Raw genomic sequence first — 111,903 nt, 5'->3', positions numbered from 1 at the left:
GCCGCTCGGCCTCGATCCGCTCCAGGCCCTTGAGGAAGCCGCACAGGTCGATCAGCAGCCCTGACAGATCCGAGCCCACCGCCAACAGAGCGAGATCCACCCGCTGTCGCGCGGCGATGACCCGATCCGAGGCCGAGGCGGGATCGCGCGGACCGCCACCGTCGACGCGCGGCGCGGTCCAGTCGGTCGAGAGTTGCGGCAGCATCTGTGCCGATGCGAGATCGTGGCGTAGCCGCTCTCCTGCCGCGAAGGCGGCCGCGTCGATCATCGGCTCCCCGTCGCGTCCGCGCCGCCGCGCCATCCAGGCCAGCGGGCTCTCTGCCGTGTCCTGTAGCCGCTCCGCCTCGCCGGAAGCCTCCCGCACGACAACCAGATGCTGCATCCGGAAGCTATCTGGCCCACCGGCGTCGGCTCGCCGCAACCGCGCTCGCCCGGCCGCTCCGATCACCAGACGGTTGCGGCGCCCGTCGTCCCGTGCCGCGAGATCGGCCGCCACCAGCGTCTCGCCGGCCTGCGCGGAAAAGCGCCCCGCACCCAGCGAGACACCACGAACGCCGCTGCGCACGATCAGCGTCTCGGGAGCACTCGGATCGGGAAAGGCGTAGGCTCCCTCCGGCGCCAGCGCCGCCAGCAGGCGTTCAGCCTCGCGACCGAGACCGGCCGCTTCGTTCATGTTTTGTTCTTTTGCAATCATGCCACCCGAACCGAAGCAACGTCAGGAGGCTAAGGGAAAATCGTCCTAATACAAGTCTTGACAGAGTTCGGTGCTGCCGCTGGTTGCACCGTCACGGTGGAAAAGTGCCTCACCTCAGGCCTGTGATGGCTTCGTCGGCGACCTCTTGAGAACCTCGGTAATCTCGTCCACCGACTTGCCGCGCACCTCATAGCCCATCCGCTCGAAGCGCTCGATCAGCTGATCGCTGTCGCTCGCGGAGCGGGCGGCCCATTCTGCCAGCGCCGTATTTGTCTTGGACAGTTGTTCGGAGAGGTCGTCATCGCTCATGTCGAAGGAATGCAGCAACGGTTGCTCCGTTCCACGACGAGGGTGTTGATAAGTCGATTCGGTGGGCCCCGCCCGTGCGACGTCCGAAATGAGGTCGGCAACCCACTGCGCCGGTCGCCGAGGCGGCACAGTGGGTTGTGCGTCGAGGTGCGGTGCGAGTGAAGTCAGGCGGCCGCGTCGTAACCGGGGCGCACTTGGCCGAGACCGATCGCCTTGGCGAGATCGGAACGAGCCTTGGCATAGTTCGGCGCCACCATCGGATAGTCGGGCGAAAGGCCCCACTTGGCGCGGTACTGCTCGGGGGAAAGATTGTACTTGGCGCGCAGGTGCCGCTTCAGCGACTTGAAGGTCCGCCCATCCTCCAGGCAGACGATGTAGTCGGGCTGGATCGACTTCTTGATCGGCACGGCCGGCTGCTGCGGCTCCTGAGCGACGGGCTGCGGCGCGGCGACCCGGCCGCTTCCGACTTGGATCAGGGCGCCGTGAATACCGCCGATCAGACCGGCGAGTTCAGCAGCCGGCACCGGGTTGTTGCTCACGTACGCGGCGACGATGTCGGCTGTGAGAGCGACGTAATCGACCGACGGCTCGGTTTCGTTCATGGTCTCGATTGTCCCTTCGCGGTGCATCGCGCGCAATCGATCCAGCCCAGTGTCCAGCGGGAAGAGGACAGGAAAGGACCGGCTTGTGCAATCGTGCCGCTTGTTTTCGGTTTGGAGTGACGCCCCCTCAGTCACGCGTTCTACCTAGGACATCTAAATTAGACCTGCAAGACAGGACGGGTATGCACAACTGAACGGGTCGGCCGCTTCCGGGACGTGCGCAATTTACCGTGAATGCTCCAGCTCGCTTCTCTTAGAGCGGCCGATCGGCTGTGCTTGCCGAGGCGATCGATAAAGGCACGGCCCGCCTTGCGGCCCGCGTCTTGGCGCGGCACACCGACCGTCAATCCGCATGGACACCTTCCAGGCGTTCACCTCAGCGTCTCCCACGCGTATCGACCGGAGTTCGGCGATGACCTTCGAACCACCCGCCTTCGCCCTGCCGCCCGAGGCACCCGCGGCCGAGATGCGTCCGCACGCCTTCGAATTCTTCGGCCGGCGCGTCGAGGATCCCTTCGCGTGGCTCAAAGACGAGAATTGGCGCGCGGTGCTGAAAGACCCGTCGGCGCTGGCGCCGGACATCCGCGCCTATCTCGAGGCCGAGAACGCCTATGCCGAGGCGGCGCTGAGTGGCGCTGCGGACCTGCGCAAGTCCTTGGTCGCCGAGATGCGGGGGCGCATCCGCGAGGACGATTCCTCGGTCCCTGAGCCCGATGGCCCCTTCGCCTACTACTCCCGTCACCGCGAGGGCGGGCAGCATCCGCTGATCTGCCGCCGTCCGCGCGCCGTCCACCGCATCGCCGAGGAGCCTGAGGACGGCGAGATCGGTGAGCAGATCCTGCTCGACGGCGACCGGGAGGGCGAAGGCCTCGCTTTCTTCGAGATCGCCGGCGCGGCCCATTCCGACGACCACCGCTTGCTCGCCTGGGGCGTCGACACCAAGGGCTCGGAACTCCACACCATCCGCGTGCGCGACATCGACACCGGCGAGGACCACCTGGAACGAGTCGAGTCGACCGCGGGTGAGGCGGTGTGGAATGCGGCCGGCACCGCCTTCTTCTACGTGGCGCTCGACGAGAACCACCGTCCGGCCCGCGTCATGCGCCACCGCCTCGGCACCGATCAGGCGGAGGATACCGTTGTCTACGAGGAGTCCGATCCCGGCTTCTTCGTGAATATCGGTCGCACCCAGTCGGGCACCTACCTCACCGTCACCGCGAGCGACCACGAAACCTCGGAGGTGTACCTGCTCGACCGCGCGGACGACGAGGGCGCACTCCGCTGCGTCGCGCCCCGCGAGGAGCGGCTGATCTACTCAGTCGAGCACTGGGGCTCGTATCTCGTCATCCTGACGAACGCCGACGGGGCGGTGGACTTCAAGATCGTCACCTGCCCCCTCGACGCGACCGCGCGCGAGAACTGGCGCGACGCGGTGCCCTACCGGCCCGGTGTGATGATCCGGCACCTGCACGTGCTCGGAAACCACCTCGTGCGGCTCGAACTGGAGAACGCCCTGCCGCGCATTGTCGTGCGCGACATGAAGGGCGAGGAACACACCGTCTCGTTTGCCGAGGAAGCCTACTCGCTCGGGCTGCTACCCGGTTACGAGTTCGAGACGGCCCGCATCCGCTTCACCTACTCGTCGATGACGACTCCGGCCGAGACCTACGACTACGATTGCGTCACCCGCGCCCGCATCCTGCGCAAGCGCCAGACCGTGCCGAGCGGCCACGAGCCGGCCGACTACGTCACCCGCCGCCTGTTCGCGACCGCGCCCGATGGAGAGAGTGTGCCGATCTCGCTGCTGCATCGCCGCGGGCTCGCGCTCGACGGCTCGGCGCCGCTGCTGCTCTACGGCTACGGCTCCTACGGCACGCTGATGCCGGCCGGATTTCGCACCAACCTGCTCAGCCTCGTCGATCGTGGCTTCGTCTACGCCATCGCCCACGTCCGCGGCGGTACGGAGAAGGGCTGGAACTGGTATCTGGACGGCAAGCGCGAGAAGAAGCCCAACACCTTCACCGATTTCGTCGCCTGCGGCCGCGCCTTGATCGAGGCCGGCTATACTTCGCAGGGGCGCATTGTCGCCCATGGCGGCAGCGCTGGCGGCATGCTGATGGGCGCCGCCGCCAACCTCGCACCGGAGCTGTTCGCCGGCATCGTCGCCGACGTGCCCTTCGTCGACGTGCTCAACACGATGCTCGACGCGGATCTGCCGCTCACCCCGCCGGAATGGCCGGAATGGGGCAATCCGGCCGAGAGCGAGGCGGCGTTCAGCACGATCCTGTCCTACTCGCCCTACGACAACGTGGCGGCCAAGGCCTATCCGGCGATCCTGGCACTGGGCGGCCTCACCGACCCGCGCGTCACCTATTGGGAGCCGGCCAAGTGGGTGGCGCGGCTGCGCGCCACGATGACCGGGGGCGGTCCGGTCCTCCTGAAGATCAACATGGAGGCCGGACATGGCGGTGCCGCCGGTCGGTTCGATCGCCTGGAGGAGGTCGGCCTGATCTACGCCTTTGCCCTGATGGCAGCGGCACGCTCCGAAAAGCCCGCCTGACCACAACTGGCGCTGGCCGCGAAGTGTCGCCTGGTCGGCGCTTCGACAAATTCCTTCGAACAGGGCACAACAGCGCCCGTATCTTTGCTACGCTGCCGCAGCAAAGAATAAGATCAGAATAATAATCAAACACGATCGGTCAGGGAGAGATACGATGAAGCACCTCGCGATCGCAGCCGCGTTTCTGCTCGCGCTGCCGTTCGCCGCCGCAGCGCAGGAACCGACGGCAAAGCCGGCGGAGCCCTCGGCCGGCGCGACCGCTCCGAAGGCGCCGCAGACGGCCCAGGAGCGTCAGGAGGCGAATGCCGTGAAGCTGGCCGGCCTCGTCCGCTTCGTCGGCGAATCCTGCAAGGAGGCTCAGCCCGATTACGAGCGGTTCAAGTCAGTGGTCGCGGCCATGGGCGTCGATCTCGACGCGATCTCCAAGGGCGAATTGCTGATGCGCAGCATGGGCTATACCGAAGCCTACCGGAAGAACGTCGATGAGAGTTGCCGCAAGGCGCAGGAGATGTTCGGTGAAAAGGGTACGGCGATCCCCGGCCTCGTCCTGCGCAAGGCCTCGTAACGAAAGCTGCGTTTTAAGCGCCCGTTCACCGCGCTGAGCGAGAGTGCCCGCACGAGTGGCGTTCGGCGCTCGGCCTCTGTCCGAGGTCGGTCGCCGCTGGAAGGCGGGCGTTTCGCGCGATGGGGGGACGGGCCGGTCAGGGAAAGCGGCTGCGCCCGAGCAGGATTCTGCTGTGCGCCGGCCTCGCCGTTGGTCTCTGCACCTGGATTTCGGCGGCGGAGGCGGCCCGGTTGGTCTCCGCCAAGGGCGCGCAGCCTCCGGAAGGCTTCGGCCGCATTGTCCTGACCTTCGATGAGCCGGTGTCCGTCAAGGCGCGTCTGTCGGGCGCGGTCCTCGTGCTCAATTTCGGCGAGGCGGTGGGTGCCGGTCCCGAGCGAATCGCGGCGGGCATGCCGGACTACGTTACCGTCGTGCGGCGAGATCCCGACGGCTCGGCCCTGCGCCTCGCCCTGCAACGCCCCTACCGCATCAACGTGCAGGATGCCGGCGAGCAGGTCTTCATCGATCTGCTGCCGGAAAACTGGACCGGTTTCCTTCCGCCGCTGCCCAGCGAGGTGGTGGTCGACCTCGCTCGCCGGGCCGCGGCCGCCGAGGCGAGCCTGAAGGCCCGCAACCCGGCCCCCGTGCCGCGCCCGCTCACCGTCGAACTCGCCCGAAACGATGCGCGGACCCGGCTCTCGTTGCGTCTTCCGGAGGGCTCCGAGGCCGCCTTCGCGCCGAACGGCACGGGCACGCGCCTGACGCTGCCCGGCGCGTGGCGTGTCGACGACCTCGCCCTCCGGGGACGCCTCGCCCCGAGCATCGGCCGTGTCTCCGTCGAGACGGAGGCGGGCGAGACGCGGATCGTCGCGAATCCGGCCGAGGGCGTGAGCCTCGCCACCGCGCGTGACGAGGATGTCGTGACCATCGACTTTCTCACCAAGCCGAAATCTGCGGATGCGCTGGCACAGCCGGCTACCATCGCCAAAGGCGCGGCGGAGGAATCGAAGGATACAGCGAAGGAGCCGCCTCGGCCCGCCGCGCAAACCGCCGACGCCTCGTCGCGCCGCGCCGCGCCGCCCTCGGCCCCGGTGTCGCGCAAGGCAGGCTCAGGTCTCGTCTTCCCCTTCGCCAAGCGCGTACCGGCGGCTTTGTTCGAGCGCGGCGGCGTCGTCACCCTCGTCTTTGCCACGACCGATTCGGTCGCGGTGCCTCCGCCCGGCGCCACCGGTCTCGTCGCCGTCGCGCCCCCGCAGCGCAGCGGCGGCTTCACGATTCTGCGCTTCGCCGCGCCCACCGGACGGCTCGTGGATCTCCTGCCGGTGACCGAGCCCGGCGGCTGGGAGCTAGTGACCGGTGACGGCCTGTCCCCGAGCGAGAGCCTGACGGCCCAGCGCGCGCCGGCCGCGCAGGGGCGGCTCGGAGTCACGGTGCGGCTGCCCGAGGCCGGCCCTACCGGCTGGCTCGATCTCGACGGCGAGCGCATCGCCGTCGTCACCACCGACGGCAGCCGTCCCGCAGGCATCGCCAAGGCGCAACGCTTCGTCGAGTTCGAGCTGATCCCGAGCCGGCTCGGCCTCGCCGTGCTCGCCAATGCCGACGATCTCATCGTGCGCCCTGACCTCGACGGTGTGACGATCGGCCGTGAGGGCGGCAGGGAGGGTCGCGAGAGCGGACTCGCGGTATCCGGCGTCTCCCGACCCGCCGACCCGCCGGTAGGCACGACCGCGGAACTGGCGATCGACCGCGACGCCTGGGAGAAGGCGCAGCGCGGCGATGTGCGCGCGACGCTGAGGGAAGGGCTGGCCGCCGCCGTCGAGGCTCAGCGTCGCGACCGCGGCGGCGCCCGCCTCGCTCTGGCCCGGGCAATGATCGCCAACGACCTCGATGTTGAGGCGCTCGGCGCGCTGAATGCCGCCGCCGCCGAGGATGTCGTGATCGACGGTGACCGGCAGACCGTGCTGATGCGCGGCATTCTGCTCGCCCGGATCGGACGCGCCGAGGAGGCCCGAAAGCTCCTCTCGGACGAGCGACTCGCCACTAACCCGGAAGCTCGGCTCTGGCGGGGCTACGCCGAGGCCCTGGCCGGCCGGTGGAGCGAGGCGGCGGTCGCCCTGCGCGCCGGCGAAGCGGTCTTGGAGCGCTATCCCGAGCCCCTCGCGTCGCTGTTCCACGCCGCGGCTGCCGAGGCTGCGGTCGAGACCGGCGATTGGGAGGCCGTCACGCGGGAGTCGATCGCGGCCACCCGTGCCGCGACAGAGTACACCCGGGACCGGCTGACCCTGCTGCGGGCGAAGATGGACGAGGCGACCGGGCGGGGTGCGGCGGCGCTGGCGGCCTACGAGACGCTGCGGGACCAAGGGCCGTGGCCCCTGGCTGCAGAGGCGACGCTGCGCGCGGCCTCCCTCGGCCACACGCTCGGCAAGACGGCGTTGCCCGATGCGATCGACCAGCTGGAGGTGCTGGCCTTGACCTGGCACGGTGGCCCGACCGAGATCGGGACGCTGGGCGCGCTCGGCGGGCTCTACGAAGAGGCCGGCCGCTGGCGCAAGATCTTCACCACGGCACGCCGCGCCAATACCCTCGACCCCCAGGCACCGATCGCGCGCGCCCTGCACGAGCGGGCCATGACCGTTTTCGAGGAACTGTTTCTGGGGTCGCGCGGCGAGCGGCTCGGCGGTGTCGAAGCGCTGGCACTGTATTTCGACTTCAAGGACTTCGCGCCGGCGGGCCGGCGGGCCGACGAGATCGTGCGGCGCCTGGCCGATCGCCTCGTCGCCCTCGACCTGCTCGATTCTGCCGATGAGCTGCTGCAATACCAGATCGATCACCGTTTGGAGGGTGCGGCCCGCTCGTCGGTGTCGGCGCGGCTCGCCACGATCCGGCTGATGGAGGGCAGGCCGCTTCAAGCGCTGCAGACGCTCGACGCGACGCACGTGCCCGAGCTTCCCGACGATGTGCGCCGCGCCCGCGCGTTGCTGCGGGCCCGCGCCCTGTCGGATCTGTCGCGCACCGATCTCGCCCTGGAAACCGTCGAGGGTGAGACCGGGGCCGATGCCGAGCGGCTACGGGCCGACATCCTGTGGGCGGCCCGGCGCTGGCGCGAGGCGGGCGAGGCACACGAAATGATCCTCGGGCCCGCTTGGCGCTCGGGCAAGCCCCTCGACGAAACGGCGCGGGCCGACGTGATCCGCGCCGGTATCGCCTACGGCCTCGCGGGTGAGTCGCTGGGGCTTGAGCGGCTCAAGGCGAAGTTCGCGGGACCCATGGCCGAGAGCGCGGATGCCCGCACCTTCGCCATGCTGACGAGACCGGACGCACCCCGCTCGGCAGCCTTCCGCGACGCGGCGTTGCGCGCCACGAAAGCGGAAACGCTCGCCGCCTTCCTCTCGGAATACCGTAAGCGCTACCCCGACAGCGCCGTGCCGGAGCCCGGCAGCGCCGCGACGGGCAACCGAGCCGAGGTCCCGTCCACGCCGCCGGGGTAACGATCAGTACGAGCGACGGCCGCGCTGCGCGTCGATGCTCCACGGGCCGGGGCCGGCGAAGGCGATGTAGAGGAAGACGAAGCAGTACAGGATCGCCGCATCGCCGCCGTTCAGTGCCGGGAAGAAGCTCTTGGGAGCGTGGGCGAGGAAGTAGGCGAAGGCCATCTCACCGGAGAGGATGAAGGCCACGGGACGGCTGAACAGCCCGACCACGAGCAATGCGCCGCCGACGAGTTCGAGCAGGCCTGCGACGCCGGACATCGACATCAGCGGCGGGTTCATCGAACTCGCCGGGAAGCCGAGGATCTTCTGCGTGCCGTGCGCCATGAAGATCAGCGCGGAGACGATCCGCAGCACGCTCAGCATTCGCGGTGCCCATTGCGCGGTAACGCTCGTCAGATCCATGCCACGACTTCCTCTCTCCGCGGGCGCCGCAACCTCGAATCGAATCGCCGCGGGCCTCACCCTCCGTAGCTTTGAATGAGGGAGCCTGCCACCAGGGTCCAGCCGTCGACGAGAACGAAAAAGATCAGCTTGAACGGCAGCGCGACGGTGGCCGGCGGCAGCATCATCATGCCCATCGCCATCAGCACCGAGGCGACCACGAGGTCGATGATCAGGAAGGGGATGAACAGAAGAAAGCCGATCTCGAAGGCGCGCCGCAGCTCCGAGATCATGAAGGCGGGGGTGACGATCTCCAGGCCGATCGCCTCGGGGCCCGCCGGAGCCGGCTGACGTGCCATGTCGAGGAAGAGCTTGAGGTCCTTCTCACGCACGTTGCGGAGCATAAAGGTCTTGAACGGTGCGGAGGCTCGCTCGAAGGCCTGGGACTGGCTGATCTGGCCCGCGACCAGCGGCTCGACCCCGGTGCGGTAGGCCTCCCGCGCCGTCGGCGCCATCACGAAGGCGGTCAGGAACAGGGCGAGGCTCACCATCACGGTGTTGGGTGGTGCGGTCTGCGTGCCGAGCGCCGAGCGCAGGATCGACAGCACCACGACGATCCGGGTGAACGAGGTCGCCATCACCAGCACGGAGGGCGCGAGCGCCAGGACCGTGATCAGTGCGACGAGTTGCAGCGCCCGCTCCGTGGTGCCGCCCGCGCCGAGATCGAGGGTGACGCTCTGCGCCAGCGCCGCGCCGGAGCCGCCCGTCAGCAGCAGGACGGTCAGGATCGTCGTGAGGAGAGGGAATCGCGGCAGGAGCCGGCCGGGGAGGGGGATCATCGCGGGCCGCACCCTGGGGCGTGACGCGGCCGCGCACAAGCGACGCGAGGACACGCCGGCGGGGGATCACACGTCGTCGCCGACGACGCCCGCCTCGTCCTGGGCCTGAAGCACTGCCGGGCGCGGCATCGAGATGATGTTGTAGCCCGAATCGACGAAGTGGATTTCGCCGGTCACACCGCCCGAGAGGTCGGAGAGAAGGTAGAGGGCGGAATTGCCGACATCGTCCAGCGTCACCGTGCGCCGCAGCGGGGCATGCGCCTTCTGGTGGTTGTACATCAGCCGGGCGTCGGCGATGCCCGCACCGGCTAGCGTCCGCATCGGCCCCGCCGAGAGCGCGTTGACGCGGATGCCGTCGGGCCCGAGATCAGTGGCGAGATAGCGGACCGAGGCTTCGAGCGCGGCCTTGGCCACGCCCATCACGTTGTAGTTCGGCATGACGCGGGTCGAGCCGGCATAGGTCAGGGTCAGCAGCGAGCCGCCCCGGGGCATCCGCGCGGCGGCGCGCTGGGCTATCTCGGTGAAGGAGAAGCAGGAGATCGTCATGGTGCGCGAGAAGTTCGCGCGGGTAGTGACGTCGACGTAGCGGCCCTTGAGTTGCGCCTTGTCGGAAAAGCCGATGGCGTGAACGATGAAGTCGATCCCGTCGGGAAAGCGCTCATCGAGCGCCGCAAAGGCGGCATCGACTGTCGGGATGTCCTCCACGTCGCAGGGCAGCACGATGTCCGACCCGACGGAGGCGGCCAGCGGCGTCACCCGGCGGCCGAGCGCCTCGCCCTGATAGGTGAATGCGAGTTCTGCACCGTGCCGATGCAGGGTCTTGGCGATGCCCCACGCGATCGAATGATCGTTGGCGACCCCCATGATGAGGCCGCGCTTGCCCGCCATCAAACCCGTCATTCTCTAACCCGTACGCGTTCGGTCCGGCGCTGAGCGCCCCGTCCGAGGCTTAGCCCGCCGGGCGAGGGCCTGTCCACGCGTGGCGCCGGATTGGCGCGGGGCAGCGACGGACAGTCCAAGACAGAAGGTAAGAAAAAATCCCCGACGTGAGTGCGGCGGGGCCGAATGATCGATGTGCGCGGAACGATGGTCTCAGAAGTAGCCGCCGGTCCCTGCCTGCGCGTCGTCGATCAACGCCTGCTTGGCACGCACCGCAAAGGTCGCAGCGAGGGCGATGCCAGTCATAGTCAGCAGAGCGAGAGCGGCGATCATGTTGTAAACCTGCCTTTCGAAGCAGGAACGCGGCGGAAATTGGCCGGTTCCACCGATCCATCAGACGACGGCTCGGAGAATGCTTGGCCGTTGTTTCGCAGATGCGAAAGAGGATGCCGCCGCAGGGCCCGGCCATGCGGCAGTGGCGTTCATGCGTCCGGGTGCTTGAGCACCAGCGTCGCGTTGGTCCCGCCGAAGCCGAAGGAATTCGACATGACGTGGCCGAGCTGCACCCCGTCACGGCGCTGGCGCAGGATCGGCATGTCGGCGAAGGCCGGATCGAGTTCTTCGATATGCGCGCTCTCGCAGATGAAGCCGTTGTTCATCATCAGGAGCGCGTAGATCGCCTCCTGGACGCCGGTGGCGCCCAGAGAATGTCCGGTGAGCGACTTGGTGGCCGAGATCGGCGGGCAGGCTTCACCGGCGCCGAACACCTCGCGAATCGCCTCGATCTCCTTGTCGTCGCCGACCGGCGTCGAGGTAGCGTGCGGGTTGATGTAGTCGATCTTGGCGCCCTTCAGATCTTCCATGGCCTGACGCATGCAGCGCACCGCGCCCTCGCCGGAGGGGGCGACCATGTCGTGCCCGTCGGAGGTGGCGCCGTAGCCGGCCACCTCGCCGTAGATCCGTGCGCCGCGGGCCTTGGCGTGCTCGAACTCCTCCAGCACCAGTACGCCGGCGCCGCCCGCGATGACGAAGCCGTCGCGGTTCACGTCGTAGGCACGGGAGGCGCGGGCGGGGGTGTCGTTGTAGCGCGAGGACATGGCGCCCATGGCGTCGAACAGGACGGATAGGGTCCAATCCAGTTCCTCGCAGCCGCCGGCGAAGATGACGTCCTGCCGCCCGCCGCGGATGATCTCGGCGGCGTTGCCGATGCAGTGATTCGACGTCGCGCAGGCCGAGGAGATCGAGTAGTTGACGCCGCGGATCTTGAACCACGTGGCGAGTGTGGCCGAGGCGGTCGAGGACATCGCCTTCGGCACCGCGAACGGGCCGACCCGCTTTGGCCCCTTCTCGCGGGCGATGGCGGCGGATTCGACGATGGTGCGTGTCGAGGGGCCGCCGGAGCCCATGATGATGCCGGTGCGGTCGTTGGAGATCTCCCGCTCCTCAAGGCCGGCATCGCGGATCGCCTGATCCATGGCGATGTGGTTCCAGGCGGTGCCGCCCCCGTGGAAGCGCATGGCGCGCCGGTCGACGACCCCTTCAGGATCGATCGTCGGCGCACCCGCGACCTGGCTGCGGAAGCCATGTGCGGCCTGCGAGTCAGAGCGCGCGATCCCGGAGCGGGCCTCGCGCAGGGAGGCCAGGACCTCCTGAGTATTGTTGCCGATGGACGAGACGATGCCCATCCCGGTGATGACGACACGCCGCATGATGGCTCGTGCTGCTGGCGCCGCGGCTGGTGCGGCGTTTCCTCGGGGAGGTCAGTTAGGATGATGCGCGACCAATCTCAACCACGCTTCAAGGGACCATCACCGAACCGGCAGTCGGTTCGGTGCGAATAATCCTTCAAAACGGGGGGTACGGCGCGGCTTCAGGCGCGGAACAGGGCCACGCGCAGGTCGTTCGCCTCGTAGATGCGCCGGCCGTCCGCTTCGAGCCAGCCATCGGCGATGCCCAGCACGAGCTTGCCCTGACGCACGCGCTTGATGTCGATGCCGTAGACGACCCGCTTGACCGTCGGCAGGACCTGATCGGTGAACTTCACCTCGCCCACGCCCAGCGCCCGGCCGCGGCCCAGCGCACCGAGCCAACCGAGATGGAAGCCGACGAGCTGCCACAGGGCGTCAAGTCCGAGGCAGCCGGGCATGACCGGATCGTCCTTGAAGTGGCAAGGGAAGAACCAGAGGTCCGGCCTGATGTCGAACTCGGCCAGCACGTGCCCCTTGCCATGGGCGCCGCCCTCGGTCCCGATCGAGGTGATCCGGTCGAACATCAGCATCGGCGGGAGCGGAAGCTGGGCATTGCCCGCCCCGAACAGCTCACCGCGCCCGCAGGCCAGGAGATCCTCGTAGGAGAAGCTCGAAGCGCGCTGCGGAGAAGCGCCGTCGGGTTGCTGGTCGAGAGAGGCCATGGATGACGTACGGGTCCTCAGTGACGGACGGGTCCGATGCCGGAGAGCGGACGGGGCGTGACGGAATGGGCGCCTCGTTAGCACAGCCTTCCCGTGCTCACAAAGCCGCCCCGGCTCGGTGCCGACCACCGGCCGACGAACCACCGGCTGACGACCGTTCAACGCGCGCCGGCTCGGGAGGAGCCATGCGTCTTTCACGTATCAAGCCGGAGTTGGAACCTGCACGGGTTGCCGCAGGGCTTCATGATCCGTATAATTTCCTTCGCTATACTCATTCTAAATAAGTGGGAATCGTTCCCAGCAATGTCTGATCTGACGCCTCTCCAGGCCGTGCTGAACGCTCGGTCCCTCTCGCCGGTCGACGGCGCCGGCCGTCGGGGCTGCCCGCTTTCCGACCTGCGCGATCGTCTGCGCCGGGCCGGCCTTCGCCCGACCCGCCAGCGCCTCTCGCTCGGCTGGCTCCTTTTCGGCCGTGGCGATCGTCACCTGACGGCGGAAATGCTCTACGACGAGGCGATGCGCGCGAAGGTGCCGGTTTCGCTGGCGACCGTCTACAACACGCTGCATCAGTTCACCGAGGCGGGCCTGCTGCGCCAACTCGCGCTCGATGGGTCGAAGGCCTATTTCGATACCAATCCGAGTGAGCATCACCATTTCTTCCTCGAGGAAGAGGGCGAGGTTCTCGACATGCCGGAATGCGGCATCTCGGTCGACTCACTGCCCGAGGCGCCCGAGGGCATGGAGATTGCCGGCGTCGAGGTGATCGTCCGCCTGCGCCGCCGCAAGGTGTCCGGCCGCGCCTGATTCGGCGCTGCCCGTTGCCGAACGAAAAGGCCCGGCATGCCGGGCCTTTTTTTATTGTCGGCCGTGTCGCTTACTCTACCCGCTCATCGGGGTAGACGCCCCACAGGCGGCTCTGGCGGATATAGCCGTCGACATCGCCGCGCTTGTCCGGAAGCGGTACCACGAGGCGGCACCACGTGCCGGTGCAGCTCTTCACGCTGCCGATCACTCCAGGCTGCAGCCGCGCCTGCTCGCCCGACTGCTCGTCAGCGCGAGCGTTGAGCGGCACGGTGGCCTTGGCCGCGTCGGCCCGCTCACCGGAGGGCGGAATCACCACGGCGGTGCGGCGGCCCGACAGCAGCGAGTGCAAGACCCAGCCCTCGGTCCCTTCCGAATCGCGGATGCGGCGCCACGTCTCGAACTCGGCCACGATTTCCACCGGCAGACCCTCGCGCTGGAACACCCACAGGGTGCGGTGGTCCTTCGAGGGCCCCTCGCGCAAGTTGACGCGGTTTGTCTTCAGGCTGGCGTAGCGCGGCAGCGGCAGCTTGGTCACTGGCCCCTTTCCGACCTCCGGCGCAGGGGCGGGGGCCGGCGCGGCCTCAGCGGTCAGCGGAACAAGCAGCGCGAAGACGGCTGCGAGCAGCGCGAGGCGGACGGGATTCATGGGGGGGTGGTTCATCGAGGGAAGCTCAGGCGGGCGCATCGTGCCTCGTCTCCGATCCGTGGCTCCAAAGTCGTTCGTGCGGTGATGTCGCGGCGCAGGCCGGAACATCGGTGGGCGGGCGCGCGATCGGTCGGCCCTTCGACACTGATCCATTGAGGTCAGGGCCGCATTGTGTTCGCCGACCTCTCTGCTAGAGAGGCCGAACGTCCTGCGGCGGGCCGGCGAGCCCGGTCCGCCTCCGCTCCATCTGACCGCGTCATGGTTAAGGGAGCGTAAGCCGGCCCTCCGCGGGGAGGCGGTCGGCGCAGGCCGGGAACGCGGGACGGCGTCGTCGGGAGGAAACATGTCGTCGTTGAAGCGCAAGCCGCTGGTGGTCGTCACCCGGCGCCTGCCGGATGCGGTCGAGACGCGCATGCGCGAGTTGTTCGATACACGTCTCAATCACGATGACGCGCCGCTCTCCCAGGAGACGCTCGCCGCCGCGATCCGCGAGGCGGACGTGCTCGTCCCCACCGTGACCGACGAGATCGGAGCCGGGCTGCTGGCTCAGGCCGGGCCGAACCTGCGGCTCATCGCCAATTTCGGCAACGGCGTGGATCACATCGACGTCGCCGCGGCTTTGGAGCGCGGCATCACGGTTACCAACACGCCGGGCGTGCTGACCGAGGACACCGCCGACATGACCATGGCGCTGATCCTGGCGGTGGCCCGCAGGATCGCGGAAGGCGCGCGCATCATCCCCGACGACGACTGGACGACCGGCTGGTCGCCGACCTGGATGCTCGGCCGGCGCATCACGGGCAAACGCCTCGGCATCGTCGGCATGGGCCGTATCGGCCAGGCGCTCGCCCGCCGGGCCAAGGCCTTCGGCCTGTCGATCCACTATCACAACCGCCGCCGGGTGCCGACCCATATCGAGGAATCGCTCGACGCGACTTACTGGGAATCTCTGGATCAGATGCTGGCGCGGGTGGACATCGTGTCGGTCAACTGCCCGCACACCCCTGCAACCTATCACCTGCTCTCGGCACGCCGCCTCAAACTGCTCAAGCCCGAGGCGATCGTCGTCAACACCGCTCGCGGCGAGGTGATCGACGAGAACGCACTCGCGCGCCTGATCGAGGGCGGCGAGATTTCGGCGGCCGGCCTCGACGTGTTCGAGCAGGAGCCGGCGGTGAGCCCGCGCCTCGTGCGACTCGCCCGCACCGGCAAGGTGGTGCTGCTGCCGCATATGGGCTCGGCGACGCACGAGAGCCGCACCGACATGGGCGAGAAGGTCATCATCAACATCAAGACCTTCATGGACGGCCACCGCCCGCCGGACCGCATCCTCCCGAGCATGCTCTGAGGTCAGCGCGAAAGTAGGCAGCCGGCCGTTGGGTGGGTTGCTGCCTGCCCGCTTCGCTGACCGAGCGCGATCGCTCTCAGCCCAGCATCGACGGCACGCGGTCAGCGCGGATTGCCGCCCGGGCCTGCGCCGAATCGACATCCATCTGCGCGATTAACGCCTCGGCGCTCGAAAACCTCTTCTCGCCGCGCAGATAGGCCAGCAGCTCCACCGCGACTTCCTGACCGTAGAGGTCGCCCGAGAAGTCGAACAGGTGCGCTTCGAGGAGCGGTGCGCCGTCGTCGAAGGTCGGGCGGCGGCCGTAGCTCGCCACACCGTCGCACAGGCGACCGTCGGCGAGGCGCACCCGCACCGCATAGATGCCGTGGGCGAGTCCGCACGACTCGAGAGCCAGATTGGCAGTGGGATAACCGAGGGTGCGTCCACGCTTGTCGCCGTGGCGCACCTGCGCCAGCACGAACCAGCGGTAGCCGAGAAGGTCGTTGGCACGTGCGACATCGCCGGAGGCAAGGGCGGCGCGGATCGCGCTCGACGAAATCGGCGCGTCGCCGGGATCGGCTGAGACCGCCGGAACGATGCGGCAGGACAGACCGGCATCCTCGCAGAGTTCGGCGAGAATGCCCGGCGAGCCCTCCCGTCCGCGGCCGAAATGGAAGTCATGGCCGATCACCACGCCGGTCAGCCCGAGTTCGTCGCGCAGCCAGCCTTCCACGAAGTCGCGCGCACCGGTGCCGGCGAGCCGCGCATCGAATCGACGGACGATCAGCCCGTCGAGCCCGAGCCGCGCGAACACGATCTCCTTGGCTCGCGGGCCAGTGAGCCGGAACATCGGCTGGTCGGGCGCGAAGAAGGCGCGCGGATGCGGCTCGAAGGTCAGCACAGCGGCGGGGCGCGACCCAGCCTCTTCACGCACGGTCTCGATCAGCGTCCTATGTCCGCGATGCACCCCGTCAAAATTGCCGAGCGCGGCGACGGCGCCTGCCAGGGCGGGAGGCACCGGATCGTCCTCACGGCAGACCGTGAAGGGCTTTGGGGAGTAGGGGAGGCCGGTCCCGGTGTGCGGCACGGCGTTCTCGTCGCCTGAGGGCATCGGCTCCTGCGATCGGATGTCTTTGTCAGGTCTCAAGGGCATGTCGGGACGGGCGTCTCGACCGGAAGCGCCGACGCGGCCGGCATCGTTCGCCGTTGCCCCGCGGGGCCGGAGACTTGGCGAAATCAGTCTCCCCGGTCAAGCGAATCAGATCGGTCGCCGGATTAACCGCTTCGCAATGCGGGCCGCCTATTGTTCGTGGGACGGAAGGCAGCTCCGCTCACACGCGTCGATGCGACGTTGGTCGCTCGAGAGGGCCGCGCGCCGCCAGTAACGATCAGGGACACGGAGCACACGTCATATGGCCCTCGACCTCAGCATGCCTATCCTGGTGGTCGACGACTACCAGACCATGGTGCGCATCATCCGCAACCTTCTGAAGCAACTCGGCTTCGAGGACGTGGATGACGCCTCCGACGGCACCGCCGCTCTGGCGCGCCTGAAGGGACGCAAGTACGGCCTCGTCATTTCGGATTGGAACATGGAGCCGATGACCGGCTACGAGCTTCTGCGCCATGTCCGCGCCGATGAGGGCCTGCGCACGACGCCGTTCATCATGGTCACCGCCGAGTCGAAGACCGAGAACGTCATCGCCGCCAAGAAAGCCGGCGTGAACAACTACATCGTCAAGCCCTTCAATGCCGCGACGCTGAAGTCGAAGATCGAGGCGGTCTGCGGAGCCTGATCACTCGGGCCGCCGGCGATCCCTCTTCTCGCGAGGAGGCGATGCATCGGCGAAACGGAGTGGCAGGAAGACGTGGCGAGCGCCGACCCCGAACGCGATGTCGTCGGGGCCGGCCGCCTGAGGAACGGCCGCAGCCGCGAGCGGCCGGCCTTGAACGGGTCGAAAACAGAACGTCGCGAGACATCGCCCAAGAGACCGACCGTGAGAATGACGCTTATGGGACGCGACGGCCGATTACAGAATTCCAGCCCCTCGGCGATGGTGAAGGAACTCCTCGACATCGCCGAGTACATCGCCAGCTTGCGGGACGCGATCGCGCTCCTGCGGGCCAACGAGCTGACGCGCGACCGTCTGCCGATGGTTCACGAGGAACTGAGCGAGGTGGTGGCCGCGACGGCGGGCGCGACCAACTCGATCATGAACACGGCCGAAGCCATCCTCGCGCTTCCCGAGGGTAAGGGCTACCGCGATGCGGTCGAGACCAAGATCTACGACATCTTCGAGGCCTGCACCTTCCAGGACATCACCGGCCAGCGCATCGCCAAGGTGGCGGAGGCGATGAGCCAGCTCGAGGGCCGACTTGCCCGCTTCACGGCCGCCGTGAAAGCTCGGGATGCGGCCGGCATCGATGACCAGGAATCCGATCGTCGCAAGCGAAACGAGTCGCTGCTGCTCAACGGCCCGCAGATGGGCGGACCGGCCACGGCGCAGGACGCGATCGACGCCCTGTTCGCCTGATCCCTTCGTCCGTCGCAGCAGCGTGAAACCGGGTGGGCGCACCCGGGCGATGCTTGCATTCGGGCACCCGGCGACGGCGGAAAACGGCTTGCGCTTACGGCCAAGCTGCCTTGATCCGAACATCGCGCTTGCGAAAAACTGTCAAGGTCCTCCCGGAAGAAGGATGCGGGATCTGCACCAGGGACTCCGCAGGGGCTGGACCATGGCGAACTTCAAACTGCCGCCGGATCGGGCAACCGGCGATGCCCTCGACCGCGCTCGCGCGCAGGGGCAACTGCATCACTCCATCGCGACGACGCTTCTCGTGATCGCCGCCGCTCGCGCTGAGCGCGAAGCGCCGCCGGTCTCCGCGGCGCGCCAGCGCCTCGCTCAGGTCTATGGTGCCACACGCCTGCGCAAGCGGCTCGAGCGCGAGGCCGCCAAGGCCTGATATTGTTGTCGCCGATGCCTTACGGTTGATCGTACCCGCTCTCCGACGTCACCCGGCCCGGCGCAGAAAGTCCCGGAAGGGGCGGCGCTGCGGCGGCGGGCTCGGCGGTGGATCGGGGGAGGGCGGGGGCGGAGGCGGCGCCGCATCGGGCGAGGCCGAGAGCACCTCCGCCCGCACGGCGCGAGGCGCGGCGAACACGCTCCCCTGCGCCAGCGGAACGTCCAGATCGATGAGGTCGGGCACCTCCGTCTCGGTCTCGACGCCTGTCGCAACGAGCCGGATGCCGACCCGGGACAAGGACGCCACCAGATCCTCCAGCGCGATGTCGGGCATCGCCTCGCGGTCGAGCGGGCGCAGCAGCAGCGCGGCGGCGACCTTGACCTGGGCGATGCCGCGCTCGGCAAGGGCGTTCGGATCGAGGCGCAGGTCGATCGGGCGATCCATTACGAAGCCGATCCGCCCGCGCAGCCCCGCCAGCAGGGCAGCCTGCTCGGCATCGAGGCTGCGCCAGCTGGCCTGCGGCAGGGCGATCACGACCCGGCCCGCGAGTTCCGGCCCCTCGCTGACGAGGCGGCCGAGGGAGCGCAGGAAGCCCGGCTCGAACAGTGAGTGCGGCGTCAGGCTGTAGCTCACTGAGGCCGGGCTCCCGCGTCCCTGGAGATGGCGCGCGATCGTGGCGACGCGCTGGAGCATGCGCCGGTCGAGGGCCGTGGTGCGGCCATGCCGCTCGAGCACCGGCAGAAACGTCTCTGGAGCATAGACCGCCTCGCCGACCTTGAGCCGCGCGAGGGCTTCGTAGGCGACGACCTTGCGCTGCGGCAGGGTGACGACCGGCTGCAGGTAGACTTCCAGCCCCTCGCCATCGAAGGCCTCGATCAGGGGCGTCTCATCGCCGACCGTCGCGAACGGATCGGACGGGCGGGCAGGGGGAGGGGTCGTCCGAGGGACGAGCCGCATCGGCGGTGCCACCGGCCCCGGGTTGGGCAGGACGGTCGCTGCGGGCGCCGGACTCGGCTGGATCGTCTCCGCCGCGGGTGAACGGGGCGGTGGCTCGGCAGGCTGCGCCTTGAGGTGAGCGATGTCGCCGTCCTGCGCCGCCACGACGGCCGCGAGTTCCCGCACGATGCCGCTGAGGATGCCGATCTCGGCGGTCACCTCCTCGATGCCGGAGACGAGCCGCGCATCGAGAGCCTTGAGAGCCTCGTCGTTCGGCGGAGCCGACGGTTCCGCGGACGTCATACCCTGCATCCGGGTCTGGACGAGGGCTGCGGCGACGGCCTCGAGCTTCACGAGGCGCTGGGAAAGGATGCCGATCTCTTTCGAGACGACCTCCTGCGCGGTCGACAGGGCAGCGAGCCGCCGCCACAGCAATGCGCCGCCGACAATCGCCAGACCGGACACGGCGGCGACCGCCGCGAGCGGCACGAGCAACGCTAGCGGAACGAGGATCAGGACGCCGACAAGGCCGAGGATCCAGGGGATGCCGCGCGGGCGCATCGTACGGGATTTCGGTGTCTTCACCGTCGATCGACGCGCTTCTGTCTGGCGGCCGCGGCCGGGCTTCTCTTTCACGGTGCGGAGCGGACGCCCGCAGAACGTGTGGCTGAAACGCGCCGGCTGGCGTGAGATGACGCGTCCGGCTCGTCGTAACCCTAATGTCGTCGAGGCCGTGCTCCGCCGCAAGGCGGTGCGCCGGTTTCTCCCGTGCATTCGCCCCGGCGAATTGGCACGCTTGCCGAGCGCGCTCCCGGAGCCACATGTGCGGAGACCAAACGGGCGGCTGAAGAGCAGGCAGGAGAGGGTGGCGATGGATCAGAGCCCGATCGAGCTGACGATGCGCGTGGACGGCATGACCTGTGAGGGCTGTGCCGAGGCCGTGCGCCGCACGATCCGCCGTCTCGATCCGCAGGCGGAGGTCTCCGTCGATGTCGGTCTGGGTCGGGTCACCGCGACGACGGTCGCCCAGAGCCTCGACGTGGCGCAGGCGCTGACCACGGCCGGCTATACGGCCACCGCGATGACAGGCTGAAGTCGGGGCGGACTTTCGCCTGTCCCCTGAAGAAACTTAACGGTCCGGATCAAAAAAATCCGAGACGCTTTTCTTCGCTGTTTCGCTCACACTGCGACAATCGGTTTATCGTGGCTGTTTCGTCCGCTACCACGGAAACCACGTGGGCAGACCGCGAGCCGGGCGGCGACCCGGCATGCCGTGAGTCCAGGTGACAAGAAACGACGGTGAGAGAAATGCCCTCAGATATCGAGATCGCCCGCGCGGCGACGCTGAAGCCCATCGCCCAGGTCGCCGAGAAAATCGGTGTGCCGGATGAGGCGCTGCACAATTACGGCAAGCACATCGCCAAGATCGACCACGGCTTCATCAAGTCGCTGGAAGGCAAGCCCGAGGGCAAGCTGGTGCTCGTCACCGCGATCTCGCCGACGCCTGCGGGCGAGGGCAAGACCACGACGACGGTCGGCCTCGGCGACGCGCTCAACCGCATCGGCAAGCGGGCCGTGATGTGCCTGCGTGAGCCCTCGCTCGGCCCCTGCTTCGGCATGAAGGGCGGTGCGGCCGGTGGCGGAAAGGCGCAGGTCGTGCCGATGGAGCAGATCAACCTGCACTTCACCGGTGACTTCCACGCCATCACCTCGGCGCACTCGCTGGCCGCCGCGCTGATCGACAACCACGTCTACTGGGCAAACGAGCTCAATATCGACGTGCGCCGCATCCACTGGCGCCGCGTCGTCGATATGAACGACCGGGCACTTCGCGCCATCACCCAGTCCCTCGGCGGCGTCGCCAACGGTTTTCCGCGGGAGGATGGGTTCGACATCACGGTCGCGTCCGAGGTCATGGCGGTGTTCTGCCTCGCCAAGGACCTCGCCGACCTCGAGGAGCGCCTCGGCCGCATCGTCATCGCCGAGACCCGCGACCGCAAGCCGGTGACGCTGGCCGATGTGAAGGCCACCGGCGCCATGACCGTGCTCCTGAAGGACGCGCTCCAGCCGAATCTTGTGCAGACGCTCGAGGGCAACCCGGCCCTGATCCATGGCGGCCCATTCGCCAACATCGCCCACGGCTGCAACTCGGTGATCGCCACCCAGACCGGTCTGCGGCTGGCCGACTATGTCGTCACCGAAGCCGGCTTCGGCGCCGATCTCGGCGCCGAGAAGTTCATCGACATCAAATGCCGCCAGACCGGCCTCAAGCCCTCGGCGGTGGTGATCGTCGCGACCGTCCGCGCTCTGAAGATGCATGGCGGCGTCAACAAGAAGGATCTCGCGGGTGAGAACCTCGACGCACTGGAGAAGGGCTTCGCCAACCTCGAACGCCATGTGAAGAACGTGCGGAGCTTCGGGCTGCCGGTGGTGGTGGGCGTGAACCACTTCTTCCAGGATACGGACGCGGAGCATGCGCGGCTGAAGGAGCTGTGCCGCGATCGGCTCCAGGTCGAAGCCATCACCTGCAAGCACTGGGCGGAGGGCGGCGCCGGCGCCGAGGCACTGGCGCAGGCCGTGGTGAAACTCGCCGAGGGCGAGCAGAAGCCCCTGACCTTCGCCTACGAGACCGAGACGAAGCTCACCGACAAGATCAAGGCGATCGCGACCAAGCTCTACGGTGCAGCCGACATCCAGATCGAGTCGAAGGCGGCGACCAAGCTCGCCGGCTTCGAGAAGGACGGCTACGGTCACCTGCCGATCTGTATGGCCAAGACGCAGTACTCGTTCTCGACCGATCCGACGCTGATGGGCGCGCCTTCGGGCCACCTCGTCTCGGTGCGCGACGTGCGCCTCTCAGCGGGCGCCGGATTCGTCGTGGTAATCTGCGGTGAGATCATGACCATGCCGGGCCTGCCGAAGGTGCCGGCGGCGGATACCATCCGACTGGACGCGAACGGGCAGATCGACGGCCTGTTTTAAGCCTGAGTCTATGACCCTCCCCCAATGCGGGGGAGGGTTCTTCTCGTACTTTACGCCGCGAGCCCGCGCTTCTTCAGCAGCGGCTCGATGCTCGGCAGCCGCCCGCGGAACGCCGTGTAGGCCTCGCGCGGGTCGCGCAGGTTGCCCGCGCCGTAGATCGTCCGGCGCAGACGCTGAGCCGTTTCCGGATGGAAGATGTCGCCGGCCTCGCGGAAGGCGTCGAAAGCATCGGCGTCGAGCACCTCCGACCAGAGATAGCTGTAGTAGCCGGCCGCATACCCGTCGCCGGAGAAGATGTGCGCGAAGTGCGGCGCGCGGTGGCGCGCAGAGATCTCCGCCGGCATCGCGATGCGGCGCAGGGCGTCCGCCTCGAAAGCCACGACGTCGAGCCCGTCCTCTCCGGCCGCGGAGAGGTGCAGCGTCATGTCGACGATGGCCGAAGCCGCGTACTCGACGGTGGCGAATCCCTGGTTGAACGTCGCGGCGGCCAGCAGGCGTTCGAGCAATGCGTCGGGCATCGGCTCACCGGTGGTCACGTGGCGGGCATGCGCCCGCAGCACCTCCGGCTGCTGCAGCCAATGTTCGTAGAGCTGCGAGGGCAGTTCAACGAAGTCCCTTGAGACGGCTGTGCCGGACAGCAGCGGATAGGTCACGTCCGAGAGGAGGCCGTGCAGGCCATGTCCGAATTCGTGGAACAGCGTGCGGGCGTCGTCGAAGGACAGCAGGGTCGGCTCGCCCCGCGGGGCACGGGCGAAATTCATGACGTTGACGATGATGGGCTTGATGTCGCCGTTCAGCCGCTCCTGCGAGCGGAAGGCGCTCATCCACGCGCCCGAGCGCTTCGAGGGCCGGGCAAAGTAGTCGCCGAGGAACAGCCCGACCTCGGAGCCGTCGGCGTCGCGCACGAGCCAGGTGCGCACGTCGGGGTGATAGCGCGGCACGTCGCGCAGTTCCTCGAAGCTGAGGCCGAACAGCTTTGATGCGGTGTCGAAGGCCGCCTGGATCATGCCCTCCAGGGGCAGGTACGGCTTGATCTCGGACTCGTCGAGGTCGTGCTCGGCCCGCCGCAGCTTCTCGGAGTAGTGGCGCCAGTCGTGTGCTTCGAGAGCGAAGTCGTGCCCCTCTGCCCGCACCAGGGCTTGCAGCCCTTCGCGTTCCTCCGCAGCGCGATGGAGCGCGGGCTTCCAGACGTTGCGCAAAAGCTCCATCGCCGCGTCGGGTGAGCCGGCCATGGTGTCGTCGAGCCTGAAATGAGCAAAGCTGTCGAAGCCGAGAAGCCGCGCCCGCTCGGCACGCAAGCGCACGATCTCGGCGATGATGGAGCGGTTGTCGGTCGCGCCGCCGGTCTCGCCACGGCGGGTCCAGGCCGCGTAGGCCCGGGCGCGCAGGTCGCGGCGGGTCGAGAAGACGAGGAACGGCTCGATTAGCGAGCGCGACAGGGTGATGACGTGGCTATGCGCGCCGCCCCGCTCCTTCGCCGCTTCCGCGGCGGCATCGCGCAGGAAGGGCGGCAGGCCGGCGAACTCGTCCTCGCCGTCGAGTGGCAGGATGAAGTCGCGCTCATCGGCAAGCACGTTCTGGGCGAATTGCGTACCGAGTTCGGCCAGCCGGATCGCGATCTCGGCGATGCGGGCCTTCGCCTCCGGCGCGAGACCGGCGCCGGCCCGGCGGAAGCGGCTGCGGTAGCGGTCGAGTACGCGGCGCTCCTCCGCGCCTAAACCCTCCGCGTCGGCATCGACGGCCGTGAGCCGATCCCAGAGCTGTGGGTTGAGGGTGATCGCGCTCGAGTGCCGGGCGAGCTGCGGAGCGACGGCTCGCTCGATCGCCTGTAATTCCGGGCCGGTGTTGCTGCCGGTCAAGTTGAAGAACACGTTGGCGACCCGGTCCAGCGCTGCCCCCGCCCGCTCCATCGCCGCGACGGTGTTGGCGAAGGTCGGGGGCGCCTCGTTTCCGGCGATGGCTGCGATCTCGGCCTCGTGCGCCTTCAGCGCGTGCGCGAAGGCCGGTACGTAGTGCTCCGGCCGGATCGCCTCGAAATCCGGCAGGCCAAAGGGTGTTGCCCAATCCGATACGTCGAATGGATTAATTGCCGCGGTGGCGCTGCCGGGCTCACGCCCCTCGGTCAAGTCGCGTGCGGTGTCGGCGGTCATGAACAAGAACCTTCGGGAAGCGTCGTGCGACGATGCGCTGAACATAGGTTTGTGGGCCGAGTGGCGCAAAGCCACAGCCGCCGATCCTGGGTTTCGGCACGATTTCGCTGAGCGTGGCGGCCGTGTCCTTGCTCGGCGCGGCCGGGCGACGGATGAGTGGACGACGCGCGATCGGATGAGCGGGACACACGCGGCATGAAGCCTTTCACCGTCGCCTGCCTCCTTGCCGCCGGTCTCCTCCTGCCACCGGCTCTCGCATGGTCCGATCCGGCCACTCTGCCCGCGACGGTGCCGCTGCCTCCGCCCCAGCCACCTGCCCGCCCGGAGGGCCTTTTGCCGCCCGAGCTCCAGGTGACGCCGCTCCCACCCGAGCGCCCGGCCGAACTTGCCACCGGCGCGGGCAGGGACGCCGGCAAGGAGGTCGGGAGGAAGACTGACGAGCCTCAACCCAATACGGCGCCCAATGCGGCGAAGGAGCCGCCGAAGGACGGGCCTGCCTCTTTGTCGGAGGCGCCGCTGCCGCCGGAGCGACCGCCGGAACTGTCGGGTGGAGCTGCGCTCGCCCTCAAGGTGTCCGCGCCCGACGACAGCGCCTGCCTGCGCCGGTTGGAGCGGCTCGGCGCCCGCTTCGAGGCGCTGCCATCGCTCGGCAACGGCCAATGCAGCGCGCCGCGGCCGTTGAGCGTCACGGCGCTCGCCGACGGCGTTACGTTGGAGCCGGCGGCGATTCTGACATGCCGGGCGGCCGAGGCGCTGGCGCGCTGGACGACCGAGGTGCAGGTCGCGGCGCAAAAGGAGTTCGGCGACAGTCTCAAGAGCCTCGCGCTCGGCGGGACCTATGTCTGCCGCGGGCAGAACCACGACACCGACGCCAAGCTCAGCGAGCACAGCTTCGCCAACGCCATCGACGTGATGGGCTACGGCTTCACCAAGCGTGCGAGCCTCAAGGTGACGGCGGCGCCGGAGGGCACGCCGGACGCGGCCTTCCTGGCTTCGGTGCGCACGGGCGCCTGCGGATTCTTCCGCACGGTGCTGGGGCCGGGTAGCGATGCGGCACACGGCAACCACCTGCATCTCGACCTGCGGGAGCGCAATGCCGGACATCGCCTCTGTCAGTGAGCGGGTTCCGCGACCCGGACATTCGAACAAGCGCCATTCGCCGCGGGAACGGTGGCGCTTGGTCGAAGCTTCCTTCTCGTCATGAGCTGAGGAGCGCGAGCGAGCGATGGGACGGGCGTGGATGCGGGGGGCGCTTGCGGCGCTCGGCATATGGTCGGCAGCCGCTCAGGCCACCGAGTCCGGTTCGTCGAATCTGACTCGCGAGGACATCGAAAACGCGGTGTTCCGAGAGACCCAGGAAGAGGCCAAAGCGGACAAGGCGTCCAAGACGACGAGGAAGCCAAAGAAGGGCGCGGACAAGCCCGATCCTCTGCTGATCAAAGTGCAGGTGATGCTCGACCGCGCCAGGTTCTCCCCCGGCGCCATCGACGGACGCGACGGTGAGAACCTGCGCCGCGCGATTGCGGCCTTCGCTGCAGCGCAAGGCCTGCCGGCCGGTGATCGGCTCACCCGCGCGGTGTTCGACCGGCTCCAGGCGACCAGCAAGGACCCGGTGGTGACGCAGTACACGATCACGGAGGAGGACGTGAAAGGTCCCTTCGTCGAGCGGATGCCGTCCAAGATGCAGGAACAGGCCGACGTTGGACCGATGCGCTACACCAACACCCGCGAGATGCTGGCCGAGCGCTTCCACATGCAGCGCGACCTGCTCTCCGCCATCAACCCGAACGTGCCCCTCGACAAGGCGGGCGGGACGCTCGTCGTAGCGGCTGTGCCGCCGCTCGGGGAGGGCAAGGTGGAAGGTGCGCCGCTGGCGCCCAAAGTCACTCGTATCGAGGTCGACAAGCGCACGAAGCGGGTGCGCGCCTACGGGGCAGATGGGAAGCTGGCGGCCGATTATCCCGCCTCCATCGGCAGTTCGGAAAAGCCGGCGCCGGACGGTTCGGCCAAGGTGAAGGCCGTCGCCTTCGATCCCTGGTATACCTACAATCCGAAGTACCGCTTCGAGGGCGTGACGGCCAAGAAGAAGTTCTCCATCCATCCGGGGCCGAATAACCCTGTCGGCCTTGTCTGGATCGACCTCTCGATCCCCTCCTACGGCATTCACGGGACCCCGGACCCGGAGAAGGTCGGCAAGACCGAGTCGCACGGCTGCATCCGCCTGACGAACTGGGACGCACGCGACCTCGCGAGCCAGACGGAGAAGGGCGCGAAGGTCGAGTTCCTGGACAGGTAGCCTTGGACGAGTAGCCTCGATCAATCGGCCGTCCGCTGGCGGTTCCCTTGGACCCATCCGCCGATCGCGAGCAACAGCCCGTCGCCGAGGAAGGCCAGTGCCGCGGTCGCCAGTGCACCCTGGAGCATCGCCGCGATGTTCTGGTTCTGGAGCCCGGCGACGATGGGGGTGCCGAGGGTCGAGGCTCCGGCAAGCGCTCCGACCGCGGTGACGGAGACCGCAAGGATCAGGGCTGTGCGCAGGGTCTCCACGAGACCTTTGGCGGCGAGCGGCAGCTCGACGTAGGCGAGGATCTGACCGGGCGTGAGACCGATCGCCTGCGCCGATTCCCGCGCCTCGTTGGACACGGAGTCGAGGGCGCCCACCGTGCCGCGTAGGGTCGGCATGATTCCGTAGGCGAGGAGTGCCAGCAGGGTCGGAGGTCCGCCGAAGCCGAGGACCGGCAGGGCCAGGGCCACGACGACCACCGGCGGCACCGCTTGAGCGAAGGCGACGACCGTATCGATGCTTCCGCGAAAGGATGCGAAGCGCGTCCGTGTGGCGAAGAGGCCGAGCCCGACACCGAGGATGCTGACGACGGCCAGCCCAGCGGCCGCAAGCGTGAGGTGATGCAGCGCCAGCTCGGCTAGGCGGCTGACAGGGAGGGGCCGGCTCGCAGCCCCGCTGCCGACGAGAGCAGCGATCGTTGGATGGCTCGCGGCGGCGAGAGCGAGGCCGAGCAGAAACGGCCCAAGGCCCGCTGCAAGGGCCGGTGAGATGCGGCTCATCGCGGCCACCGTCGGCGCAACGCCGCTTCGAGGCCATCGAGCGCCGCCTCAGTGGCGAGTGAGAGCACGATGATGGGCAGGGCGCCGAGGAGGATCAGGTCCGGCGCGAACTGAGCCATGCCGTCGAAAACAAGGGTGCCGAGACCGCCCGCTCCGACCAGCGCGCCCAGTGTGGCGAGGCCGAGTGCCTGGACCGCCGCTACCCGCATTCCGTCGACGAGGAGCGGGGCGCCGAGCGGCAGGCGGATCGTCGCTAGAATCTGACGGCGGGTGAGGCCGAGGGCGCGTGCCGCGTCGAGATGGCCAGGACACGCGGCACGGCGCGCCGCCTGCTGGCCGCGCCAGAGCGGAAGCAGCAGGAAGGCTGCGACGCCGGTCAGGGCGGGCGTGCTGCCGAGCGCCGAGAGGCCGTAACCGCGTAGGGAAGGCGCGGCCGCGAGCAGCGTGGAGAGCGCAGCGACCAGACCGCCGAGAAGAGCGACCGCCGGTACGATCTGCAGACCGCTGACGGTGAGTTCGACCGCGCCGCGCCCTCGGCGCCACAGAGCGAGCCCACCGGTGAGGCAGGCGGCAAGCGCCAGAGCGCCGAGGGCGAGAACGAGATGATCGCGGATTGCGGTGGCGAGCGTATCGGATCGGCCGCGCAGCTCGACGGCGAGCGAGAGCGCATCAAGGCTACCCGCGTTCCATAGAAACGTCAGCAGGCCCACGACGGCAGCGGCCGACGTGACGCCGACGGGCAGGCGGGCGCGCTGCGCGGCGAGGCTGAGTGCCCCGATCAGCACGGTTATCCCGATCCAGGCGCCGGAGGCGAGCCGTGCCCGCGTCGCGAGCGGTTTGCCGGCGATCAGCTCGGCGGCGCCGGCGCCAAGTCCGGCCAGCAGCAGCGCGAGGGCGCCAAGGCACGCGAGCCCGGCGATGCCGGCGGCCGCCTTGCCTCTGCCTACGGCGAGCAGGCCGAGCCCAATGGCGGCGAGTGCCACGGTCGGCCAGAGCCAGGCCTCGAGCGCGTCGGTGGCCGCGACAGGCACGCCTGTAACGAGGCGGTTCGGTGCCACGTGCAGCAGAGGCAGCAGCAACAGTACCGCCGGGAGCAGGGTCGCGGCGGAGAGGCCGGCGAGAAGGCGAGGAATCACCGGTGACTTGCCTGTGCGGCGAGCCATTCGCCTGCCACCGCCGCGGCGGTGCGCCCCTCTACCGTGATCGCTGCATTCAGCCGTCGCAGGGTGTCGGCGTCGAGGCGTGCAAAGACGCGATCGAGGGCGGTGCGAATTTGCGGATGGCGTTCGAGCGTCGCGGCACGAACCACGGGCGCCGGCTCGTAGACGATCTGTGCTCCCTTGGGATCGCTCATCACAGCGAGATCGAGGGCGGCCAGTGCACCATCCGTGCCGTAGACCATGCCGGCATTGACCCCGCTGATGCCCTCCGCCGCCGCACGCGCCGTCACTGCCGTGTCGCCGCTCGGCAGGCTGATGATGCGCGAGAGCGGCAGGGTGAATCCGTAGGCGGCCTCGAAGGAGGCGAGGGCGGCGGGACTCTCGACGAACTCGGTCGAGGCCGCGAGCCGGATCAGATCGTTCCGCACGGCGCCCGCAAAATCCACCATGGTGGCGAGACCATGCTCCCGGGCGAAACCGCCATGGACCGCGATCAGCCATGTGTTGTTGGCAGGCGACCGCGTGAGCCATACCAATCGCAGCGCGGCGTCGAGCCGCAGGGCGAGGTCGTAGGCGCTTTCAGCGGTCTTCCAGGCGGGATCGGTCTCGGTGCCTGAGAAGAAGGCGACGTTACCGGTATATTCGGGGTAGAGATCGATCTCTCCGGCGAGCAATGCCGAGCGGACGATCAGCGTCGGGCCAAGCCCGAGGCGGCGTTCCACAGGAAGGCCCAGCCCCTCCAAAACGGCGGAAATCAGGTTTCCGAGCAAGGCACCTTCCGTGTCGCTCTTCGAACCAATGACGATGGGACGAGCGGGCGCGGCACGACTGCGACCGGCGAGCAACATGACCGCCATCGCTGCCAGGACACTGCGTCGACCCCTGGTCGAATCGGAAACGAGCCGTCCCATTGATGTCGCTCTGTCGCGACAATGCGACACAAATGTTTCACGGAGTAACATGCAGCGGATTACCATAGCACGGCCGGGGCTTTCTGGCGCTTGACACGCTCAGCTTTACGGGCGACGGCTCGGGGTGCCGGAGGCGTTTTCCGGGTGGGGCATCCGCTTTCGAAGTGTCACGCGGGCCTCCTCCGGGACATTCAGGGCGCAACCGGTTCGCCAGAGACGGCGTTCCGGATCGGGAACGGATCGATAGGGAAGACGACCCGGCGTGAGTGTGGATTCGAACGAGGATCGTCTGTCCGGCGCCCGGGTGCTGGTCGTCGAGGACGAAGCGGCGATCTCGATGCTTCTCGAGGATATGCTGCTCGATTTCGGCTGTGAGATCGTCGGGCCAGCGGCCCGGCTCGCTACCGCCCTGGAGATGGCCCGCAGCGAGAGCTTCACGGTCGCCATCCTCGACGTGAACGTGGCGGGCGAGCCGATCTATCCGGTGGCCGAGGTGATCGCCGAACGCAACCTGCCCATCGTGTTCTCGACCGGCTATGGTGGCGCGGGCATTCGCGAGCCGTTCCGTGACCGGCTGGTGGTGCAGAAGCCGTTCAGCCAAGCCGACCTCAAGCGTACCCTCGCTGCGGCGATCGCCAGCGCAGAGGGCTGACGGAGCTGGCCCATCGCGGCCGGCACCTCACAAACCTTCAATCTCGAATGCGTTCGGCAGGTGGCGCGGCCAACAGCGCGGCGCCACGAACACCGCATCCGCCCGCAGGGTCGCGTCGGCCGGAAGCGGGTGACGCGCGAGCCATGCCCGCGCCGCTCGGGACAGGCGCGCGCGCTTTCGGGCGTCGATCGCGATCGCGGCAGTGTCTAGCGTCGCGCGTGCCTTGACCTCGACGAAGGCGACCGTGCGCCCCCGCCGCACGATCAGGTCGATCTCTCCGCCCGAGGCCGCGAAGCGTCGGGCGAGCGGGCGGTAGCCCTTCAGCATCAGGGCCAGCAGCGCCCACGCTTCGGCCGAGTGGCCGCGGCCGTGGGTGGCCCGGCGCCGCGCGTCCGGATCAGGCCGAGGTTTCATCGTCGGCCCGGCGGGCAATCGCCAGGGCGCGGGCATAGACGACGCGCTTCGGCTGGCCGGTCTCGTCGGCGATGAGGGCCGCCGCATCCTTGATCGAGTGGCGGGCGAGCGCCGCCTCGATGCGCGCATCGAGTCCTGTATCGGCTTCCCGCGTGACGGCGTCTTCGGGGGCGGCGCCGATCACCACCACGACCTCACCCTTGGGCGGTCCCTCCTGGGCGAAGGCCTCGGCCAGACCGCCGAGGCTGTCGCGGCGGATCGTCTCGTAGAGCTTGGTCAATTCGCGCGCCACCGCCGCCGGCCGCTCCGGTCCGAGGGTGGCGGCCGCATCCGCCAGCATCTCGGGAAGACGATGCGGCGACTCGAACACCACCAGCGTGCCGGGAATGGTGGCAAGCGCCTCCAGACGGTTGCGCCGGGCACCCGACTTCTGCGGCAGGAACCCCTCGAAGAAGAAGCGGTCGGTCGGCAGGCCGGCGGCGACGATGGCGGTCATGACCGCGGACGGGCCCGGGATCGGCGTCACGGGGATGCCGGCGGCAATCGCCGCCTGGACGAGCTTGAACCCGGGGTCCGAGACGAGCGGCGTGCCGGCATCTGAGACCAGCGCCAGGGTTTCGCCGGCCTTCAGCCGCATCACCATCCGCTCGCGCACCGCCTCGTTCGAATGCTCATGGTAGGACACGAGCGGCGTCGTGATCCCGTAATGCATCAGCAGAGTGCGGGTGACGCGCGTGTCCTCGGCGAGCACCGCATCGGCGGCGGCGAGCGTCGCCAGCGCGCGGAACGAGACGTCGCGCAGGTTGCCGATCGGAGTGGCCACCACGTAGAGCCCCGGCGCAAGGGACTCGGCCTCGGCGGCGAGGCCGAAGGCGGTGAAGGTGGCGGGGCTGCGGGGTTGCCCCTCGGGGCGCTTGTCGAGTCGTTGTGTCATCCCCGCGACAATGCCATGCCCGCGCGCCTTTGGAGACCGGGGAAAGGCTTGGCCTCACATTTACTTTTCACCGGCCTCTCCGCATCGTGACCCTGGATTGCGCTCGGACGGGGGGCTCGCGATGGCGCGACGCGGCGGACGATGGACGGTTCGCGCGGGTGCCGCGCTTTTCTGCCTCGGGATCGCCCTCGGGGGCTGCATCGGTGTTCCGGATGCGCCACGGCCCGAGGCCCAGGCGGTGCCGCAAATCGAGCCTGGTCCGGCCGCGGTGGCCGGCAACGTCATCGGCACGGGATCGGTGAAGGTTGCTCTGATCGTTCCGCTCAGTGGGCAGGGAGCGGCGGTCGGCACGGCCCTGCGCAATGCCGCCGAGCTCGCCTACGAGGATTTTCAGAAGCCGAACCTTCAGATTTTGGTGAAGGACGACCGCGGTACGCCCGAGGGCGCGCGGGAATCCGCCCAGGCGGCGTTCGCCGAGGGCGCCGAAATGGTGCTCGGTCCGCTCTTTGCCGGCAGCGTTCAGGCGGCGGGGAGTGCGGCGCGCGCAGCGGGCAAGCCGGTCATCGCCTTCTCGACGGATGCGGCCGTCGCCGCCCGCGGAGTCTATCTCATCAGCTTCCTGCCGCAATCGGAGGTGGACCGCATCGTCGACGAAGCGACGGCAGGCGGGCGCCGGTCGTTTGCCGCTCTGATCCCCGAGACGACCTACGGCAATGCGGTCGAGGCGCAGTTCCGGGAGGCGGTCGCCCGGCGCGGGGCCCGGCTCGTGGGCCTTGAGCGCTACCCGGCCGGCAATCCCGGCACGGCGGTCGAGCGGCTGCGCCGCGTGATCGCGGGCGGCGGCGCCCAGGCCGATGCGCTGTTCGTTCCCGACACGGCCGAAGGGCTGATGGCCGTGGCGCCCGCCCTCACGAAGGTCGGGTTCTCGCCGACCCGTGTACGTCCGCTCGGCCTCGCCCTATGGAACGATCCGCGCGTGGCCGCGCAGCCGGCGTTCCAAGGTGCCCGCTTCGCCGCACCCGATACGGCGGGCTTCATGGGTTTCGCCCAGCGCTATCAGTCCCGCTTCGGAGCGGCACCGCCGCGCACCGCCTCACTTGGATACGACGCCGTCTCGCTGACCGTCGCTCTGGTGCGCCAGTACGGCTCGAAGCGCTTCGCTCATGAGACTCTGACAAATCCGGCCGGCTTCTCCGGCGTCGATGGTACCTTCCGCTTCTCGCCCGAAGGTGTGAGCGAACGGACGCTCGCCGTCTACGAGATCCGCGACAATGCGGCGAGTGTGGTGAGCCCGGCGCCGAAGATGCTTGGACCGTCCGGAATCTGACGGTTCAGCCCGCCAGCTCCGCCACCACGGCGTTGAGCACCGGCGCACCGCGGGCGGTCGCGGCGATGCGGCCGTCGGAGCGCTGCGCCACGAGGCCGTCCGTCACGAGCGCGTCGAGGCGTCCGGCATCGAGCGGGCGGCCCTTCAACGCCGCATAGCGGGCGGGATCGATACCCTCCGCGAGGCGCAGGCCCATCATCAGAAACTCGTCGCCTTGGTCCTCGGTGGACAACGCTTCCGTCTCGACGATGCCGTGGCCCACACTCTCGACGCGAGCGAGCCAGCCCTCCGGAGCCTTCTCGGTGAGCGTGCCGGTGCGACCCTGCGGGAGGACAAGGCGACCATGAGCTCCCGGACCGATGCCGGCATATTCGCCGTAGCGCCAGTAGAGCAGGTTGTGGCGCGACTGCGCGCCGGGCCGTGAATGGTTCGAGATCTCGTAGGCTGGCAGGCCCGCGGCCTCGCAGATCTCCTGCGTCACGTCGTAGAGGGCGCGGGAGGCGTCGTCGTCGGGGGGCACGAGGCGGCCAGCCTGGGCGAGGCCGAAGAACGGCGTGCCGGGCTCGATGGTGAGCTGGTAGAGCGAGAGGTGCTCGGCGGCGTGTTCGATCGCCCGACGCAACTCCGCAGCCCAGGCGGCCGGCGTTTGCTCGGGCCGGGCGTAGATCAGGTCGAAGGAGAAGCGCTCGAAATGCGCCGCCGCGGTGCGGACCGCGGACATCGCTTCCGCCACGCTGTGCAGCCGCCCGAGCCGCTTCAGATCGCCGTCGTCGAGCGCCTGGACGCCGAGAGAGACGCGGTTGACCCCCGCCGTCCGGTAGCCGCGAAAGCGCGTTGCCTCAACACTTGTGGGATTGGCCTCCAGCGTCACCTCCGCATCCGGCGCGACGCTCCAAGCCCCTGCCACCGCGTCGAGCAGGCCTGCGACTGTCTCCGGTGCCATCAGCGAGGGCGTGCCGCCGCCCAGAAAGATGCTGGAGACGGTCCGCCCCGGTGCAAGGGATGCGGCGTGGGCGATCTCCCGGCGGAAGGCCGCGAGGAAGCGCGGCTGGTCCACGCCGGCATGGCGGACATGGCTGTTGAAGTCGCAGTAGGGGCACTTCGCGGCGCAGAACGGCCAGTGCAGGTAGATCCCGAAACCCGCGTCGCGGGTCGGATGGTCGGGCGGTGTCGCGGGGGGCATCGGCCTATCTGAACTTTTCGGCTCGCGCGGGCCGTTCATTGGTCCGCCCCACCGTCCTCATCCCGAGGTGCCCGCGCGAGCAAGCCTGAGGGATCCTCCAGTGATCGCGCGGGTCCTGGAAGATCATTCGAGACCGCTGCGCGGCACCTCAGGATGAGGGTGTTGAGGCGGAGAGAGCCGTATGCCGGCCTCTTCATGTGGATGTAAGCACGCCGGAACGCGCGCGAAAGCTCACCCGGGCCGGCGCAGGCACGCTTCCGCGAGCAGAACGAAAGCCCGCGCGCGATGCGACAGCGCGTGCCCGCTCTGCCAATCGACGCCGTGCTTCTCCTCGGACGAGATCTCACCGAAAGTGCGGTCCATGCCCTCGGGCCGGAACATTGGATCGTAGCCGAAGCCAAGGTGACCGCGCGGCTCCACGAGGTCGCCGAAGACGCGACCCTCGAACAGCTCGGTGTGCTCGTCGGGCCAGGCGAGGACGAGGGCCGAGACGAAGTGGGCACGCCGATCCGTGGCGCCGCGCTTGTCGAGTTCGGTGGCGATCCGCGCCATGGCGCCGGAAAAGTCCTTGTTCGGGCCGGCCCAGCGGGCGGAGAACAGACCCGGCGCGCCGTCGAGTGCATCGACGCAGAGCCCGGAATCGTCGGCAAACGCCGGCAGGCGCGAGGCCTTGGCTGCGGCGAGTGCCTTGATCGCCGCGTTCTCGGAGAACATCGTGCCGGTCTCGTCCGGCTCGGGCAACCCGAGTTCACCGGCCGAGACCGCATCGACGCCGAAGGGCGCCAGCAGCTCGCGCATCTCCACGAGCTTGCCGGCATTGTGGGTCGCGATGACGACCTTGCCGGAGAGGATGCGATGGCCGCTCACGCGATGACCTTCCGCTGCAGCTCGATGAGCTGCGCCACGCCGCCCTTGGCGAGCCGCAGCAATTCGAGGAACTGCTCGTCGGTGAACGGCTCCATCTCAGCCGTGCCTTGCACCTCGACGATGCCGCCCTTGCCGGTGACGACGAAGTTCGCGTCCGTCTCGGCGGCCGAATCCTCGGCGTAATCGAGATCGAGCACCGGCTGGCCCTTGTAGATGCCGCAGGAGACCGCCGCGACGTGATCCTTCAGGGGATCGACCGAGATGATCGAACGCGCACGCATCCAAGCGAAACAATCGTGCAGCGCCACCCAGGCGCCGGTGATCGAGGCGGTGCGGGTGCCGCCGTCGGCCTGGATCACGTCGCAATCGACCGTGATCTGGCGCTCACCGATGGCCGGGAGGTTGGTGACGGCACGCAAGGAGCGGCCGATCAGGCGCTGGATCTCCTGGGTTCGGCCGGACGGCTTGCCGGAATTGACCTCGCGGCGGGTGCGCTCGTGGGTGGCGCGGGGCAGCATGGCGTATTCCGCCGTGACCCAGCCCTTGCCGGAACCGCGCAGCCACGGCGGGCCGCGCTCTTCCAGCGAGGCGGTGCAGAGCACGCGGGTATTGCCGAAGGTGACGAGGCAGGAGCCTTCCGCGTAGCGGGCGACCGCCCGCTCCAGCGTGACGTCGCGCAGTGCGTCCGTCGCGCGCTTCGAGGGGCGCATGCTTGGTAAGCTCCCGTGTCGGAATCGAAGCCGGGCTCTTAGGCGCTGCCGGCGCCCGCGGCAACCGGTCCGCTCCGAAACGAGAGAGGCCGCCGTCTCACGACGGCGGCCTCCGGAAAGCCCTATCGGCCGGTCACCAGCGGCGATGACGACCGTGGTGGCGGTGATGGTGATGGCGCGGGCCATGGAAGTGGTGATGGCGGTGCAAGTGACGGCGAGTGTGATAATGCCGACCGTAGTGGCGATGATGCGGCCGGTACTGCACCTGTTCGATGGCGTCGCCCGCCGTCGCAGCCGCTTCAGTCGAGATCGGGAGAGGAGCGGCCTGTGCGGCGCGGGGCGCCGAGGCGAGCCCGAGGCCGGTCACCGCAATCGCCAGGGCGGCGGCCTTGACCATGGTCTTTCGTGCGCCTGTAAGCACTGTCGGAAGCTCCCTTTCACTTGAATGACGGATACGCGGGATCGCGCTCGAAAGCGCGGTCCCGTCCGTCAAACGACTCGGGGGCACCGAATGATCCCTTCCGCGGTTACGTTCGCTGCGTAAATGCGGCAGGTACTTCCGCTACCGTCGTGTCGTGGGGCGCGAGGATTGATCGGCGGCCCCCGAGCGCCCACAATCATTCGTCAGGTTCTCGTGTCCTTGGTCGAAACCGTTCAGCCGATCGTGCATCCGCAGCCGCAAGCGCTCTCCGCCCTCAACGAGCGCGCCCGAGAAATCTTCCGGCAGATCGTCGAGAGCTATGTCACCACCGGCGAGCCGGTCGGGTCGCGCAACCTCGCGCGCATCCTGCCGATGAGCCTGTCCCCGGCCTCGATCCGCAACGTCATGGCGGATCTGGAGCATTCCGGGCTCATCTTCGCGCCCCACACCTCCGCCGGGCGTCTGCCGACTGAGCTGGGCCTGCGCTTCTTCGTCGATGCGATGATGGAGATCGGCGACGTCGATCTCGCCGAGAAGACACGCATCGAGGCGCAGATGCAGGCAGCGGCCTCGCGCCACACCTTCGATTCGGCCCTGGCCGAGGCCTCCTCTCTGCTCTCGGGCATCTCGCGTGGCGCGGGCGTGGTGCTGACTACCAAGGTCGATGCTGGGCTCAAGCATGTCGAGTTCGTCCGTCTCGATGCCAACCGGGCGCTGGTGGTTCTGGTCTCGATCGACGGCACAGTGGAGAACCGGCTGGTCGATCTGCCGCCGGGGCTGCCGGCGGGGGCGCTTCAGGAGGCTTCGAACTTCCTCAATGCCCGCCTGCGCGGGCGCACGCTCGATGCCTTGCGCGCCGACATCGAGGCCGGCCGCACGGCGATGAAGAGGGAACTCGACGCGCTGACCGAGCGGCTGGTCGATGCCGGACTCGCCACCTCGGTCGGCCCGTCCGAAGCGCGCCAGCTCATCGTGCGCGGGCAGGCCAACCTGCTCGACGACCTGCGCGCGGCCGAAGACCTCGAACGCATCCGCCTGCTGTTCAACGACCTCGAGACACAGAAGGACGTGATCGAGCTGCTGGCGCGCGCCGAGCAGGGCGACGGCGTGCGCATCTTCATCGGCTCGGAGAACAAGCTCTTTTCGCTTTCCGGCTCCTCAATGATCGCCGCGCCCTTCCGCGACGGCGCGCAGAAGATCGTCGGCGTCGTCGGCGTGATCGGTCCGACGCGGCTCAACTATTCCCGCATCGTACCGATGGTCGACTATACCGCCCGCGTGGTCTCCGGCCTGCTCGATCGGTCGCGGTGAGGATCGCTGCCCACCGGCCGCAAGACGCGATGTGAGAGCAGGAAACGGGAAGCGGCGCATCCGAACGAAGCCGTAGGCAGGGCTTGATCACACCTGCCGGAGGCTCGCGATGTCGCCCGCTGTCAACCGCCCCATGTCCGCGTCCCAATGGGCGATGCTGCTCGTCCTGTCCGTGCTCTGGGGCGGATCATTCTTCTTCACCGGCGTGGCCCTCTCCGCCCTGCCGCCTCTGACGCTCGTCGTCCTGCGGGTCGGGATCGCTGCGCTGATCCTCAATCTAGCCCTGCCGCTCGCCGGCATCGACCGACCCCGGAGCAGTGAAGTTTGGATCGCCTTCGTCGGGATGGGCCTCCTCAACAACGTCGTGCCGTTTCTGCTCATCGTCTGGGGCCAGACGCAGATCGCCTCCGGCCTTGCCGCCATTCTCAATGCGACGACCCCGCTCTTCACCGTCGTCGTCGCCCACCTGCTGACCTCCGACGAGCGGATGACCGGCAACAAGCTCGCGGGCGTGCTGATTGGTTTCGGGGGCGTCGCTGTGATGGTCGGATCCTCCGCTTTCTCCGAAATGGACAGCCACATCCCGGCGCGGATCGCCGTGCTCGCTGCGGCCCTGTCCTACGCCTTCGCCGGAATCTTCGGACGACGCTTCCGCCGTCTCGGCGTCCGGCCTCTCGCGACCGCTGCAGGGCAGGTCACGGCGTCCACGCTCCTGCTCCTGCCCGTCGCGCTAGTGGTGGATCGGCCGTGGGCACTGACGATGCCGGGTGCGCCGGTCTGGGCCGCGGTGCTCGGGATCGCGATCCTGCCCACGGCGCTGGCCTATCTTCTGTATTTCCGCCTTTTGGCGACCGCCGTAGCCACCAATCTCCTGCTCGTCACCTTCCTGATCCCGGTTTCCGCCATCCTGCTCGGAGCGCTCGTGCTGGGTGAGCACTTGGACGTGCGCCACTATGGCGGGATGGTCCTCATCGGGTGCGGACTCGTGGCCATCGACGGGCGCCTCCTCCCGCTGGCCAGGGCCCGACGCATCGACGAGCCCGAAATCTATCAGGGCCGGGACATCTGAGGGCCTGCGACGGCGGCATTATTGAAAGACGACCGGCCGGCTCGTGCGAGGGGGCGGTGCACGGGCCGGCCGGTGTATCGCGCGCTTCAAGCGAGCGGCGCGATGGTGGAGCGCCTTGCGGAAAGGCGCGATGACGGTCGGGCTGCCGCGCTACCGGTGAACCGCGGCGGCCGGGACAGGCGCATCCTCCGGTTCGTCACGCGGACCGACGAAGCGGCCGAGCAGGCGCCCGATCCCGTTGCCGAGGCTGTCCATCAGCAGGAACACCGCCGGGACGAAGACCAGGGAGAGCAGGGTCGAGACGATGAGGCCGGCGATCACCGCCACGGCCATCGGCGCGCGGAACTCGCCGCCGATGCCGAGCGCCATGGCAGACGGCACCATGCCGGCGGCCATGGCGATGGTGGTCATGACGATCGGACGCGCCCGCTTGCGCCCGGCATCGACGATGGCGGTGACGCGATCGACGCCGCGGGCCATCTCCTCGACGGCGAAGTCCACGAGCATGATCGCGTTCTTCGTCACCAGACCCATCAGCATCAGGATGCCGATGACGACGGGCATCGAGATCGGCATGTGGCAGATCAACAGGCCGAGGATCGCCCCGCCGATCGAGAGCGGCAGCGAGAACAGGATGGTGAGCGGCTGGAGGAAGGAACCGAACAGCAGCACCAGCACGGCGTAGACCATCATGATGCCGGCGCCCATCGCCATGAGGAAGCCGGAGAAGACCTCCTGCATGATCTCGGCATCGCCGGTCTGCTTGATGGTGACGCCGGGCGGCAGGCTCTTGGCTGTCGGCGTGGCCAGCGCCTGCTCGATCAGCGAGCCGAGCGCGTCCGAGCCCTCCATGTTGGCCTCGACCGCCACGCGCACGGCGCGGTCGTAGCGCTCGATCGCGCCGGGGCCTTGGTCGAGCTCGATGTCGGCCACTGCCGCGAGCGGCACCGCCGTGCCGTTCTTGGCCGGCACCTTTAGATTCTCGAGCCGGGCGACCGCGCCGCGGGCGCTCTCTGGGAGCTGCACCCGGATCGGCACCTGGCGGTCGGCCGCGTTAAACTTGGCGAGGTTGATGCCGATGTCGCCGATGGTGCCGACGCGCACGGTTTCGGCGATGACATCGGTCGAGACGCCGAGATCGGCCGCCGCGCCCTCCTTCGGGCGGATGCGCACCTCGGTGCGGTTCAACGGCGCCGTCGACATCACCGAGACGAGGTGCGGAATCGCCGCCATGTCGCGCTGGAGCCGCGCGGCGACCTCGGTCACGACATCGACGTCGGGGCCGCTGACGACGAGGGCGAGATCGCGCTGGCCGCTGTCGCGCAGGGTCCAGGAGCGGATGTCGGGCTCCTGCGCCAGCAGGGCGGCGATCTCGGACTCGATGGTCCATTGCCGCTTCACCCGCTCGCTCTTCGGGCTCAGGTTGACGATCAGCGTGGCGAGCCGCGTCTCCTTCTTGCCGCCGGCCTGCCGGCCACCATCCACGAAGACCGAGGCGACCTCAGGCAGGGTGCGGATGCGCTCGACCACGCGGTCGGCGACGGCGATCGTGTCGGGGAGCCGGGCGCCGGGTGCCAGTTCGACCATGAACAGGGTGCGGGCATTGTCCTGCTTCGGGATGAAACCCGAGGGCAGGAGCTTGGTCGAGACGATCGAGCCGGCAAACAGCGCGAGCCCGACCATCAGGGTGATCCACTTGTGGCGCACCGACCAGCCGACGAGGCGGGTATAGGCGCGCATCACCAAACCTTCGCGCTCCTCGGCGTGGCCGTGGTCGCGCAGGAAGTAGGCTGCCAAGAGCGGCGTGATGAGACGCGCTACCAGCAGCGACATGAACACCGACACCGCGATGGTCAGGCCGAACTGGATGAAGTAGCGGCCGGCGATGCCGCCCATGAACGAGACGGGGGCGAAGACCGCGATCAGGGTCGCGGTGATGGCGATGACGGCGAGCCCGATCTCGTCGGCGCCCTCGATCGAGGCGCGGTAGGGCGATTTGCCGAGCCGCATGTGGCGCACGACGTTCTCGATCTCGACGATGGCATCGTCGACGAGAATGCCGGTGACAAGGGTGATCGCGAGCAGGCTGATGCCGTTGAGGGTGAAGCCGAGTGCGTCCATGGCCCAGAAGGTCGGGAAGACCGAGAGCGGCAGGGCCACCGCCGCGATCACGGTGGCGCGCCAGTCGCGCAGGAACAGGAACACCACGATGACGGCGAGCGCGGCGCCCTCCATCAGCGTATGCATGGCCGAGGCGTAGCTGCCCCGCGTCGCCGCGACCGAGGAGTCGATCTCCTGGAACTGGATGTCGGGATAGGTCTCGGCGAACTCGGCGATCTTCTTCTCGACGCCCGCCGCGACTTCGGCGTCGCTCGCCCCCGAGCCGCGGGAGACGGAGAAGGCGACCACGGGCTCGCCGTTGAAGCGGGCAAAGGTGCGCGGCTCCTCGATTGAATCCTCGACCGTGGCGAGGTCGTCGAGGCGCACCTTGCGCCCGCCGGGCAGGACGATGGAGGTGGCTTTCAGGTCGCGGATGGTGCGCGAGGCAGCGAGCGTCCGGATTGACTGCTCGCGTCCGCCGACCTCGCCGCGGCCGCCCGCGAGATCGGCGGAGGTGACGCGCACCTGTTTGTTAACGTCCGCCGCGGTGATGCCGAGCGCGAGCAACCGGTCGGGCAGGGGCGTGATGCGTATCTCGCGGGCGACACCGCCGACGCGCTCGACACCGCCGACGCCCTTCACCCCCTGGAGCGTGCGGGCGACCTTATCCTCGACGAACCAGGACAGGTCGGCCGGCGTCATCGCCGGTGATTTCACGCCGTAGATGAGGATCGGCAGGCCGGTGATCTCGACGCGCTGGATGATCGGCTCGTCGATGGTGCGGGGCAGGTTGATGCGGATCTTGGAGACCGCATCCTTCACATCGTTGACGGCCCGGTCGGTGTTCACCTCGAGGCGGAACTCGACCGTGGTGACGGAGGAGCCTTCCGTGATCGCCGAGGTGATGTGCTTGACCCCGCGAACGCCCGCGATTGAGTCCTCGACCCATTTCGTGACCTGGGTCTGAAGCTCGGAGGGGGCCGCGCCGCCCTGCGTGATCGTGACCGAGACGATCGGCACGTCCACGTTCGGCATGCGCGTGACCGCGAGTCCCCGGAAGCTGACGAGGCCGAGCACCACCAGCACGAGGAACAGGACGAGGGGGGCGATCGGATTGCGGATCGCCCAGGCGGAGATGTTCAGGCGCATCGGGGCAACCCGTCAGAATGGATGTCGATGGAGCCGAGGCGGAAGCCGCCTCAGCGTAGTGCTGCGTCGGCGGTGGCCTGCGGCGAGGGTGTGCCGGAGACCGCGGAGGGCGTCTGACCCTGCCGGGCGAGCGTGACCGAGCGCACGCGGTCGCCGTCGCGCAGGAAGCTGCCGGCGCGGGCGACCACCCGCTCGCCCTCCGAGAGGCCGGAACGGATCTCGATGTCGTCTTCGTCGCTCAGGCCGGTGCGAACCTCGCGGGACTCGACCTTGTCGTCCGCGACGACCAGCACCGAGCTGCGCTTGCCGCCGCCGTAGAGGACGGAGGCCTGGGGCACGGTGACGCCGCGGGTCCGGGCGAGTTCGACTGCGCCGCGAGCGAAGGTGCCGATGCGCAGGCGCGGATCGGGATCGAGGCGGACGCGGACCTTGCCCAGCCGGCTCGCCCTGTCGACCTCCGGGTAGACCGCACGCACGCTGCCTGCGACCCGCTCACCCTCGCCGGTCTCGATGAAGGCCGGGGCGCCTTCGCGCAGTAGCGGCAGCTTGGTCTCAATGACCTCCGCCTCCAGCTCGATCTCGCCGCGGGCGATCAGCCGGAACAGCGGCTCGGCCGACGACGAGGTCGCCATGCCCACCCGTGCCGTGCGGCGGCTGACGATACCGGCTTCCGGTGCACGGATTTCGGTGCGGGCAAGCCGCAATTCGAGTTCGTCGCGCACGGCCTTGGCCTGAGCCAGCTCCGCCTTGGCCATCGCAAGTCCGTTGCGGGCGAAGGCGAGCTTGCCCTCTGCCTGCCGCAGGGCGGCGGTGCGGCCCTCCATGATCACGGCGGTGGTGTTGCCGGTCTGGATCAGTTGCTTGGCGCGGTCATAGGCAAGATGCGCTTCGAGTTCGGCAGCTTCCGCCTGCTCGATGTTGCTCTGCGCCTGCGGCACCGCAGCGCTCGCCTTGTCGATCAGTGCGTTCTGCTGGACGAGCTGGCGGTCGATCAGGTCGCGGTTGAGGCGAGCGAGCACCTGTCCCTTCTCGACGCGCATGCCCTCCTCGGTCAGCAGCTCGACGAGGCGATAGCCGTCGATCTCGGGCGTCACCAGGATCTCGTCGCGCGGCACCAGCGTGCCGGTGACGACGACGCTCTCGATGATCTCGCGCCGCTCGGCCCCGATCACGCTGACGACGGGCGCCGGTGCGGTCTTCACCGAAGGCGGGGCGGTCTCGGCCCGCACCGGAACGAGAGCCGTGGCGGCGAGCAGGAGAGCGGGGAGCGCGAAAGTCCGGACGCGTCTCATCGGCCGGTCTCCAGATCGAGGCGGGGGAGGGGGAACGGACCGGACAGACCGGCATCGATCACGGCCTGAAGCTGCGCCACGGCTGGACCGGCATCGTACTCGGCGCTCAGCGCACGGCTCACGATGATGCCCTTCATCAGCGGAGCGACGGCATCGAACAGGGCGGCGGAATCGCAGTCCGGCGAGGTCTTGATCGCGTCGAACATCTCGATGAGCCAGGTGCGCCCGTCTTCGTCGCCATGCTCGACCATGGTTCCGATAGCCGGATTGCGGGTCGACTCCGCCCAGACGTCGAGGCGCAGGATCGCCGCCTCGCGGGTGATATCGAGGAAGAAGCGGGCGAGTACGCCCATCAGCACGGCACGCTTGTCGCCGGCCCGCTCCATCGCCTCGACGAGGACGGCGCCGCGCTCGCGGTCTCGCTCGGCCAGCCCGAGGACGACCGCCTCCTTCGAGTCGAAATATCGGTAGATGTTGCCCGGGCTCATCGAAGCCTCGCGGGCGAGGTCCTGCATCGTGGTGCGATGAAAGCCATTGCGGACGAAGCAGGCTTCAGCCGCGTCGAGAATATGCTCGCGCCGGGCCGCCTGTCCGTTTCGGGCGTCGATGACGGCGCCGGTCGCTGCACTCATGACGACGTTCCTACGCTGCTCATGGCGGCGGTGCGGCCCGCCTCATCGGTGAGCCGCACGCTCGCGCAGGCCCGTGGCTGAAGGTCGAGATCGGCGCAGAGACGCGCCTGCCAGCCGTCCGGTCCGGCGCCGGTCCAGCCGATCAGTGCGAACCAGCCGAAGGTGACGACGACGCAAAGGAGCAGATTCGCCGGGGTGCAGACCGAGCGGAGAACGCGCAGCGGGCTGAAGCTCTCCTGCGCTGCAGCCAGACCGAGATCGGTACCGAGACCGAAAGCGTGAAGGAAAGACGCCCGATCCCTGACAGACATGCCCATGGCCCAACTCCAACGCTGCCAGAGCTTGATAGTGAACGTTCATTCTCGTGTCAATGAACGTTCATTCTCATCGATCGCGGCGTCGCCCGATGCTTCACAAGTGAGGCGTTGGTGCCACGCTGGGTGAGCCTTCTCGCGGCATTAACGATCCGGTTACCCTGCAGGAATAGCGCATTGATCAAGACGGACGCGCCATTGCACTCGGTCGGCACTGCTTTCGTAAGGCTCAGAAAAGAAAACGAAGGCAAAACCAAGAACAAGCCCCAGCGGAACGATCGTCAAAACGAGCAACGGACGCGTCGTTCGAGACCCCCATCATGTCCCCCGCAGATCTCGCCGCCCTTGCGTGGAATGCCGCGCGTGAACACCTCGACCTGTTTGGAAGCTTAGGGCTCTGTCTCGGCTTCGTCGGCGGAATGATGCCGCGGCGAAGTTTGATCCTGCTCACCTCGGCAGCGTGCTCGGGCTGCTTCGCGCTGCATTTCCTGCGGCTCGGCGCGCAGACCGGCACGGCGATGTGCCTCGTCTCCGTGATGCAGAGCGTGGTGGCGGCCCGCTGGATCGGACCGGCTTCGCGCGCGGCCTGGGTGGCTCCGCTGTTCCTGGCGAGCAGCCTCGTCGCCCTCGGCCTCACGCTTGCAACCTGGAACGGCTGGCCCTCGGCCTGCGCCGGGCTTGGATCGCTGCTCGCGACGACTGCACGCCTTCAGGGCAATGCGCAGGCCATGCGCCGGCTCTTCCTCGGGGCGTCTTCGTGCTGGCTAATACACAACATGCTGGTTGGGTCGGTCTTCGGCCTGACCTGCGATCTGCTCACGATCGCGGCCCTGGTGATCGCCCTGGCCCGCGGCGGAGCGGTCGAACCGGAATCCAACTCAAGCCCGATCGCAACGTTGCCGGGCGCGGCGTAGAGGTGGGCGGAGCCGGGCGGCTCCGCCATCCGTGGCGTTACTGCTGAAAGAACTTCAGATCGAGCGCCGAGAGCGCGAGCAGGGGCGGCGGCATGACGACGCCGGCGACGCGCATCGAGCGGGCAGCCTCCCGGCAGGCGGCGAGGTCGTTGGCACCGGCGGCGGCCTCGATCTTCTCAACGGTCGCTGGGTCGGGCTTCGGGGACGGAGCAGGTGCTGCCGGGGGTGGGGGATTTTTCGCCTCGGCATTGGCCTTGGCATGCGGTTTCATCGTCGGTTCACCGGCTTGGTTGCCGGACTGCTTGCCTGGCGTGGGGCCGTTGCCGGTCTCGCTGACGGCGCCGCTCAGGCCCGACGACTTCTGAGGCTCGCCGCCATCCGCTGGCTTGCCTCCCTCTGTCTTGCCTGACGGGTTCGAGACCGCAGTTGCCTGCTGCTGCGGCGTCGCGGCCGCCTTGTTGGCCGGTTCCGGCTGTTTCACGAAGGCGACCAGTTCCTGGCAAAGATTAGCCGGCTTTCCGGAAGCGACCTGCGGTGCGGCGGGCGGAGCGGACTGTCCTGCGTCCTGCGCCGCAGCGACCCCGACGAGGAGCGCGTACGCCACGAGGCTGCCGGCCAAATGCCGGGTGATGGGCGAAGGCTTCATCGGGTCACTCCGTCGATTGTCCGCTCTTCGTGTCGGTCCGCGCTCAGGAGCGCTTCGGATGCGAGGCCGTTCCCTCGGCCTTGCCGTGCGGTTCGGCCTCGGAGCCGTACTCGTCCGGAGCCGGGTCGCCGTTCCAGCGGGGACCGACGAGGTTGGTGCCAGGCTCCGAGACACGGGCGCCGGAGGTTGCGAAGGCCTGATAGGCAAACTTCTGATTGCTCGTGAGCGCGAACATCGCCAGCACCCCGAGGGCGATGGCGGCGATGATGGCGGCGATGAAGGCTTTCATGGTCGTGTCTTCCGTTGAGGCCCCGGGGCCTCGGTCAGCGCAGGTGGTCTTGCCCTTAGACGGTGACCGGCCTGCGCCGCCGGTCCCCCCTTATCCTTACTCTGCAGGCGCAGGATGGCCTTTGAGCTGCGGGCCGCTTGCGGTGCGCGCCTGCTCCTGCTCGACCCACAGGTCGTGGTGCGCGCGCGCCCAGGCGAGATCGACTTGGCCGCTGCCCATGGCGTCGTAGGCGCCCTCCATGCCCAGCGTGCCGATGTAGATGTGAGCGAGGATGCCGGCGATGAAGACGATGCCGATCACCGAGTGGATCACCTGCATCACCTGCATCCCGTTGATGTCGGTGAGAGCGAACGGGAACAGCATCATCAGGCCGGTGACGGCCATTGCTGCGCCAAAGCCGGCGACCATCCAGAACACGCCCTTCTGGCCCGCATTGAAGCGGCCGGCATGGGGGTGGCCTTTGCCGATGAAGCCGCCGCCTGCCTTGATCCAGGCCCAATCGACCTTGCTCGGGATGTTGTCCTTGATCCAGAGGACGAACATGAAGGCGACGCCGAGCATGAACGGCCACGCGAGATAGACGTGGCTGTACTTCGCCCACTGCGCGATGGCGCCGAACGCTTCCGGGCCGATCAGCGGCATCAGCAGCCGCTTGCCGAAGATGTAGTTCAGGCCCGACAGCGACAGGATGATGAAACACACCGCTGTCATCCAGTGGGTGAAGCGCTCGAAGGCGTTGAAGCGCAGGATCTTCTTCCCCGATTCCTGGCTGTGCTCCATCATGATCCGGCCGCGGAACAGGAAGAACGCGCCGAGCGCCGCCAGCATGCCGAGGATGACGAGAGCCCCGATCCAGGGCAGCCAGCGCTCGCGGAAGTTCTGATACTCGCGGCCCTGCGGCTGGATCAGGTTGGCCGACTTCCGGTCTGGAATCGAGACGCGACCCTGGATCTTGGATTCCTGCTTGAACAGGAATTCCTCGTTGACCGAATCCGCGGTCGGCCGGGCGCCCATCGGGTTCTGGCCGTCGGCCTGGATCGGGTTCTGCGCTTGGGCCGGGCCGAACGCGCCGGGCACCGCGAGGAGCATCACCGCCAGGAGAAGGGTGCTGAGGAAGGTCGTCGCCCGCCGCATCGGCGTTCCTTTCGAAGGGTCGTCACAGCTTGCAGGCGCGGGCGTGGAAAGCCCGCGCCTGCTCGGGCTCAGATCGCCACGGTCTCGCGATAGGCCGTCTTCCAGCCCCAGGCGCCGGAGCCGTAGCCGCGTTTGATCACCCGCTGCTTGTAGATCTCGGCGATCATCTCGCCGTCACCCGCGAGCAGCGCCTTGGTCGAGCACATCTCGGCGCAGAGCGGCAGCTTGCCTTCCGCCAGACGGTTCGAGCCGTACTTCTCGTACTCGGCGGTCGAGAAGTCGGGCTCGGGGCCGCCGGAGCAGTAGGTGCACTTGTCCATCTTGCCGCGCGAACCGAAGTTCCCGACGCGCGGGTACTGGGGCGCGCCGAACGGGCAGGCGTAGAAGCAGTAGCCGCAGCCGATGCAGATGTCCTTGGAGTGCAGAACCACCGCGTCGGCGGTGGTGTAGAAGCAGTTCACGGGGCACACCGCCGCACAGGGCGCGTCGGTGCAGTGCATGCAGGCCATCGAGACCGAGCGCTCGCCGGGCTTGCCATCGTTGAGGGTGACGACGCGGCGGCGATTGATGCCCCACGGCACCTCGTGCTCGTTCTTGCAGGCGGTGACGCAGGCGTTGCACTCGATGCAGCGGTCCGCGTCGCAGAGGAACTTCATCCGGGCCATAGTTCGGGTCGCTCCTCTCAGGCCGCTGCGATCTGGCACAGGGTGCACTTCGTTTCCTGCATGCCCGTCACAGGATCGAAGCCGTAGGTGGTCACGGTGTTCACGCTCTCGCCGAGCACCACCGGGTCGGTGCCCTTCGGGTAGAAGTCGCGCATGTCCTTGCCCTGGTACCAACCGGAGAAGTGGAAGGGCATGAACGCGACGCCCTTACCGACACGGTCGGTCACCAGCGCCTTGACCTTGGTCTTGGCGTTGTTCTCGGCACCCGAGACCCAGACCCACTGACCGTCCTTGATGCCGCGCTCGGCCGCATCCCCGGTGTTGATCTCGACGAACATGTCCTGCTGGAGCTCGGCGAGCCACGGATTCGAGCGGGTCTCCTCGCCGCCGCCCTCGTACTCGACGAGGCGACCGGAGGTGAGGATGATCGGGAAGTCCTTGGCGACGCCGCGATCCACCACCGACTTCTGCACCGAGAAGCCGATATTGGGCATGCGCAGCTGCCGCTCGTCGGGACGGGTCGGGTACTTCGCTACCAGTTCGGGCCGCGGCGAGTAGATCGGCTCGCGGTGGACCGGCACCGGATCCGGCAGGTTCCAGGCGTTGGCCCGGGCCTTGCCGTTGCCGAAGGGCGAGACGCCGTGATCGAGGCAGACGCGCTGGATGCCGCCCGAGAGGTCGGTCGCCCAACTTACGGTATCGGGCTTCTCGCCGCCGATTTTCAGGATGGTGGCGAGTTCCTCCGGGGTCAGATCCTTGTCCCAGCCGAGTTTCTTGAACACCCCGAAAGTGAATTCGGGATAGCCGTCGGTCAGGTCCGAACCCTTCGAGAAGGAGTTCTCGGCGAGCAGCGTCTGGCCGTTGCGCTCGGTGCCGAACCGCGCGCGGAAGCCGCCGCCGCCGTCCTTCACGTGAAGGTTCGTGTTGTAGAGGATCGCCGAGCCCGGATGGCGCAGCTCCGGCTTGCCCCAGCAAGGCCAGGGCAGTCCGTAATAGTCGCCGCCGACCTCCGGATCGTCCTTGGGCGCACGCAGCGTCACGAGGTCGAACTTGTGCTGGTTGCGCATATGCGCCTTCAGCCGCTCCGGCGACTGGCCGCAATAGCCCGTGGACCAGCCGCCGCGGTTGATCTCCCGAAGGATGTCTTCCGCCTCGGGGACGCCATCGACGACCTTGATGTTCTTGCAGAGCTTATCGGCGAAGCCGAGTTTCTGCGCGAGCCGGTAGAGCACTTCGTAGTCGGTCTTGGACTCGAAGGCCGGCTTCACGATCTGCTCGCCCCATTGCAGCGAGCGGTTCGAGGCTGTGCGGGAGCCGTCCATCTCGAGCGAGGTGCAGATCGGCAGGAGGTAGGTGTTGTCCTGCCGGGCATCGAGCGCGGCGAAGGTCGTCGGGTGCGGGTCGGCGACGACGAGCAATTCCAGCTTGTTCATGCCCTCGATGGCCTCGGGCATGCGGGTGACGGTGTTGCCGCCGTGCCCGAACACCATGAAGGCCTTGACCGGGCTGCGCTGGTCGATCTGCTCCGGCGGCAGGTTCACGGCGTCGAACCAGCGGGTCGAGGTGATGCCGGGCGCCTCCATGTTCTCCTTGCGGGTGCGCGCCTTGCGGCCGCCCTTCGCCGGAACCTCATCGAAGCGCGACTGCAGCCACTCGTACTCGACCTCCCAGACGCGGGCCCAGTGGCGCCAGCCGCCCTCGACGAGGCCGTAATAGAGCGGCAGCGACGTCACATCGAGGCCGAGATCGGTCGCGCCCTGCACGTTGGTGTGGCCGCGGAAGATGTTGGCACCCGTTCCCGGCTTGCCGACGTTGCCGGTGGCCAGGCACAGGATGCAGAGCGCGCGCACGTTCGCCGTGCCGACCGTGTGCTGGGTCGCGCCCATGCACCAGATCAGGGTCGCGGGCTTCTCCTTGGCGAACTTCTCCGCCACGCGCCTGAGCTGCTCGCCCGGCACGCCGGAGACACGCTCCACCTCGTCGGGCGTCCACTTGGCGACTTCCTTGCGCACGTCGTCCATCGCGTAGACGCGCTGGGCGATGAACTCCTTGTCCTCCCAGCCATTCTGGAAGATGTGCCAGAGGATGCCCCAGACCACCGGAATGTCGGTGCCGGAGCGGATGCGCACATACTCGGTGGCGTGCGCTGCCGTGCGGGTGAAGCGCGGATCGATGACGATCATGTTCGCGCGGTTGATCTCCTTGCCCGACAACACGTGCTGCAGGGAGACCGGGTGCGCCTCGGCGGGGTTGCCGCCGAGGATGATCATCGTCTTGGCGTTGCGGATGTCGTTGTAGGAATTGGTCTGGGCGCCGTAGCCCCAGGTGTTGGCCACGCCCGCCACCGTGGTCGAGTGGCAAATCCGCGCCTGATGGTCGACCGAGTTCGTGCCCCACAGGGCCGCGAACTTGCGCATCAGGTAGGAGGCCTCGTTGGTGAACTTGGCCGAACCCAGCCAATAGACCGAGTCGGCGCCGTTCTTCTCGCGGATCTGTATCAGCTTGTCGCCGATCTCTTCGTAGGCCTGATCCCACGAGATCCGCTTCCACTGCCCGCCCTCGAGCTTCATCGGGTACTTGAGGCGGCGGTCGGACGAGACGAGTTCGCGGATGGCCGCGCCCTTGGCGCAGTGCGTGCCGCGGTTGATCGGGCTGGCGTAGGACGGCTCCTGGCCGACCCAGACGCCGTTCACGACTTCGGCCGTGACCGTGCAGCCAACCGAGCAATGGGTGCAGACGTTCTTCTTGATGACCGTGTCCGGCCCGACAGCGGAGGAGCCGGCGGCCTGCGCCTTGCGCACCGAGCCGAGTTGGATCGTGCCGGCGGCGGCGAGCGCACCGGCGGTCAGCCCGGACTTGCGGAGGAAGGCGCGGCGGTCGAGCACGCCCGACGCGAGGCCGGCGGCGACGGCCTGGTGCTTGGTGCGAGCAGCGTCGCCGCTCTTGCGCTTGATCAGCATGGCAGCCTCACTTCGGACCGGTCGACGCCGGATCGGTGTTCTTCTTGAGGGTCTCGTAGCCGTTGGTGCGGTAGAACGCCTTCACATGGTCGCTCTCCCGATACCGGGCTTTGGTCTCGTCGTTGCCGGGATCGTAGGCCTGAGCCTCGGTCGCGCCCATCGGCGAGGCGACCGCCGCCGCGGCGGCCACCGTGCTGCCGCCGAGCGCCCGAAAGAACTGGCGACGACCGAGCGTCTTCGGATCCTGTCGCATCACCCTCGTCTCCTTCGGCGGCTGCCTGCTCTCCTGCAACGCGCCCCAATCCCACTTGTCACGATGGAGAAGCCCTTCAGCCTTCCATGGCGAAGGCCTCTGCCTCGATCTCGATGAAGGCGCGGCCGAGCCCGCCGACCGCGCGGTAGAACCGCCCCGCTTTCGCGTTCTCCAGGTCGGTGAAGAACCGTTCGGCCCAGGGCTCGATGTGGCGGGCGAAGAAGCGGGCCTGCAGGCCGGGCTCCGCCTCGAACCGGCCCGCTGCCAGGCCCGCCATCACCTCCAGGAGGATCGCGAGATGATCCTCCGGCTCGCACATCGACTCGTTCCGCTCGATGCCGAGCGCGGCGAAGTCCTCGCGCACCCGGGCGAGCGGACGCTCGTTGAGGAAGCCGGTGAGATAGTAGGAGGCGTAAGGGAGGAGTTCGCCGCGGCCGACGCCGATGAACAGCGCGAAGTACTCGCGTTCGACCATCTCCGAGTCGGTCTCGGCCGCTGCGCGTCGCAGGGTCGCGACCTGATGGCCGAGAACACCGTCGCCGTTCTTGAGTGCGGCGAGTGCCGCCAGCAGCGACGCGTCCGGCGCACGCCCGAGCAGGGCCGCCAGGAGATCGTATTGCTGCGCGCGCAGGAGATCGATGTCGTCCGGCACACCGGCGACGCCAGACACCTCATCTCCCCGAAGTGCCATCACCGACGCAACCGAACCCATCATGTCCCTCGGGTCCGCATGCAGGACCGTCTTGTTTGGACCGATAATAAAAAGCGTTTGGCTTTGCCGCAATCGAAATGCGCGTGAATTATGAGGGCATCGCCCCTCCATGGCGCCGCAGGCGGGGCCGAAGAGGTGACGATTCTGCGGCTTCGAAATGGACATCGGCCATACCGGCGACCTGCAGCCCCGGATCTGCCGTCGGCGATGCCGCCTCCTCGAACCGGGTGACAGCTTCAAGCTCCGGGCCGTCGGCAACGGCCGCCTCCGCAGAGCCTTCCTGAGGCGCCGCCGCGACCTCCGGCGGCTCGGCGTCGGGCTCCTCCTCGACCTCGACAGGGACGCCGTCGATGACGCGCTTCAGCATCGCCTTCACGTCGTCGGTCGGCAGAAGGGGCCCCATGCCGGGTACACCGCCCGGCATGTTCCAATCATAGGCGTATTCCCGCGCCTCGCTGACGAAGTCCCGGATCGCTGGGTCGAGCGACCACATCCGCCGCAGGGCCGCATTGCGCAGCGCCGTCGGAACACCGGCTTGGAGGAAGGCGGTCAGGTCGGTGTCCGGCGTCAGGGCCTCGAGAGACGGAAGGCTCGCCAGCAGATCGTCCGGCACGGTTTCCGGATGGTCGGCGGCGTCGACTTTCTCCGTTCGCAGGGGAGTCTCGGCTTCGCCCGGTGGATGCGCAGTGTCGAGGGCCTCAGCAACACCGGCCGTGTCCGCGGCGGCGGGCGGCTCCGACCGTTCGGCGGCGCGGACGGCTCCTTTGCGGCGGGCCCAGCGGGAGAGGAAGTTGTCGCTCATTCCGGCTTCCCCTGCGTGCCGGGGGCGCGGCGGGCCAGGGCTTCGGGGTCGGCGCGGTCGCGTTTGCGCTTCTCGAACCTGCGCTCGATGTGGAACGCCTCGAAGAAGGCGAGCAGCTTGGCCTGCACCTCGGGCGGCATCGGCACCGCCTCGACGATCTCGCCTATGCCCTCCGCCATCGATTCGCCCTCGTAGGGATCGGCGGTGACGCTCGCGACTTCGTAGGTGTCATCTGCCGTGGCGTGCAGCGTCACCCAGAGGGAGGGGCGGCCGGAGACGAGATTGTCGCGGTAATGCGACGTCTCGGCGATGTGCAGCGTGACCTCGTGGGCGCCCGCGTAGAAGGTCGCCTCCTCCTCCGTCTCGGAGAGCTGGGTCCAGGGTGCGGCCTGCGGCACCGCCGGCAGGGCCGCGACCGGCATCCAGGCATGGCTCGCCCACGGTCCTTTCAGGCGACGGCGGGCCACGATGATGCCGACCTCGAAGCGGTCTTCCGGCAATCCTTGCGGCAGCGTTTGCGGCGTGTTGTCCAGTGTCATGGTCAGCCTCACGCAGCGGCTCGGTCGGAGACCAGCGGCAATCCGACGACGATATTTTGGGGCTTGAGCTGCACGGTCTTGTCAGGGGTCATAGCGAGCAGCAGGTAGACCGGCCGATCGCCGACCCGGGGGTCGACCTGGGTGGCATCGGCGAAGGTGAGGCTGAACACCGCGATCACCCGCTCGCGTGCGGCATCATCGAGGGCCTCGCCGTGCCAGAGCGCATTGCCGATCCGCGTGCCCTCGGCGTCGAGCCCGACGAACCAGCGCCAGTCGGGATCCTCCATCCGATCGAGGGGCACGACCGTGACCTCGGCGTTGAGGAGGTGGCGCACGAAGGCCTCGATTGCCCGCGCCAGCCCTTCCCGGCTTCGTCCGCTGGAGCCGAGATTAAGCGCCATGGTGAAGGCGTCCGACCGGCTCCAGTAGGTCCAGGCGTTCTCCTCGTTGAGCACGTCGAGTTCGCTGGCCGCCTCCTTGCCGAGCATGGAGACCAGGGGCGAGAGCGGCGCGCCGCCTTCGCGTGCCTCGATCACCTCGGCGTCGGCGAGCAGCACCGCACCCTCGTGCAGGCTGACCCGCTGGGAACGGAAGAACAGCTCGGCGGCCCGCAGCACGAACGGGTCCTCGCATGCATCGAGCGCGTTGCGCAGGATCAGGTGAACGAGCTGGGTCAGGAACAGCCCCGGCACGCCCTGCAATCCACCGCGGACCAGCGCGAGATAGGCTGCCTCGACCGAGCGAGCCGCGAGCAAGCGGTCGCGAAAGGCGAGCATCACCTCCCAGTTCTCCCGCGCATCCGCGTCCGCGATTTTCCGAATATCGTCGCTCGTCACGGACCGACGCGGATCGGCGAGCAAGCCCGCGTGCAGGGCGCGCTCTGCCGCGCACGCCTCCTCCGGCGGCACCAGTTCGGGGCGCGCCAGATAGGCGAGGATCAGCTCATCGGTGACGGCAAGCCCACCGCCTTCGGTGCGCTGCGTCAGGTGGTGGCCGCTCGAAACCCAGAACTCGGTCATGCTCTCTCAGCCCCCGCGGAGGCATCCTTCAGAAGTCCCACGAGGTCGGCCTGTTCATCCGGTCCGTCCTCGTCCGTCTCGACGAAGTGGAAGGCGCGTCCGTGCAGCGGGTCCGCGCCCGGCGCGCGCTGGTGCAGCGTGCGGAACTCCTCCGCGATCTCGCCGTCGCGCTCGCTTCGATGCATTGCCACCACGCTGCCGACCGGCAGGTTGCAGAGGGACGCCGCGACTTCGATCTCTTCGCGCGCGGCGGCGCGGGCGGCTTCGCGATCCGGTGCGCCGAAGCGCTCGTGGATGTGGCGGGCGAGGTCCTCGATCGCGGCCTCGCGTTCCGCGTCGCTCGCCTCGCTGACGACGACGAGGGTCGAGAAGCCGAGGCTGCGCACGCCGACGAAGCCGGAGCGGAACGCCGCCCGGTCCTTTCCCGCCAGGGCGGACAGGTCGACATCGAAGAACAGGAACGAGCCGGTCACCGCCCACTCGCCGGGCTCGGCGGCCTGCGCGAAGACGAAGGTGTCGGAGGGGTCGAGCCGCAGGGTACGCGGCAGCTTGCCCGAAGTCAGGGTCGGAGTCACAGCCGCACCGTGCCGGTGGCCGGGTCGTGCCACGAGGGCGCGACCAGCGCCGGTCGAAGCGGCAGCGCCTCGCTGCGGCCGTCGGCGTGGACGAGCCGGGCGTCCCCGCTCGGCTCGATCGTCACCTGCACGCCCGGCGGCAGCGCGAGGCGGGCGAGGTAGCGTCCCGTCGAGCGCGCGGCGCCGTCCTCGCTCCAGATCTCGAACGCCTTGGTGAGGTGGCGGGCAAAACTCTCCACCAGCGGCTCGCGCAGCTCCTTGGGAAAACCTTCTTCCTCCAGCGAGGTGGAGTCGGGCGTGAAGCCCGGATCGCCCGCATTTGGCTTGGAGGCGATCAGCATCGCCGAGAAGACGAGCCAATCCGGCGTCTCCATCTCGCTGCAGCTCTCGGGCCAGTGCAGCGCGCCGCCGCCGAGACGGGCACCATTGAAGGTCAGGGTGTCGGGCCACAGGAAGGTCACCGGGATTTCGGGCGGTCCGAAGGTGCCGACCGCATCGGCCAACGCCTGCATCCCGACAAAGAAGGCCCGCCGCGCCGTGGCGAGCGGCTCGGTTGGCGCCAGCACTACGGCGAGCGCGATGACGTCGTCGTGCTCCTCCATGAGGAGTGTGCCGGCCTCCGCCTCGCCTGCCTCCGCCAACCGGCGGGCCTGCCCGGCCGCGCCCGGAAAGCCTGCCGTGACGAGTCCAGTGAAGGCCGGCGGCAGGATGAGCGGTGCGGGGCGCAAGTCCAATGAGCCAGTGTCGAGTTGGGAGGTCATGAGCCGTATCGGGCGGGCCGCCTGCGCCCGCATGTCCGTTCGTCGTTTTAGAATGATGCGAGTATATGGAAGGCAGACCCCGGCGCGAAGGGGTCTCCCGCTCTCCCGCTCGTCTCAGGTTCAATCGTGTCCGATCGTCTCGTGTTCGCCTGTTCTTGCGAGAAGACGATGCCGCTCGATGTCGCGGCTCTGGAAAAGGGCTGCGGCGGTCGCGTGCGCACCGCCGACCAGCTCTGCGGTCGTGAACTCGACCGCTACCGTGAAGCCGTGGCGACGGGTGTCCCGATCACCGTCTCTTGCACGCTTCAGGCACCGCTCTTCGAGGAGTTCGCGGCCGAACTGGAAGCGGAGGAGCGCATCACCTTCGCCAAGATCCGCGAGACGGCCGGCTGGTCGTCGCAGGCTGATCGAGCGGGCCCGAAAATGGCAGCTCTTCTGGCTGCGGCCGCGGAGGCGGTTCCCGTCGCTGGCACGGTGCCGCTGGAGAGCCGCGGCGTCGCCCTGATCTACGGCCGCGACGAGGTCGCGATCGACGCCGGGCGGCGATTGGCCGATCATCTCGACGTCACAGTGCTCTTGAGCCGGCCGGGCGAGATCGCGCCGCTCCGCCGCAACGAGTTCCCGGTGATCCGCGGCACGGTGCGCGGCGCGACCGGCCATCTCGGCGCGTTCGAGCTTCGCATCGACGACTACGCCCTGCCGGCACCGTCCTCGCGCACGCATCTCACGTTCGGCCCGGGGCGCGATGGCGCGAACTCGACCTGCGACCTCATCCTCGATCTGACCGGTGGCACGCCACTCTTCCCCGCGCACGAGCTGCGCAGCGGCTATCTGCGCGCCGACCCGCGCGACCCGGCGGCGGTCGAGCGCGCGGTGATGGCGGCCTCCCATCTCGTCGGCGAGTTCGACAAGACCCGCTTCATCGATTTCCGCGGCGAGCTCTGCGCGCATTCCCGCTCGCGCATCACCGGCTGCACGCGCTGCCTCGACGTCTGCCCGACCGGGGCGATTGCATCCGCCGGCGATACGGTGGCGATCGATCCCTACGTCTGTGCCGGCTGCGGAAGCTGCGCCGCCGTCTGTCCCACCGGCGCGGCCAACTACGCCCTGCCGCCGGCCGACGCGCTGATGCGCCGCCTGCGCAGCCTGATGCGCGCCTACCGGGCGGCGGGCGGCGCCGACGCGGTGGTGCTGTTCCACGATGGCGACCATGGTGAGCCGCTGATCGACGCGCTCGGCCGCTACGGTGACGGCCTGCCGGCGCACGTCCTGCCGGTGCGCGTCAACGAGGTGACGCAACTCGGCCCCGAGGTTCTGGCCGCCCTGTTCGCCTACGGCGCGGCCGGGGTGCGCGTGCTCGTCCGGGGGCGCTCGAAGCACGACCTCGACAGCCTGCACCGCACCGTCAGCCTGAGCCGGACGCTCGCCGACGCCCTCGGCTACGGCACCGGCACGGAGGCGCCGACCGTCGCCCTGATCGAGACCGATGACCCGGACGCGCTCGGCGCGGCGCTCCGCTCGCAGCTTCCCGGTCGCGCGACCGCGGCTCCCGCCGGCTTCGTGCCCGCCGGTGGCAAGCGCGAGATGCTGCGCCTGGCATTCCGCGAGATGCACGCCGCCGCACCGACGCCGGTCGCCGCGGTGCCGCTGGCGGCCGGGGCACCGTTCGGCGGGCTCGCATTCCGCACGGAGGACTGCACGCTCTGCCTCTCCTGCGTCGGTGCCTGCCCGACCCATGCACTATCGGACAGCGCCGACCGGCCGCTGCTCGCCTTCGAGGAGAGCCTGTGCGTGCAGTGCGGCCTGTGCGCAGCCACCTGCCCGGAGGACGTGATCAGCCTGAAGCCGCAGATCGACTTCGAGGCTTGGGCAGCCCCCCGCCGGATCGTGAAGGAGGAGGAGCCGTTCTGCTGCATCACCTGCGCCAAGCCGTTCGGCACCCGCGCCACCATCGAGCGGGTGATCGGCAAGCTGCGCGAGCGGCACTGGATGTTCTCAGGAGAAGCCGGGGAGCAGCGCATCCGCTCGCTGATGATGTGCGACGATTGCCGCGTCGAGGCGGCGCTGACCCAGGGGTTCGACCCGCACGCGGCGCCGCCGGCCAAGCCGCGCACGACCGAGGACTACCTGCGCGAGCGCGAGGCCGCCGGACGACTGCCGGGCTGAGCACAAAAAACGACCCGCCATCGCATCGAGGGCAGGTCGGATAGGAGATGTTTTGTCGCAGGAGAACAATCCGTCAAACCCTGGAGCGCTGGCTGGTTCCGCGGATCGGGCGCCGAGGGCGGGGAAACGGCGGGAAATGTAACCGGCTATCGCGGGGTTCGCGGCTCCGCTCCCCGTGCTATAGCGCGCGGCCCACTCGCCAGCCCCGAGCCCCGATGCCACCGATCGTCTCGATCGCGAACCTGTCGAAGGTCTACGCCTCGGGCCTTCACGCCCTCCGCGACGTGAGCCTCGACATCGCCAAGGGCGAGATCTTCGCATTGCTGGGGCCGAACGGCGCCGGCAAATCGACCCTCATCAATGTCGTCTGCGGGATCGTCACGCCGAGCACGGGCCAGATCCGCGTCGGCGGCCACGACATTCTCAGCGCGTACCGTGCGGCGCGCCGGATGATCGGGCTGGTGCCGCAGGAACTCACCACCGACGCCTTCGAGAAGGTTTGGGACACGGTGAGCTTCAGCCGCGGCCTGTTCGGGCTTGCCAAGGACCCGGCCCATATCGAGCGGGTGCTCAAGGATCTCTCCCTCTACGACAAGCGCGAGAGCCGCATCATGCAGCTCTCCGGGGGCATGAAGCGCCGGGTCCTGATCGCCAAGGCGCTCGCTCACGAGCCGCAGGTGCTGTTCCTCGACGAGCCGACGGCGGGCGTCGATGTGGAGCTGCGCCAGGACATGTGGCGCCTCGTGCGTCGCCTGCGCGAGCAGGGCGTCACGGTGATTCTCACCACCCACTACATCGAGGAGGCCGAGGAGATGGCTGACCGGGTGGGCGTGATCCGCAAGGGCGAGATCATCCTCGTCGAGGACAAGGTCGAGCTGATGCGCAAGCTCGGCAAGAAGCAACTCATCTTGCATCTGCGCGAGCCGGTCGCCGCTCTGCCCGACAACCTCGCCCGGCACGATCTTCAGATCGGCGAGGGCGGGCGCACCCTCGTCTACACCTACGAGACCCGGCGCGAGCGCACCGGCATCACCGGCTTGCTCAGCGAACTGGCCAAGGCCGGCATCGCTTTCACCGATCTCGATACCAGCCAGAGTTCGCTCGAAGACATCTTCGTCGATCTCGTCCGCGAGCGCGCATGAAGGGCGTATCCATGCTGAACGTCCCGGCGGTCCTCGCCATCTACCGCTTTGAGATGGCCCGGTTCTGGCGCACGGCCCTGCAGAGCATCGTCGCGCCGGTGATCTCCACCTCGCTCTATTTCGTGGTGTTCGGCGCTGCCATCGGCTCGCGGATGCAGACGGTCGATGGCGTTCCCTACGGCGCCTTCATCGTACCGGGGCTGATCATGCTCTCGCTGTTGACGCAGAGCGTCTCGAACGCCGCCTTCGGCATCTACTTTCCGCGCTTTGCCGGCACGATCTACGAGCTGCTCTCGGCGCCGATCTCGCCGTTCGAGGTCGTGCTCGGCTATGTCGGCGCGGCGGCGACGAAGTCGATCGTCATCGGCCTCATCATCCTCGCCACGGCCTCGCTGTTCGTGCCGCTGCACATCGAGCACCCGGTCTGGATGGTGTTCTTCCTGCTGCTGACGGCGCTCACCTTCAGCCTGTTCGGCTTCGTGATCGGCCTGTGGGCGGACGGATTCGAGAAGCTGCAGCTCGTGCCGCTCCTCATCGTCACGCCGCTGACGTTTCTCGGCGGAAGCTTCTACTCCATCGAGATGCTGCCGCCGTTCTGGCGCGCGGTGAGCCTGTTCAATCCGGTCGTCTACCTCGTGAGCGGCTTCCGCTGGGCCTTCTTCGGCAAGGGTGACGTGGCGGTCGGCGTCAGCATCGCCGCGACGTTGGCCTTCCTGGCACTGTGCCTCGGGCTCGTGACCTACATCTTCCGCACGGGGTACCGGCTGAAGAGCTGACGAAAACGCCGCGGAGCACCGCCGCTCCGCTCAGATCGGCCGCACGGCGTCGAGTGTCAGTTGCCGCGCCGCTGCCCCGCATCCGAGCACGCGAAGCGACACCTTCCGGCCGGCCGTCAGGATCGTTTCGAGGGCGTGCTTCACGGCACCGTTGGTGGCGGCGTCGAGGTTGCGATAGCCGTCCTCGACGTTGATGAAGCTGCGCTGGCCGGACTTCTCCTCGACGACGACCGACTGAAGGTAGAGGCCGTCGCGGCCGAACTCCCGCTTCACGACCCGGCCCGTCATCGTAGCCGGCAGGCAGCCCTCGTCCGTTGACAGGTTGCTCATGCCGACGACCTTGCCCGCGGCATAGGTGAGCTTCGGCCTCGCCAGCGCCGCGCCGCCGAGCACCAGCAGGAGGATCGCGAGGACGATGAGTGCGGTGGCGAACGCATCCGCCACGACCGAGCGAAGGATGCGGTCTCCGGCGATCCCTGACGTCTGACTCGGCATGGCCCCATCCTGAAGCGTGTCCGCAACTTAGATGCGGACCCGACTTCGGGGGCAGTCAGTCAAACGATCTACCACCGATAGGTCGTCCGGATCGGCCGGCGCCGATACGGGCACGCTCGACCGTCGAGCTGTGAAGCTACGGCCGCTGCTCCAGGAACTCCAGAACGCCCTTGCGGTGCAGACGGTCGCCGACCGCTGTTGAGTGGTCGCGATTCGGCAGGTCGAGGGCGCGGGCGTTCGGCATCAGCTTGGCCAGTTCCGGGCCAGAGCCCGCCACCGTGTCGAGCGTGCCGACCGAGATCAGGGCCGGCGTGTCGATGGCCGAGAGTTCGGCGCGCGACAGCGTCTGGCGCGAGGCGCGGATGCAGGCGGCGAGCGCCCTCAGGTCGCTCTTGGTCTGCTCGGCGAAGGTGCGGAAAGAGGCGGCTGTCGGGTTCGGCGCGGGCACACCGGGCGGCGCTTCCAGCGCCTCGGCGATGCCCTGCGGCAGGCCGCGTCCATCCACGAGGTTGAAGCCGAGGCCGCCGATCAGCAGCGAGCGGACCTCCGCCGGGTGATCGAGCGCCATATGCGCGGCGATGCGCGCGCCCATGGAATAGCCCATCACGTCCGCGCGCCCGATGCCGAGATGGCGCAGGAGCCGCACCGCGTCGCCCGCCATTTGGTCTGAGGTGTAGGCGGCAGGGTCGTAGAGCTTCTCGCTCTGCCCGTGGCCACGGTTGTCGAGGGCGATGACCCGGTAGCCCGCCTCCGACAGATACCGAACCCACAGCGTATTGACCCAGTTTACCGCATGATTCGAGGCGAAGCCGTGGATCAGGAGAATCGGGTCGCCGCCGCCCGAAGCCCCTTCCTTGGCCGGCACGTCGATATAGGCGATCTGTACGCCGTCGGAGTCGAAGCTCTGCATGATCCGTGTCTTCGGGTGCCGAAGCACCGATGTCAAAGGCCGCGCGAAGGCTTCTTGCGACAACCGGCGGCATTTGGCGCCGAGCCCGCTCGATGGCACCCGACTTGCCGCGGCCCCGCCGGGCTGGCATCACCCCGAGACGATGACGGATACCTCGCCCTACGGCACCTACGCCCCCACCGGCCTCGTCGCGCGGATCGCGGAGCGTACTCAGAAGCTTCCCGAGCAGTCCTGGCGCGCCCGCCGGATGGCGATGTTCCTGCGCCGGCTCGCCATCTCGATGCTGCGCGGCCGGCCGCTCGACGTCGAGCGTTACGGCGCGCGGATGCGGCTACATCCCTACAACAACAACTGCGAGAAGAAGGTGCTCTTCACCCCGCAGTTCTTCGACCCGCAGGAGCGCGCTCTCCTGAAACAGCGCCTCGCCGACGACGCGGTGTTCCTCGATATCGGTGCCAATATCGGCGCCTATGCGCTGTTCGTGGCGGCTTTCACCGGGCCCCGCGCCCGCATCCTCGCGGTGGAGCCGCAGCCAGACGTGTTCGATCGGCTGACCTTCAATATCGGGCAGAATCCGTTCGGCACGGTCAAGGCCATCGCCTGCGCGGTCGCGGACAAGGGGGGCGAGCTGACCCTGTTCATCGATCCGCGCAACCGCGGCGAATCGAGCGTGAAGATCGTCGGTACCCACAAGAACGCGACCGTGCGCGTGCCGGCCGTGACGCTGGTGGACCTCTGCCGTTCGGAACGGATCGAGCGCATCGACGCGATCAAGCTCGATGTCGAGGGCGCCGAGGATCTGATCCTGGAGCCGTTCCTGCGCGATGCGCCGGCTTCCCTGCTTCCGTCGCTGCTCATCATCGAGAACGGCGCCGACCAGTGGCAGACCGACCTGCAGAGCCTGCTTCACCAATACGGCTACCGCCAGATCGCCCGTACCCGGCTCAACCTGATGTTCGAGCGGACGGACGGGGTGCGCCCGGCGTGAGGATCGGGACCGGCGCGTCGATCGCAACGCCCTCCGGCCCGACCGCGCAGGTATAGGCGGAAGCCTCGACCCCTGCCGTCAGGGCCGCCCGCATTGCGCGATCGAAAGCCGGGTCGATGTCGCGGGCGACGTCGAAGGCCTCCGCCCGCATCTGGATCACCACGATCAGCATCGCCCGGCCGCCCGCGGCCACGACCCCGGCCAGTTCCTCCATGTGGCGGGCCGAGCGGGCCGCCTTGCAATCGGGGAACTCGGCGAGCCCCGTCCGCCGCATCAGGTGGCAGTTCTTCACCTCGACATGGCAGGGCGGCAGGCCGTCGCCGCTCGCCAGGAAATCGACGCGGCTCGCCTTTCCGTAAGCGACCTCCGGCCGGAATGTCTCGTAGCCAACGAGCGGCGCGAGCTTGTTTTCGCGAAACGCCTCGGCGACGAGGGCATTGGGCCGCGCCGTGTTGATGCCGACCCATTGCGGGCCGCCGGGCAGGTCCGCCTCCACCAGTTCCCACGAGAACCCGAGCTTTCGGGCCGGGTTGGTCGACGGCGAGAGAAGCACGCGGAACCCTTCCGTGTTGAGCCCCAACATCGCGCCGGGATTGGCGCAATGCGCCGTCACCATCGTGCCGTCGGCGAGCGTCACGTCGGCAAGGAAGCGCTTGTAGCGCCGCACGAGGCGCCCTTCGATCAGGGGAGCGGGAAAACGCATTGAGGCTGGGCGAGGCGGGATGGGCTTTCGCTTTCGCGCATCCGCGCCCTAGCTTCCACCCCGATCATCGCCCCCGAGGCTTCATGTCCCAGAGTTCCAACTCGCAGAGTTCCGACATCACCGCCGCGATCCTCGTCATCGGCGACGAGATCCTCTCGGGCCGCACCAAGGACAAGAATATCGGCACCATCGCCGACATGCTGACCGAAATCGGCGTGGACCTGCGCGAGGTGCGCATCGTGCCGGACGTGAAGGACGAGATCATCGCTGCGGTGAACGCGCTGCGGGCGCGCTACACCTATGTATTCACCTCCGGCGGCATCGGACCGACCCACGACGACATCACCGCCGACAGCGTGGCGGAGGCCTTCGGCGTCGGAATCGACGTCGATCCGCGGGCCCGCGCCATGCTGCTGGAGCGGCACCGGCCGGAGGACCTGAACGAGGCCCGCCTACGCATGGCCCGCATTCCCGACGGGGCCGACTTGATCGCCAATCCGGTGTCGAAGGCGCCGGGCTTTCGGCTCGGCAACGTCTTCGTCATGGCGGGCGTGCCGCAGATCATGCAAGCGATGCTCGATGAGATCCGCCCGACGCTGACGGGCAACGCGCCGGTGATGTCCGAGACGATCGAGGCGGGCGCGATTCCCGAGGGCAACTTCGCCGACGGTCTCCGAGAGATCGCTGCGGCTCACGGAAGCGTGTCGATCGGTTCCTACCCCTCGATGACGCCGGATGGTTTCCGCAACCGCATCGTCGTGCGCGGGCGCGACGCGGACGCGGTGGCGGCGGCGCGGGCGGCGGTCGAGGCCTTGCTGGCCGGGCTCCGGGCATAGGCCTCTTGTTGCCGACACGGCTCCACGTCCCATGAAATAGATCTCCAGACGCGGGGAGCGCGCAAGCGCTGCCGTACGTTAGGCTGCGACGAGACGACCAGCGAGGGCCGCATGTCCCAAGACTCTGGCTCCCAGGGAGAAACCAGGACACACGGCGCCCATACCCGCGAGAGGGACGATGCCCAGGTCGAGAAGGCGCATCGCCCGGACGCGCTGATCCTGCACGAGATCATCCGCCGTGAGGGTGAGGACGAGATGCGCCGCACGGCGCTGGCGCTCTCTCTGTCGGGCTTCTCCGCCGGGCTCACCATGGGCTTCTCGCTGATCGTTCCCGGCGTGCTGAAGGGGCATCTACCGCACGAGCCCTGGGCCGAGCTCGTCGTGAGCATGGGCTACTCGATCGGCTTCCTCATCGTCGTTCTCGGGCGCCAGCAACTCTTCACGGAGAACACCGTCACGCCGATCCTGCCGCTCCTGACCGAACGCACGTTCGGCGCGTTGCTGCGGGTCCTGCGGCTTTGGAGCATCGTGCTCGTCGCCAACATTCTGGCGACCATCGTCATCGCCTCGGTGCTGGCCCATACCGATGCGTTCAAACCGGAAGTGCGAGAGGCGTTCGCCGAGATCAGCCGCCACACCATTGAGGACCCGTTCTGGACCACGGTGATCAAGGCGGTGTTCGCAGGCTGGCTGATCGCGCTGATGGTGTGGATCCTGCCGGCCACGGGCTCGGCGGCGCCCTTCATCGTTATCCTGATGACGTGGCTGGTCTCGATGTGCGGCCTCGCCCATATCGTCGCCGGCTCGGTCGACGCCTTCTACCTCGTTGCCACCGGCGAGATAAACTTCACGAGATACGTCACCAGCTTCTTCGTGCCGACGCTGCTCGGCAACGTGGTCGGCGGCGTCACGCTGGTCTCGGTGCTCAATTTCGGGCAGGTCGCGCCCGACATGGAGGATCAGGACCGTACCGGACCCAAGGCCTGAACCTCAGCGTTCGATTCGGAGCCTCGCCGGCATGGACGTATGCAGGTGCATGCCGAAGCCCGCCGACGAAGTCAGCGGTGTTGGAAGAGCCGACGGATTCATCGCTCGGCCGGTTGGTTGGCCCGGCCCTTTTTGACCAACCTTCTTGCCTTCCGCGCGCGCGCCAGCAGAATCGCTGTCTGAACCGCTGCCCGCTTCAGCACGGGATGGGAATCGGGATTGGCCGTGAGCTGGCTCGCCCAGCCGTGCCCCGCGACGGCGGCTGCGAGATCGACGGTGTAGCCCTCCGCGATCGGATGCGCCGATGTCCTGGGCTCCGCGAGATATTGTTCGACCGCCGCGTTCACCTGCTCGTCGGTGACGGCCTTGGCCTTGAACAGATCGCCGACGGTCAGAGAAGCAGCCATCCCTCGAAGATCCGGACCGGTCTCGATTTCTCGCGTGAAATCAGGCGTGAAGGGGGTGTGCGAACGAGCGGCTCTTCTGCCCCACGGCGGCGTATTCGGTGGCCAGACGCGTTTCGACCCGGGTCACCTGCATCGGGTACCAGCGGTTCCCCCGGGCCGAAGGGACGCCTAAGGCGTTGAGCGCGTTGGCGACCTGTTCCAGCGTCAGCGCACCCGCTGCGCGGATCTCGCTCAGGATCGGTGCGACGCCCTCCGCCCTCTCCTGGCTGCGCTGCGCACTCGTCCCACGGAGCCGACTCTCCGCCGGAAGGTGAGGCCGCTCGTATCCGAAAGCCGGCAGACTAGTCCTGCCAGCCGCCGTTCGCGCCCGCCCTTCGGCGGTGAAGCGGGCGTAGAACTCGCCTCGGCGGGCCATCGTTTCCGGGGTGCATGTCACGCCCGATCTGTCTTCGGCCTCCGCCAATGCCGCCATGATGCCGAGCATCAGTTCGCTCACCTGCGGGCTGTCCACGGCAGCGAAGCGCAGATCCAACCGGCGCAGCGCGTTGCTCAAGTCGCGTAGGAAGACGCAGTCGTCACTGACGGCGCGGAAGTCGGCCATCAGCAGCGTTGCGCCACAGCGGCGGCACCGGGCCAGAGCGTCCTGCAAGCGCGCGCCCGCCACGCCCTGCCGTTCCTGCTCGACCGCAGCGATCTCCGCGACGAGGCGCCCACGTCCGCGGACATGCTGATCGACCGCGGCTCTTTGGCTTGCCAGCTGCGCGCTGGAACGGCCCGATGCGGAAGGCCCGGCGTAGAGATAGGAAATGAATTCGTTTGAGGACATCTGAGGTCTGCCGGGCGGTCTCTGCCTCGCGAAGCATGGGGACGTCGTTCGCCGAGCCACGACACGTCTCCGTGTTTCGAAGTATCTGGTTGTCTCCGACAACTGGAGAGGCATCAATATGATTACGGCTGCCGATAAGGTGCCCGTGGCCGTCGATCTCAAGCTCGGTGGTACGGTGCAGATCGGTTCGAACGCGCTCGAGGTGATCGACCTGCTGGTGCTGTTCGAAGCCATCGGACGGACCGGATCGATCAAGGGCTTCGCCGAGACGCTCGGCCTATCCTACCGCGCGGCCTGGGCGCGCCTTCAGGCCTACGAGCGCGCGCTGGGTCAGTCGCTCGTGCGGAAGACCCGCGGCCAAGGCTCGGAACTCACGGAGTTCGGATCCGCTCTGGCGGAGGCGTTCACCGCGGCACTCACGGGATTGGATGCAAGTCTCGGGCGTGAGACCCGCGCCATTGAGCATCGCCTGCGCCGCCTGCTCACGGGCCAGGGGGGAGCACTGACGCTCGCGGCGAGCCACGATCCTCTTCTGATCGAGGTTCTGCGCGAGATCCCGGCCGAGCACGACACAATCGAGCTGTCGGTGATGGGCAGCAGTGCGGCAGTGAAGCTCCTCCTCGACGGAGGCGTCGACGCGGCCGGTTTCCATTGCGGAATGCAGGACGCGGGAGAGCCGGATGGCCCCTTCGCCGGCGTCAAGACGAGCACCGAGTTCGTGTCGTATCCCCTGTTCGAGCGCGAGCAGGGTCTGCTGCTCGCGCCCGGCAATCCGCTTGGCATCCGCACCCTTGCCGACCTGACCGCGGAAGGAGTGCGCTACGTCAACCGCCAGCGGGGATCGGGCACGCGACGCTGGTTCGACCGCATGTTAGCGGAGGCTGGACTCTCGTCCACCGCGATCCACGGCTACGCGTTAGAGGAGTTCACGCACCAGGCGGTCGCCGCGGTGATTGCCTGTGGAGAGGCCGACGCCGGACTCGGCGTGCGGGCTGCCGCCGACCGGCTCGGCCTCGACTTCGTGTCGGTCGGCTGGGAGACCTATTATCTTGCCGCGAGCCGCTCGCTCACAGCCCCGGCCTTCGACACCTTGATCGCCATCGTGAGGGCGCGCGCAGCGCGCACTTCCGGCTACCGCTCCACTGGATCAGACGCGGGTTGAGTGCGGGTTCATGTGGAATCTGCCGCTTCACGCTCTGCCAACCGTCATGCGGTCGAGTCGGGCGGGCTGGCCCTATCGAAGCATGAACCGGTCGGCCTTCGGCGGTTCGCGTCCGGTCTCGCCGAGCGCGTCGAGGATCGCCGCGTCCGCCGCGTGCAGCAGGGCGTCGAGGGGCAGGTCGTTGGCGTCGGTGCCGAACGGCTCCTCCAGTTCATCGCCGAGCGCGTCGAGGCCGAAGAAGGCGTAGGCGACGAGCGCGGCGATGATCGGCGTCGACCAGCCGAGCGAACCAGCGAGCCCGAACGGCAGCAGCAGGCAGTAGAGCCAGGCCGTGCGGTAGAGCAGCAGCGTGTAGGCGAAGGGCAGTGGCGTCCCGTGGATGCGCTCGCAGGTTGCCTGAATCGCGGACAGGCTGGCGATCTTGTGCTCCAGGCTCGTGAACAGGACGTCGCTCAGCGCACCGGCTTTCGTGGCCGCCGCAAGATCCCGCGTCAGGCCCGTCAGCGCCGCGTCGGCCCCGCTCGGCCTCTGTCCGAGGGCGGCGAGTTCCTCCGGCGGCAGCCAGGGCGCGAGCGCCTCAGCCTCGTCGAGCCCGCGCAGGCGGGCGTGCAGGGCGTGGGTAAAGCCGGCCGCGTGGCGCAGGGAGCGGCGGCGCAGGGCGTCGTGCTCGGGCTGCGGCAACAGGGCCGGCAGCAATCGGGCGAGGCCGCGCATCTCCACAATGAGGCTGCCCCAGGCCCGCCGCGCCTCCCACCAGCGGTCGTAGCAGGCGCCGTTGCGGAAGCTCAAGAAGATCGAGAGAGCGAGGCCGACCAGGGTGAAGGGGCCGATGCCGGCGGTGACGGGAAACCACTCGGCGTGCCGCTGCTCGACCGCGACGACGAGGAAGGAGAGCGCGGCGATTGCGATGACCTGCGGTGCGACCTTCGGCAGGACCGAGCCGCGCAGCGCGAACAGGATCGTCAGAAGGCCGGGACGGGGACGGACGATCATCGCATCGGCATCAGTGGGCGCAGGCCTCGACCAGCCGGCGCATGAAGGCCTCGCCGCGGCCGAGTTCTTCGAGGGTGATGAACTCGTCCGGCTGATGCGCCTGATCGATCGAACCGGGACCGCACACTACGGTCGGGATACCGGCACGCTGGAAGCGCCCGGCCTCGGTGGCATAGGGAACGGTGATGGTGGCGTTGCGGCCGGCGAGCCGCAGGGCCAGCCGCTCGGCCTCCGAGCCGGGATCGGGCGCGAGCCCTGGCACCGACACCTCCTCGATCGTCTCGATGCGCCCGTAATCGCCGTAGCGGTTGAGACGGTCCCGCGTGACCCGCTCGCAGGCCGCCGCGAAGAGGGCGGGGATCTCGGCCATATCGAGGTCAGGCAAGGCGCGGAACTCCCACAGGAAGGTGCAGAGCTTCGGCAGGATGTTGCGCGCGGTGCCGCCCTCGATCATGCCGACATGGACCGTGGTGTTCGGCGGGTCGAACCGGCCGGAGGCGTCGCCGCGGGCGATCATCGCGTCAGCGATACGGTTCAGCTCCGCGATCAGGTCGGCCGCCGCCATCACCGCATTGGCGCCGAGTCCCGGTTTTGCCGAATGCGCCGCGTGGCCATGCACGGTGGTGCTGTAGGTCACGACGCTCTTGTGCGCGTCCGCCACCTGCATTCCGGTCGGCTCGCCGACGATCACCGCGCCGGGCCGCGGCAAGTTCGTGCCGAAGCGGGCGATGGTGTCGGTGACGCCGAGGCAGGTCGTCTCCTCGTCGTAGGAGAGCAGGATATGGATCGGCCGCGTCAGCCCGGCTTCCAGCGCCGCAGGCACGAGGGCAAGCGCGAGGGCATCGAACCCCTTCATATCGACGGCGCCCCGACCGTAGGCGCGGCCGTCGACGACGCGCAGGCGGAACGGGTCGCTGGTCCAGGCCTGTCCCGTCACCGGAACCACGTCTGTATGGCCGGAGAGCACGATGCCGCCGTCGGTCACCGGCCCCAGGGTGGCGAATAGCGCGGCCTTGTCACCGTCCGCGTTCGGCACTCGGACATGCGGCACCCCCCAGCCGTCGAGGTAACCGGCCACGAAGTCGATCAGCGCGAGGTTCGACTTCGAACTTTCGGTGTCGAACGCGACGAGCCGCTCGAGAAGCTCCAGCGGCGTGAAGCGGGTGCCGCTTGCCGGCGCCGTCAATGGACGACGCGGCGCATATGGGGCGAGTCCAGCGAGAAGGCCGGGATCTCCGCCTCGAAGCTCTCGCCGCCGATCGTGGACATCGTGTAGCTGCCGGCCATCAGGCCGTCCGGTGTGGTGAGGGGGCAGCCGCTGGTGTAGCTGAACGACTCGCCCGGCTCGAGCACCGGCTGCTTGCCGACGACGCCGGCGCCGCGCACCTCTTGGCAGGCACCGCGCCCGTCGATGATCCGCCAGTGGCGCGAGCGGAGCTGCACCTGCTCGCTCCCGTTATTCACGATTTCGACGGTGTAGGCGAAGAAGTAGCGGCTCTCCCCCGGCGAGGACTCCTCCTCGACAAATCGGGGCTCCACCGTCACCGTGATGCCGCGCGTCTCGGCCTTGTACATCGCGTGAAAGCATCTCCGTGGACGGCACGCAGGCCGCATCGCGACATCTGCGACGCGCCGTGGTACGTGGCGCCAGAAACCTCGTCAATCACGGTATCCTACGGTGGGCGGAGGCCGGAGACCACGTGCCGAACGCTTCGCACCGGGAAGGCTTGGAGGGGGCCGTGGAGACCGCGCGGCCTGACCGCGCGCCCATCACGGCCGGCACCGTCCTCGGGATCGTCCTGACGCTCGGTCTGGCTCTCGTCTTCGCGTACGGCAATCCGGCCCAGAACCGCTGGCCGGCGCTCGCGCTGGTTCTGGCGCTCGGCCTCGACGCCGCGGCGCGGATCGTGGCTCGGGCGGTCCGGCAGCGGACGGGCGTAGAGACTGAGTTCCACGCCTTGCCTTCGCCGATGCTCGCGCTCGGGAATGCGACGTGGATCGGTGCTGCGGTGGTGGCCGTCGCGTCGGGGCTGCGGCCCGACCTGTTCCCGCTGCTCGCGAGCGCGCTGGCCGGCCTCGTGGCAATGGGGGCCTGTGCCCGGCTGGCGCTTGCGAGGATGGTGGTCGTAATCGAGGCGGCGGAGCGCGCGGCGGCCGAGGCCAAAAAAAGAGGCGAGGGGACGGGACGATGAGCGGAGACGTGCCGGCCGCATCCGGCATCCTGCCGGCGCAGGCCATCACGGCGCTGACGGAGGCCGGGGCGATCCGCCCCGCGACCGTCTACGCCGCCGACCAGATTCAGCCCGCGAGCCTCGACCTTCGGCTCGGCACCCGCGCCTACCGAGTGCGCACCAGCTTCCTGCCCGGCGGCGAACGCTCGGTGGCGGCCTGCGTCGAGGCGTTCGCGCTGCACGAGATCGACCTGACCAGGGGCGCCGTGCTGGAGACGGGCTGCGTCTACATCGCAGAGCTTCAGGAGGCTCTGGCGCTGCCCCGCGAACTCAGCGCCAGCGCCAACCCGAAAAGCTCGACAGGGCGCATCGACGTGTTCACCCGCGTCATCACCGATCGGGCCAGCGCCTTCGACCAGATCGAGGCGGGCTATGCCGGCCAGCTCTATGCCGAGATCTCGCCGCGAACCTTTCCGGTTCGGGTTCGAACCGGCTCGCGCCTGTCGCAGATCCGCTTCCGACAGGGCGATCCGCGGCTGCGCGAGGCCGAACTCGCCGCGCTCCACGCCAGCGATCCGCTGATCGATGCGGTGACGCCCTCGCTCCAGGGCGGCGTGCCGGTCTCGGTCGATCTCGCGGGCTTCGACGGCCTGATCGGCTACCGGGCGAAGCGTCACACCGGCCTGATCGATGTGGACCGGCCGCGCGGTCACCGCACGCGGGACTTCTGGGAACCGCTGTCCGCGGACGGCAGCCGCACGCTGATCCTCGATCCCGGCCAATTCTACATCCTGGCCTCGAAAGAGGCGGTGCGGGTGCCCGCCGACCACGCGGCAGAGATGGTCCCGTTCGATCCCCTCGTCGGCGAGTTCCGCGTTCACTATGCCGGCTTCTTCGATCCCGGCTTCGGCCTCAGTGAGGCAGGGGGCGCCGGTGCCCGCGCTGTCCTGGAGGTGCGCTCCCGCGACGTCCCGTTCCTGCTGGAGGACGGCCAGATCGTCGGGCGCCTTGTCTACGAGCGCATGCTGGCGCGGCCGGCGACCCTCTACGGCGCGGGCGCCGGCTCGAACTATCAGGCACAGGGACTCAAGCTCTCAAAGCATTTCGCCAACGAGCCGGAGCCGCTTCCGGCGGTCTGAGTCGAGCGCAATGAGCCGCCCGCTAACGGTGCCGTGAGGCGCGTCGAGGTCCTGAACCGGCACGTGGCAAGGCCTCGGCGTGCGGATCGGCCTGCCCCACGCGATGGCAGCCGCAGGATTGAGCCACATCAAAGCCCGTGCGGGAAGCGATCCCTTAACCCTGCGCCCGAGACGAGGCGGCGGGAGCCGCCGGCAGTCACCAGGGAGCGGCGCGCATGCGGGAGGAGTTGAAGACACTCTACGGAGACGAGCGGCTTCCCCGCTACACGAGCTATCCGGCCAGCCCGCACTTCACCGGCGAGATCGATCCGGCGGCCTATGCCGCGTGGCTGCGCGCGCTCCCGGCGGGCGCGACGGCTTCTCTCTATCTGCACGTCCCGTTCTGCCGGTCGATGTGCTGGTACTGCGGTTGCCACACGCACATCACCCAACATGACGCGCCCGTTGCCGATTACCTCGCGACGCTCAAGCGTGAGGTGGGCTTGGTGGTCGGGCATCTGGAACACCCGCCATTGGTGCGTCACGTCCATTTCGGAGGTGGCACGCCGACCATCATGGAGCCCGAGGCCTTCCGCGACCTCACCGCGTTTCTGCGTGACAAGTTCCCGTTCGCCCCGAACGCCGAAATCGCCGTCGAGGTCGATCCGCGCACACTCGCGCCCGCAATGATGCGCGCGCTCGGCGAGGCGGGCGTCACGCGGGCGAGCCTCGGTGTTCAGAGCTTCGACCCGTTGGTGCAGGACGCAATCCGCCGCCGCCAGGACTACGCCGTCACCGAAGCGGCTGTCACCGGGCTGCGAGCGGCCGGCATTCACGGGATCAATCTCGACCTGATCTACGGCCTGCCGCATCAGAGCGTGCAGTCCTGTATCGAGACGGTGCGGCAATGCTTGGCGCTCCGGCCCGACCGACTGGCGGTGTTCGGCTATGCGCATGTGCCCAGCTTCAAGAAGCATCAGCGCCGGATCGACGAGGCGATGCTGCCGGATGGCGCCGCCCGGCGGGCACAGGCGGAGGCCATCGCGGAAACACTCATGCGGGCCGGCTACCGGCGGATCGGACTCGACCACTATGCCCGGCCGGAGGATTCGATGGCGGCCGCGCGTGCGAAAGGTGAGCTTCGCCGCAACTTTCAGGGCTACACCACGGACTCTAGCGATGCGCTGATCGGCTTCGGTGCCTCGGCGATCGGGCGCCTTCCGCAGGGTTACGTGCAGAACGATCTGGTGCTTCGCACCTACGCCGAACGCATCGAGCGGGGCGAGTTCGCGACGCTCAAGGGCTATGTCCTGACGTCGGAAGACCGGCTGCGGGCGGCGCTCATCGAGCGGATCATGTGCGATTTCGCCGTCGATGTCGCGGACGTCTCGCGATCCTACGGCCGGGATCCGGATGCTCTGCTCGCGTCCCTTCCTCGATTGCCCACGCTCACGGCGCACGGCCTGGTCAGGCGCGAGGGCGCCGTGCTGCGCGTTCCGGAGGATGCGAGGCCCTTCGTCCGAAACGTGGCGGCACTCTTCGACGCGCATCTCGGGACATCCGCCGCCGTGCACAGTCGAGCGGCATGAGCGAGCCACCGAACCTGTCCTGGCGACGTCAGGCGCGCGTCAGGCGCATCGGCTTTCCGCGAGGGCCGGGTGCCTGCAGATCGTTGGTGCTAGAGGTTGAGCACGGCCAGGGTCGTGACGCTGCCGCGTCTGTTCAGATCGAGGCGATGCTCCCTGATCTCCGCCGCGGTCAGCTCCCGAAACACTTCGGCCTGAGCGTTCGAGCCGGCTGCTTCGGCGGCAACGAGTTCGGCCTCTTGTTCGTCCCTCGCGATCACGAGCACTGGGATGCTGTCGCGGTCGGAGCGCCCGGGCACATCCACCCGTACGCCGAACGCTCGGTTTGCTGCGTTGCTCGCCGCTTGTCCTGGTTCCGGCGGCCTTCTCAAGCGGCCGTCGGATCGCGGACGGCGCGGACGCGTGTTCCGGAGAAGGCCCCTCCCGTCATCGGTCGTCGAAGTCCGTCCGTCATCGGCATGGCCGTGTCGCCGTTCGCGATCCGCGTTCTGCGCGAGCTGATCGGCCACGTACCCTGCCACAAAGGCATAGATCGCCTTGTGCAGCAGATCGATCCGCTGCTCGTCGCGCGGCCAAGTCCAGGGCGGCGCGCCGGCGCCGGTCAGGTTCTCGAGCGCCTGATCGTTGATCAGGCGGATGTTCAGGAACAGGAACGAGGCCACCGAACCGCGCATGCCGCGCTCGGCCATGAGCATCCTGAGCGGGCCAAGGGCGATGCCCTGGCCCCAGTGCATGGTCCAGTTGAGGCCGATCCGCTCTCGGTCCGGCCTTGCCGGTAAGCCGAGGATGCGGCGAAGCGTATGAGCCGGAACGAAGGAGTTCGGCCGTCCCGTCACGTGCTGCTCGACCTTCTCGGCAAGCGTCATTGCGGCGACACCGGCGGCACCCGCGAGCAGACCTCGCGTCAGCGTGGCACCGAGATCCGCTCCGCGCCGGATCGGCTCCGATCGAGCCCTGTCACTGGTCATGAAAGTCCTCGACGTACTGCCGGATCGGAGCGTTCCGGGCCACTGGCCGGCTAACCCGGCGCCCGGCTGTTTGTTCGCCGCCACCTTCCGGCATGTCGCGGTGCCGACCGCCGCGGTCTCGAACCGCCTGCCTTGATCTGCATGAGCCTTGCCACGCTCGCGACCTGACGGCTTGCCGGTCCGGCGCGGGTTGAACCTGAAATGTGACCCGCGTGCCTGGGTCTCGGCCCGTACGCTTGAGATTACAATCGGCCGAAAGCGTCCGTACCACTCCCGAGCGGCTGCATCGGCTGAACGACGATCACTAAGCGTTGGATGGAAGGCCGGTTGCTGATCGCTGCATCTGGAAAGTCAGGTGGCGGCTGGTGCGCTCAGCACGCCGACAATGCTCAACAGGCAAATGCGGGCATCGACAGCTTGGGGTGGAAGGGCAGGGAGCTGCTACAAGTCCGGAGCCATGAAGCTGCAACGAAGCACCTCGCCGATGCTTTGCTAGCTCATTACAATATAACGAAAAGTGAGTGGCGGAGACGGAGGGATTCGAACCCTCGATACCCTTATTAGGGGTATGCTCATTTAGCAAACGAGTGCCTTCAGCCTCTCGGCCACGTCTCCCCGCCGCTCGGCTGTAGAAGCTCCGGGGCGGCGGGTCAACCCGGTCGGCGCGGGGTTGTGACGCGGCGCTCGTAATGCTTGGCCACGCGCAGGTGGCGGGAGATCGCGTAGTTCATCGCCGTGAGGAAACCGTAGGCGCCGCGCACGAAGTGGCGGCGGCCGAAATAGGCTTTCAGGAAGTTGCCCGGCAATTCCACATAGAGGCGCCAAGATGAGATCGTCACGCCGCGAGCATCCAGGTCGTCCGCTTGCTGGTCGGAGTACCGGTTGAGCTTGTCGAGTTGGTCGCCGAGCGAGCGCACCGAGAAATGGTGGATGCGTCCCTTGATCCGCCCCGTGGTGACGCCCGGCCCCAGTACCACTCGGTCATGGACCGGCGAGGTGGAGTAGGTGCTCAAGTCCCGCCGGTAGAGCCGGACCGGGGTCAGGACGTAGGCCCAGGGATGGGGGCGCGTCTCGCCGGGGAAGATTTCGGCGATGGGGATGGACCACGCGGCGTGGGCCGGTTCGCCGTTCGCGAAGACGGAACGGATCTGCTCGGCGAGGTCGGCGGGCACCACCTCGTCGGCGTCGAGGTTGAACACCCAGTCGTGGCGGCACTGCCCTTCCGCGAAGCGCTTCTGCCGGCCGTAACCCGGCCAGTCGTTGTGGATCACCCGGGCGCCGAGGGAGGCCGCGAGCGCCTGCGTCCCGTCGGTCGAGCCGGAATCGACCACAACGATGTCGTCGGCAAGCTCACGCACCGCGGCGATGGTGGCACCGATGCGATCGGCCTCGTTCTTGACGATGATGAAGACGGAGATCGGGAGCGGGGCCATGGGTCTCGTTACGCGCGGCGCCATTGCTCTAGCGGCCGGATTCTGTGCGAACAAGCACGGTTACCCGGCGGCTTCCGCGAGGCGCTTGCGTTGAACCTTGCCATTGGCGGTGCGCGGCAGCGCGTCGAGGAAACGGATGGTGCGGGGCGCCTTGTAGGCGGCCAGCCGCTCGCCGCACCACGCTATCAGCGCCTCCTCGTCAGGGTCGGCGCCGGAGCGGAGAACCACGAAGGCGGCGATGACCCGTAGATCGGCACGCACGGCCAACTCCGTCACGCCGACCTCGGCGACGTCGGGATGACCGGCCAGTACGCCTTCCACTTCGACGGGCGAAACGCGGTAGCCCATGGCATTCATCAGGTCGTCGTTGCGACCGTGGAACCAGACGTAGCCGTCGGCGTCGAGGCTCGCGAGATCGCCGCCGGCGAACCACGCGCCGTGCATCACCGCCGCCTCTTCCTCCGGCCGCTGCCAGTAGCCGAGCATCAGGCCGGGATCGGTGCGGTGGATCGCCAGCAGGCCTGACTCGCCCGTCGGCAGCGGCTCGGGCGGGCCCTCGACGGGCAGGATCGCGACGCGGCGTCCCGGTTGTTGCCGGCCGGGCGAGCCGGGCCGCACGGGGATGGTCGGACCGCTCGACACGTAAGTCGAGATCTCGCTCATGCCGAGCGCCTCGTAGAGCGGCTTCCCCGTTGCTTTCGTCCAGGCCTCGAGAAGGTCGGGCGAGAGTGCCTCACCCGCGGTCACGCCGTGGCGCAGACGCGAGAGGTCGTGCTCGGAGAGATCGGCGTATTTGAGGATCTGGCGGTAGACGCTCGGCACCGCCGCGAAGACCGTCGCGCCCTGCTCGGCGATCAGGCGGGGCCAGATCGCGCGGTCGCGCGGACCGTTGTAGAGCACCGTGGTTGCGCCGCAGGCCCAGGGGTCGGTGATGCCGACGCCCAGCGTGTAAGTCCAGTTCATGGTGCCGGCATGCAGCATGACGTCGGACTCGGTCAGCCCGAGCCAGTGCGCGTGCATGGGCCGGCGGCCCCAGATGGCGCGGTGGGCGTGGAGCACGCCTTTCGGGCGGCTCGTGGTGCCGGAGGTGTAGACGAGAGTCGCCGGGTCGTCGGCGGCGGTGTCGGCGTAGTCGGCGAGTGGCTCGCCCGCCTTCATCCCCGCGATTGTTTCGGAGTTGAGTTGGATGCAGTCCGCAGCACCGCTGGAATCCGAAAAGCCCTCACCGGTCACCATGGCGGCGACGCCGGCATTCTCTATCAGGAAGGCGGCCTCATCGACCGTCAGTTGCGGCGAGGAGGGCAGGGCGACAAGTCCGGCGGCGAGTGCACCGAAATAGACCAGCACGTAGTCGGCCTCGTTGCCCATGCGGATCATCACCCGGTCGCCGGCCTTCAGCCCGAGGCCGAGCAGCCCCGCCGCGATGCCGCGCACCGCCCGGTCGGCCTCGGCATAGGTGAGGCGACTGACCGTGCTGCCCTCACCGACCATGATCAGCGCGGTCTTGTCGCCGCGCAGCCGGGCATTCTCTGCGAGGCAGTAACGGGCCGCGTTGAAGCGGGGCGGTGGCTGGCGGTCGTCTAGGGGCGGCACGGCAGGCGTTTCCCGTGATCTTTGCGTTTGCCCCGGTGTCCGATCCCCACCCCTGAGGGTCAAGCGGGGCCGTGTTGTGACGTGCCGTGCGCGCCGCGCGGCGGCCGGATCACTCCGGAGAGTCCGGCGCTCGCACCTTCCGTCAGTTCGAGCCAGAGGAAGCGCGCGGGATCGACCGGCCCCGGAAGGGCCAGCCGGCCGGTGGGCACGGGCTGGAAGCCGAAACGGCGGTAGTAGGGTGCGTCACCGACGAGGACGACGAGGCCGTGTCCGGCGGCGCGGGCGGCATCGAGGCTCGCCTGCATCAGGCTGGTGCCGATGCCACGGTCCGAAAAGCTCGGATCGACGGTCAGCGGTCCGAGGACAAGGAGCGACCCGCCCTCAGCCTCGGCCGGGCCGATCCGTACCGAGCCGACGAGATAGGTGCCGACGAGTGCCGTCAGGCAGAGATCGGGCAGGGGCGCGGCGCCCTCGCGCAAGCGGTACGCGGTGCGGGCGAAGCGGCCAGGGCCGAAGGCGCGCGCGTGCAGCCGCTCGATTGCCGGGGCGTCGTCCGGATGTTCGGGACGGATCACGAGGGGGAGGGCGGTCACGGGTGGCGTCCGGCGGCGGGTGCGCGCCGATAGCAGTCGGCCGCGCAGCCGGCAAACAGGGCGCGCGTGTCAGGCGCCTCGGGCCGAGAAGTCGATGCGCGGATCGATCCAGGTGTAGGTGAGGTCGGACAAGAGATTCACGGCCAGGCCGAGCAGAGAGAAGATGTAGAGCGTAGCGAACACCACCGGATAGTCGCGGCCGACGATGGAGTTGAAGGACAGGAGCCCGAGACCGTCGAGGGAGAAGATCGTCTCGATCAGCAGCGAGCCGGTGAAGAAGGCGGTGATGAAGGCGCCGGGAAAGCCCGCGATCACGATCAGCATCGCGTTGCGGAAGACGTGGCCGTAGAGGACCCGCCGCTCGGTGAGGCCCTTCATGCGGGCAGTCACGACGTACTGCTTGCGGATCTCGTCCAGGAACGAGTTCTTGGTCAGCAGGGTCGAGGTGGCGAAAGCGCCGAGCACGAGCGCGGAGAGCGGCAGAACCAGGTGCCAGGCGTAGTCTACCGCTTTGCCCCAGACGCTCAGCGACTCGAAGTTCTCCGAGGTGAGGCCGCGCAAGGGGAAGATCTGCAGAAACGAGCCGCCCGCGAACAGAATCACCAAGAGGATGCCGAACAGGAAGCTCGGGATCGCGTAGCCGACGATGACGACCGCCGAGGTCCAGACGTCGAAGCGGGAGCCGTCGGCGACCGCCTTGCGGATGCCGAGCGGGATCGAGATCGCGTAGGAGATCAGTGTCATCCACAGGCCGAGCGAGATCGAGACCGGAAGCTTCTCCTTGATCAGCTCCAGCACCGAGACATCGCGGAAATAGCTGCGACCGAAATCGAAGCGGAGGTAGTCCCACAGCATCTTGCCGAAGCGCTCATAGGCGGGCTTGTCGAAGCCGAATTGCGCTTCGAGCTTCTTGATGAAGGCCGGATCGAGCCCCTGCGCGCCGCGATACTTCGAAGATTCACCGCCGCCGCGGGCCACCCCGCCTCCGAGGTCACCCTGCCCACCGGTGATCCGCGAGAGTGAGCCCTCCTGCTGCCCCTGAAGCTGGGCGAGCACTCGCTCCACCGGGCCGCCGGGGGCGAACTGGATGATGGCGAAGGTAATGAGCATGATTCCAAGGATGGTCGGAATCATCAGCGCGACGCGGCGCAGGATGTAGGCGAGCATGGATGATCCTCAGCCCCGGCCGATCCGGCGCGCCTTCTCTTCGTCGTACCACCACAGGGCCGGTACGCCGAGCCCGTAGGTCGGCAGCTTCGCCGGGCGGCCGAACATGTCCCACAGGGCGAGGCGGTACTCGGGCGAGTACCACATCGGAATCCAGTAGCGGCCGGCCCGCAGCACCCGGTCGAGGGCGCGGCAGGCCACCGTGAGGCCCGCGCGCGAATCGGCATTGGCGATGCGGTCGAGCAGGGCGTCGACCACCGGATCGCTGATGCCGGCGAGGTTGTTGGAGCCGGGGATCGCCGCCGCGCGCGAACCGTAGGCCTCGCGCAGTTCCGGCCCCGGCGTCGCGTCGCCCGAGGCGGCGCGGGAGATGATGTCGAAGTCGAAATCGCGCACCCGCGCTTGGTACTGCGCGGCATCCACCGCCCGCTGGCGCGCCTTGATGCCGATCAACCCGAGATTGCGGATGAAGGGCTGGACGATGGGCTCCCAGACGGAGTCCGAATCGAGGAACTCGAGCTCGATCGGCTTGCCGCTCGGCAGCCGGAGGCTACCGCCCTCGCGGGTGCAGCCCGCCTCCTTGAGCAAAGCCACCGCGCGGGCCAGCAGCGCCCGGTCCTGGCCCGAGCCGTCCGGAACCGGCGGCGTCCATGCCTCGCCGAAGACCTCGGCCGGCACTTGGCCGCTGAAGGGGTCGAGCAGGGCCAGCTCTTCCGCCGTGGGCTTGCCCGTCGCCATCAGGTCGGTCTTCTGGAAGAACGAGACGGTGCGCTCGTAGGAGCCGAACATCGCCGTGCGGTTGGTCCAGGGAAAGTCGAAGCAGAGGCCGATCGCCTCGCGCACGCGGGCGTCCTTGAACACTTCGCGGCGGGTGTTGAAGAACCAGCCCTGGATGGCCGCGGGCGAGGTGTCGGGCAGGGTCTCGCGCTTGACGCGGCCCTCGCGCACGGCGGGAAAATCGTAGCCCGTGGCCCAGATCCGCGAGGTAAATTCCTGGCGGTAGGTGTAGGCGCCGCCCTTGAACGCCTCGAACGCCACCTGCCGGTCGCGGAAATACTCGTAGCGGAGCTGATCGAAGTTGTTCTGCCCGACCATGACGGGCAGATCCGCGGCCCAGTAATCGGTCACGCGCTCCAGTTCGATGAAGCGGCCGATATCGATCCGCCCGATCTGATAAGGACCGGAGCCGAGCATCGGCGTGAGGGTCTGAGCCTCGAAGTCGCGCCCTTCGAAGAACTTTGCCGAGAAGATCGGAAGCCCGGCAACGATCAGCGGCAGGTCGCGGCTGCGGCCGGGGGCGAAGCGTACGACCAGGGTGTCGTTGCCCTCCGCCGTCGCCGCTTCGACGTCACGGATCACCTGCGAAATCGTTGGATGGCCCTTCTCCTTGAGGATGGTGAGGGAGAAGGCCGCGTCCTTCGCGGTCAGGGTCGAGCCGTCGTGGAAGCGCGCCTGCGGACGAAGCGTGAAGCGGTAGGTCAGGCCGTCGGGGCTGATCTCGACCGAGCGGGCGACGAGGCCGTAGAGCGCGTCCGGCTCGTCGAGCGCGCGCACCATCAGACTGTCGAAGGTGAGGTTGATGCCGGCCGCGCCGTTGCCGCGAAAGACGTAAGGGTTGAGCGTGTCGAAGGTGTCGAACGCCTGATTGCCGAAGGTCTGGACGATCTGTGTCGAGAAGCGCCCGCCGCGCGGGGCCATCGGGTTCACGTAGTCGAAGTTCGGAAAGTCGGGCCCATATTTCAGCTCACCGAAGCTCGACAGCCCGTGGGCGGGACGTGTGCCCTCGGCGCGGGGGGGCCGAGGCAGGGCGCTCGCGAGAGCCAGCGCACCCGTCCCGAGGACGACGCCCCGACGGGTCGGGCCCGCGCTCATCGCGGTGCCCCCGTCTTCGCTGCGAGAGCCTCGTCGTACCACCACGTGGTCGGGAAGCCCGAGGCGCCGTATTTCGGCAGCACCGCCGGACGGCCGAAGCGGTTCCAGCGGAGGGTGCGCGTGACGGCTGAGGACCATTGCGGCACCACGAAGTTGTGGGCCAGAAGGGCCCGGTCGAGAGCGTGCGTCGCGGCAACCAGCGTCTCACGGTCCTGAGCGAAGATCACCTTCTCGATCAGCGCATCGATACCCGCATCCTTGATCCCGGCGATGTTACGCGAGCCCGGCTTGTCTGCGGCGGCCGAGCCCCAGAACTCACGCTGCTCGTTGCCGGGCGAGAGCGATTCCGGCCAACTCGAGGTCGTGATGTCGAAGTCGAAGCTGCGCAGGCGGTTCTGGTATTGTGCCTGATCGATCACCCGGATCGAACTCTCGATGCCGATCAGCTTGAGCTGCGCGGCGTAGGGCAGGATTACCCGCTCGAACACGTTCTGAAATTCGAGAAATTCGACGGTCAGCGGCTCGCCGGTCGCCTTGGCGACCATACGACCGCCCTTCAGCTCGTAGCCGGCCTCGCGCAGGAGGCCGACCGCCTTGCGCAAGTTGGCGCGCACGGCCTCGGGCGTGTCGTTGACGGGGTTGGTGTAGGTCTCGGTGAAGACGCGCTCGGGCAGCTTGTCACGCACGCTCTCCAGGATCACCTTCTCCAAGCCATCGGGCAGGCCGGACGAGGCCAGTTCCGAGCCGTAGAAGTAGGAATCGATCCGGCTGTAGAGGCTGTAGAACAGCTGCCGGTTCATCTCCTCGAAGTTCAGGGCGAGGTTGAAGGCACGGCGCACGCGCTCGTCCTTGAACTTGTCCCGGCGCAGGTTGAACACAAAGGCCTGCATGATGCCGGTACCGCGGCCGGGGAACTCCTCCTTGATCAGGCGTCCTTCCTTCACCGCCGGGAAGTCGTCGTAGGCGGTGGCCCAGTTGCGGGCGATGTTCTCGGTGCGGAAGTCGTAGAGGTCGCCCTTCAACGCCTCCAGCAGCACCGATCCATCGCGAAAATACTCGTAGCGGACCGTGCCGAAATTGTTGCGACCGCGATTCACCGGCAGGTCCTTGCCCCAGTAATCGGCCACGCGCTCGTAGACGGCCGAGCGGCCGGCATCGATCCTGGCGAGCCGGTAGGGTCCGGACCCCAACGGAATCTCCAGCGTCGTTTCGGTGGCGTTGCGCGGCTTGCCGTTCTTGTCCGTACCGGTCCACCAGTGCTTGGGCAGTACCGGCATCTGGCCCAACACCTGCGGCAGCTCGCGGTTGCCGGCCTCGCTGAAGCGGAAGACGACCTCACGTTCGCCACCCAGCTCGGCCTTGACCACGGTGTGGTAATAGGCGGCGTAGAACGGGCTGTTGGCCTTCAGTGTGTCGAAGGACCAGATCACGTCCTCGACGGTGACCGGTTTGCCGTCGTGCCAGCGCGCATTCGGCCGCAGGCGATAGGTGACACACTGAGCGTCCTCGGCGATCCGCACGCCCTCGGCGAGGAGCCCGTAGGAGGAGAACGGCTCGTCGCCGGAATCTTCCATCAGCGTGTCGTAGATCTGGGTGATCCCGCCCTCGAGATCGCCCTTCAGGCCGTTGACGATGAAATTGAGGTTGTCGAAGCCGCCCTGGGCCCCGAGCCGCACCATGCCGCCGACCGGCGCCTTCGGGTCGGCATACTCGAAGTGCTGGAAGTCCGGGCCGTATTTCGGCTCGCCGAGCAGGGTCAGGGCGTGGCGCCAAGGACCCGAACCCACGCCGGATGCCTCCCGCGCAGAGACCTTCGAGGCCGATTCGGCGGGCTCCTGGGCCGAGGCGGAGCCCCGCAGGCCGAGGAGAACGAGCGCTCCGGCGAGGAAGCTGCGGCGAGCGATCACGGCGTTTTCCGTCACGTTGGCGCGGTCTCCCGGTCCTGTGAGAGGTCAGTCGGGCGCCGTTCTAGGACGAGCCCGGGTCCGGCGCCAACCCGCCGCGAGCGCGCAGGCGCCAGGGCCGGGCGCCAGGACATGAAAAAGGCCGGGCTTTGCAGGGCCCGGCCTTCGAGAATTCAGTTCGCCACCCCGCCTTACGGCTTAGGTGCCTCGGGATCGGCCTTGGCCGGCGGCTCAGTGGCCGGGGTGCTTTCGGAGCCGGGGGCCGCCTTGGTCGGAATATCGCCCGACGGCTTGGCCTCCGGGGCCTGGGTCGGGGCGACCTCGTTGCGCTGCGGCTGGACCTGCGGCGCCGGGACCGGACGGGTGGTGTCCTTGCCGTCACCGGACTGAGTGTCGCCCTTCGGCGCGTTGGTCTCGGGCGCCTTGTCCTTGTTGCCGGTCGCGCTCTCGACCGGCCTCTCCTCGGACTTGCCGGAGGCCTTGTCCTCGGCCTTGCCCTCCGCCGGCTTGGCGGCCTCGGCCTTCTTGTCATCCGCCGGCGCCGTCTCAGCCTTCTTCTCGGCGGCCGGCAGCGGCTTCGGGCTTTCGGAGAGGGTCCGGAGATAGGCGATGACGTTGGCGCGTTCGGTCGGCGAGCTGATGCCGGCAAACGCCATCTTGGTACCCTTCACGTAGCCCTTCGGGTTCTCGAGGAAGTGGTCGAGATCCTCGTAGGTCCAGGTGCCGCCCTTCTCCTTCAGGCCGGCGGAGTAGTCGAAGCCCTCATGGTGGGCCTTCTGGCGCTCCACGACGTCCCAAAGATCGGGGCCGACCTTGTTGGGGCCACCCTTCTCGAAGCTGTGGCAGGCTTGGCAGGCCTTGGTGCCACCCTTGCCCTTGTCGGCATCGGCGGTGGCGAGCCGCACGGCGATAGGCTCGGCCTTCGGCGCCTCGGCGGCGCCGCCGGCGCTCTTCGGCTCCGGTTCGGGCAGGGGGTAGCCGGCGCTTCCGGCGGGCTTTGGATGATAGATCAGCTCCGCCACGAAGCCCGACCCGACCGCGAACAGGAGGGCACCCAGGACAGCGCCCGCAACCTTGTTCAGCTCGAAGGAATCCATGCTCGACAGCTCCGGCGCACGGGATCAGGACCCGGCGGATGAGGGCCCGACGGGCAGACGCCGGACTTTGGAGGATTTCAAGGGTGATTAGCCGCTTGGGCCCGATCTTGACAATGGGCCAGGCACGCTGCGCGCTGTCGCACACCGTTATTCGTCACAAGCTTCGAGCGTGCGGGCCTCGCCCGTTGCAGCCCTGCCGCACCGGAGGGACGCCGGGGACGGCCATGACAAGCCGGATCGCCGCTGCTAGAGCCGCCCCTGTCCGCTAGCCCGACGCTCGTCTCACTGCCCCAGGCCATGTCCGATCCCCTGATCCTGATTCCAGCACGCCTCGCCGCGACCCGGCTTCCGTCGAAGCCGCTCGCCGACATCGCAGGCGCACCAATGATCGTGCATGTCTGGCGCCGCGCCGTGGAGGCGGGCATCGGACCTGTCGTGGTGGCCACCGATACCGACGCGATCGCCGACGCGATCGAGGCGCAGGGCGGATTGGCCGTAATGACCCGGGCCGATCACCCCTCTGGCTCCGATCGCCTCGCGGAGGCGCTGGAGATCGTCGATCCGGACGGCAACCACGATGTCGTCGTCAACCTGCAGGGCGATCTGCCGACCATCGACCCGGCGATCATCGCCGCGGCCGTGACGCCACTGGCCGACCCGCAGGTCGACATCGCCACCCTCTGCGCGGTGATCCACCGGCCCGAGGATATGGACGATCCGAACGTGGTCAAGATCATCGGCCACACGGTGGGACCGAACCGTCTGCGGGCGCTCGCCTTCACCCGCGCCCGCGCCCCCTGGGGGGAAGGGCCGCTGCTCCACCATATCGGCCTCTACGCCTATCGCCGGAAGGCGCTCGCGCGGTTCGTCGCCCTGCCGCAGGGCGAACTGGAACGGCGGGAGAAGCTGGAGCAACTGCGCGCGCTGGAGGCCGGCATGCGCATCGACGCCATGATCGTCGAGGATCTGCCGCTCGGCGTCGACACCCCCGCCGATCTGGAGCGCGCCCGCACGCTCCTCGCCGTCCGCCGCCTCAACTGAACCCGCTGAAACACCGATGACCGATCGTACCATTGCCTATCAGGGCGAGCCCGGCGCCAACTCGCACATCATCTGCTCGCAGGCCTATCCCGGCTGGACCGCGCTGCCCTGCGCCACCTTCGAGGATGCTTTCGCCGCGGTGAACGAGGGGAAGGCAGGCCTCGCGATGATCCCGATCGAGAATTCGATCGCCGGCCGGGTCGCCGACATCCACCACCTGATCCCGACCTCGCGGCTGCACATCATCGCCGAGCACTTCCTGCCGATTCACTTCCAGCTCATGGCCTTGCCGGGCGGGAGCGCGGAGCGGCTGACGAGCGTGCACAGCCATATCCACGCGCTTGGCCAGTGCCGCCGGATCATCCGTCGCCTCGGCCTCAAGGCGGTCGTGGCCGGCGACACGGCCGGCGCCGCCCGCGAGGTGGCTGAGGCGCGCGACCCCTGCCGCGCGGCGCTCGCCCCGGCCATGGCGGCCGAGGTCTACGGTCTCGACATCCTGGAGCGCGACGTCGAGGACGAGGCGCACAACACCACGCGCTTCGTGGTGTTCTCGCCCGAGCCCGCCGAGATCGAACCGGGCAACGGCCCGACGGTGACGAGCTTCATCTTCCGGGTCCGCAACATCCCGGCGGCGCTCTACAAGGCGCTCGGCGGCTTCGCCACGAACGGCGTCAACATGTCGAAGCTCGAGAGCTACATGGTCGAAGGCCAGTTCACCGCGACCCAGTTCTACGCCGAGGTCGACGGACATCCTGAGGACGACGGCCTGCGCCGGGCCCTCGAAGAGCTGCGCTACTTCTCGAAGGAGCTGCGCATCATCGGCACATACCCGGCCCATCCGTTCCGCGAGACGACGCGGCAGGCGGCGGAGTAGCGAAGGCGGACATGAAAAAGGCCGGCGCAGCGGTGCCGGCCTTTTTCGTTCTCGACGACAGCGGCGCGTTATGCCGCGTCGGCGGGCTTGTCCTTGTTGGCCTCGGGCTTCGGACCCCCCTTGGAGACGCCGACGAGGGCCGGGCGCAGAGTCCGGTCGCCGATGACGTATCCGGTCTGAACCACCTGGACCACGGTCCCGTTCGGCACCTCGGCATTCGGTACCTCGAACATGGCCTGATGCCGGTTCGGGTCGAAGCGCTGACCTTGCGGATCGACCACTTTCACGCCGTGGCGCTCCAGCGTCTTGGTCAGATCCCGCTCCGTCAGGTCGATGCCCTCGATCAGTCCCTTGAAGGCTCCTTCGGCGCCCGCCCGCGCATCGGCCGGCACGCTGTCGAGGGCGCGGCGGATGTTGTCGGCGGTGTTGAGCATGTCGCGGGCGAAGTTCGTCACCGCATAGGTGCGGGCATCGGCAACCTCGCGCTCGGTGCGGCGGCGCAGGTTCTCCATCTCGGCCAGCGTGCGCAGCAGGCGATCCTTGAACTCGTCGCGCTCCGCGATGGCGGCCGCGAGGCCTTCCGCATCCGCGCCCGCGGTGGCGGGCTGCGGCGGAACCTCCGCCTCAGCGCCGTTGTGCCGCTCCTGCTTCTCCATGTCGTCAGCCATCATCGTGCGATCGATCAGATCTCGAAGTGTTCCGGGATGGGGCTGATATCATTCGGGCAAACCGCGAAATCAAGCGAGCGCTTCGCCATCGCCTCCTACAACTCACGCGGAGGCGGCGAATCGACCAACGCGTCGAGGCCTTCGGCGCGCAGTGCGGCGACGTCGCTGGCGAACACCTCCATCACCGCGGCGCGGATCATCGCGAGTCGGTCGGGCTGCACCACGCGGGTGCCGGTCAGGTCGGTCACGTAGAACACGTCCACCGCCCGCTCGCCGAAGGTCGCCACATGCGCCGAGGTGATGTTGAGGCTCAGGCGGTTCAGCGCCGTCGTCAGCTCGTAGAGCAGGCCCGGCCGGTCGAGGCCGGTGATCTCCACCACGGTTTCGCGGCTCGACAGGGCGTTGTCGATCGACACGTCCGGCGGCACGAGGAAGGTCTTGGGCGGCTGCTTCGGGTGCTTGTCGGCGACGAGTTCGGCGATCTTGATCTCGCCCTTGAGCGCCCGCTCGATCGCCGTGGCGATGCGGCCGGCGCGGCGCAACTCGTCCTCGTCCCGTTCGAAGGCACGGGAGATGAAGATCGAATCGAGCGCGAAGCCGTCGGTCGTCGTGAAGATCTGCGCATCGACGATGTTGCCGCCCATCGTCGCACAGGCGCCGGTGATGATGGCGAGCAGGCGCGGATGGTCGGGCGAGTAGACCGTCAACTCGGTCACGCCGCGCACCGGATCGGTCTCGTAGGTCGTGGCGCTGGTACGGCCCTCCTCCATCACCGTGCGCAGGAATCGGGCGTTCTTGAAGTGGCGCGTACTGTCCACCTTGAGCCAGTAGGCTTGATTGTGACGCGCGGCGTAGGCGTCGAAGGTGTCGCTGTGCCAGTCCGAGAGTTGCTCGCGCAGTGCCATCTGGATCAACCGCACGCGGTCGGTTCGGGCGATTTCCGAGTGGCCGCCGGACAGGACAACCTCGGTCTCGTCGTAGAGGGTGCGAAGCAGCGTGCCCTTCCAGGCCGTCCACACGCCGGGTCCCACCGCCTTGATGTCGGCGACGGTGAGAATTGCGAGGAGCTTCAGGCGTTCCAGGCTCTGCACCTCGCTCGCAAACTTCTCGATGGTCTTGTGGTCGGACAGGTCGCGGCTCTGCGCCGTCATCGACATGAGCAGGTGGTGCTCGACGAGCCAGGACACCGTCTCGGTCTCCGCTTGGCTGAGCCCGAAGCGCGGCCCGAGCTTGCGGGCAATGGCGGCACCGGCGGTCGAGTGATCCTCCGGCCGCCCCTTGGCGATGTCGTGCAGCAGGATCGCGACGTAGAGGGCGCGGCGGTTGTGAATCGTGTCGATGAGGCGCGAGGCGAGCGGGTGCTCCTCGCGCACCCGGCCGGAATCGATCGCTGCCAGGACGCCGATCGAGCGCAGCAGGTGCTCGTCCACCGTGTAGTGGTGGTACATGTTGAACTGCATCATCGCGACGATGCGGCCGAATTCCGGGATGAAACGGCCGAGCACGCCGGCCTCGTTCATCGACCGCAGGATCGTCTCCGGCGCGTTCTTCGAGATGAGGATGTCGAGGAAGAGCCGGTTGGCCTCCGCATCGACGCGCACCGTGTGGGTGATGAGCCGGAGCGAGCGGTTGGCCAGCCGCGCCGCATCGGGGTGGATCGGCAGGTTATGCCGGTCGGCAAGCCAGAACAGGCGGATCAGGTTGATCGGATCCCGCTCGAAGGCGTCCTCGCCGCGGATGTTGACCCGGCCATTGTCGATCCAGAAATCTTCCGCCTCGATCGAGGTCGCGCGGAACCGATCGCGGAAGCGGCCGATCCAGCGGTCGAGCACCGGTGTACGCTTGGCGTGACGCGCTTCGAGTTCCGCACAGACGATGGCGGTGAGGTCGCCGACATCCTTGGCGATCAGGAAGTAGGCCTTCATGAAGCGCTCGACGCCCGAGAGGCCGCCGCGGGCGCCGAAGCCGAGCCGCTCGGCGATCTTGGGCTGGAGCCCGAAGGAAAGCCGCTCCTCCGCTCGGCCGGTCACGAAGTGGATGTGGCAACGCACCCGCCACAGGAACTCCTCGCAGCGCTCGAACAGCTTGTACTCGTCCGGCGTGAACAGGCCGGCATGAACCAGCTCGACTTGATCCCGCACCCGGTAGGTGTACTTGGCGATCCAGAACAGGGTGTTGAGGTCGCGCAGCCCCCCCTTGCCGTCCTTGACGTTGGGCTCGACGAGGTAGCGCGACGCGCCCGCCTTGGCGACGCGAGCGTCGCGCTCGCGGAGCTTGGCTTCCACGAACTCCGTGGCCGTGCCGATCACCAGCTCGGTATCGAAGCGGGTGACCATCTCCTCGAACAGCGCGCGCGAGCCGAACAGGAAGCGGGATTCGAGCAAAGCGGTGCGGATCGTCATGTCGGCACGGCCCTCGCGCAGACATTCCTCGACCGAGCGCGTCGCGTGGCCAACCTTCAACTTCAGGTCCCAGAGTACGTAGAGCATCGCTTCGACGACGCTCTCGGACCACGCGGTCTGCTTGTAGGGCAGCAGGAACAGGAGATCGATGTCCGAGCCCGGCGCCATCGTTCCGCGCCCGTAGCCGCCGGTGGCGACGATCGCGAGTTGCTCGCCGGTAGAGGGATTGTCGTTGGGATAGAGGCGCCAGACCACGGCATCGTAGATCGCCCGCACCACTGCGTCGGTGAGACGGCTCAGCCGTTGCGCACAGGCGATTCCGTCCCGTTCCTTCATGAGGAGACGTTCGGCCTCCCGGTGCCCGGTCTCGATCACCTTGCGCAACTCGGGTACCAGAAGCCCCCGCAACTTGGTGGGCTCACGCGCGTCCCGATCGAGGGACGCGACGATCTTTTCCAGGACGGGAACGGGGTCGAACATGGCCGTTCCGTTAGCATGTAAAGCCGGCGGCGGCACCGGCCGGTTGCACGCAACCCAGCCGTTCTGTTCGGCGAATTTTCCGTTTGACGAAACGAACGTGACTGTTTTAGCCATCGGGTGGATCCGGACATCGATCCGGGCCGACGAGGGAGACAGCCGCATGATCCGACGCCGCACCGTCCTGTCCGCATTCGCCGGATTGCTCGGCCTCCTTGCGGCGGGTTCGGACCTGCGCGCGGCAGATGTGAGCGAGATCCGTCTGGACTGGGCCACTTACAATCCGGTCAGCCTCGTCCTGAAGGAAAAGGGCTTTCTGGAGGAGGCGCTGAAGGCCCGCGGCATCAAGGTGCGCTGGGTCCAGTCGCTCGGCTCCAACAAGGCGCTGGAATTCCTCAACGGCAGCGCGATCGACTTCGGCTCCTCGGCCGGGGCCGCGGCGCTGCTGGCCCGGATCAACGGCAATCCGGTCAAGGTCGTCTACGCCTTCTCCCGACCGGAATGGACCGCCCTCGTCACCCGCAAGGACACGGGGATCGCCAAGCCTGCCGATCTCAAGGGCAAGCGTATCGCGGTCACCCGCGGCACTGATCCGCACATCTTCCTGATCCGCGCGCTCCAGAGCGCCGGGCTGACCGAGAAGGACGCCAAGCTCGTCCTGCTCCAGCACGCGGACGGCCGGACGGCGCTCGACCGTGGCGACGTCGATGCCTGGGCCGGCCTCGACCCGATGATGGCCGCCGCCGAGATCGAGAATGACGACGTTCTGTTCTACCGCGATCCGAGCGCCAACACTTGGGGCGTGCTCGATGTGCGCGAGGACTTCGCCAAGGCGCACCCCGACCTCGTGAAGGTCGTCATCGCGGCTTATGAGCAGGCTCGCGCCTACGCGCTCGCCAATCCGGAAGCCCTGAAGAACGCCCTCGTCTCGGCGACCAAACTTCCTGAGGCCGTCATCGCCAAGCAGCTCGAGCGCACGGACCTGAGCCAGCCCGCCGTCGGCCCGGCCCAGGCCGAGAGCATTCGCGCCGCCGGCCTGGCGCTGCAGCAGGCCGGCGTCATTCCGGCTTCCACCGATGTGGCGGCAGCGGTCGACGGCCTGATCGATCCGCAGTTCAACCCGGCCCCGGCCCGCTGAACGCAGCGTGGGCGCTCGGCGCCGCCCGGATGCTGTTGCGGTGAGCCGAGAGAGCTGTACGAGACTGGTATGAGTGCTCCGGCAATCCTGTCCTCTGACGAGGAGCAGTCTGCTCCGTCCGCCCGTCCGGGGCGCGTCGCTGTCCTCGGCACCGGCGCGCGGTTGGCGCTCGGCTTGCTGGTGCCGCTCGCTCTGGCACTCGGCTGGGAGGTCGCCGTCGCGGCAGGAGTCGCCTCCGGACGCCTGCTCCCGCCGCCGAGTCGGGTCGGTGCCGCGCTCTGGACGCTCGCGGCCTCGGGCGAAATCTGGACCCATGTCGAGGCGACCCTGATCAGGGTCGGGCTCGGCTTCGCCTTTGGGGCGAGCGCCGGCATCCTCGCGGGCGCGCTCACCGCGACGCTGCCCGCCTTGCGCTGGCTGGTCGATCCCAGCCTCCAGGCGCTGCGCGCCGTACCCTCCCTCGCCTGGGTGCCGCTGTTCATCCTCTGGTTCGGGATCCTCGAGACGCCGAAGGTTGCCCTGATCGCGGTCGGCGTGTTCTTTCCCGTCTACGTCGGCGTGGCCGGCGCCATCGCTTCGGTCGATCGCAAGCTGGTGGAGGTCGGCCGCATCTTCCGCCTCTCGAAGCTGGCGCTTGCCCGGCGCATCCTCCTGCCGGCCGTGCTGCCGGCGACCCTGACGGCGCTTCGCACCGGTCTTGGCCTCGGCTTCCTGTTCGTGGTCGCCGCCGAGCTGATGGGCGCCTCCGAAGGCCTCGGCTACCTGCTCCTCGACGGCCAGCAATTCAGCAAACCCGATCAGATCCTGGCCGCGATCATCAGCTTCGCCGTCGTGGGCAAGGCGGCCGATGCCGTGCTCGTCGCGCTCACCGGCCCGCTGGTGCGCTGGCAGGACACCGCGCGGGATACGCTGTGAGGCCGCCATGCTGAGCATCCAGAGCCTTTCCAAGACCTATGCCGACGGCACGCGCGCGCTGGAAGGCATCGACCTCGACGTACCGAATGCCGAGATCGTCGCGCTGATCGGCGGTTCCGGCTGCGGGAAGACCACGCTGCTGCGCCTCATCGCCGGCCTCGACCACCCTAGTGCCGGCCGGATCGCGCTCGACGGCGAGCCGATCACCGGGCCCCATCCCGGCGTCGGCCTCGTATTCCAAGAGCCGCGCCTGCTGCCTTGGCTCACTGTCGCCGACAATGTCGGCTTCGGCATCGAACATCAGCCGAAGCGCGAGCGGCGGGAGCGGATCGCCCACGCTCTCGAGCGCGTGGGCCTCGTTGGGCATGCCGGGCGCTGGCCCCGCGAATTGTCGGGCGGACAGCAGCAGCGCGTCTCGATCGCGCGCGCTTTCGTCGCCAGCCCGCGGGTGCTGCTCCTCGACGAACCATTCTCGGCGCTCGATGCCTTCACCCGCAAGGATCTCCACCGCCACCTCCTCGCCCTGTGGGAGGAGGTGCGGCCGACCGTGCTGATCGTCACCCATGACGTGGCGGAGGCGGTGGCGCTCGCCGACCGCGCCATCGTCATGCGCCCGCACCCCGGCCACCTCGACGACACGGTGGTCCTGCCGATGCGCCGGCCGCGCGACCCGGCGGCGCCGGCCAGCGAGGCGGCGACCCGCACGATCCTGTCCGCCCTCGATCATTCACTGCGGCCGCGCGATGCTTCCCGTGCACCGCAACTCGCCGGCGGCAGCTCGTTCTGAGGTGTTGTCCGCGCGCGAAAACCGCTAAGTCCGGCCCACCAAGAAAACCCGCCAAGAAAACCGGAGGAAATCCATGGACGCCAACGCCCTGCGCGCTCTCCAGGCCCCGCTCAAGAACAAGTACCGCGAGGCACCGGACGCTGCCGTTATCACGCTCAAGGCGAAGGGCTCGCTGGACGACACCAGCATCGCCTGCAAGGTCGAGACCGGCCGCGCCCTGGCGGTTGCCGGCCTGCACCCCGCCACCGGCGGCTCCGGCGCCGAACTCTGCTCCGGCGACATGCTGCTCGAAGCGCTCGTCGCCTGTGCGGGGGTAACGGTGAAGGCGGTGGCGACCGCGCTCGAGATTCCGCTCAAGGCCGGCACGGTCAGCGCCGAGGGCGACCTCGACTTCCGCGGCACGCTCGGTGTCGACAAGGAGGCACCGGTCGGCTTCCGCTCGATCCGCCTCAAATTCGATCTCGACACCGACGCCCCGCAGGAGAAGCTCGACCAGCTCCTGAAGCTCACGGAACGCTACTGCGTCGTGTTCCAGACCCTCAACCACAAGCCGGAATTGTCTGTGAACGCCTCGCGCTCCTGAGAGGCGAAGCGTATTGAACGGGCGTCATGCGCCTGCTCATCATCGAGGACGACCGCGAGGCCGCTGCCTATCTGGTCAAAGCGTTCCGGGAAGCCGGGCACGCCGTGGACCATGCGGGCGACGGCCTCGATGGATACGCGCTTGCCCGCGAGGGCGATTACGACGTGCTGATCGTCGATCGCATGCTGCCGAAGCTCGACGGGCTCTCGCTTGTGCGCTCCTTGCGTGAGCAGGAGATCGCCACGCCCGTCCTCATCCTCTCCGCGCTCGGTCAAGTGGACGACCGGGTGAAGGGGCTGCGGGCGGGGGGCGACGACTACCTTCCCAAGCCCTATGCCTTCTCCGAGCTTCTCGCCCGTAGCGAGGTGCTGGCCCGCCGTCGCACCGCCGCGACCGGCTCCGGCGAGGCCACCGCCTACCGGGTCGGCGGTCTCGAACTCGACCGGCTCTCGCACCGGGTGACGCGGGCGGGCCGCGAGATCGTACTGCAGCCGCGCGAGTTCCGGTTGCTCGAATACCTCATGCGCCATGCCGGACAGGTCGTGACCCGGACGATGCTGCTGGAGCATGTCTGGGACTACCACTTCGATCCGCAGACCAACGTCATCGACGTCCACGTCTCGCGCCTGCGCTCGAAGATCGATCGCGGCTTCGAGCACCCGATGATCCACACGGTCCGCGGTGCAGGCTACGTCATCCGGGCCGACGAGCCTCAGCCCTCGTGAATCCCGCTGCATCGCCGCCGCAGGACGGACTCCTCGCGCGTCTCGGGAAGATCTTCCGAACGACGGCGTTCAAGCTGTCGCTCGCCTACCTCGTCCTGTTCGCGGTGCTGGCCTCACTCGGGCTCGGTTACGTCGCCTGGAACGCGCGGCGGGTTCTGGACGATCAGATCGTCTCGACCATCGACGCCGAGATCAACGGTCTGTCCGAGCAGTACACGGCGGGCGGTCTGCGCCGACTCATCGCCGTGGTGGAGCGGCGCGCCAAGGAGCCGGGCGCCTCGCTCTACCTCGTCACCACGCCCGCAGGCGAGCACATCGTCGGCAATGTCAGCCGCGTCTCGGCCGACATCCTCGCCCGGCCGGGCCAGTACGAGGGCTACTACGGACGCGGCTCCGAGCCGGACCAGAGCGACCACCGCGCGATCATGCGGGTCTTCACTCTGGCCGGCGGCTTTCGCCTTCTCGTCGGCCGCGACACCGAGGAGCGCGATCGCCTGCGCGCGGCAATCGGAAACACCTTCGGTTCCTCGCTCGCGCTGGTCGTAGTACTCGGCGTGCTCGGCGGCTGGTTCGTGGCGAGCCGCGTGCTGAAGCGCGTGGACGACATGACCGAGACGACCCGCACCATCATGGCGGGCGATCTCGACGGGCGCCTGCGGGTCGCCGGCACCGGGGACGAACTGGACCGCCTCGCCCAGAACCTGAACCTAATGCTGGAGCGCATCGGCGAGTTGATGCGCGGCATGAAGGAGGTCTCCGACAATATCGCCCACGACCTCAAGACGCCCCTGACCCGTCTGCGCAACCGTGCAGACGAGGCCCTGCGCACTGCCGAAACGCCGGAGGCCCTCCGTGAGGCGATCGAGGGCGTGATCGAGGATAGCGACGGGCTGATCCGGGTGTTCAACGCGCTGCTCACCATCGCTCGCCTGGAAGCCGGCAACGCGCCGGAGAGCATCCGCCGTTTCGACGTCGGGGAGGTGGCACGGGAGGTGGCCGAACTCTACGAGCCGCTCGCCGAAGACAAGGGTATGAGCCTGACCGTCCGCACCGAGCCGAATCTGATCCTCGACGGCAATCGCGAACTGGTGGGCCAAGCGATGGCCAACCTCATCGACAATGCCATCAAGTACGGCGTCCGATCGCCCGAAGCCAGTCCGCAGCCGGTCGCGGTCAGCGCCGTGCGCGCCGACGGTGTCATCCGGCTTACCGTGGCGGATCGCGGCCCCGGCATCCCGGAAGAGGAGCGCGGGCGGGTGCTCGACCGGTTCGTACGTCTCGACGCCGCCCGCTCACGCCCCGGCTTCGGCCTCGGGCTCAGCCTCGTCAGCGCCGTCGCCCGGCTTCACGGCGGCAGCCTCGATCTTGCTGACAATGGGCCGGGGCTCGCCGTCACGCTGAGTCTGCCGGCCGGTGCGGTCTAGACGCGCTCAGTTGAGGAAGTTGCGCACCCCGTCAGGATCGGCCAGCGTCATCAGCGGACTGCCGGGCAGAGCGAAGAGCACCAGCAGGACCGCGAGCGTGATCGTGGCCAGGCCCAGCATCGCTCCGAGGCGCTGCGGGTCGAACCGGCGGCTCGCGATCAGCGCGCAACCGAGCGTGAAGACCGCAGCCTCGGCGAAGGGAACCAGGTTGGTGCTGCTCATCAATTCGTTTCCGTCCTCGGTTGCCGCGCCGTCCGTCGGAGGTACCTCGCCGAGATACCTTGGCAGTGTGCCGCCTCTTGACGTCCGTGATCAACCGGCGAGCGGCTGGACCGCTCCCCAGGCTCCCATGACAGGACGGTGAGCGAGCCTGAAAATGCTCGTGTCAGCGGCACCGCGCTGATCGGGCGTTCGGACGCATTCACCCGATGCTCGGCTTGATGCCGTATCGCAGATCGCTGAAAGACCGCCCGTCTGCGATAGTTTCCGGACCGGACCGGACCTCGATCGAGGACGCAGGATCCTCCCTGCAGCCTTGGCGCCGCGATGGTCGGTGCGCCGCGTGCCACTCCTTGGTGACGGTTTCGGTCTGCCGGCTCCGTGCTAGGTCCCTGCAAGAGGCCCGTCGAAAATCCCTTGGCAGAACTCAAATTGCGCGTTTGATGGGCAAAACCCGCGTTTTCCTCGCGACGCGGACGTTTCGAAGTGAAGAAGGGACGGCATGGGCAGGCGAAACGGCGGGCCCTCTGCCCGCGACGATGGCACAGCCTCCCTGTTCGCGCGGTTGCGGCAGGCCCCGCCGCTCACGAACCCCGAGGCGGCGCGGGCGCGCCTCGACGAGATCGCCGAAGCGCTTCCCGCTCCTCTGCGTGAGGGGATGGCGCGAGACCTTCTCGCAGCGCTCGCCGACCATTCGACCTTCCTCTGGTCCCTGGCTTCGCGCGATCCGGCTCGCCTCGCCCGCCTCTTCGAAGAATCGCCGGAGGCCGCCGACGCCCGCATCATCGCCGCGCAGCGCGCCGCCGGCCGGACGGTCGAGGGCGGTTCGCCCGATCTCGACGCGGTCGGGAAGATCCTGCGCCGGAACCGGGCCGAGCACGCCCTCCTGGTCGCGCTCGCCGATATCGGCGGAGTCTGGCCGCTGGAACGGGTGACCGCCGCGCTCTCCGACTTCGCCGATGCTTCGGTCTCAGCGGCCGTCGATGCGATGCTTCTCCAGGCCGCCGCCTCCGGGCGCTTCCTGGCGAAGGATCGGGACGAACCCCAGGCCGGCTCGGGCCTGGTGGTGCTCGGGCTGGGCAAGCTCGGCGGGCGCGAGCTGAACTATTCGAGCGACATCGACCTGATCGTCTTCTTCGATCCCGAGGCCGTGCGGCTGAAGGAGGGGTTGGAGCCGACGCCGTTCTTCACCAAACTCGCCCAGGGCGTCGCCAAGCTGCTGCAGGAGCGCACCCGCGACGGCTATGTCCACCGGGTCGATTACCGCCTGCGCCCCGATCCCGGCTCGACGCCGACCGCGATGAGCCTCGCCTCGGCCTACGTCTATTACGAGACCATGGGGCAGAACTGGGAGCGGGCCGCCTTCATCAAGGCCCGCGCCATCGCCGGCGACATCCCCGTGGGCGAGCGGTTCCTCGCCGACCTCACCCCCTTCGTCTGGCGCAAGTACTTCGACTTCGCGGCGATCGCCGACGTGCACGCCATGAAGCGGCAGATTCACGCCGTACGCGGGCACGAGGCGCTGGCGGTCGCCGGTCACGATATCAAACTCGGCCGCGGCGGCATCCGCGAGATCGAGTTCTTCGTTCAGACCCAGCAGCTCGTCTTCGGCGGCCGACGTCCCATGCTGCGCGGGCGCTCCACCGTTCCGATGCTGGCCAGCCTGCACGAGGACGGCTGGATCTCGGCCGAGGCACGGGACGAACTGGCGCAAGCCTACGCCTTCCTGCGCACGATCGAGCATCGCCTGCAGATGGTGCGCGACGAGCAAACCCAGCGCCTGCCCACCGACCGGGCCGAGCTGGAGAATTTTGCGCGGTTTGCCGGATATCCCGATCTTGCCGGCTTCGAGGAGGCGCTGCTTGCTCACGCCCGCCGGGTGCAGGCGCACTACGCCTTGCTGTTCGAGGCCGGGCCCGACCTCTCGTCGGACGTGGGGGATCTCGTCTTCAGCGGCGCCGCCGACGATCCCGCGACACTCGCCACCCTGCGCAGTCTTGGCTTCCGCGATCCTGAGCGGGTGACGGATACCGTGCGCGGCTGGCATTTCGGCCGGCGCGCGGCGGTGCGGAGTCCCCGCGCCCGCGAGGTGCTGACCGAACTGGTCCCAGCCCTGCTCAAGTCACTCTCCGGCACCCCCGATCCGGATGCGGCGCTCGCCAACCTCGACCGCGCCTTCGGCCGGATGCCGGCGGCCGTGGAGCTGCTGACCATCCTGCGCGAGCACGAGCGGCTGCGGCTGCTCTTCGCCGATCTGCTCGGCAGCGCCCCGCGCCTCGCCGGCACGGTCGCCTTCTCGCCGCACGTGCTCGATGCGGTGATCGACCCCGATTTCGGCGATCCGACGGTCGATGCAGCGGCCATCGCCACGCATTACCGCGCGCTTCTCGGCCGACCCGACAGCCACGAGTTGTTCCTCGACCGCAGCCGCGACGCGGCTCGTCAGCTCCGCTTCCTCACCGGCGCACGGCTGCTCTCCGGTATTCTGACGCCACAGGCAGCGGGCTGCGCCTTTTCGGCGATCGCGGACGCCGCCGTCGCGACGGCTCTGGAGGCCGTCGCGACAACCTTCTTCTCCGACCACGGCCCGATCCCGAAGGGCCGCGTCGTCGTGCTCGGCTACGGCCGCCTCGGCTCGCGCCAGCTCACGGCGGAATCCGATCTCGATCTCGTCGTGCTCTACGACTTCGACCCGGAGAACCGCACCAGCACCGGCCCGAAACCTCTCGACGCGGCAGTGGCCTACAATCGGCTGACCCAGCGTCTCGTCGCGGCGCTCACGGCCCCGACCCGGCGCGGCCTGCTCTATGAGGTGGATCTGCGCCTGCGTCCCGGCGGTGGCCAGGGCGCGGTGGCGGCGCAGTTCCGCAGTTTCTGCGCCTACCAGCGGGAGGAGGCTGAGCTTTGGGAGCACATGGCTCTCACCCGTGCCCGTGTCATCGCGGGCGACGAGAGCCTCGCTAGAGACGCGCAATTCGTGATCCGCGAGGCGTTGATGCAGCCCCGCGACCCGGAGGCGGTGAACCGCTCCGTGCGGGCCATGCGCGCCACGGTCGAGGATGAGAAGGGTGATCATGGCCCGCTCGACCTCAAACTCAGCCCCGGCGGGCTGCTCGATCTCGACTTCCTCGCGCAGGCCCTGGTGCTCGGCCACGCCCATACCCATCCCGAACTGATCGGCCTCGATGCGCCCGAGGTGATTGCGCGGGCGGCGCGAGGAGGGCTCATCGCCGCCGAGGAGGCGGAGCAACTTGACGGCGCCTACCGTCTTCTCGATGACGTGCACCACTGGCAGCGCCTGATGGTCGAGGGTGATCCGACGCAGGCCTCCGACGTCGCGCTCGCCCGCCTTGCCCGCGCCGCCAACCTGCCCGATGCCCGGGCACTCAGCGCTCGGCTCGACGAGGAGCGGCGGACGGTGCGGACGATCTTCGACCGGCGGCTCGGCCGGCCAGACTGACGCGCTCAGCCCGGCACGACCGGCGATTTGGTCTTCGGCAGGGCATCGATCGCTGCGCGGTCGAGCTTGGTATGGGCTCGCACGAGGGCGTGCGGGGTCAGGGCCATCCACTGGCGGAGGGAGATGTCGGCGTAGCGCGGGCTGCGGAACATTTCGAGAAAGGTCGGCGGCGTGTCGCCGGTATTCTCGATGTAGTGGCCCATGGCGAAGGGCACGTAGCCGACATCGCCGGCCTGATAGCGGCTGAAGCGCTTTGGCACGGGTCCAGCCCCGCCGAGTTGATCGTCGGCCGGCGCGCCCGGCTTCGGACCGGGAAAGATGTAGAGCTGCTTCTCGGGGATCGCGTCGAAGGCGCCCTCCGGCAATCCTGCGCCGCCCTCCGCGCCTTGCGGGATCGGCCCGCTACCCCCTAATCTCGGCGGCATGAGCGTCGTCGCGATCGATTTCGAGACCGCCAACGAGCGGCGCGACAGCGCCTGCGCGGTCGGGCTCGCCTGGATTGAGGGGGGACGCGTCGTGCGGCGCGAATCCCGGTTGATCCGCCCGCCGCAGATGCGGTTCTCGCCCGGCAATATCCGCGTCCACGGCATCCTGCCTGCGGATGTGCGCGACGCGCCGAGCTTCCCCGACGTCATGGCCGAGTTCCTGCCGGATCTGAGCGGCGGGCTGATGCTCGCTCACAATGCCGGCTTCGACATGGGGGTACTGGCCGCCTCGCTGGCCGCCTGGGGCGAGTCGGTGCCGGATATGGCCGGGCACTGCACCCTCCAGATCGCCCGACGCATCTTCCCCGATCCGGCCGGCCACGGTCTCGCCAAGGTGGCGGGACGCCTCGGCATCCGCTTCGAGCACCACGATGCGGGCGAGGACGCCTATGCCTGCGCCGAGATCGCGCTGGCGGCCCTGCACGAGACCGGTGCGGCGGACATTGCCGACCTCGCTCGCGGCCTCGGCCTGACGCCGATCCGCGCGGTGGCCGGACCGCGGCGCGATTTCAACCGCTCCACCTCCGCCCACGCCCTGCGGGCATCCGGCATTGTCGACCTGCGGCCGAAGGGTGAACTGCGCTTCGCCATGCGCGGCAGCACCGGCAACCGTTACGTGCTCGAGTTCGAGGAGCGGACGGACGGGCCCTATCTGCGCTGCTCCTGCCCGGCGGGCACGCACCGCCGCCGCTGCCGCCACGTCGACGCGCTGGTCGAGGGCGACGTCACCGACCTCACCTCGAACAACTTCGATGATGTCGACCGGCTGCGCCAGTTGCTGGACGGCAAGTGCGTCGGACCGGTGCGGGCGAAGGGCGTCGCGGCGGCTTGAAACCTGCGGCGGAGCGCGGCTCCCCGGGGGCGTGATGCCGGCTCGGGCTCACCGCGTAAGCGATAGATGACGGACCGGCGATGCCGACGATTCTCTGCAAGGTATTGGCGCCATCAGCGATTCGACGGAGCTAGATCGCTGCTCACGATGGGTTCGAAACTGAAGCGCTACAGATTTCTGAAGCCGCTAGACTTATGACGTCGATCATTGTTGGCATGATGCTGGTATGGGATGCTCCCTCGATGCGTCTCGGCGGGTGCCGACGCAGACGACTTGGTCTCGCGGTGCGCCAATCAGACTTCCGACACGGCCGCTTGGTGTGCGCCCCGCGACCTCCGTAGCAAGAGGTGTCGCCATGGATCACGAGACGATGCGTCGGACGACGGCCGAATTCTTCGGCACCTTCTGGTTGACCTTTGGCGGCTGCGGTGCCGCTGTACTCTCCGCCGCCTATCCGGAACTCGGGATCGGCTTCCTGGGCGTTGCGTTCGCCTTCGGATTCACCGTGCTCACGATGGCCTACGCGGTCGGCCACATCTCGGGCGGCCACTTCAATCCGGCCGTCACGCTCGGCTTGTGGTCGGCCCGACGTTGTGCGAGCCGGCACGTCTTGCCCTACATCGTCGCCCAGGTCATCGGCGCCACGGTTGCGGCCTTCACCCTCTACACCATCGCATCCGGCAAGGCGGGCTGGGTCCCGAACGGGTTCGCCTCGAACGGCTACGGTGAACTCAGCCCGGGCAAATACGGCCTTGCCGCCTGTCTGATCACCGAAGTCCTGACGACGTTCATCTTCATCTTCATCATCGCCGGGACGACGTCGAAGGGAGCCGCTACGGGCTTTGCCGGCATTCCCATCGGGTTTGCCCTCGTGCTCATTCACCTGATCTCGATCCCCGTGACCAATACATCGGTCAACCCGGCTCGCAGTACAGGTCCGGCACTGTTCGCCGGCGCGGAGTACGTCGCGCAACTCTGGTTGTTCTGGCTGGCTCCGATCGTCGGCGCGATCGCGGCCGGAATCGTGGCGCGATGGCTCTACGAGCCCGCCGACATCGTCGATACAGCCGTCGTTGAGAGAGGCGCTGAAATCTGAAGGCGAAGCACGAACGATGACGAGGCCCGTCCGAGCCCCGTCATCGCGCGTTACCGGGCCGCCGCGTCTCCTACAGCCGCTCTTCCTCGAACGCCCGCACCCATTCGGCGCAGATGCCGGAGCGAACGATGTCGTCGAGGGTGAACTCCACGATCGGGATCGTCATCATCCGGCTCTTCACGAGGTGGATGACGGTGCGGAGCCCCGACGTCTCGCGCAGATCGGTCTGGGAGACGTCCCCGTTGATGATGACCTGACAATCGTCGCCGATGCGGGTCAGGAACATCTTGATCTCGGCCGTGGTGGTGTTCTGCGCCTCGTCGAGGATGACGAGGCAATTCTTGAAGGTGCGCCCGCGCATCACTTCGAACGGCACCACCTCGATGTCGCCGGCCTTTACCGCGATGTCGAAGGCGGCGGCGCCCATGCGTTCCTTCATGGTCTCGGTGAGCGGAGCGACCCAGGGCGCGATCTTCTCTTCCAGCGTACCGGGGAAGAAGCCGAGCGAGCGGCCCGATGGAACGTTGGGTCGGGTGATCACGACCTTCGCGATCCGGCGCTGGCGAAGAAGATCCGCGGCGCGGGTGCCGGCGATGAAAGTCTTGCCCGTGCCGGCGGGTCCGAGAACGATGACTTGTGAAGATGACGCGAGGGCGTCGAGATACTGACCTTGCTTATCCGTCAGGGGTTGGATCGGTGCGGGATTACGTTCCTCGTCGAAGCGGGTCCGATGCATCCGGATCGGTCGGTCCTCAACCAGTTCAAGCCGTGCGCGTCGTCTCTTCATGGATCAACACTCCACCTTGACTCGGGCGTGACTCTCGCAAACTCGCTTTTTCAACCAGTCTCGACTTTTCGATACCTCTCCCGATTCGGCGAAGACATTACCGATCTTCGTTCATCTCTACGCAAGAGCAAAGCCAAACCCCATGACTCGGTTCCACGGCTCGACGCGAAGGCTGTGGAACGCGGCTTTACGGCAACGCTTCGCCGGCCTCGCGAGGGTTGCAAGCGCGGGCGACGGGAGCGTGACGGGACGACGAAGAAGCGATGACCCTGGCGCCTCTCGGCGCTGCCGGCGGATCGGGACGATCCATACCAAAGCCATCGCGGGCGTCGCCCTCCTGGGGCGGCGGCGCAGCCGGCGGAGGCCGCCGGCGGGACGCTTCAACCGGGCTGGAGGAAGCTGTCGAGCACCATCTTCCGGCCGGCCTTGTCGAAGTCAACGGTGAGCTTGTTGCCGTCGATATCGGCCACCGTGCCAGGGCCAAACTTGGTGTGGAAGACCCGTTGGCCGTACTCGAAAGCGGAGGGCGCGCCCGTCGATTTGGCGATCAACTCGCCCTCGATCTCTCGCGGCCCGCCCGAGCGGCCGCTGCGGCCCTGGCCCCCACCGAATCCTCCGCCGAATCCGCCCGAGGTGTTGGCCTGCGCACGCTGCCACCCCGGCGTGCCATAGGATGAGCCGAACGGGGCCGGGTTGCGGTCGAAACGCGAGGCGCCGGCCGAGAAATGCGCGGGGGCCTCGACCACGTCCACCGCCTGAGGCGGCAACTCGTCGATGAACCGGGAGGGGATGGTCGAAGACCACAGGCCGTGGATGCGCCGGTTGACCGCGAAGGACAGCTTGGCGCGCTTGCGGGCGCGGGTGAGGCCGACATGGGCGAGCCGCCGCTCCTCCTCAAGGCCCGCCCGCCCGCTCTCGTCGATGGCGCGCTGGTTCGGGAACAAGCCGTCCTCCCAGCCGGGCAGGAACACCGTGTCGAATTCCAGTCCTTTGGCGGCATGCAGCGTCATCAGCGAGACGCGGTCGACGCCCTCCGCTTCCGAGGCTTCCATTACCAGGGAGACGTGTTCGAGGAAGGCGGCCATGTCGGGGAATTCCTCCATCGAGCGGACGAATTCCTTGAGATTTTCGAGCCGCCCGGCGGCATCGGCCGAACGGTCCTTCTGCCACATCTCGGTGTAGCCGGATTCCTCCAGAATGGTCTGGGCGACCTCCGGATGCGGCCTGGTCTCCACCAGCCGAACCCATCGCGTAAAGCTCTCGACGAGGCCGCGCAGCATCGAGCGGGCGCGGGGCTTCAGCTCGTCGGTCTCGATCAGCTTTCTCGCGGCCGCCAGGAGGGGAATTCGGTCGGCACGGGCGTAGGCGTGCAGAGTCTGCAGGGTTGCGTCGCCTAAGCCCCGCTTGGGCGTGTTGAAGATGCGCTCGAAGGCGAGGTCGTCGGCACCGTTCATCGTGACGCGCAGATAGGCCAGCGCGTCGCGGATCTCGGCCCGCTCGTAGAAGCGTGGGCCGCCGATGACGCGGTAGGGCAGGCCGACCTGCACGAAGCGGTCCTCGATCTCGCGCATTTGCGCCGAGATGCGCACAAGCACCGCGATCTCTGAGAGCGGATGGCCCTTGCGCTGAAGCGACTCGATCGATTCGGCGACCTGTCGCGCCTCTTCCTCGGAGTCCCAGGCGCCGGTCACGGTGACCGGCTCGCCTGCCTCGTCTTCCGTCCGGAGCGTCTTGCCGAGCCGGCCCTCGTTCTTGGCGATGAGGCCGGAGGCGGCGGCGAGGATGTGGCCGGTCGAGCGGTAGTTGCGCTCCAGCCGCACCACGGTCGCACCCGGAAAGTCGTGCTCGAAGCGCAGGATGTTGTCAACCTCGGCGCCGCGCCAGCCGTAGATCGACTGGTCGTCGTCACCGACGCAGGCGACGTTCTTCCGCGCCTGGGCGAGGAGCCTCAGCCAGAGATACTGCGCGACGTTGGTGTCTTGGTACTCGTCCACGAGGATGTAGCGGAAGCGGTCCTGGTAGTTGGCCAAGATGTCCGGGTTCTCGCGCCACAGCTTGAGGCAGAGCAGCAGCAGGTCGCCGAAATCGACGGCGTTGAGGGTCGCGAGCCGGGACTGATAGGCGGCGTAGAGCTGCCCCCCCTTGCCGAAGGCGAAGGCCTGCGCCTCGCCCGGCGGCACCTGCTCGGGGCCCAGGCCCCGGTTCTTCCAGCCGTCGATGGTATGGGCGAGCGAGCGGGCCGGCCAGCGCTTCTCGTCGATGTTCTGGTCGGCGATGACCTGCTTCATCAAGCGGAGCTGGTCGTCGGTGCCGAGGATGGTGAAGTCGGATTTCAGCCCGACCAGTTCGGCGTGGCGGCGCAGGATCTTGGTGCCGATGGCGTGGAAAGTACCGAGCCAGGGCATTCCCTCGCCGGCCGGCCCGATGAGCTGACCGATCCGGTGCTTCATCTCCCGCGCGGCCTTGTTGGTGAAGGTCACCGAGAGGATGTCGTAGGGCCGAGCCTTGCCGGTCGCGATCAGGTGGGCGATGCGCGTCGTCAGCACCCGCGTCTTGCCGGTGCCGGCGCCTGCGAGCACGAGCACAGGGCCCTCCGTCGCCTCCACGGCGCGGCGCTGCTCCGGGTTGAGGCCGGAGAGGTAGGAGGCGCCCTCGGGCCGCAGGGCGGCTATGGCGCGGGCGGCGATGGAGGTCGGAGCCGACGGCGCTTCGTTGTCGGACGGGCGCGGCCGGAACGCGCCAGGCGCGTCGTTGGGCTCTTGCATCATACGCGCTTCCCTGGACCAAAAGGCGAACGCCGTCGAGACCCGATCCGGAACCGGCAGCCCTTCTCACGCGTCACCCGGGAAACCCGAAACCAACAACGATGAAGGATGCGAGGCCATGCGCGCCCCGTCTCTCGCCCTCTTGACCCTGCTCACCGCTCTGACGCCGGTACTGACGCCGGCTCTCGCGCAGAGTCCCGGAAACCGGGGCGCCACGAGCCGGCAGAACGAGGCGTTCGAGTACCGGAACCAGAACCGCAATTTTGAACAGCGCCAGACCTTGGAGAACAGCGCAATCCGCAACCAGATCCAGCGGGCGCCGCTCAACGTTCCGCCCCCGGCCGGACCGTCCTTCGGCATTCGGCGCTGACGATCGCTCGAGCTTAAGCGTGAGGTGCGGGCGGACCGTGGCCTGTGCTATGGCCGCAGGAACGGGTTTTTACGCGCCGCCAAGAGGCTTCGGCCCTTCGAGCGCGTGATCCGCGAACGAAGCCCTGCGGCCCGCAGGCCAGGCGGAAGCGATAACGGTGCGTGATTTCCTGACCGCGCTCGCGGGCGCCGTCGTGCTGGTTCTCGTGGCGGCCCTGGCCGTGCCGCCCTTCATCGACTGGTCGAGCCATCGCGCGCTGATCGACCGCACGCTGACCGACTCCCTCGGTGCCGGCGCCCGCAGCGAGGGCGCGATCGATCTGCGCCTCCTGCCCTCGCCGCATCTCCGCCTCGCCCGGCTGCAACTCGGTGCAGAGGACGGGCCGGCCCTCGATGCGCGGACGGTCGACGCGGAGATCGCTCTGGCGCCGCTGCTCAAGGGCGAGGTGCGCTTCGTCCGGACGTCGATCGAGCGCGCGGGGCTCACCCTGCCGGTTTCGGACGAGGCACTGCTGCTGCCGCGCGAGCCGCAGGCACTGCGACGCGACATCGTCATCGAAGATCTGCGCATCCAGCGCCTCAGTATTGCCACTGCGCGGACCGGCGCACGCGCTCAGGAGCAGCTTGTCGCAGAGAACCTGCGTCTCCGAGCTCCGGCGTTGGCCGGGCCCTGGCTGGCCGAAGGGACGGCGAAAGGGAGCCCCTTCCATCTCGCGACCAGCACCACCGGCAACGATGGCAGCTTCTCGCTGAAGCTTACGGGCGGCGGCGATACCCTGCCCCGCCTGGAGCTCGATGCCCGCTTCGCCTTCCAACCCGAGGACGCACCGGGCGGCGATCGCACCCATCGCGGCCTCGTGCCGGAGGCGGAAGGCACTGTGAGGCTGACGGTCGGGCCGCCGGTCCAGCCGGCCGGGGCCGTCCTGCCGCTGACCCTGGCCGCTAAATTCGAGTCGCGCGGTCCCCTGGCGCAGGCCAAGACGGTCGAGATCGAACTCGACCCCGGCGGCAAGGCGGCGCGGCTGTCGGGTAGCGGCCGTCTCGACCTGCGCGAGGCCCGTCTCGGCCTGACGCTTCGTACCCGCCGTCTCGACCTCGATGGGCTGCTGCTCTCCGGCGGCGCGCGCGGGCTGCTGGCGCAGGGGCTCTCGCAGGGGCTGTCTTCGGGCGCCCTGACCCCGCCGATCCTCCTCGATCTCGACCTCGCCGCCGAGAGCGTCGCGCTCGGTCTGGACGATTGGGCCGGGGTCGCGTTTCGCGGCACCTTCGACCGCACCGGCGGCCTCGTGCTGCGGCGCTTCGAGGGCATGGCGCCGGGGGGGGCGAGCGTCGCGGCGACGGGCGAGGCCGAGCTGTCGGGTTCGCCTCGCTTCACCGGCCATGTCGACGTCGCCGCGCGCAATTCGGAGGTGCTAGGGCGCTATCTCGGCCGGATCGGCGCGGAGGAGAGCGTCGCGGCGATCCTCGATGGGCGCGCTTTCGAGCTCGGCACCGATCTCTCGGCGGCCGGCGGCGACCTCTCGCTTCGCAACCTGCGTCTCGCCCTGGGCGAAGCCCGCGTCACCGGCAATGCCCGCTACGTTCGGGCCGACGCGAACGGGCGCGGGCGCTTCGACGCGCAGCTCTCCGCCAGCGGCATCGACATCGCCGAATTGCCGCCCCTGGGCGATCTGATGTCCGGCCTGCATCGGCACGATCTCGGCCTGACTTTGCGGGCGCGCGACGTGCGCTATGGACCCTCCGGCGCGCATTCCGGCAACGGCACCATCGCGGTCAGCCTGCAATCGGACGGCGCGAGCCTCGTCGTCGACACCCTCGACATTGCTGACCTCGCGGGCGCGAGCGCCCAGCTCGCCGGTCGGATTGCGCCGGACGGTTCGGGCCGGATCGAGGGCCGCGTCACTGCGGGCAAGGCGGCGCCGCTGCTCGCCCTGCTGGAGCGCGGTGTCCTGCCCGAGGCCCGCCTCGTGCCGCAGAGCTTCCGCCAGAGCGGATTGGCCCTCGACCTGACCCTGGAGCGGGAATCGGGCGAGGCGGATGCGCTGCGCGCGCGCGCCAAGGGCCGGGCGGGCGAGGGCGATCTCGAGCTTGCGCTCCTGACCCGTTCCGGCCGGATCGACCGCCTCGACGCGACGCTGACGACGCCGAAGACCGGCCGCTGGTTCGGCCGCGACGACATCGCTGCGCTCCGCCAGCCCGGCCGCCTGCGGCTGACCGGAGCCCGCCCGGCCGCCGCGACCGGGCCTGACGGCGCGCCGCTCGCGCTCGATGTCGAGGGTGACCTCGCTGGGCTCGCCCTCTCGACCGCGCACCCGATCCTGTTCGACGCTCTCGACCGTCCTCCGACCGGCGGCGCGATCCAGCTGCAGGCATCCGACCTCACCCCCTTCCTGCTCCTGGCTGGAAGTGCCGCGCCAGGGGCCGGGCCGATGCCCGCGTCTCTCACCCTCGGCCTGTCGCGCCGGAACGCGGCGCTGCATGCCGACGTCACGGGACAGGTGGCGGGAAACGATCTGACCGCCGCCCTTGACCGGACACCGGACGGCGCGCTCATCGGCACCGCGACCCTCGCCCGTCTGTCCCTACCGGCACTGGCCGCCGCAACGGTATTTCCGACCGATAACAGCGGGCGCTTCACCGCCGCGCCGACCCAGTCGCAGGTCACCGTGGGACTCAAGGTCGCTCAGCTCGATCTCGGCCGGGGCCTCATCGCCGACACCGCGAGCTTGACGCTGTTTCGCGAGGGCGACGCGCTGAGCCTGCGCGACCTCTCGGCCGGGCTCGCCGGCGGTCGGCTGACCGGCAGCATGACACTGTCGCGGCCGGCGGGCGCCGCTGCGCTTTCGGGCGAAGGGAGCCTGGACGGCGCGGATCTCGCAGGCCTGATCGGCGCCGGCCCGATCGGCGGCCGGCTCTCCGCGGCCCTGCGCTTCGGTGCCACGGGCGTGAGTCTCTCCGCACTGGCCAATGACCTCTCGGGCAACGGCGAGATCCGGCTCGCTGATCTCGTGCTCCCCGCCGCCGATGCGGGCGCTCTCGACCGGGCGCTCGGTAAGGCTTTGGTCGAGGACGATCCGCTGCGCGAGGGACGACTTCAAGCGTTGGTGTCGGAAGAACTCTCGGCCGGGCCGCTTCGAGCCAATGGGCCGGTCTCGGCGGCCTTCACCCTCTCGGGCGGCACCTTGCGCACGGCGCCGTTCGGGATCGATCTCGGCCCAGCGCGCTGGAACGGCACGCTGCAGGTCGATCTGCGCGGCCGGACCCTCGACGCCCGCGGCGCCCTGACCGCGGCGACTGGGCCGAAGGGCTGGTCCGGGGCGGCGCCCGCAATCCAGCTCGGCTTCAACGGCCCGCTCGTCGCGCCCGAGCGGCGGCTCGACACGGCGCCGCTGACCACCGGCCTCGCTGCCCTCGTGCTTCAGCGCGAGCTCGAGAAGATCGAGCTGTTCGACGCCGACCAGAGCGAGCGCCAGCGTCGCCGCGCCCGGATCGAGATGGACCGCGCCCGCGCGGCGGCCGAAGAAGCGGCACGGCAGGCCCGGATCAAGGCGCAGCAGGCCACCGAGGAGGCGGCGCGCCAAGCCCGTCAGCGAGAGGCGGAGGAAGCGGCCCGCCGCGCCCGCATGGAGGCCGAGCCGGCACCGCCTCTGTCGGAGACGCAGCCGCTCGACATCAGCCCGCCCGGTGCGAGGCCCTGAGGGGGCGGCACGGGGGGAGCTTCGTCCGGCCGAACCGGCAGAAAAGGTTACGGGTCGCGGGCGCTGTAAGGGACGGAATTGGCCTGTCTCACGACAGTGAGAGTGCTACTCTCTCCCATGGTCCACGGCCCCATGCCCGCTTTCCGCTTTCAGGCTCCCTACGCTCCGGACGACGCGGCCCTCGCCGAAACCCTGCTGCGCGAGGCGCCTCTGCCGGTCGGGACGGAGGCGGCGGTCGATCGGCTCGCCTCGGACCTGATCGGCGCGATCCGCGCGGATGCCGGCCACGGCGCCGTGGAGGCGTTGCTGCGGGAATACGCCCTGACGACCCGCGAGGGGCTGGCCCTGATGAGCCTCGCCGAGGCGCTGCTGCGGGTGCCCGATGCGGCCACCGCCGATCGGCTGATCGCCGACAAGCTGCGCGAGGGTGATTTCGCCCATCACGCCGTGCGCTCGGAGAGCGGCCTTGCCCACGCCGCCTCCTGGGCGCTCGGCCTCGGCGCCCGCCTCGTCGGCCCGCAGGACACCCCCGAGGCGACGCTCGGCAGCATGGTCCGCCGCCTGGGCCGCCCTGCCGTGCGCGGGGCGGCTCACCGGGCGATGCGGGTGATGGGTGGGCAGTTCGTGCTGGCGGAGGAGATTGATGCGGCGCTCAAGCGCGCCGGCTCCGGCAGCGCCCGGCGCTCGCGCTACTCCTTCGACATGCTGGGCGAGGGCGCCCGCACGGCCGAGGACGCCGAGAGCTACCGCCAAGCCTATGCCCGCGCCATCGCGCGGATCGGCCGCGAGGCCGGCAATGCGCCCCTGCCGGCCCGGCCGGGCATCTCGGTCAAGCTGTCCGCGCTGCATCCGCGCTACGCCCCGACGCAAGAGGCGCGGGTGATGGCCGAACTGGTGCCGGTGGTGCGCGACCTCGCCCGTGCGGCCTTTGCCCACGATCTCGCCTTCACCCTTGATGCCGAGGAGGCGGAGCGGCTCGAACTCTCCCTCGACGTGTTCGCCGCGGTGCTGGCCGATCCGGCGCTCGCCGGCTGGGACGGGTTCGGGCTGGCGATCCAGGCCTATTCGAAGCGATGCCTTCCGGTGATCGATCATGTCGCCGCGCTCGCCGAGAGGCACGACCGCCGGCTGATGGTGCGCCTCGTCAAGGGTGCGTACTGGGACACCGAGGTGAAGCTCGCCCAGACGCAAGGCGCGCCCGACTATCCCGTCTTCACCCGCAAGGCGATGACGGACCTGAACTATCTGGCCGCCGCCCGGCGGCTGCTTGCCCACCGCCCCCGCCTCTACCCGCAATTCGCCACCCACAACGCGCTGACGGTCGCGAGCGTGCTCGGACTCGCCGGGCTCCTCGACCGGCCGGCGACGGAAGAGGCCGGCTTCGAGTTCCAGCGCCTGCACGGCATGGGCGAGGGGCTCTATCAGCGGCTCGCCGAGCGGGCCCCCGGCATCGGCCAGCGCGTCTACGCGCCGGTCGGGGGCCACCGCGAATTGCTCGCCTATCTCGTCCGCCGGTTGCTGGAGAACGGGGCGAATTCCTCCTTCGTCGCCCGCGCCGCCGATCCGGCGGTGCCGGTGGCCGAACTCCTCGCCCGTCCCCAAAACCTGGTCGAGACGCCCTCGCAGGCCCGGCATCCCAGGATCCCGCTGCCGCGCGACCTGTTCGGGCCCGAGCGGCGCAACTCCCCAGGACTTGCCTTCGGCGATGGCGCGGCGCTCCGGCGGCTGACCGACGCCGTTGCACGGGCTGCCGGACCGGCCGAGGCCGCGCCGATCATCGACGGGACCGCCGGGACCGGCCGCGCCCGGCCGGTGGTCAGCCCGATCGACGCGACGATGATCGGCAGCGTCATCGAGTCGGATCCCGCGACGGCGGCGCTCGCCATGGAGGCGGCCGCGCGCGGCTTTCCCGCCTGGACGAGGACGCCCGCCCGCGAACGCTCCGCCTGCCTGGAGCGGGCTGCCGACGCATTCCTGCGGGAGCAGGGCCGGCTCCTTCACCTGCTGCAAGCCGAGGCCGGCAAGACCCTCGACGATGCCCTGGCCGAGTGGCGCGAGGCGATCGACTTCCTGCGCTACTACGCGGCGCAGGGCCGGCACCTGTTCTCCGAGCCGCAGGACCTGCCCGGCCCGGCGGGCGAGGCCAACAGCCTGCGCCTCGTCGGGCGGGGCGTGTTCGTCGCGGTCTCGCCATGGAACTTCCCGCTCGCCATCTTCACGGGGCAGGTCGCCGCGGCGCTGATGGCGGGGAATGCCGTGGTCGCGAAGCCCGCGCCGCAGACGCCGCTGGTGGCCGACCTCGCCGTGCGCCTGCTGCACGGGTCCGGCATTCCGGGCAGTGCCCTGAATCTCGTCCCCGGTGGCCCCGAGACCGGCGCCGCACTGATCGGGCATCCGGCGCTCTCCGGCGTCGTCTTCACCGGCTCGACGGCGACCGCACAGCAGATCAATCGGACGCTCGCCGCCCGCGACGGCGCAATCCTGCCGCTGGTCGCCGAGACTGGCGGCATCAACGCGATGATCGTCGACGCCACGGCGCTGCCCGAGCAGGTGGCCGACGACGTGGTGGTCTCGGCCTTCCGTTCCGCCGGCCAGCGCTGCTCGGCCCTGCGGCTTCTCCTCGTGCAGGAGGACGTGGCCGACCGGATGATCGCGGCGGTGGCCGGGGCGGCGCGGGAACTGAAGGTCGGTGATCCGCGCGATCTCGCCACCGATCTCGGCCCGGTAATCGACGCGGGGGCCAAGGAGAGGCTCGACGCGCATATCACGTCCATGACCGCCTCGGCGCGCCCGCACTTCTCCGGGGTGGCACCAAACGGGCTATACGTGGCGCCCCACATGTTCGAGATCGGCCGCGTCTCGGATCTGCGAAAAGAAGTGTTCGGGCCGGTCCTTCACGTCGTCCGCTATCCGGCGAACGGCCTGGCGCGGGTTGTCGAAGAGATCCGGGCCAGCGGTTACGGGCTCACCCTCGGCATCCACTCGCGCATCGAAGAGGCGGCGGAGCGGATTACCGAGACCCTGCCGCACGGCAACGTCTACGTGAACCGCAATATGATCGGCGCCGTGGTCGGGAGCCAGCCCTTCGGCGGAACCGGCCTGTCGGGCACCGGCCCGAAGGCCGGCGGCCCGCATTACCTCGCCCGCTTCGCCACCGAGCGGACGCTGACCGTCAACACGGCGGCGGCGGGCGGCAGCGTCGGGCTCATCACGCTGGACGGGTGAGGGGCGTCAGTCGTCCGCGACCTTGGCCACCGGGCGGTCGTTGCCCTGCGCGGTCTCGTCGTGCCACTGCCCGCTCCCGTCCTGGTAGCGGATGCCCTCGGTCGAGCCCGGCACCTGCTGTTCGGCGGCCGCCGCCTGCGCCGCCTGAAGCGCCTCCTGCCGGCTCGGGAAGGTCTCGGAAAAGACGTCGCCGACCTTGTAGGCGAAGCCGCCGTCGTGCTCGACGATGTGATAGGTCACTTCGGTCATCGGAACATCCCGTTGGTTTCCGGCGCGCTTTTGTCGCGCGTGCTGGAGCCCGAACCAGTCGAAATGCCGGAGGTTCCGCTTCCCCGCCTCAATGCCGCGTCGGCGCACGGCGCGGGATGCGCGCCACGGCGGCTTCGCAGCCCGCGATCAGGGAGCCGCGCACGTCGTCCGGATCGAAGCCGACGCCGTTGGGAAAGGCGAAGACATGCGCCTGCGCACTGTCCTCGGGCTGGACGCGGGCGATCCAGCCGTCCGGTGTTCGCTCGAAGTGGACCTCGTAGACGATGCCGTCCTGTTCGAAACTGTGCGGTTCCATGGTCCGGTCTCTCCGGCCGCAATGATGACGCGGCCCGGTGGGATGTGGGGACGAGCCCCGTCAGGGCGCGAGTCTCAACCGACCGGAATTTCACCGCCGATGCGTTCGAGCACCGTCTTCGCCGTTGCGAGCCTCTGCCTCGCGGCCTCGCCTGCTCTTGCCCAGGGCGTGCCGCCGAA

102 protein-coding genes, 1 tRNA gene and 1 pseudogene (2 of these 104 only partly in view) are annotated in these 111,903 nt (G+C 68.5%); 42 read left to right on the top strand and 62 right to left on the bottom strand.

What is annotated here, in order from left to right; translation table 11 throughout:
* From FHU13_RS09720 to FHU13_RS09710, 3 genes are all read right to left on the bottom strand, one after another.
* Positions 1–673 carry the 5' portion of a DUF6456 domain-containing protein gene (locus tag FHU13_RS09720; RefSeq protein ID WP_183435649.1) on the bottom strand. 137 nt of this gene lie to the left of the window's left edge, so only the first 673 of its 810 coding nucleotides appear in the window; the start codon lies at positions 671–673; its stop codon lies off the left edge, out of view.
* Between the two features lie 135 nt (positions 674–808).
* A complete protein-coding gene (locus tag FHU13_RS09715; RefSeq protein WP_183435707.1) occupies positions 809–1,003 on the bottom strand; it encodes a hypothetical protein in 195 nt (64 codons plus the stop codon).
* Between the two features lie 164 nt (positions 1,004–1,167).
* A complete protein-coding gene (locus FHU13_RS09710) occupies positions 1,168–1,605 on the bottom strand; it encodes a MucR family transcriptional regulator (RefSeq protein ID WP_183435648.1) in 438 nt (145 codons plus the stop codon).
* 412 nt (positions 1,606–2,017) lie between these two features.
* Here FHU13_RS09710 and FHU13_RS09705 point away from each other — a divergent pair, with 412 nt between their 5' ends.
* From FHU13_RS09705 to FHU13_RS09695, 3 genes are all read left to right on the top strand, one after another.
* Positions 2,018–4,165: a S9 family peptidase gene (locus FHU13_RS09705; RefSeq protein WP_183435647.1), complete on the top strand. Its 2,148-nt coding sequence runs from the start codon at positions 2,018–2,020 to the stop codon at positions 4,163–4,165.
* A gap of 154 nt (positions 4,166–4,319) precedes the next feature.
* Positions 4,320–4,730, top strand: coding sequence for a hypothetical protein (locus FHU13_RS09700; RefSeq protein ID WP_183435646.1), 411 nt, complete (start codon positions 4,320–4,322; stop codon positions 4,728–4,730).
* 119 nt (positions 4,731–4,849) lie between these two features.
* Positions 4,850–8,197, top strand: coding sequence for a hypothetical protein (locus FHU13_RS09695; protein ID WP_183435645.1), 3,348 nt, complete (start codon positions 4,850–4,852; stop codon positions 8,195–8,197).
* A 3-nt stretch (positions 8,198–8,200) separates the two neighbouring features.
* Here FHU13_RS09695 and FHU13_RS09690 read toward each other — a convergent pair whose 3' ends face one another.
* The 5 genes from FHU13_RS09690 to fabA form a co-directional block, all read right to left on the bottom strand.
* On the bottom strand, positions 8,201–8,602 hold the full coding sequence (locus FHU13_RS09690; RefSeq protein WP_183435644.1) for a DoxX family protein: 402 nt from the start codon (positions 8,600–8,602) through the stop codon (positions 8,201–8,203).
* 56 nt (positions 8,603–8,658) lie between these two features.
* The gene (fliP, locus tag FHU13_RS09685; protein ID WP_183435643.1) at positions 8,659–9,420 is read right to left on the bottom strand and encodes a flagellar type III secretion system pore protein FliP; all 762 of its coding nucleotides are present in this window, start codon (positions 9,418–9,420) and stop codon (positions 8,659–8,661) included.
* A 66-nt stretch (positions 9,421–9,486) separates the two neighbouring features.
* Complete coding sequence (gene fabI, locus FHU13_RS09680; RefSeq protein ID WP_183435642.1) at positions 9,487–10,320, bottom strand: enoyl-ACP reductase FabI; 834 nt, start codon at positions 10,318–10,320, stop codon at positions 9,487–9,489.
* Between the two features lie 461 nt (positions 10,321–10,781).
* A complete protein-coding gene (gene fabB, locus FHU13_RS09675; protein WP_183435641.1) occupies positions 10,782–12,008 on the bottom strand; it encodes a beta-ketoacyl-ACP synthase I in 1,227 nt (408 codons plus the stop codon).
* A 161-nt stretch (positions 12,009–12,169) separates the two neighbouring features.
* Complete coding sequence (gene fabA, locus FHU13_RS09670; RefSeq protein ID WP_183435640.1) at positions 12,170–12,709, bottom strand: 3-hydroxyacyl-[acyl-carrier-protein] dehydratase FabA; 540 nt, start codon at positions 12,707–12,709, stop codon at positions 12,170–12,172.
* 303 nt (positions 12,710–13,012) lie between these two features.
* Here fabA and irr point away from each other — a divergent pair, with 303 nt between their 5' ends.
* Positions 13,013–13,513, top strand: a complete 501-nt coding sequence (gene irr, locus FHU13_RS09665) for a Fur family transcriptional regulator Irr (RefSeq protein WP_012452428.1) — start codon at positions 13,013–13,015, stop codon at positions 13,511–13,513.
* A 70-nt stretch (positions 13,514–13,583) separates the two neighbouring features.
* Here the strand turns inward: irr and FHU13_RS09660 are convergent, their stop codons facing one another.
* Positions 13,584–14,198, bottom strand: a complete 615-nt coding sequence (locus FHU13_RS09660; RefSeq protein ID WP_183435639.1) for an SH3 domain-containing protein — start codon at positions 14,196–14,198, stop codon at positions 13,584–13,586.
* Between the two features lie 304 nt (positions 14,199–14,502).
* Here FHU13_RS09660 and FHU13_RS09655 point away from each other — a divergent pair, with 304 nt between their 5' ends.
* On the top strand, positions 14,503–15,507 hold the full coding sequence (locus FHU13_RS09655) for a 2-hydroxyacid dehydrogenase (RefSeq protein ID WP_183435638.1): 1,005 nt from the start codon (positions 14,503–14,505) through the stop codon (positions 15,505–15,507).
* A gap of 76 nt (positions 15,508–15,583) precedes the next feature.
* Here FHU13_RS09655 and FHU13_RS09650 read toward each other — a convergent pair whose 3' ends face one another.
* Positions 15,584–16,597, bottom strand: a complete 1,014-nt coding sequence (locus FHU13_RS09650; RefSeq protein WP_183435637.1) for a bifunctional riboflavin kinase/FAD synthetase — start codon at positions 16,595–16,597, stop codon at positions 15,584–15,586.
* Between the two features lie 301 nt (positions 16,598–16,898).
* On the opposite strand from FHU13_RS09650, the gene FHU13_RS09645 reads away from it, so the two are divergent.
* The 3 genes from FHU13_RS09645 to FHU13_RS09635 all read left to right on the top strand — a co-directional run bounded on the left by FHU13_RS09645 (position 16,899) and on the right by FHU13_RS09635 (position 18,450).
* A complete protein-coding gene (locus tag FHU13_RS09645; RefSeq protein WP_003604011.1) occupies positions 16,899–17,282 on the top strand; it encodes a response regulator in 384 nt (127 codons plus the stop codon).
* A gap of 207 nt (positions 17,283–17,489) precedes the next feature.
* Positions 17,490–18,020 carry a protein phosphatase CheZ gene (locus FHU13_RS09640; protein ID WP_246714590.1) on the top strand — a complete coding sequence of 177 codons (531 nt, stop codon included), beginning with the start codon at positions 17,490–17,492 and terminating at the stop codon, positions 18,018–18,020.
* A 202-nt stretch (positions 18,021–18,222) separates the two neighbouring features.
* Positions 18,223–18,450 (top strand): hypothetical protein, encoded by a 228-nt coding sequence (locus FHU13_RS09635; protein ID WP_183435636.1) that lies wholly within the window; start codon positions 18,223–18,225, stop codon positions 18,448–18,450.
* 48 nt (positions 18,451–18,498) lie between these two features.
* On the opposite strand, the gene FHU13_RS09630 is transcribed toward FHU13_RS09635, so the two are convergent.
* Positions 18,499–19,971, bottom strand: coding sequence for an EAL domain-containing protein (locus tag FHU13_RS09630; protein ID WP_183435635.1), 1,473 nt, complete (start codon positions 19,969–19,971; stop codon positions 18,499–18,501).
* A gap of 286 nt (positions 19,972–20,257) precedes the next feature.
* Here FHU13_RS09630 and FHU13_RS09625 point away from each other — a divergent pair, with 286 nt between their 5' ends.
* Positions 20,258–20,479, top strand: a complete 222-nt coding sequence (locus FHU13_RS09625; protein WP_183435634.1) for a heavy-metal-associated domain-containing protein — start codon at positions 20,258–20,260, stop codon at positions 20,477–20,479.
* 215 nt (positions 20,480–20,694) lie between these two features.
* Complete coding sequence (locus tag FHU13_RS09620) at positions 20,695–22,368, top strand: formate--tetrahydrofolate ligase (RefSeq protein WP_183435633.1); 1,674 nt, start codon at positions 20,695–20,697, stop codon at positions 22,366–22,368.
* 50 nt (positions 22,369–22,418) lie between these two features.
* Here the strand turns inward: FHU13_RS09620 and FHU13_RS09615 are convergent, their stop codons facing one another.
* A complete protein-coding gene (locus FHU13_RS09615; RefSeq protein ID WP_183435632.1) occupies positions 22,419–24,518 on the bottom strand; it encodes a M3 family metallopeptidase in 2,100 nt (699 codons plus the stop codon).
* A gap of 195 nt (positions 24,519–24,713) precedes the next feature.
* Here FHU13_RS09615 and FHU13_RS09610 point away from each other — a divergent pair, with 195 nt between their 5' ends.
* Both FHU13_RS09610 and FHU13_RS09605 read left to right on the top strand, forming a co-directional pair.
* On the top strand, positions 24,714–25,637 hold the full coding sequence (locus FHU13_RS09610) for an extensin family protein (protein WP_183435631.1): 924 nt from the start codon (positions 24,714–24,716) through the stop codon (positions 25,635–25,637).
* Positions 25,638–25,743: 106 nt separating this feature from the next.
* Positions 25,744–26,814, top strand: coding sequence for a L,D-transpeptidase (locus FHU13_RS09605; RefSeq protein ID WP_183435630.1), 1,071 nt, complete (start codon positions 25,744–25,746; stop codon positions 26,812–26,814).
* Positions 26,815–26,834: 20 nt separating this feature from the next.
* Here the strand turns inward: FHU13_RS09605 and FHU13_RS09600 are convergent, their stop codons facing one another.
* Genes FHU13_RS09600 through FHU13_RS09590 form a run of 3 tightly spaced genes read right to left on the bottom strand, consistent with a single transcriptional unit; the run spans position 26,835 to position 29,598 of the window.
* The gene (locus FHU13_RS09600; RefSeq protein ID WP_183435629.1) at positions 26,835–27,581 is read right to left on the bottom strand and encodes an ABC transporter permease; all 747 of its coding nucleotides are present in this window, start codon (positions 27,579–27,581) and stop codon (positions 26,835–26,837) included.
* Positions 27,578–28,717, bottom strand: coding sequence for an ABC transporter permease subunit (locus tag FHU13_RS09595; RefSeq protein WP_183435628.1), 1,140 nt, complete (start codon positions 28,715–28,717; stop codon positions 27,578–27,580). The genes FHU13_RS09600 and FHU13_RS09595 overlap by 4 nt, the downstream gene beginning before the upstream one ends.
* Positions 28,714–29,598 carry a glycine betaine ABC transporter substrate-binding protein gene (locus FHU13_RS09590; protein WP_183435705.1) on the bottom strand — a complete coding sequence of 295 codons (885 nt, stop codon included), beginning with the start codon at positions 29,596–29,598 and terminating at the stop codon, positions 28,714–28,716. Before FHU13_RS09590 ends, FHU13_RS09595 begins: the two co-directional genes overlap by 4 nt.
* A 316-nt stretch (positions 29,599–29,914) precedes the next feature.
* Between FHU13_RS09590 and FHU13_RS09585 the strand changes: the two genes are divergently transcribed.
* Positions 29,915–30,304, top strand: coding sequence for a response regulator (locus tag FHU13_RS09585; RefSeq protein WP_183435627.1), 390 nt, complete (start codon positions 29,915–29,917; stop codon positions 30,302–30,304).
* A gap of 27 nt (positions 30,305–30,331) precedes the next feature.
* On the opposite strand, the gene FHU13_RS09580 is transcribed toward FHU13_RS09585, so the two are convergent.
* Both FHU13_RS09580 and rsmI read right to left on the bottom strand, forming a co-directional pair.
* Positions 30,332–30,718 carry a YraN family protein gene (locus FHU13_RS09580; RefSeq protein WP_183435626.1) on the bottom strand — a complete coding sequence of 129 codons (387 nt, stop codon included), beginning with the start codon at positions 30,716–30,718 and terminating at the stop codon, positions 30,332–30,334.
* Positions 30,702–31,652 (bottom strand): 16S rRNA (cytidine(1402)-2'-O)-methyltransferase, encoded by a 951-nt coding sequence (gene rsmI, locus FHU13_RS09575; RefSeq protein ID WP_183435625.1) that lies wholly within the window; start codon positions 31,650–31,652, stop codon positions 30,702–30,704. The genes FHU13_RS09580 and rsmI overlap by 17 nt, the downstream gene beginning before the upstream one ends.
* A 121-nt stretch (positions 31,653–31,773) precedes the next feature.
* Here rsmI and FHU13_RS09570 point away from each other — a divergent pair, with 121 nt between their 5' ends.
* Positions 31,774–32,979, top strand: a complete 1,206-nt coding sequence (locus tag FHU13_RS09570; protein ID WP_183435624.1) for a penicillin-binding protein activator — start codon at positions 31,774–31,776, stop codon at positions 32,977–32,979.
* Between the two features lie 4 nt (positions 32,980–32,983).
* On the opposite strand, the gene hemW is transcribed toward FHU13_RS09570, so the two are convergent.
* From hemW to FHU13_RS09550, 4 genes are all read right to left on the bottom strand, one after another.
* Positions 32,984–34,162, bottom strand: coding sequence for a radical SAM family heme chaperone HemW (hemW, locus tag FHU13_RS09565; RefSeq protein WP_183435623.1), 1,179 nt, complete (start codon positions 34,160–34,162; stop codon positions 32,984–32,986).
* A gap of 231 nt (positions 34,163–34,393) precedes the next feature.
* The gene (gene rdgB / locus FHU13_RS09560) at positions 34,394–35,029 is read right to left on the bottom strand and encodes an RdgB/HAM1 family non-canonical purine NTP pyrophosphatase (protein WP_183435622.1); all 636 of its coding nucleotides are present in this window, start codon (positions 35,027–35,029) and stop codon (positions 34,394–34,396) included.
* Entirely contained in the window at positions 35,026–35,739 is a 714-nt protein-coding gene (rph, locus tag FHU13_RS09555; RefSeq protein WP_183435621.1) for a ribonuclease PH, read from the bottom strand. The genes rdgB and rph overlap by 4 nt, the downstream gene beginning before the upstream one ends.
* A 133-nt stretch (positions 35,740–35,872) precedes the next feature.
* The gene (locus FHU13_RS09550) at positions 35,873–36,136 is read right to left on the bottom strand and encodes a hypothetical protein (RefSeq protein ID WP_183435620.1); all 264 of its coding nucleotides are present in this window, start codon (positions 36,134–36,136) and stop codon (positions 35,873–35,875) included.
* A gap of 243 nt (positions 36,137–36,379) precedes the next feature.
* Here FHU13_RS09550 and hrcA point away from each other — a divergent pair, with 243 nt between their 5' ends.
* On the top strand, positions 36,380–37,471 hold the full coding sequence (hrcA, locus tag FHU13_RS09545; RefSeq protein WP_183435619.1) for a heat-inducible transcriptional repressor HrcA: 1,092 nt from the start codon (positions 36,380–36,382) through the stop codon (positions 37,469–37,471).
* A 109-nt stretch (positions 37,472–37,580) separates the two neighbouring features.
* Complete coding sequence (locus tag FHU13_RS09540; RefSeq protein ID WP_183435618.1) at positions 37,581–38,540, top strand: DMT family transporter; 960 nt, start codon at positions 37,581–37,583, stop codon at positions 38,538–38,540.
* 150 nt (positions 38,541–38,690) lie between these two features.
* Here FHU13_RS09540 and FHU13_RS09535 read toward each other — a convergent pair whose 3' ends face one another.
* From FHU13_RS09535 to FHU13_RS09520, 4 genes are read right to left on the bottom strand one after another with little or no spacing between them, the layout of a single operon-like run.
* Positions 38,691–41,789: an efflux RND transporter permease subunit gene (locus tag FHU13_RS09535; protein ID WP_183435617.1), complete on the bottom strand. Its 3,099-nt coding sequence runs from the start codon at positions 41,787–41,789 to the stop codon at positions 38,691–38,693.
* 50 nt (positions 41,790–41,839) lie between these two features.
* Positions 41,840–43,081 carry an efflux RND transporter periplasmic adaptor subunit gene (locus tag FHU13_RS09530; protein WP_183435616.1) on the bottom strand — a complete coding sequence of 414 codons (1,242 nt, stop codon included), beginning with the start codon at positions 43,079–43,081 and terminating at the stop codon, positions 41,840–41,842.
* Positions 43,078–43,713: a TetR/AcrR family transcriptional regulator gene (locus FHU13_RS09525; RefSeq protein WP_183435615.1), complete on the bottom strand. Its 636-nt coding sequence runs from the start codon at positions 43,711–43,713 to the stop codon at positions 43,078–43,080. Before FHU13_RS09525 ends, FHU13_RS09530 begins: the two co-directional genes overlap by 4 nt.
* Positions 43,710–44,030, bottom strand: a complete 321-nt coding sequence (locus FHU13_RS09520) for a hypothetical protein (protein ID WP_183435614.1) — start codon at positions 44,028–44,030, stop codon at positions 43,710–43,712. The genes FHU13_RS09525 and FHU13_RS09520 overlap by 4 nt, the downstream gene beginning before the upstream one ends.
* 317 nt (positions 44,031–44,347) lie before the next feature.
* Between FHU13_RS09520 and FHU13_RS09515 the strand changes: the two genes are divergently transcribed.
* On the top strand, positions 44,348–44,941 hold the full coding sequence (locus FHU13_RS09515) for a YgjV family protein (RefSeq protein WP_183435613.1): 594 nt from the start codon (positions 44,348–44,350) through the stop codon (positions 44,939–44,941).
* A 37-nt stretch (positions 44,942–44,978) separates the two neighbouring features.
* Here FHU13_RS09515 and FHU13_RS09510 read toward each other — a convergent pair whose 3' ends face one another.
* The 12 genes from FHU13_RS09510 to FHU13_RS09455 all read right to left on the bottom strand — a co-directional run bounded on the left by FHU13_RS09510 (position 44,979) and on the right by FHU13_RS09455 (position 55,296).
* Positions 44,979–45,587 (bottom strand): hypothetical protein, encoded by a 609-nt coding sequence (locus tag FHU13_RS09510; RefSeq protein ID WP_183435612.1) that lies wholly within the window; start codon positions 45,585–45,587, stop codon positions 44,979–44,981.
* A gap of 43 nt (positions 45,588–45,630) precedes the next feature.
* Complete coding sequence (locus FHU13_RS09505) at positions 45,631–45,876, bottom strand: hypothetical protein (protein WP_108938527.1); 246 nt, start codon at positions 45,874–45,876, stop codon at positions 45,631–45,633.
* Positions 45,877–45,972: 96 nt separating this feature from the next.
* Positions 45,973–47,010, bottom strand: coding sequence for a formate dehydrogenase subunit gamma (locus FHU13_RS09500; RefSeq protein WP_183435611.1), 1,038 nt, complete (start codon positions 47,008–47,010; stop codon positions 45,973–45,975).
* Positions 47,011–47,078: 68 nt separating this feature from the next.
* Entirely contained in the window at positions 47,079–47,675 is a 597-nt protein-coding gene (gene fdh3B / locus FHU13_RS09495) for a formate dehydrogenase FDH3 subunit beta (RefSeq protein WP_003605051.1), read from the bottom strand.
* Between the two features lie 17 nt (positions 47,676–47,692).
* Complete coding sequence (locus FHU13_RS09490) at positions 47,693–50,635, bottom strand: formate dehydrogenase subunit alpha (RefSeq protein ID WP_183435610.1); 2,943 nt, start codon at positions 50,633–50,635, stop codon at positions 47,693–47,695.
* A 7-nt stretch (positions 50,636–50,642) separates the two neighbouring features.
* Entirely contained in the window at positions 50,643–50,888 is a 246-nt protein-coding gene (locus FHU13_RS09485; protein WP_003601742.1) for a formate dehydrogenase, read from the bottom strand.
* Positions 50,889–50,964: 76 nt separating this feature from the next.
* The gene (locus FHU13_RS09480) at positions 50,965–51,600 is read right to left on the bottom strand and encodes a molecular chaperone (protein ID WP_183435704.1); all 636 of its coding nucleotides are present in this window, start codon (positions 51,598–51,600) and stop codon (positions 50,965–50,967) included.
* Positions 51,601–51,688: 88 nt separating this feature from the next.
* Positions 51,689–52,402, bottom strand: a complete 714-nt coding sequence (locus FHU13_RS09475) for a DUF3306 domain-containing protein (protein ID WP_183435609.1) — start codon at positions 52,400–52,402, stop codon at positions 51,689–51,691.
* Complete coding sequence (locus tag FHU13_RS09470) at positions 52,399–52,941, bottom strand: DUF3305 domain-containing protein (protein WP_183435608.1); 543 nt, start codon at positions 52,939–52,941, stop codon at positions 52,399–52,401. The genes FHU13_RS09475 and FHU13_RS09470 overlap by 4 nt, the downstream gene beginning before the upstream one ends.
* 8 nt (positions 52,942–52,949) lie before the next feature.
* Positions 52,950–53,960: a DUF6352 family protein gene (locus FHU13_RS09465; protein ID WP_183435607.1), complete on the bottom strand. Its 1,011-nt coding sequence runs from the start codon at positions 53,958–53,960 to the stop codon at positions 52,950–52,952.
* Complete coding sequence (locus FHU13_RS09460) at positions 53,957–54,523, bottom strand: DUF6505 family protein (RefSeq protein WP_183435703.1); 567 nt, start codon at positions 54,521–54,523, stop codon at positions 53,957–53,959. Before FHU13_RS09460 ends, FHU13_RS09465 begins: the two co-directional genes overlap by 4 nt.
* 8 nt (positions 54,524–54,531) lie before the next feature.
* Positions 54,532–55,296 carry a biotin/lipoate--protein ligase family protein gene (locus tag FHU13_RS09455; protein ID WP_183435606.1) on the bottom strand — a complete coding sequence of 255 codons (765 nt, stop codon included), beginning with the start codon at positions 55,294–55,296 and terminating at the stop codon, positions 54,532–54,534.
* A 168-nt stretch (positions 55,297–55,464) separates the two neighbouring features.
* Here FHU13_RS09455 and FHU13_RS09450 point away from each other — a divergent pair, with 168 nt between their 5' ends.
* From FHU13_RS09450 to FHU13_RS09440, 3 genes are all read left to right on the top strand, one after another.
* Positions 55,465–57,462 (top strand): 4Fe-4S binding protein, encoded by a 1,998-nt coding sequence (locus tag FHU13_RS09450; RefSeq protein WP_183435605.1) that lies wholly within the window; start codon positions 55,465–55,467, stop codon positions 57,460–57,462.
* Between the two features lie 215 nt (positions 57,463–57,677).
* Positions 57,678–58,604 (top strand): ABC transporter ATP-binding protein, encoded by a 927-nt coding sequence (locus FHU13_RS09445; RefSeq protein WP_183435604.1) that lies wholly within the window; start codon positions 57,678–57,680, stop codon positions 58,602–58,604.
* Positions 58,601–59,380: an ABC transporter permease gene (locus tag FHU13_RS09440; protein ID WP_183435603.1), complete on the top strand. Its 780-nt coding sequence runs from the start codon at positions 58,601–58,603 to the stop codon at positions 59,378–59,380. Before FHU13_RS09445 ends, FHU13_RS09440 begins: the two co-directional genes overlap by 4 nt.
* 30 nt (positions 59,381–59,410) lie before the next feature.
* On the opposite strand, the gene FHU13_RS09435 is transcribed toward FHU13_RS09440, so the two are convergent.
* Entirely contained in the window at positions 59,411–59,875 is a 465-nt protein-coding gene (locus FHU13_RS09435) for a hypothetical protein (protein WP_183435602.1), read from the bottom strand.
* A gap of 136 nt (positions 59,876–60,011) precedes the next feature.
* Positions 60,012–60,785: an alpha/beta fold hydrolase gene (locus tag FHU13_RS09430; RefSeq protein WP_183435601.1), complete on the bottom strand. Its 774-nt coding sequence runs from the start codon at positions 60,783–60,785 to the stop codon at positions 60,012–60,014.
* 142 nt (positions 60,786–60,927) lie between these two features.
* Here FHU13_RS09430 and FHU13_RS09425 point away from each other — a divergent pair, with 142 nt between their 5' ends.
* The gene (locus tag FHU13_RS09425) at positions 60,928–61,773 is read left to right on the top strand and encodes an FkbM family methyltransferase (RefSeq protein ID WP_183435600.1); all 846 of its coding nucleotides are present in this window, start codon (positions 60,928–60,930) and stop codon (positions 61,771–61,773) included.
* Here FHU13_RS09425 and sfsA read toward each other — a convergent pair.
* Positions 61,730–62,476, bottom strand: coding sequence for a DNA/RNA nuclease SfsA (gene sfsA / locus FHU13_RS09420; protein ID WP_183435599.1), 747 nt, complete (start codon positions 62,474–62,476; stop codon positions 61,730–61,732). The two genes, FHU13_RS09425 and sfsA, sit on opposite strands and share 44 nt — an antisense overlap.
* A gap of 83 nt (positions 62,477–62,559) precedes the next feature.
* Here sfsA and FHU13_RS09415 point away from each other — a divergent pair, with 83 nt between their 5' ends.
* Both FHU13_RS09415 and FHU13_RS09410 read left to right on the top strand, forming a co-directional pair.
* Complete coding sequence (locus FHU13_RS09415) at positions 62,560–63,312, top strand: molybdopterin-binding protein (protein WP_183435598.1); 753 nt, start codon at positions 62,560–62,562, stop codon at positions 63,310–63,312.
* Between the two features lie 111 nt (positions 63,313–63,423).
* Positions 63,424–64,299, top strand: a complete 876-nt coding sequence (locus FHU13_RS09410; RefSeq protein ID WP_183435597.1) for a formate/nitrite transporter family protein — start codon at positions 63,424–63,426, stop codon at positions 64,297–64,299.
* Positions 64,300–64,397: 98 nt separating this feature from the next.
* Here FHU13_RS09410 and FHU13_RS09405 read toward each other — a convergent pair whose 3' ends face one another.
* Positions 64,398–64,706, bottom strand: coding sequence for a hypothetical protein (locus tag FHU13_RS09405; RefSeq protein ID WP_183435596.1), 309 nt, complete (start codon positions 64,704–64,706; stop codon positions 64,398–64,400).
* Positions 64,707–64,746: 40 nt separating this feature from the next.
* Positions 64,747–65,532 (bottom strand): recombinase family protein, encoded by a 786-nt coding sequence (locus tag FHU13_RS09400; RefSeq protein WP_246714574.1) that lies wholly within the window; start codon positions 65,530–65,532, stop codon positions 64,747–64,749.
* A 118-nt stretch (positions 65,533–65,650) separates the two neighbouring features.
* Between FHU13_RS09400 and FHU13_RS09395 the strand changes: the two genes are divergently transcribed.
* Complete coding sequence (locus tag FHU13_RS09395; RefSeq protein WP_183435595.1) at positions 65,651–66,694, top strand: substrate-binding domain-containing protein; 1,044 nt, start codon at positions 65,651–65,653, stop codon at positions 66,692–66,694.
* 72 nt (positions 66,695–66,766) lie between these two features.
* On the opposite strand, the gene FHU13_RS09390 is transcribed toward FHU13_RS09395, so the two are convergent.
* The 3 genes from FHU13_RS09390 to apaG are packed head-to-tail and all read right to left on the bottom strand — an operon-like array spanning position 66,767 to position 69,262.
* Positions 66,767–67,687 carry a bestrophin family protein gene (locus tag FHU13_RS09390; protein ID WP_183435594.1) on the bottom strand — a complete coding sequence of 307 codons (921 nt, stop codon included), beginning with the start codon at positions 67,685–67,687 and terminating at the stop codon, positions 66,767–66,769.
* A 10-nt stretch (positions 67,688–67,697) separates the two neighbouring features.
* Positions 67,698–68,873 (bottom strand): acetylornithine deacetylase, encoded by a 1,176-nt coding sequence (argE, locus tag FHU13_RS09385; RefSeq protein ID WP_183435593.1) that lies wholly within the window; start codon positions 68,871–68,873, stop codon positions 67,698–67,700.
* Positions 68,870–69,262: a Co2+/Mg2+ efflux protein ApaG gene (gene apaG / locus FHU13_RS09380; protein WP_017482710.1), complete on the bottom strand. Its 393-nt coding sequence runs from the start codon at positions 69,260–69,262 to the stop codon at positions 68,870–68,872. The genes argE and apaG overlap by 4 nt, the downstream gene beginning before the upstream one ends.
* A gap of 125 nt (positions 69,263–69,387) precedes the next feature.
* Here apaG and FHU13_RS09375 point away from each other — a divergent pair, with 125 nt between their 5' ends.
* From FHU13_RS09375 to hemN, 3 genes are all read left to right on the top strand, one after another.
* Positions 69,388–69,879: a hypothetical protein gene (locus tag FHU13_RS09375; RefSeq protein ID WP_183435592.1), complete on the top strand. Its 492-nt coding sequence runs from the start codon at positions 69,388–69,390 to the stop codon at positions 69,877–69,879.
* Positions 69,876–70,997, top strand: coding sequence for a 2'-deoxycytidine 5'-triphosphate deaminase (locus tag FHU13_RS09370; protein ID WP_183435591.1), 1,122 nt, complete (start codon positions 69,876–69,878; stop codon positions 70,995–70,997). The genes FHU13_RS09375 and FHU13_RS09370 overlap by 4 nt, the downstream gene beginning before the upstream one ends.
* A gap of 215 nt (positions 70,998–71,212) precedes the next feature.
* Entirely contained in the window at positions 71,213–72,565 is a 1,353-nt protein-coding gene (gene hemN / locus FHU13_RS09365) for an oxygen-independent coproporphyrinogen III oxidase (protein WP_183435590.1), read from the top strand.
* Between the two features lie 89 nt (positions 72,566–72,654).
* Here the strand turns inward: hemN and FHU13_RS27670 are convergent, their stop codons facing one another.
* From FHU13_RS27670 to FHU13_RS09320, 9 genes are all read right to left on the bottom strand, one after another.
* Positions 72,655–73,251, bottom strand: coding sequence for a hypothetical protein (locus FHU13_RS27670; RefSeq protein ID WP_246714573.1), 597 nt, complete (start codon positions 73,249–73,251; stop codon positions 72,655–72,657).
* A gap of 801 nt (positions 73,252–74,052) precedes the next feature.
* Positions 74,053–74,145 (bottom strand) — tRNA-Ser (locus FHU13_RS09355).
* Positions 74,146–74,180: 35 nt separating this feature from the next.
* Complete coding sequence (locus FHU13_RS09350; protein WP_183435588.1) at positions 74,181–74,963, bottom strand: glycosyltransferase family 2 protein; 783 nt, start codon at positions 74,961–74,963, stop codon at positions 74,181–74,183.
* A gap of 60 nt (positions 74,964–75,023) precedes the next feature.
* The gene (locus tag FHU13_RS09345) at positions 75,024–76,556 is read right to left on the bottom strand and encodes a class I adenylate-forming enzyme family protein (protein WP_183435587.1); all 1,533 of its coding nucleotides are present in this window, start codon (positions 76,554–76,556) and stop codon (positions 75,024–75,026) included.
* A gap of 59 nt (positions 76,557–76,615) precedes the next feature.
* A complete protein-coding gene (locus tag FHU13_RS09340) occupies positions 76,616–77,149 on the bottom strand; it encodes a GNAT family N-acetyltransferase (RefSeq protein WP_183435586.1) in 534 nt (177 codons plus the stop codon).
* Positions 77,150–77,218: 69 nt separating this feature from the next.
* A complete protein-coding gene (locus FHU13_RS09335; protein ID WP_183435585.1) occupies positions 77,219–78,316 on the bottom strand; it encodes a microcin C ABC transporter permease YejB in 1,098 nt (365 codons plus the stop codon).
* Between the two features lie 9 nt (positions 78,317–78,325).
* The gene (locus FHU13_RS09330; protein WP_183435584.1) at positions 78,326–80,188 is read right to left on the bottom strand and encodes an extracellular solute-binding protein; all 1,863 of its coding nucleotides are present in this window, start codon (positions 80,186–80,188) and stop codon (positions 78,326–78,328) included.
* Positions 80,185–82,110, bottom strand: a complete 1,926-nt coding sequence (locus tag FHU13_RS09325; RefSeq protein WP_183435583.1) for an extracellular solute-binding protein — start codon at positions 82,108–82,110, stop codon at positions 80,185–80,187. Before FHU13_RS09325 ends, FHU13_RS09330 begins: the two co-directional genes overlap by 4 nt.
* A 173-nt stretch (positions 82,111–82,283) precedes the next feature.
* Positions 82,284–83,189, bottom strand: a complete 906-nt coding sequence (locus FHU13_RS09320; protein WP_183435582.1) for a c-type cytochrome — start codon at positions 83,187–83,189, stop codon at positions 82,284–82,286.
* Positions 83,190–83,486: 297 nt separating this feature from the next.
* Between FHU13_RS09320 and FHU13_RS09315 the strand changes: the two genes are divergently transcribed.
* A complete protein-coding gene (locus tag FHU13_RS09315; RefSeq protein ID WP_183435581.1) occupies positions 83,487–84,230 on the top strand; it encodes a 3-deoxy-manno-octulosonate cytidylyltransferase in 744 nt (247 codons plus the stop codon).
* A gap of 16 nt (positions 84,231–84,246) precedes the next feature.
* Entirely contained in the window at positions 84,247–85,104 is an 858-nt protein-coding gene (locus tag FHU13_RS09310; protein ID WP_183435580.1) for a prephenate dehydratase, read from the top strand.
* 68 nt (positions 85,105–85,172) lie between these two features.
* Here the strand turns inward: FHU13_RS09310 and grpE are convergent, their stop codons facing one another.
* Together grpE and FHU13_RS09300 are read right to left on the bottom strand one after the other, a co-directional pair.
* Entirely contained in the window at positions 85,173–85,775 is a 603-nt protein-coding gene (gene grpE, locus FHU13_RS09305) for a nucleotide exchange factor GrpE (RefSeq protein ID WP_183435579.1), read from the bottom strand.
* A gap of 92 nt (positions 85,776–85,867) precedes the next feature.
* Positions 85,868–88,654, bottom strand: a complete 2,787-nt coding sequence (locus FHU13_RS09300) for a [protein-PII] uridylyltransferase (protein WP_183435578.1) — start codon at positions 88,652–88,654, stop codon at positions 85,868–85,870.
* A gap of 160 nt (positions 88,655–88,814) precedes the next feature.
* Between FHU13_RS09300 and FHU13_RS09295 the strand changes: the two genes are divergently transcribed.
* From FHU13_RS09295 to FHU13_RS09270, 6 genes are all read left to right on the top strand, one after another.
* On the top strand, positions 88,815–89,789 hold the full coding sequence (locus tag FHU13_RS09295) for an aliphatic sulfonate ABC transporter substrate-binding protein (protein ID WP_183435577.1): 975 nt from the start codon (positions 88,815–88,817) through the stop codon (positions 89,787–89,789).
* Between the two features lie 69 nt (positions 89,790–89,858).
* Complete coding sequence (locus FHU13_RS09290) at positions 89,859–90,704, top strand: ABC transporter permease (protein ID WP_183435576.1); 846 nt, start codon at positions 89,859–89,861, stop codon at positions 90,702–90,704.
* A 7-nt stretch (positions 90,705–90,711) separates the two neighbouring features.
* Positions 90,712–91,491 carry an ABC transporter ATP-binding protein gene (locus FHU13_RS09285; RefSeq protein WP_183435575.1) on the top strand — a complete coding sequence of 260 codons (780 nt, stop codon included), beginning with the start codon at positions 90,712–90,714 and terminating at the stop codon, positions 91,489–91,491.
* 73 nt (positions 91,492–91,564) lie between these two features.
* A complete protein-coding gene (locus FHU13_RS09280) occupies positions 91,565–92,074 on the top strand; it encodes an OsmC family protein (protein ID WP_183435574.1) in 510 nt (169 codons plus the stop codon).
* A 26-nt stretch (positions 92,075–92,100) separates the two neighbouring features.
* Positions 92,101–92,799, top strand: coding sequence for a response regulator transcription factor (locus FHU13_RS09275; protein ID WP_183435573.1), 699 nt, complete (start codon positions 92,101–92,103; stop codon positions 92,797–92,799).
* Complete coding sequence (locus FHU13_RS09270; protein WP_183435572.1) at positions 92,796–94,223, top strand: HAMP domain-containing sensor histidine kinase; 1,428 nt, start codon at positions 92,796–92,798, stop codon at positions 94,221–94,223. Before FHU13_RS09275 ends, FHU13_RS09270 begins: the two co-directional genes overlap by 4 nt.
* A 6-nt stretch (positions 94,224–94,229) precedes the next feature.
* On the opposite strand, the gene FHU13_RS09265 is transcribed toward FHU13_RS09270, so the two are convergent.
* Positions 94,230–94,445 (bottom strand): hypothetical protein, encoded by a 216-nt coding sequence (locus FHU13_RS09265; protein WP_183435571.1) that lies wholly within the window; start codon positions 94,443–94,445, stop codon positions 94,230–94,232.
* A 499-nt stretch (positions 94,446–94,944) separates the two neighbouring features.
* Here FHU13_RS09265 and FHU13_RS09260 point away from each other — a divergent pair, with 499 nt between their 5' ends.
* Complete coding sequence (locus tag FHU13_RS09260; protein WP_183435570.1) at positions 94,945–97,902, top strand: bifunctional [glutamine synthetase] adenylyltransferase/[glutamine synthetase]-adenylyl-L-tyrosine phosphorylase; 2,958 nt, start codon at positions 94,945–94,947, stop codon at positions 97,900–97,902.
* Positions 97,903–97,907: 5 nt separating this feature from the next.
* Here FHU13_RS09260 and FHU13_RS28215 read toward each other — a convergent pair.
* A pseudogene (locus FHU13_RS28215) lies at positions 97,908–98,270 on the bottom strand (cupin domain-containing protein); the annotation flags it as partial.
* Between the two features lie 55 nt (positions 98,271–98,325).
* Between FHU13_RS28215 and FHU13_RS09250 the strand changes: the two are divergent.
* A complete protein-coding gene (locus tag FHU13_RS09250) occupies positions 98,326–99,219 on the top strand; it encodes a 3'-5' exonuclease (protein ID WP_183435569.1) in 894 nt (297 codons plus the stop codon).
* Between the two features lie 355 nt (positions 99,220–99,574).
* The gene (gene aqpZ, locus FHU13_RS09245) at positions 99,575–100,315 is read left to right on the top strand and encodes an aquaporin Z (RefSeq protein ID WP_183435568.1); all 741 of its coding nucleotides are present in this window, start codon (positions 99,575–99,577) and stop codon (positions 100,313–100,315) included.
* 70 nt (positions 100,316–100,385) lie between these two features.
* Here the strand turns inward: aqpZ and FHU13_RS09240 are convergent, their stop codons facing one another.
* Together FHU13_RS09240 and FHU13_RS09235 are read right to left on the bottom strand one after the other, a co-directional pair.
* Positions 100,386–101,102, bottom strand: a complete 717-nt coding sequence (locus tag FHU13_RS09240) for a PhoH family protein (protein ID WP_183435567.1) — start codon at positions 101,100–101,102, stop codon at positions 100,386–100,388.
* Between the two features lie 380 nt (positions 101,103–101,482).
* Positions 101,483–103,870, bottom strand: a complete 2,388-nt coding sequence (locus FHU13_RS09235) for an ATP-dependent helicase (protein WP_183435566.1) — start codon at positions 103,868–103,870, stop codon at positions 101,483–101,485.
* A 115-nt stretch (positions 103,871–103,985) separates the two neighbouring features.
* Between FHU13_RS09235 and FHU13_RS09230 the strand changes: the two genes are divergently transcribed.
* The 3 genes from FHU13_RS09230 (at position 103,986) to putA (ending at position 111,159) form a co-directional block, all read left to right on the top strand.
* A complete protein-coding gene (locus FHU13_RS09230; RefSeq protein ID WP_183435565.1) occupies positions 103,986–104,237 on the top strand; it encodes a hypothetical protein in 252 nt (83 codons plus the stop codon).
* A 157-nt stretch (positions 104,238–104,394) separates the two neighbouring features.
* The gene (locus FHU13_RS09225) at positions 104,395–107,934 is read left to right on the top strand and encodes an AsmA-like C-terminal region-containing protein (protein ID WP_183435564.1); all 3,540 of its coding nucleotides are present in this window, start codon (positions 104,395–104,397) and stop codon (positions 107,932–107,934) included.
* 117 nt (positions 107,935–108,051) lie between these two features.
* A complete protein-coding gene (putA, locus tag FHU13_RS09220; RefSeq protein ID WP_183435702.1) occupies positions 108,052–111,159 on the top strand; it encodes a bifunctional proline dehydrogenase/L-glutamate gamma-semialdehyde dehydrogenase PutA in 3,108 nt (1,035 codons plus the stop codon).
* Between the two features lie 6 nt (positions 111,160–111,165).
* On the opposite strand, the gene FHU13_RS09215 is transcribed toward putA, so the two are convergent.
* Both FHU13_RS09215 and FHU13_RS09210 read right to left on the bottom strand, forming a co-directional pair.
* The gene (locus FHU13_RS09215; RefSeq protein WP_183435563.1) at positions 111,166–111,408 is read right to left on the bottom strand and encodes a DUF2188 domain-containing protein; all 243 of its coding nucleotides are present in this window, start codon (positions 111,406–111,408) and stop codon (positions 111,166–111,168) included.
* 88 nt (positions 111,409–111,496) lie between these two features.
* The gene (locus FHU13_RS09210; RefSeq protein ID WP_183435562.1) at positions 111,497–111,724 is read right to left on the bottom strand and encodes a hypothetical protein; all 228 of its coding nucleotides are present in this window, start codon (positions 111,722–111,724) and stop codon (positions 111,497–111,499) included.
* Between the two features lie 99 nt (positions 111,725–111,823).
* Between FHU13_RS09210 and FHU13_RS09205 the strand changes: the two genes are divergently transcribed.
* A protein-coding gene (locus tag FHU13_RS09205; protein WP_246714572.1) for a hypothetical protein crosses the window boundary here: on the top strand, positions 111,824–111,903 show its 5' end (the start). 145 nt of this gene lie beyond the right edge of the window; the window shows 80 of its 225 coding nt (coding positions 1–80); its start codon is at positions 111,824–111,826; its stop codon lies beyond the right edge, outside the window.

Origin of the sequence: Methylobacterium sp. R2-1, assembly GCF_014191355.1 — a bacterium.
In the GTDB taxonomy this organism is placed as follows: Bacteria; Pseudomonadota; Alphaproteobacteria; order Rhizobiales; family Beijerinckiaceae; genus Methylobacterium.
Note: the sequence above shows the minus strand (reverse complement) of the source record. Positions and strands in the feature narration are given on the sequence as shown.

Coding starts and splice junctions, on each gene's coding strand:
- FHU13_RS09275 (WP_183435573.1), top strand. CDS start 92,101: ATGCGCCTGCTCATCATCGAGGACGACCGCGAGGCCGCTGCCTATCTG.
- FHU13_RS09490 (WP_183435610.1), bottom strand. CDS start 50,635: ATGCTGATCAAGCGCAAGAGCGGCGACGCTGCTCGCACCAAGCACCAG.
- FHU13_RS09470 (WP_183435608.1), bottom strand. CDS start 52,941: ATGACACTGGACAACACGCCGCAAACGCTGCCGCAAGGATTGCCGGAA.
- FHU13_RS09455 (WP_183435606.1), bottom strand. CDS start 55,296: ATGACCTCCCAACTCGACACTGGCTCATTGGACTTGCGCCCCGCACCG.
- fabA (WP_183435640.1), bottom strand. CDS start 12,709: ATGGCCTCTCTCGACCAGCAACCCGACGGCGCTTCTCCGCAGCGCGCT.
- FHU13_RS09505 (WP_108938527.1), bottom strand. CDS start 45,876: ATGAAAGCCTTCATCGCCGCCATCATCGCCGCCATCGCCCTCGGGGTG.
- FHU13_RS09625 (WP_183435634.1), top strand. CDS start 20,258: ATGGATCAGAGCCCGATCGAGCTGACGATGCGCGTGGACGGCATGACC.
- FHU13_RS09655 (WP_183435638.1), top strand. CDS start 14,503: ATGTCGTCGTTGAAGCGCAAGCCGCTGGTGGTCGTCACCCGGCGCCTG.
- FHU13_RS09240 (WP_183435567.1), bottom strand. CDS start 101,102: ATGAAGAGACGACGCGCACGGCTTGAACTGGTTGAGGACCGACCGATC.
- FHU13_RS09280 (WP_183435574.1), top strand. CDS start 91,565: ATGGACGCCAACGCCCTGCGCGCTCTCCAGGCCCCGCTCAAGAACAAG.
- FHU13_RS09615 (WP_183435632.1), bottom strand. CDS start 24,518: ATGACCGCCGACACCGCACGCGACTTGACCGAGGGGCGTGAGCCCGGC.
- FHU13_RS09295 (WP_183435577.1), top strand. CDS start 88,815: ATGATCCGACGCCGCACCGTCCTGTCCGCATTCGCCGGATTGCTCGGC.
- rph (WP_183435621.1), bottom strand. CDS start 35,739: ATGCGCCCCTCGAAGCGCGCGACGGACGCACTGCGCGACGTCACGCTG.
- FHU13_RS09510 (WP_183435612.1), bottom strand. CDS start 45,587: ATGAAGCCTTCGCCCATCACCCGGCATTTGGCCGGCAGCCTCGTGGCG.
- FHU13_RS09705 (WP_183435647.1), top strand. CDS start 2,018: ATGACCTTCGAACCACCCGCCTTCGCCCTGCCGCCCGAGGCACCCGCG.
- FHU13_RS09600 (WP_183435629.1), bottom strand. CDS start 27,581: ATGAGCCGCATCTCACCGGCCCTTGCAGCGGGCCTTGGGCCGTTTCTG.
- FHU13_RS09265 (WP_183435571.1), bottom strand. CDS start 94,445: ATGAGCAGCACCAACCTGGTTCCCTTCGCCGAGGCTGCGGTCTTCACG.
- FHU13_RS09430 (WP_183435601.1), bottom strand. CDS start 60,785: ATGCAGAGCTTCGACTCCGACGGCGTACAGATCGCCTATATCGACGTG.
- FHU13_RS09620 (WP_183435633.1), top strand. CDS start 20,695: ATGCCCTCAGATATCGAGATCGCCCGCGCGGCGACGCTGAAGCCCATC.
- FHU13_RS09580 (WP_183435626.1), bottom strand. CDS start 30,718: ATGAAACCTCGGCCTGATCCGGACGCGCGGCGCCGGGCCACCCACGGC.
- FHU13_RS09690 (WP_183435644.1), bottom strand. CDS start 8,602: ATGGATCTGACGAGCGTTACCGCGCAATGGGCACCGCGAATGCTGAGC.
- FHU13_RS09465 (WP_183435607.1), bottom strand. CDS start 53,960: ATGACCGAGTTCTGGGTTTCGAGCGGCCACCACCTGACGCAGCGCACC.
- FHU13_RS09285 (WP_183435575.1), top strand. CDS start 90,712: ATGCTGAGCATCCAGAGCCTTTCCAAGACCTATGCCGACGGCACGCGC.
- FHU13_RS09540 (WP_183435618.1), top strand. CDS start 37,581: ATGTCGCCCGCTGTCAACCGCCCCATGTCCGCGTCCCAATGGGCGATG.
- FHU13_RS09640 (WP_246714590.1), top strand. CDS start 17,490: ATGACGCTTATGGGACGCGACGGCCGATTACAGAATTCCAGCCCCTCG.
- FHU13_RS09715 (WP_183435707.1), bottom strand. CDS start 1,003: ATGAGCGATGACGACCTCTCCGAACAACTGTCCAAGACAAATACGGCG.
- FHU13_RS09320 (WP_183435582.1), bottom strand. CDS start 83,189: ATGGATTCCTTCGAGCTGAACAAGGTTGCGGGCGCTGTCCTGGGTGCC.
- grpE (WP_183435579.1), bottom strand. CDS start 85,775: ATGATGGCTGACGACATGGAGAAGCAGGAGCGGCACAACGGCGCTGAG.
- FHU13_RS09480 (WP_183435704.1), bottom strand. CDS start 51,600: ATGGGTTCGGTTGCGTCGGTGATGGCACTTCGGGGAGATGAGGTGTCT.
- FHU13_RS09605 (WP_183435630.1), top strand. CDS start 25,744: ATGGGACGGGCGTGGATGCGGGGGGCGCTTGCGGCGCTCGGCATATGG.
- FHU13_RS09535 (WP_183435617.1), bottom strand. CDS start 41,789: ATGCGCCTGAACATCTCCGCCTGGGCGATCCGCAATCCGATCGCCCCC.
- sfsA (WP_183435599.1), bottom strand. CDS start 62,476: ATGCGTTTTCCCGCTCCCCTGATCGAAGGGCGCCTCGTGCGGCGCTAC.
- FHU13_RS09260 (WP_183435570.1), top strand. CDS start 94,945: ATGGGCAGGCGAAACGGCGGGCCCTCTGCCCGCGACGATGGCACAGCC.
- FHU13_RS09400 (WP_246714574.1), bottom strand. CDS start 65,532: ATGTCCTCAAACGAATTCATTTCCTATCTCTACGCCGGGCCTTCCGCA.
- FHU13_RS09395 (WP_183435595.1), top strand. CDS start 65,651: ATGATTACGGCTGCCGATAAGGTGCCCGTGGCCGTCGATCTCAAGCTC.
- FHU13_RS09370 (WP_183435591.1), top strand. CDS start 69,876: ATGAGCGGAGACGTGCCGGCCGCATCCGGCATCCTGCCGGCGCAGGCC.
- FHU13_RS09250 (WP_183435569.1), top strand. CDS start 98,326: ATGAGCGTCGTCGCGATCGATTTCGAGACCGCCAACGAGCGGCGCGAC.
- fdh3B (WP_003605051.1), bottom strand. CDS start 47,675: ATGGCCCGGATGAAGTTCCTCTGCGACGCGGACCGCTGCATCGAGTGC.
- FHU13_RS09590 (WP_183435705.1), bottom strand. CDS start 29,598: ATGGCGGTCATGTTGCTCGCCGGTCGCAGTCGTGCCGCGCCCGCTCGT.
- FHU13_RS09210 (WP_183435562.1), bottom strand. CDS start 111,724: ATGGAACCGCACAGTTTCGAACAGGACGGCATCGTCTACGAGGTCCAC.
- FHU13_RS09235 (WP_183435566.1), bottom strand. CDS start 103,870: ATGATGCAAGAGCCCAACGACGCGCCTGGCGCGTTCCGGCCGCGCCCG.
- FHU13_RS09310 (WP_183435580.1), top strand. CDS start 84,247: ATGACCGATCGTACCATTGCCTATCAGGGCGAGCCCGGCGCCAACTCG.
- FHU13_RS09570 (WP_183435624.1), top strand. CDS start 31,774: ATGGCGCGACGCGGCGGACGATGGACGGTTCGCGCGGGTGCCGCGCTT.
- FHU13_RS09525 (WP_183435615.1), bottom strand. CDS start 43,713: ATGAGTGCAGCGACCGGCGCCGTCATCGACGCCCGAAACGGACAGGCG.
- FHU13_RS09530 (WP_183435616.1), bottom strand. CDS start 43,081: ATGAGACGCGTCCGGACTTTCGCGCTCCCCGCTCTCCTGCTCGCCGCC.
- FHU13_RS27670 (WP_246714573.1), bottom strand. CDS start 73,251: ATGGCCGAGCGCGGCATGCGCGGTTCGGTGGCCTCGTTCCTGTTCCTG.
- FHU13_RS09515 (WP_183435613.1), top strand. CDS start 44,348: ATGTCCCCCGCAGATCTCGCCGCCCTTGCGTGGAATGCCGCGCGTGAA.
- FHU13_RS09450 (WP_183435605.1), top strand. CDS start 55,465: ATGCCGCTCGATGTCGCGGCTCTGGAAAAGGGCTGCGGCGGTCGCGTG.
- FHU13_RS09485 (WP_003601742.1), bottom strand. CDS start 50,888: ATGCGACAGGATCCGAAGACGCTCGGTCGTCGCCAGTTCTTTCGGGCG.
- FHU13_RS09435 (WP_183435602.1), bottom strand. CDS start 59,875: ATGCCGAGTCAGACGTCAGGGATCGCCGGAGACCGCATCCTTCGCTCG.
- FHU13_RS09500 (WP_183435611.1), bottom strand. CDS start 47,010: ATGCGGCGGGCGACGACCTTCCTCAGCACCCTTCTCCTGGCGGTGATG.
- FHU13_RS09610 (WP_183435631.1), top strand. CDS start 24,714: ATGAAGCCTTTCACCGTCGCCTGCCTCCTTGCCGCCGGTCTCCTCCTG.
- hemN (WP_183435590.1), top strand. CDS start 71,213: ATGCGGGAGGAGTTGAAGACACTCTACGGAGACGAGCGGCTTCCCCGC.
- FHU13_RS09410 (WP_183435597.1), top strand. CDS start 63,424: ATGTCCCAAGACTCTGGCTCCCAGGGAGAAACCAGGACACACGGCGCC.
- FHU13_RS09445 (WP_183435604.1), top strand. CDS start 57,678: ATGCCACCGATCGTCTCGATCGCGAACCTGTCGAAGGTCTACGCCTCG.
- FHU13_RS09645 (WP_003604011.1), top strand. CDS start 16,899: ATGGCCCTCGACCTCAGCATGCCTATCCTGGTGGTCGACGACTACCAG.
- FHU13_RS09635 (WP_183435636.1), top strand. CDS start 18,223: ATGGCGAACTTCAAACTGCCGCCGGATCGGGCAACCGGCGATGCCCTC.
- FHU13_RS09475 (WP_183435609.1), bottom strand. CDS start 52,402: ATGAGCGACAACTTCCTCTCCCGCTGGGCCCGCCGCAAAGGAGCCGTC.
- FHU13_RS09695 (WP_183435645.1), top strand. CDS start 4,850: ATGGGGGGACGGGCCGGTCAGGGAAAGCGGCTGCGCCCGAGCAGGATT.
- FHU13_RS09230 (WP_183435565.1), top strand. CDS start 103,986: ATGCGCGCCCCGTCTCTCGCCCTCTTGACCCTGCTCACCGCTCTGACG.
- FHU13_RS09290 (WP_183435576.1), top strand. CDS start 89,859: ATGAGTGCTCCGGCAATCCTGTCCTCTGACGAGGAGCAGTCTGCTCCG.
- fabI (WP_183435642.1), bottom strand. CDS start 10,320: ATGACGGGTTTGATGGCGGGCAAGCGCGGCCTCATCATGGGGGTCGCC.
- FHU13_RS09660 (WP_183435639.1), bottom strand. CDS start 14,198: ATGCGCCCGCCTGAGCTTCCCTCGATGAACCACCCCCCCATGAATCCC.
- FHU13_RS09700 (WP_183435646.1), top strand. CDS start 4,320: ATGAAGCACCTCGCGATCGCAGCCGCGTTTCTGCTCGCGCTGCCGTTC.
- FHU13_RS09440 (WP_183435603.1), top strand. CDS start 58,601: ATGAAGGGCGTATCCATGCTGAACGTCCCGGCGGTCCTCGCCATCTAC.
- hemW (WP_183435623.1), bottom strand. CDS start 34,162: ATGCCCCCCGCGACACCGCCCGACCATCCGACCCGCGACGCGGGTTTC.
- FHU13_RS09520 (WP_183435614.1), bottom strand. CDS start 44,030: ATGGGCATGTCTGTCAGGGATCGGGCGTCTTTCCTTCACGCTTTCGGT.
- FHU13_RS09350 (WP_183435588.1), bottom strand. CDS start 74,963: ATGGCCCCGCTCCCGATCTCCGTCTTCATCATCGTCAAGAACGAGGCC.
- FHU13_RS09300 (WP_183435578.1), bottom strand. CDS start 88,654: ATGTTCGACCCCGTTCCCGTCCTGGAAAAGATCGTCGCGTCCCTCGAT.
- FHU13_RS09215 (WP_183435563.1), bottom strand. CDS start 111,408: ATGACCGAAGTGACCTATCACATCGTCGAGCACGACGGCGGCTTCGCC.
- FHU13_RS09425 (WP_183435600.1), top strand. CDS start 60,928: ATGACGGATACCTCGCCCTACGGCACCTACGCCCCCACCGGCCTCGTC.
- FHU13_RS09710 (WP_183435648.1), bottom strand. CDS start 1,605: ATGAACGAAACCGAGCCGTCGGTCGATTACGTCGCTCTCACAGCCGAC.
- FHU13_RS09390 (WP_183435594.1), bottom strand. CDS start 67,687: ATGATCGTCCGTCCCCGTCCCGGCCTTCTGACGATCCTGTTCGCGCTG.
- fliP (WP_183435643.1), bottom strand. CDS start 9,420: ATGATCCCCCTCCCCGGCCGGCTCCTGCCGCGATTCCCTCTCCTCACG.
- aqpZ (WP_183435568.1), top strand. CDS start 99,575: ATGGATCACGAGACGATGCGTCGGACGACGGCCGAATTCTTCGGCACC.
- FHU13_RS09650 (WP_183435637.1), bottom strand. CDS start 16,597: ATGCCCTCAGGCGACGAGAACGCCGTGCCGCACACCGGGACCGGCCTC.
- FHU13_RS09330 (WP_183435584.1), bottom strand. CDS start 80,188: ATGAGCGCGGGCCCGACCCGTCGGGGCGTCGTCCTCGGGACGGGTGCG.
- apaG (WP_017482710.1), bottom strand. CDS start 69,262: ATGTACAAGGCCGAGACGCGCGGCATCACGGTGACGGTGGAGCCCCGA.
- FHU13_RS09335 (WP_183435585.1), bottom strand. CDS start 78,316: ATGCTCGCCTACATCCTGCGCCGCGTCGCGCTGATGATTCCGACCATC.
- FHU13_RS09315 (WP_183435581.1), top strand. CDS start 83,487: ATGTCCGATCCCCTGATCCTGATTCCAGCACGCCTCGCCGCGACCCGG.
- FHU13_RS09550 (WP_183435620.1), bottom strand. CDS start 36,136: ATGGTCAAGGCCGCCGCCCTGGCGATTGCGGTGACCGGCCTCGGGCTC.
- irr (WP_012452428.1), top strand. CDS start 13,013: ATGTCTGATCTGACGCCTCTCCAGGCCGTGCTGAACGCTCGGTCCCTC.
- FHU13_RS09415 (WP_183435598.1), top strand. CDS start 62,560: ATGTCCCAGAGTTCCAACTCGCAGAGTTCCGACATCACCGCCGCGATC.
- rsmI (WP_183435625.1), bottom strand. CDS start 31,652: ATGACACAACGACTCGACAAGCGCCCCGAGGGGCAACCCCGCAGCCCC.
- putA (WP_183435702.1), top strand. CDS start 108,052: ATGGTCCACGGCCCCATGCCCGCTTTCCGCTTTCAGGCTCCCTACGCT.
- fabB (WP_183435641.1), bottom strand. CDS start 12,008: ATGCGGCGTGTCGTCATCACCGGGATGGGCATCGTCTCGTCCATCGGC.
- FHU13_RS09405 (WP_183435596.1), bottom strand. CDS start 64,706: ATGGCTGCTTCTCTGACCGTCGGCGATCTGTTCAAGGCCAAGGCCGTC.